Raw genomic sequence first — 115,343 nt, 5'->3', positions numbered from 1 at the left:
TTAAGCGCCGATATCGCCTCGTTTGCGGGTGTTAGAATGATTCGCAGACTATTCGTGAACGGACCGGAACAACGTTGATCGCAACGTCCCGGCAGCGCGCCGGCGTACCGTTTTGCCGGCCGATCAGTCAGGATGGAAACCGGGAGCCTTCGCCTGTGTCGCCCGTGTTGTCCGCTTGTTGTCCGATTAACCGCGACATTCAGTTAGACGAGAAGAGATCATCGATAAGCCCTTGAACAAATATCCGTATCCGATTCCGAGCCGTGAAGAAATTCTCGGCGTGTTGCGCACGAGCGAAGCGCCGCTTGCTGCGAATGACATCGCTGAAGCTCTGTCGATCAAGCGCCAGGAGCGCGAAGGATTTTTCAAGCGATTGGGAGCCATGGAGCGCGACGGCCAGGTCCGTCTCGACAAACGCGGCTACTACCAGCTCACGCATCCCTCGAATTTCGTTGCGGGCCGGGTCCAGGGTCATCGCGACGGGTTTGGCTTCCTGATTCGCGACGACGGCCAGGACGATCTGTTCCTGCCCAACGGTGAAATGCAGAAGGTCATGCACAACGACCGCGTGCTCGCGCGGATCGTCGGATATGACCGGCGCGGCCGTCCGGAAGGCCATATTGTCGAAGTCACGGATCGCGCGAATAAACGCATTATCGGCAGATTGATCAGCGAGAACGGCGCGCTGATTCTCGTGCCCGAAGACAAGCGCATCGGTCACGACATTCTCATCACGCAGAACCCGAAGAAAGCGAAAGTGGGGCAGGTGGTATCGGTGGATCTCACCGATTTCCCGAGCCGTCACTCGCAGCCGCTCGGGCGCGTGGTGGAAGTGATCGGCGACATAGACGATCCGGGCATGGAAATCGAGATCGCCGTGCGCAAATACGGCGTGCCGCATGAGTTCAGCGATCGCGCGCTCGAACAGGCGTCGAAGCTGCCTGACGAAGTGCGTCCAGCCGATATCCGGCATCGTGTGGATTTGCGTGATGTGCCGTTGGTGACCATCGACGGCGAAGATGCACGCGACTTCGACGACGCCGTGTTTTGCGAACCAATGACCGTTGGGCGCGGCACCGGTTTTCGTTTGCTCGTTGCAATCGCCGACGTCTCGCATTACGTGCGCCCGAACGAAGCGCTGGACGTGGATGCGCTGGACCGCAGCACGTCGGTGTATTTTCCGCGCCGCGTGATTCCAATGCTTCCGGAGAAGTTGTCGAACGGCTTGTGTTCGCTGAATCCGCAAGTGGACCGTTGCGTGCTCGTCTGCGACATGGTGATCACCGCGCGCGGCGAGATCAAGGCGTATCAGTTTTATCCGGCCGTGATGCACTCGGCGGCGCGCCTGACGTACACGGAAGTGGCTTCCGTCCTGACAAACACGAAGGGACCTGAAGCCGCAAAGCGCGCTGATCTCCTGCCGCAATTGCAGAACCTCTACGGCGTGTACAAGTCGCTGCATGCCGCGCGTCAAAAGCGCGGTGCAATCGATTTCGATACTACCGAGACGTACATCGTATGTAATGCGCAGGGCAAGATTGAACAGATCGTGCCGCGTCACCGGAACGACGCGCATCGGTTGATCGAGGAATGCATGCTGGCCGCGAACGTGTGCGCGGCCGATTTTCTCAAGCGCAACAAGCACCCGGGTTTGTATCGTGTGCATGCCGGGCCTACGCCTGAGAAGCTCGAGAATCTGCGCGCGTTCTTGCGAGGCGTTGGGTTGTCGCTCGGCGGCGGCGAGAAACCGCACGCAAGCGATTATGCCGCGTTGATGGCAATGGTCCGCGACCGGCCGGACGCACAGATGCTGCAAAGCATGGTGCTGCGTTCCATGCAGCAAGCCGTGTATAGCCCTGACAACATCGGTCACTTTGGACTTGCATACGAAGCGTATGCGCACTTCACGAGCCCGATTCGCCGATACCCCGACCTGCTCACGCATCGCGCGATCTACGCCATCCTGCAGGGCAAGAAGTATCAGCCTGAAGTCGGTCACGACATCACGCTCAGCACCGGTTTGACGAAGGCCGCGCGTGCCATGCAGAAATCCGACGATGAATCGCGCAGTCGCCAGCGCAACAACGTCGCGATCTGGGAAGAACTCGGGCTGCATTGTTCGTCGAATGAACGACGCGCTGACGAAGCCTCGCGTGATGTGGAAGCCTGGCTGAAGTGCTATTTCATGCGCGACAAGCTCGGCGAAGAGTATGGCGGCATGGTGAACGGCGTGACCACGTTCGGTATCTTCGTGCAGCTGGATTCGTTGTTCATCGAAGGGCTGGTGCATATCACCGAGCTTGGCGCAGATTACTTCCAGTACGACGAGATCAAGAACGAGTTGCGCGGCGAGCGCACGGGCATTCGCTACCGCATGTCGGATCGCGTGCGTGTGCAGGTCAGCCGCGTGGACCTGGATTCGCGCAAGATCGACTTCCGTCTGGTACGCGATACCCCCGTCAAGCCGCCCGGCCGTTCAACGGCGCCGGCCGCTGCCGTCGAGCATGCGGGCGTCAATGGTAGCGGCCCGCGTGTGCGCTCCTTGCCGTCCGACGAAGGCAGCAGCGTGAACAGCCGCCGGCGTGATCGCGGCGGCAAGAAGGCTGCGGCGCAAGCCGCGGGCAAGGCGGCCGCGGCTGCGTTGCCGCCGACCATCGCCAAAGATATGGCAGTGGCGAAGAAGCGCGGCGCCGTCACGAAGCCGGCGGCGAAAAGCCATCCGCCTCGCAAGAAGCGCTAAAAGAAGTGCTGAGGCGGCGCGAGTTTTTATCGAGTAGCGCCTCGGTTTGAAATGCGCGGCCCGATGCACGATGCATCCGGGCCGCGTTTCCATTTTGTTTTGTTTGAATACGGTCTGGTCCAGTCATGTCACGTCTAAAAGTTTTGTATGGTTTTCACGCGGTGACCGCACGGGTTCGCGCGGATGCATCGACGATCGAAGAGATTCTCTACGATCCGACCCGCAAGGACCGGCGCATGACGGATTTCCTGCGCACGGCGAAGGAAGCGGGCATTCGCCTGATCGCCGCCGACGAAGCGCGCCTCTGGGGCCTGTCCGGCAACGTCGGACATCAGGGCGTGGTCGCACGCGCGTCTGACATGCCGCTGGCGCAGAACCTGGCGGAACTGCTCGATGGCGTGAGCGGCACGCCGTTGTTGCTCGTGCTCGATGGCGTGACCGATCCGCATAATCTCGGCGCTTGTTTGCGTGTCGCCGATGCCGCCGGCGCCCATGCCGTGATCGCCCCGCGCGACCGTTCGGCTGGCTTGAACGCAACGGCCGCGAAGGTCGCAAGCGGCGCGGCTGAAACCGTGCCTTACATCACGGTGACGAATTTGGCGCGTGCGTTGCGCGAGTTGAAAGATGCGGGCGTGTGGGTGATCGGCACGTCGGGCGACGCAACCGCGAGCGTCTACGAGACGAAGCTCGACGGTCCCGTGGCGATCGTGGTCGGCGCGGAAGGCGAGGGCATGCGCCGCCTGACCGGCGAGACCTGCGACGAGATCATGAAGATTCCGATGGCTGGCAGCGTCGAAAGTTTGAATGTATCGGTGGCGAGCGGGATCTGCCTGTTCGAAGCCGTGCGTCAGCGGTCGGTGAAGAAGTAGGCGCACGTGAAGCGGTTTATCCCCGCAGTCGCGGGCGGCGCGTTGTGCGCGTTGCTCGCCGCCTGTTCCACGACCCAGATCGATCGCGGCGCATACATTGCCGATACGCAATATCACGCGCCGAGTGTCGATTCGCGCGTGCGCTTCCTGGTGATGCATTACACGCAGAGTGGCGAAGCGCGTTCGCTTGCAGTGCTGACCGGCGACGACGTCAGCGTTCATTACGTAGTGCCGGATGCACCGCGCATCGAAAATGGCGAGCCTGTGGTGTATCAGCTCGTGCCTGAAACGGAGCGTGCATGGCACGCGGGCAAAAGCGAGTGGCAGGGCACGACGGAGCTGAACGCCGCGTCCATTGGCATTGAAAACGTGAATGTCGGTCCTGTCGATACACCTCAGGGCCGCACGTGGGCGCCGTATCCGTCGGCGCAGGTCGACGCGATCGTGAAGCTCGCGAAGGACATTGTCACGCGCTACAAGATCCCGCCCACGCGCGTGGTGGGTCACAGCGATATCGCGCCACAACGCAAGATCGATCCGGGTCCGGCGTTTCCCTGGCACACGCTTTACGTCAACGGCATAGGCGCATGGCCCGACGAGTCAACCGTCGCGCAACATCTCGCCGGACGCGATCCGAAATCCATGGTCGACGTCGCGGCGTTGCAAGACAAACTCCATCGATACGGCTACGAAGTAGCGACCGACGGCGTGCTCGACGAAAACACGCGCAAGGTTATCGCCGCGTTCCAGATGCATTTCCGTCCCACCGATTACGCCGGCAATCCCGATGCGGAAACAGACGCTATCGCCGCCGCTTTGCTCGACAAGTACCTTCCCTAAAGGCTTATTTCGCCATGTCAGAACTTTTCATGCCGCTTCGCTCGGTGCACATGACGTGCGCGGCGCTCAGCATTCTCGGCTTCTTCATCCGCTGGATCTGGATGCTGCGCGACTCGCCGATGCTGCAAAAACGCGCGGTCAAAGTGGTGCCGCATATCGTGGATACGCTGTTGTTGATCAGCGCCATCGCGCTCGTCGGAATCATCGGGTTTGGGCCGAATGCCGCGTGGCTTTCGGCAAAGATCGCGGGATTGATCGTATATATCGTGCTCGGGACGTGCGCACTGAAACGCGGCCGTACGAAGGGCGCGCGCGCGATATTCGGCGTGCTGGCGATCATCGTGTTCGCGTTTATTGCGTCGGTGGCGCGCACGCACAATCCGCTCGGCTTCTTCATGCACGTCTAAGCGTCTAGAATTGATGTTTATCTCTTTCCAAATGCCGTCACCCCGCCATGACCCAAGATGAATTGAAGCAACTGGTCGCCGCCGAAGCGGCTGCCTACATCCATGCCAACGTGCCCGAGGGCGCGGTGATCGGAGTCGGCACGGGCACGACGGCGAATTGTTTTATCGATGCCATCGCGAGCACGAAGTCGCGCTATCGCGGCGCGGTATCGAGTTCGCTTGCAACGACCGCGCGGCTCGAAGCACATGGTTTCCAGGTGCTCGAATTGAACGAGATCGAATCGTTGCCCGTGTACGTGGACGGCGCCGATGAAATCGATGCACACGGCGCCATGATCAAGGGCGGCGGCGGGGCGCTGACACGCGAAAAAATCGTGGCGTCGGTGGCGGACGTATTTGTGTGTATCGCCGACGCCAGCAAGCGCGTGGACGTGCTCGGCAATTTCCCGCTGCCAATCGAAGTCGTGCCGATGGCTCGCACCGCGATCGGGCGGCGCGTGATTGCGCTGGGCGGCGTGCCGGTGCTGCGCGTGAACCAGGACGGTTCGCCGTTCATCACCGATAACGGCAACGAGATCATCGACGTGAAGGCGCTGAAGATCACCGACCCGATATCGCTCGAAGCCTTGGTCAACGGCTGGGCGGGCGTGGTCACCGTGGGCCTGTTTGCCGCGCGCGGCGCAAACGTCTGCTTGTTGGGAACGCCGGGCGGTGTGGAACGGATCGATTACATCGCGCATTGATGTGCACTTGAGCTGAAGAACACCGATCAAACGCGCGGCAAGCCTCGAGCTTCCCGCGCGTTTTTTTTTATCCGTCAACGTTCAATGATCTGTTTCGCTAAACTACAAACATAGTCAGATCAATCCGATGCGTGACGCAAGGGCAGTCATTCAAACTGATCACGTTGCTGGAGCCGTTGCTCCAAGCCCGTCAATTTGAGTGATCGCGAACGTCTCGTCCGCGTTGGCAACCTTCGCAGGTTGGATCTCACTTCTCGCATGGGCGCGCAATAAGGTCTTAACAATTACGGGAATAAAGCGATGCACAACAATCTTCGCAAGACACTCGACGCGTCCTATATCCGCCTGAGAAGCATGGAACCGTCGCCTACCGCGTTCGCGGGCAACTACGCGTTGTGCCTGGGCATGATCATGGGCGGACAAACCTGCAGGGGAATGACACTGAAGGAGGCGGAGAGCGAACGCGCCTATCTGGCGATGCTCGCCGCAATGTACGAGATCAAGCTGGGCGTGCCCGGTAACTTCAGCGCACGATAAAGCGCTTTCTCACTGATCATGAAAATGGCCCGGCATGAACTCATGCCGGGCCATTTTCATTGCATCTTCCGGGTTAACTATCTGGTTAATCCCGCCTCGCCAGCCGGTGTGTTTTCGATAACGCCAGTTGATTCAGGCACATCGTTCCTGTTCGCGAGCGCTGCGATGTCGAACAGCACGCGCGTCATTTGCTGCAAATATCGATCGATTGAAAAGTGCTGGCCCGCATCCGCCTGCCCTTGCGCGGCGACGCGCTTGGCCATTTCAGGTTCGCGCTTCAACGTGTTGATGGCAATGGCGAGCTTCGACGCATCGCCCGGTTCCACGATCATGCCGTTCTCGCCATGCCTCACGATCTCCGGCACTGCGCCGCCATTCGACGCGATCACGGGTTTGCCGGCGGCCATCGCTTCTATGATCACAAGTCCGAAGGGCTCGGGTTGTATCGACGCATGGACGACCACGTCCATGGCTTTCATCCACGATGCAACGTCATGCTGGAAGCCGGCGAAATGCACGCGATCCGCAATGCCGAGCGCCTCGACTTGCGTTCGCAGACTTTGTGCGTAAGCGGTCTCGCCAAAAAGCGCATCGCCGACAAGAACCAGATGTGCGTCCGGGACGCGAGCAATTGCATCGAGTGCGACGTGCTGGCCTTTCCACTGCGTGAAGCGGCCGAACAATCCGACAAGAAATGCATTGCGGGGAAGTCCCAGCGCGTCCCGCCGATGTTCCATGACCGCGCTCGCCCGATCCGCATCGTCACCGAAGCGCGTCATGTCCACGCCGTTATGCACGACGGGCACGGCGCTGCGCGGCAAGCCCGTGAGTTCGATCAACGCATCTGCGGACGCGCGCGAGTTCGCAATGACGTGATCGACGCCGACCTTCACGGCCCATTTGATGAGCGTTAAATGCAGGCGGCCGAAATGTTCACGGGAAACGATGTCATGTACATGCCAGACCGTCGGCTTGCCATGCAGCGCGCGGCCGAACGCGCCGAGGATCAGCGCCTTCTGCGTGTTGAGAAACACCATATCGAACGGCCTGGCGCGCTCGGCGATCATGCGTACCTGACGCCAGATGCCGGGCAGGGCGGCGAGCGCTCCGAATTTCATGCGGTCTTTCTTGATGCCCTGGATGCGTGCATCCGACTCGACCGATACCTTCACGCCTTCAGCCTGAAGCCGGTCATGAAAAGGACCATCGGAGAGAAGAAGTACTTCGCTTCGCGGGGAGCATCGAACGGCGAGCGGCAGAAGGCAGATTTCGGCGCCGCCGAGCTGACCACTTTGATCGATGAAAAGAATCTTGGGTTCGCCGTGGACTTGCGAAGGCGCGGGAGCGTCTGCGCGCATCGTGCCCGAGTCACGTGCGCCGGCCGCGGGCGCCACGCCCTGGTCACGCAGCAGCGTGTTGGCCGATATCGATAAGCTGGCTGCGGTTTTTGTGGGCATCGGTGACAGGTATGAGCATTGAGCAAACCCGCGGCCGATTAACCCGGCGGCCATGGGTAAATAAAAAGCGTGAAGACAACATGAACACAGCACTCATTATTCGCATTGCGATGCTTGTGGTGTGTGGGCGTGCGCACGAAACCATAAAAGGACTCTCTTTAAACTCGCTTCATCGGCAGCAATGGGCTGCGGCATACGGGTTTCATCATGAAAGTGGCTATTGTTCACGACTGGCTGGTGGTGTCGGGCGGCGCGGAGAAGGTGCTTGAGCAGATGATTGCGTGCTTTCCGCAGGCGGACATTTTCAGCCTCGTGGACTTTCTCGAGGACCGCTCGATCGTTCATAACAAGCCGGTCAGAACATCTTTTATTCAGCGGCTTCCGTTTGCGGAAAAAAAATATCGCGGATATTTGCCGTTGATGCCGCTTGCTATAGAGCAGTTTGATTTGTCGAGCTACGATCTGATTCTTTCGAGCTCGCACGCCGTGGCCAAGGGCGTATTGGTCGGACCTGATCAGACGCATGTGAGCTACGTGCATTCGCCGATTCGATACGCATGGGATCTGCAGCATCAATACTTGCGTGAAGCGCGCCTCGAGCGCGGGCCGCGTTCATGGCTCGCGCGCATGTTGCTGCATTACTTGCGCAACTGGGATGCGCGTTCGGCTAATGGCGTCGACCGGATCATTGCCAATTCGCAGTTTGTCGCGCGGCGGATCATGAAGAGTTATCGGCGTGAGTCGGCGGTCATTGCGCCGCCGGTCGATGTGCAGGCTTTTGAAGTTGGTGACGAGAAGGGCGACTTCTATTTGACGGCTTCGCGCATGGTGCCTTACAAGCGCATCGATATGATCGTTGAAGCGTTTGCGTCGATGCCGGAGCGCAAGCTCGTTGTGATCGGCGACGGTCCGCAGATGGATCTGGTGCGCGCGAAGGCGACGCCGAACGTGAGCATTCTCGGCTATCAGACGTTCGATGTTCTCAAGGATCACATGCAGCGCGCGAAGGCATTCGTCTACGCGGCCGAGGAAGATTTTGGCATCGCCATTGTTGAAGCGCAGGCGTGTGGGACGCCGGTGATTGCTTTTGGCAAGGGTGGCGCGCTGGAGTCGGTCGTGCCGCTTGGCATGTCGGGGGCGACGGGTATTCATTTTCCCGAGCAGACGGCCGGGTCGCTGTGCGATGCGGTGGACCGGTTCGAGGATTCGCCGCATGCGTTTTCGGCGCAGGCATGCAGGAAGAATGCTGAGCGCTTCAGTGCTGCGGATTTTCGTCGCAAGTTCATCGTGGAGGTTTTGAACACGATGGCGAAGGCTGATCCGAGTTCCGACAGGGATGTATCGGCAGTGGCCGCACCGGCGTTTGTCAAGGCGGCTTAGGCGACAGAAAAAGGTAAGTAGCACATTCGCCCGCGCCGTAAAAGCGCGGGCTTTTTTCGTTGCTGGTTTCGGGCGTCTGGGCCTTGGAATGAAGACGCGCGGGCCGCGGGGGGCCGGCGAACGTTCCGAGCGCTCTTTGATAACCCTAAAATGGGTGGCTTTGCGCTCCCGCAACTTACAACGCCGGAAATCTGTTGTACTCGTATTGATCAAGAAATTCACGGGATACAAGTGGAATTGATACGAGCAACAGATCTCAAGAATATTCTGCATTCCAAGCGCGCCAATCTTTACTACCTTGAACACTGCCGTGTGCTGGTGAACGGCGGTCGTGTCGAATATGTCACAGACGCTGGCAAGCAAAGCCTGTATTGGAATATCCCCATTGCAAACACAACAAGTATTCTGCTAGGTACCGGGACCTCGATTACCCAAGCTGCCATGCGTGAACTGGCCAAGGCCGGAGTGCTGGTCGGTTTTTGCGGAGGCGGTGGGACGCCTTTATTCAGTGCCACCGAGGTCGATGTCGAAGTGGCCTGGTTGTTACCCCAAAGCGAATATCGGCCAACTGAGTACCTGCAAGCGTGGACGCGTTTCTGGTTTGACGATTCACTGCGATTGCGCGCCGCGAAGCAGCTACAGGAGCACCGCTTGCAGCGGTTACAGCAATCCTGGAGCGCACGCGGTTTGCGCGACGCTGGCTTCAGAGTCGACGCAGAACGCATCCAGACGCTCACAGCCAGTTTTAGTAAGCGCATTTCTAACGCACCCGATCTGACTGCGTTGCTCACTGACGAAGCACGACTGACCAAAGCGTTGTTCAAGCTTGCAGTGGAAGCAGTGGATTATGGCGACTTCACCCGGGCCAAGCGCGGTACCGGTACTGACGCAGCCAACCGGTACCTGGACCATGGCAATTATCTTGGTTACGGCTTGGGTGCTACAGCTACGTGGGTTCTCGGACTGCCGCACGGATTGGCAGTTCTGCACGGCAAGACGCGGCGCGGCGGCTTGGTGTTCGATGCGGCAGATCTGATCAAGGACGCGGTCATCCTGCCGCAAGCGTTTATGTCGGCCATGCGTGGCGACGACGAGCAGCAGTTCCGGCGTCAGTGTATTGAGGCGCTGACCCGGGACGAGTCGCTGGATTTCATGATCGATACCCTTAAGATCATCGCGCTCGATAATGCAGGCTTGGCAATGTCAGCGCGGGCTCGAACATGAACGTACTGTTCGTTTCGCAATGCTCGAAACGCGCCCTGACTGAAACCAGGCGCGTTCTCGATCAGTTCGCCGAGCGGCGTGGTGAGCGGACTTGGCAGACGCCGATCACCCAGGCGGGACTCGACACAGTGCGCAGACTACTGCGGCAGAACGCACGCAAGAACACCGCGGTTGCCTGTCACTGGATACGCGGACGGGATCACAGCGAATTGCTATGGATCGTCGGTGATGCACGCCAGTTCAATGCAGATGGGGCCGTGCCCACCCATGCAACTGCAAAGAACGTGCTGCGAGCCAACGATGAAAACACGTGGCACAGCCTGCCCACTATTACGGCCATGGTTGCACTGGCCGCGCTGGTCCATGATCTAGGCAAGGCCACGCAGGCTTTTCAGGAACGACTTCTCGGGCGCGACGTGCAAGAGCGCAACCATTTTCGCCACGAATGGGTTTCAATCCGGCTTTTTCAGTCGTTCGTGGGAGAAAGCCGCGACGACAAGAGCTGGTTGAGTCGCCTCGCTGCTTGTGCGGACGAAGGAATAATCGGAAAGACGTTTGAGGCGCAGTGGCTCGATCATCGGGCAGGTCGTCTATTACGCGATGGAATGGATGATCAGGCCGCGAATTGCTTACCGTTCGCGACCCTGCCGCCGCTGGCGCAAGCCGTCGCGTGGCTGGTCCTTACGCATCATCGATTGCCGTGCCGCCCGGTTCTGCAAGAACATTCCGGCACGGATGCCAACGAGGAGCGAACGCAAACACACTGGAAACGCTTCGGCGCGCACTTTCGCGGTATCGAGACATATGAGTTGAAAGGGCTCTTCGAGAAAATCAGCGCGGACTGGAATGAGCCTGGCGAACCCGTTCCTGATCTCACCGTCGCGAAGTATTGGCGGTTTCCTTCGGGCCTGCCGGTCGCCATGGGGTCTTGGCGCAAACAAGCGGCCCGGTATGCCAGCAAGCTGCTTGAATTGCCCCACCTTGAGTTGTTCCCGAGCGCACTCGACGATCCTTTCGTGATGCATGTCTCCCGGTTATGCCTGATGCTGGCCGATCACCATTATTCACGCGTCGAGGACGAGGGTCTTCGCAAACGTTTCCGTAATCCACACTATCCGCTTTACGCCAACACGCTCGGCAAACGGAGCATAGAACGGTTGCAGCAAACAGGTACCAGGCCATTTTTCAACCAGACGCTCGATGAGCATTTGCTCGGCGTGCAGGCCCATGCATCATTGGTCGCTCGATCTCTACCTTCGCTTGCAGACAATTTGCCAGCCTTGCAAAACCATCGCGGGCTTCGAAAACGCAGCGCCAATGCGCGTTTCCATTGGCAAGACAAGGCCGCGGATCTTGCTGCCGGTGTGCGTTCGCGCGCGGCGGAACACGGTGCTTTCATCGTTAACATGGCGTCTACCGGCTGCGGCAAGACGCTGGGAAACGCACGGATCATGAACGCTTTAGCGGAACCGCGACGAGGCATGCGCTGTGTATTCGCGATCGGGCTGCGTACGCTCACAATGCAAACCGGACGCAGCTTTCAGCACGACCTGGGGCTAAACGACGAGCAACTGGCAATCAAAGTGGGCGGAGCGGCGAGCCGTGCGGTGTTCGAGTACTGGGAATCGCAGGCAGAAGCCATGGGTTCTGCGTCCGCGCAGGCCCTGCTCGACGAAGGCGGCCAAGTGCTGTTCGAAGGCAACGATCAGCATCCGCTATTGCAACGTCTTACCAACGACGCGCAAGTGCGCTCGTTGATAGCAGCGCCTGTGCTGGTCTGCACAGTCGACCATTTGACGCCGGCCACTGAGAGCATGCGCGGCGGACGTCAAATTGCACCAATGTTGCGACTGATGACCAGCGACCTGGTGCTCGACGAACCGGACGATTTCGGTATGGAAGACTTGCCCGCGCTGGCGCGGCTAGTGCATTGGGCGGGATTACTGGGCGCTCGCGTATTGCTTTCATCGGCTACATTACCGCCCGCGTTGGTGCGAGGCTTGTATCTCGCTTATCTGGACGGCAGGTCTCATTACCAGCGTAACCGCAGCGAGCGGCCTGCAGAGCCGCCGCGTGTGGCATGTTTATGGATTGACGAGTTCGCACAGTCGCATGTCGAGTGCAGCGGTGAAAAGAGCTTTGCCGATGCCCACGAGGCCTTCGTGAACAAGCGCTGTGCTCAATTGGCCCGCACCGAAATCCGCCGCAGAGCCGAGCTGGTGCAATTTCCAGCGGCCTGGCAATCAATGCAGAAAGATAGTCGCCGTGAAGCGTTGGCCGGGTTGATGCTCGAACTCGGTTGGGCACTCCATCAGGACCAGCAAAATCACTGCGTCGATCCTGGAAGCGGCAAGCGAGTGAGTTTCGGCCTTGTCCGCATGGCAAATATCGGTCCGCTTTTCGACGTTGCGATCGCCATGTATCGGCAGGGAGCGCCAGCGGCGAACGTGCGCGTGCATCTTTGCGTGTATCACTCGCAGTTTCCGCTGTTGGCACGTTCTAATATCGAGCAACAACTGGATTCTGTGTTCGATCGGCGTCCGGGGCGCAGCGGCGACGATCCGGCGTTATTGCATCCGTCAGTGCGGCCACTGCTCGACGCGCATCCGGAAGCGGATCACATGTTCGTGGTGCTCGCCTCGCCGGTTTGCGAGGTCGGACGAGACTGGGACGCTGACTGGGCAATCGCCGAACCTTCCTCGATCCGCTCACTGATCCAGCTCGCCGGACGGGTGCGCCGTCATCGAAACGAGCCGGTTGCGCGCCGAAACATGCTGGTGTTCGACACAAACCTTCGATTTTTTGAACGACACAACAACGCCATGCCGGTGTTTTGTATGCCGGGGTTCGAGATGAAGCAAACGAGTCCACCGACTCACCGGGAAGAATCAGAGCGGCAGGATTCTGTGATTCATTTTCACTTGCGCTCGCACCGTCTGACAGACCTCTTGCCCGACGGTGGAAACGGCTGGCCTATCGACGCCCGACCACGGGTCCAGCAGGCGGCCAAGCTGGATCCCAGGCACAGCCTGATTGATCTGGAGCATGCCCGGATGCGCGACGCCATGCTTCCGCGCGACGAAACCAGCAAGTTCTACACACCCGTTGCGCGCGATGCCACGCGGCATTGGTACGTCCGCGAAGCTGACGGCGCGCAAAGAATCTTGCTCACCGGTCTGTTGCCCCAGTTGCAGCGTTTTCGTCACGATCCGCTCCAGCGGGATGACGTTGTGTTGTTGCCTTCTGACGACGAGGATGAGTTGCGCCTGCATCGAGTCATAGGGCAGCGCGGACGCGAACCAACACCTTACGCAGACATTCGCAACTTATTAATTCCAGTTCGTGATTGCTTTCCGGACGGCCGAGGCATAGGTCCGTGGTGTCACGTCGATTTGATGGAACTGCTGCGGCAATGGGCAGATGCGCAAGGGCAGAGTTTGTACGACAGCGCGAAACAGGTTGCCACTGTCAGTTTGCCAAAGTCGGAGCAAGGGTGGTTATTTCATCCAATGCTGGGGTTCAAGAAGGTTTGAATCCAGGTGCTGCCTGTTCGGCAGGAAAGGGTCCGCGACGGTCTACGTTAGCTTTACTAAGCTACCTTTTCGGTAGTGATTTGGAACAAAATTTTACCTCTTGCAAGTCAACTCGTGGCCACAAGCCAATATACTCTGCGTTTGCTTAATACCGTGATTGACGGTGTACGGTAGCTGGTCAAGTTTCTGCCCGTGAAAACTATAAGTATCGACGTTGACCTGATTAACATTTCACGCAAAAAGTATGGATATCTAACAAAATTAAATTTTTAAAAGGAGGGTCTATTGTGGCTAGCTGTCGCATGCTTAGAAGAGCTTGAAACGGGAGGCCAGCTTCATTCCCTTGGTCGTGTTCACGAGCAGGGGATTCTCCCTGATTTTAGTTTGGAAGGAAACTGATGCCTGATTCACCAGTAACCCAAAACCATCGCGGTTTCCGCGCCGCCATCGATGCATTCCTGCATGACCGTCTCCAGGCAAAGCTCGACAAGCTCTCGGCCGCCGACTTGAAACGCTCACAACTGATTGCCGAGCATCAACGTGGTCCGTGGCTGGAAAGCGCCGCCCAGCGGGTCAAACAGATTCAGGCGGTCACACATTCGCTCAAACCCGTTCACCCCGATGCACGTGGCACCAATCTCTACGTCAAGCCCTCAGAGTTGCCGCGACTCGATGAACTAGGCAGTCACGCACTTGGCGAAAACTTTGCGACTGACGTGGTAGGTAACGCGGCGGCACTTGACGTCTGCGCACTCCTCAAACTCGAAGTCGGTGGCTGCAGTCTTTTGCGGGCGCTTGCTACGAACGATCCGGACGCCTTGCAGGCACTAAGCACTGATCCCATTGAAGCTGAAACCATTCGCGACGCTTTGGTCAGCCTGACGGCCAAACGCGAAGACGCCGCGAGTTCGCATGTGCGGGCGAAGCAGTTGTACTGGCTGGTAGGCGACGATGCAAACGATGACGCGCAGTATCACTTGCTGGCGCCGCTTTACGCCACATCGCTAGCCCAAGCGGTGTACGACGAGATTCAGGACGCCCGGTTCGGCGAAAAAAACAAGGAAGCACGTCAGGCCCGACGCGACGGTATCCCGCACGATGCGGTTTATCGAGAATATAGGGATCTTGCGATACAGAAAAAGGGCGGCACAAAGCCGCAAAATATTTCGCAACTTAATAGCGAACGCCGTGGCAACAATTATTTGCTGGCGTCGCTGCCGCCTTTCTGGAAAAGCAGGCGCAATCCGCTTCCAGTCAACACGAAGACGATTTTTGAACGCACCTTTGGCTCACGACTTTCGGTACGTGCGACCGTGCGCGAATTAAAGACGTTTTTGCAGAGTGATCCGCCGCAGAACGTACATACGCGTGAGCGTAGAAGCGGCCTTGTGAATCGGCTTGTCGATGAACTGGTTATCTATGGCGGCGAACTTTTGCATCTTCCTGCCGGCTGGACACGCGAGCAAGCGTTCGACGATCTGGCCGATGAAGAGAAGCTGTGGCTTGATCCGCTTCGCGCGGAACTGCCGGACGAAAGCGCATTTGCAAGCCGTTGGCAATTCATGGACTGGCCAGCCCAAATAGGCGAGCGTTTCAGCAAATGGCTCAATGGGCAATTGCAAGACAAGTTGCAGGACATCGGCTATGCCGAGTCTCGCGAATGGCGGCGAATACTCATGAACGACGATGGGTCGTGGATGCAGCAACTGCGTCAGACCCGGGAACGCATGGATGCGACGAGACATATCCCGGTCCGAAAAACGCACGATGAATTAACAGCATCGCAGGAAGGCCTATGAGCCACGCAATGAAGGATTTCCACGCGCGAGCTTTACTTGTCCTGCCGCGCTTGCGCGTGCAAAACGCCAATGCCGTTTCCAGTCCACTCACCCATGGCTTTCCGTCCATTACCGCGTTCACCGGGCTGATGTGGGCTTTGCAACGCCAGCTAACGAACGCCGGCATGCCGCTAAGGCTGGAGCAAGTAGGAATGGTCTGTCATCGCCACGAAGAGCAAGTGACGGATGGTTACGTCAAGACATTTCGGCTAACGCGCAATCCATTGAACAAGGACGGCGAGAGCGCAGCCATCGTGGAAGAGGGCCGGATTCATTTGGAGCTCACGGTGGTGTTCGAAGTGAAGCTGCCCGCATCGCAATTGATGGCACATGGTTCTGGGTCGGCACTGGATCAAGAAGCACGGCTGTCTGAATGGACTACGCACATTGCGGACATTGTGACGCGCATGCGGATCGCGGGCGGGACGTTGCTGTTCGTGCATCCCATGCCAGGAACACGCACGCGCCCGTGGATGGCAGTGATTCCGGAAAATCACGAAGAGCGGGCACGCATGTTTGCTCGCTGGCGACGTCAATGGTTGCCTGGCTACGCGCTGGTCGGACGCGACGATTTGCTGGCGGACCGCCATCGGGCTTTGCGCAACGAACTGCCTGACGCCACGTTGCTCGATGCCTGGCTCGACGCTGCGCGATTCAACTTTAGACCTGTCCCTGACGAGCCATCCGAGCACAAGGCGGAGAACCCCAATGCCAAAAAACAGCGTTGGGCAGATCCATCAAAACAAAAAGGCGAGGGCTGGACGGTGCCTATACCCGTTGGCTATGCCGCCCTGACGAAAACATTGCCGGCTGGCGAGGTTGCGAATGCGCGCGATGCGACCACGCCTTTCGTGTTTGTCGAGTCGGTCTATTCGTTTGGTCAGTGGATCAGTCCGCATCGGCTCAACGATCTGCAGGAACTTATGTGGCGTCCGGAAACCGACGCCTCGACTGGTTTGTACCGCTGCCGCAGCGGTTACGTTCACGCCGGGTCTGCCACTACGTGGGCGGACGATGATATGCCCGACTTCGATTGAATCTGTCTGCCATCTTTTATCTTTTGCAGGATGTATATCGTGTCTGAAAAATTGAATACCGCTTCTGTTCTCGCTTTCGAACGCAAACTTGATCCTTCCGATGCCGTGTTTCATGCGGGCAATTGGGATGACCGTGCCAACTCAGCGGTTTGGCCACCAATCCGGCTTCGTGAGAAGTCGGTGCGCGGCACGATCTCGAATCGACTCAAGATCAAGGAACAGGATTCGTCCAAACTGGATGCTTCCATAGCAAATGCCAACTTGCAGACCGTGGATGTTGCCACGCTGCCTGTCGAAGCCGACACGCTCAAAGTGCAGTTCACGTTGCGCGTGCTAGCCGGAGCGGGAACGCCCTCGGCGTGCAATGGCGCCGCGTATCGAACCAGATTGCTAGGCGTGGTGAATGATTACGTTGTGCAACATGGCTTTGTTGAATTAGCGAATCGCTATGCTGCCAACCTGGCCAATGGACGCTTTCTGTGGCGCAATCGGATGGGAGCGGAAAGTGTTCAGGTCGAGGTGACGCGCCTGCAAAACGGCCAGCCCGGACAGGTCTGGTCTTTCAATGCATTGACCCAAAATCTACGTGCGCTGAATGAACTCGATGAGAGCGTCATGACGCTCGGCGGCTTGATCGCCGAGGGCCTGACGGGTCGTGCGCATGTGTTGCTTCAAGTGACCGCTTACCTGCGCATTGGCTGTGGACAAGAAGTGTTTCCCTCGCAGGAACTGATACTGGACAAAAACGCTAGCAAGAAAAGCAGGACGCTTTATCACGTGCAGGACGTGGCTGCGATCCATTCGCAAAAAATCGGCAATGCGTTGCGAACCATCGATACCTGGTATGACGGCGCGCACGAAATGGGTCCGATCGCGGTCGAGCCCTATGGATCGGTTACCACGCAAGGCAAGGCTTATCGCCAGCCCAAGCAAAAGCAGGACTTCTACACGTTACTGGATGACTGGCTGCTCAAAGACCGGGTGCCGCCGGTGGAGCAGCAGCATTTTGTCATGGCCGTGCTGATTCGCGGCGGGGTGTTCGGCGACGCGAGCTGATGGCCATGACGACACATTTCATCAATATCACTTTGCTGCCCGATCCGGAATTTAGCCAGGTGCATTTGCTAGGTGCGCTCGTGGCGAAACTGCATAAGGCGCTCGTGCGGCTTCGGCGCGAGGACATTGGCGTCAGCTTTCCCGAATACAGCTTGCGTCCGCGTTCGCTGGGAAAGGTAGTGCGACTGCACGGCGGTGAGGCAACTCTGTTGGGTTTGATGGCGCACTCCTGGCTGCAAGGCATGCGCGATCACGTGGCGGTGTCGGCAGTTGCGTTGATACCGGACGGTGCGACGTATCAGATCGTACAACGCCGTCAGTTCAAGACGAACGTCGAACGCATGCGCCGCCGCCGTATGCGGCGAAAGGACGAGAGCATTGAACAAGCGGCCGCGGCGATACCCGATAGCGTTGAGCGAACGCCGAATCTGCCTTATGTACAAATGCGAAGCGCTAGTACTGGAGAGTCGTTTTGCTTGTTCATCGATCAGGCGGTGGCGTTGGCCGGAGTGTCAGGGAAATTTAATGGTTATGGTCTGAGTCAAGGGGCGACCGTGCCGTGTTTCTAGACCCTTTTTTTGGATTGGGTCGATGTGGCAGATAAATCAACGAGTTGGCGTTGGGATGACGATTTGGGTGAATTCGAGCGCCAAGTATTTATTCTGTTTGGACTCAATTGCTTACAGTTGATTTGGTCTAGTTCGCTGCCGCGCAGGCAGCTTAGAAAAGAGTAAAACGCGCGAACGTGATGCCCCGCTCGTTCGCTGCCGCGCAGGCAGCTTAGAAAAATATCCCGACGTGCCGAATCTCGGCGATATGGTTCGCTGCCGCGCAGGCAGCTTAGAAATCGATACCCACGGCAGCGCCCTCACCAATAAAGTTCGCTGCCGCGCAGGCAGCTTAGAAAACCTCTAGCAAGCTGACGCGCTCTTTCAACCGGTTCGCTGCCGCGCAGGCAGCTTAGAAAGTGCGAGCTTGCGGTAGTCCGCAGTCCAGCCGGTTCGCTGCCGCGCGGGCAGCTTAGAAAAGAGCATGTCGCGCTCGAAGAGCTTAAGCAATGTTCGCTGCCGCGCAGGCAGCTTAGAAACTGCACGAACGGCGTGCCGTCGATGCCGAGACGTTCGCTGCCGCGCAGGCAGCTTAGAAAAATCTGCCTGGCACTCGCTGACCGCTACCAAGGTTCGCTGCCGCGCAGGCAGCTTAGAAAACAACGCCGCGACCGCTTTTACGCAGATAGTCGTTCGCTGCCGCGCAGGCAGCTTAGAAAGTCCCCGGTGGACATTACGAGTATCGCTATGTGTTCGCTGCCGCGCAGGCAGCTTAGAAAAGTCGCGCAATGTCGCATTTTCATTTTTCAACTGTTCGCTGCCGCGCAGGCAGCTTAGAAATACGGTCATCAGGTCGAGCGTGCAAGTGCATAGTTCGCTGCCGCGCAGGCAGCTTAGAAAGAGCGGCGGCCGCGCGTCTAAGCTGAAACTCGGTTCGCTGCCGCGCAGGCAGCTTAGAAATCATCCACCGCCGCGCCCATCAGATCAACGAGGTTCGCTGCCGCGCAGGCAGCTTAGAAAAGGGACAGCTCGTTGGCCGTCGCATCGACGCGGTTCGCTGCCGCGCAGGCAGCTTAGAAAAACGCCAGTAGCTGCGCTCGGTACTGCACCTCGTTCGCTGCCGCGCAGGCAGCTTAGAAATGGACCCCGCCTCGCGCAAGCAGCGCGGAGTGTTCGCTGCCGCGCAGGCAGCTTAGAAAATGGTGGTGCTCCTATGCCTTTTGCAAATTCAGTTCGCTGCCGCGCAGGCAGCTTAGAAATAAGCGCTGCCAGTGATACCCCATGATCTGATGTTCGCTGCCGCGCAGGCAGCTTAGAAAGATCGCGGCTGCCGCGTCACTGCCACCGATGCGTTCGCTGCCGCGCAGGCAGCTTAGAAAGCGTGAAAAGCATCACGGCAGACGATCGCGCCGTTCGCTGCCGCGCAGGCAGCTTAGAAAAGTCGCTATTGCTGCCCCGTCGAATCTCTCGCGTTCGCTGCCGCGCAGGCAGCTTAGAAACTGACCGCTTGTTCACCAGCTCCATGACAGCGAGTTCGCTGCCGCGCAGACAGCTTGAAAAGTTTCGCGCAATCACCAACTCGACGCGCCCAAGTTCGCTGCGGCGTACGCAGCTGAGAAATCGCTTACTGCGGTCAAAGGCGCGGCTGGCTCTTCTACTACCGCGCAGGCAGTTAAAACCGCAATATTCCGGCGTTCAGCAAGACTTTCTTATACTGCCTCCGGCCTCAAAAACCAAAAACGCCCGCTTTCGCGGGCGCTTGGCTATGGGCGTGGCCGCCCACCTAATTGTGCAACCAACCCTACCCTCAATGCTTCACATCAACCGCCGAAGGATCGCTCGAATACGTATAAGCGTAAGCATAATCATAAGTCCCCTTACGCCCACCACTCTTCGCCGGCATCGCATTCAACACCCCACCCACAATCCGCGCCCGCGCACGCTTAAGCTTCTTCAGTGCATCGGCGATATTCTTCTCCGAGTGAGCGCCCGAGCGCATGACGAGCACCGTCGATCCAGCCAGGCTCGCAATCACCGCAGCATCCGGAACAGCCAGCAACGGCGGCGTATCCACAATGACGAGATCGAATTGCTTCTCAAACGCCTGCAGCAACGAAGCAAACCGGCTCGACGTCAAGATCTCCGACGGATTCGGCGGATGCGCGCCCGAACCAATGAAGTGCAGCCCATTCACACCGGTCTCGCGTGCCGCCATCTCGAAGTCGGTCTGGCCGGTCAACAACTCGGTAAGACCACCATTCGACGACTTCCCGAGATAGTGCGCAAGACGCCCGCGACGCAAATCGGCATCGATCAGCAATACGCGCTTGCCGGACTCGGCGAGCAACGCTGCCAGGTTGGCGGCAAGGAAACTCTTGCCATCGCCAGGCGCCGGGCTCGTGATCGCGATCACGCGATTGGGTGCATCGACCAATGCAAATTGCAGCGTGGCGCGAAGTCCGCGAAGACCTTCAATGGATGTATCGAACGGATGCGTCGTGGAAAGCAGCGGCTGCTTGCCGACGTTTGCGGCCGGCAGAACCGTGGCGTTTTGCAACGCCATCGCGACAGGCGTCTTGGTGGAAAGACCGAGCGTGGTGCCCATCGAGTCGCCAACGGTCTGCGTACCCAGGCGCTTCATGCCGCCCTTGGCTGAAGACGAAGGCAACGCCATCGGACGATCGAGGCGCACGCGATCCAGCCGTGCCTGTTCCGTGCTGAACGGAATCGCGCCGAAGATGGGCAGATTGAAACGGCGCTCAACGAGTTCCGGATCATCGACACCCGCAAAGAACGAACGGCGCACGAAGGCAAACACCACGCCGGCAATCACGCCGAGCAAACCACCCGCGGCAATGATCAGCGCAGCTTTCGGCTTGACAGGCTGCGAGGGGACAAGCGCCATATCAATGATATGCACGTTACCGACCGTTCCCGCGCGGCTGATCGAAAGCTCTTGCGTCTTGTTTAGCAGTGCAACGTAGATCTCGGAGTTGACCTTGGCTTCACGCTGCAACGACACAGCCTGACGCTCTGAACCTGGCAGCGTCTTGAACTGGTTATCGAAGCGCGACTTCTCGACGTTCAACGCGGCGAGTTGTGCATCGACTGCACGGACTTCGTCGGCGCCGTCGGTAAAGCGTTGCAGCAACTGAACGCGTTGCATGCGCAGTGCGGCGATCTGGCGTTCGTAGTCGAGTCCACCGGAAAGATACGTCTGCGCTTCCTGCGTCGGCTGGAACGAACCGGCGGTCGTCTGATACTGCGCCAATGCGGTTTCGCTTGCATGCAGCTCGTCACGCACTCGCGGCAGTTCGTTGTTCAGGAAGGTGAGCATGCGGTTCGCTTCTTCCTGCGCACGTTCCGTGCGCTGCTTCAGGTACGAAGCGGCGATGGCGTTGGCAACTTGCGTGATGTAAAGAGGCTGCGAACCGCTGTACGAGATCTGGATGATGCCGGTGTCCTTGCCTTTCTCACCAACCTGCATGCCGGAACCGAACGCTTGCACGGCTTCGAGCTGCGAAGCACGCGTGACGTAGAACTCGGTGCCGGGACGCGCCACGAGCTGGCTGACGAGCAACGTAATGCCATTGCCCTTCGCCATGCTGCCGGCGAGGCCCTGGAGCAACTCGTGGTTATCGGCATCGAGCAATGCGTAGCGGCCATTGCCCAACGCACGCAGCGTGAGGCGCTGGTCTTGCATGGCTGCCGGCACGGTGATGGAGTCCACCTTGAACGCTTCGCCACCCCACGCATATGTGTCGAGTCCGAACAGTGCAGGCAGCGGATGCCCATTGCGTGCGAACAACGGCGTGATGCGTCCAATGAACGGCATGACGTTGGACGCCGTGCTGAAGTTCAGGTTGAACTGATCCACCACCGGTTCGATCACCGCGCGGCTCTTGATGATCTCGATCTCCGAGTCCGCGTGCAGCGATCCGCCAGTGGGCGCCAGCGCTGCAGAGAGCGAACCCTGATTGTTGGCCGGCGCGGCCGTGTTCGGCGTGTCGACTTGCACGAGGGCATCGGCGGAATAAATCGGCGTCGATAACTTTGCGTACAGCACGGCGGCCAGCAAGATGCCGAGCGCAATGCCCAGCACCCACCAGATCTGGTCCGTGATCATCCGCACGAGGTCGCGCAAGACGAACTCGTCGTCCTTGGCTTGCGCGGGCGAATGCTCCAGCATTTCATAAGTACTCATGTCGCACTCCAGGCGTAACACGTGACACGTGTTTAGCGGGTCGTTTGGATGGTGTAGAACAGCGTCTGGATCGTCGGCGAGATTTGCTCGAGCACGCGGTTGAAGCGGGCTGCGCTGGCAACTTGCACGTAGATCACGTCACGCGGATGCAACTCGAACTGCGTCATCAGCATCAACGCATCGACTTGCGTCATGTCGAGCTTGTACACGCTTAGATCGAGCGGACGCGCACCTGGCATGCTGCCATTCGCCGTGGTCAATGCGGCCGTCTTCATCATGCCGCCCTTCGATTGTTCCGGCGCGCGGATCACGTAGATCTGACGCGGGTCAGCCGAACGCGGGTCGATACTGTTGGCGTTCGCCAGTGCATCGGCGAGCGTCAGGCGGCCGCGGTTCATCGGAATGGTTTGCGGTTTCGCCAGTTCGCCGAGCACGAACACGCGGCTCTTCGTACGATCCGGCACGTCGATGATGTCGTCGTCCTGCAGCAGCACGTTCTGCTGGATATCGCCGCGATCGAGGAGGGCGGCGACATCGACTGCGTAGCGCTTGCCGTCGCGCGTGATGCCTACGTTCTGCAGATCGGCGTCGGCGTTCGCACCGCCCGAGCGGTTGATCGCATCAATAACGGACAGCGGCACGTCGGTAATCGGCATGGATGAAGGCGTCTTCAGGTCGCCGGTGACCTGCACCTGCTTGCTGTAGAAGCCGGACACGCGCACGTCGAGCTGCGGATTGCGAATGGTCTTCGACAAACCCTGCGTAAGCGATGCCTGCAGTTGCTGCGGCGTCTTGCCGAGAGCCTGCACGCGGCCAACGCGCGGGAAGAAGATGGTGCCGTCGTTGGCAACGCGCACTGTCACGCCACCCGCTTCAGGACCCGTTGCACCAGCTGCTGTGTTCACCGGTGCGCCCGTGTTGCCCGCGGTTCCAGCCGGCAGCGGCGGCAGGCCTGCGCCTCCCGTGCTTGCCGCAATGCCGCTCGAGTTGAACTCGGGGTGATCCCAGACGGTGATGCTGATCTGGTCGTTCACGCCAATGTGATACGCATAGAGCTTGCGCGTGTCTTTGGTCAGGCAGGTGAGCGGGCAGACGCTTGCGAGGGATTCATCGCTGAGCTGCGGATGCGTTTCGAAGTAGCTGACATCGATAGGCGTCACGTGATACTTCACGTTCGCCTGGGCGACGCTGTCGGGCGCCGGCGTCTGGTCGAGACGATCGGTATCGAGATACGGTCCGGGTGCAATTGCGCAACCGGTCAACGATGCTGTGAAGGTTGCGCCAGCCAGCAGTGAAACGAGTAGTTTGATATTCATATTAGGTGGTCCTCGCGTTACGGATACGCTGAATGTCCCCAGCGCAAAGTCTCCTGACCGTCAACGCGCAGTGCGCGTAGGTAGTCCTTCCTGTGCATGACGTGAGCGCTTTGATAGCGTCATTCGGTTTCGCTGCGAATGGGTTTCTCCCCGGTCCACCCATTCGCAGCAGCCACTCGAAACAACAGCTAGCACTCCCAGCCCTGGAAATCTGGCGGGTGTTCACACAGGAAGAACTGCAGGTTGAAAGACGCATGGCAGGAGACCGCTGCGTCTTTTTGAAAATTGTTATTCGCTATGCTGCTTCGCTTCGTTTCCCGGCTGCTTGCACTGACTCGCGTTGACGCGATAGTCGAGGCGCGCCCATGGCCGTTCGATGTGACATCGTGGCGTTTCTGGCAGGGCCGGTAAGTGCGTTTCCGCACGCGGGCGTCTTAGTTCACACAAATAGCGCCTTGACCCTTGACTCGTGATGCTTTAAATCAAAATCATTTTCAAAAACTGCACGGCGATTAATGATCGATAAGCGGTCATTCAACATTCAAATAACGGTCAAACAAGCAACTTGATAATCACGCACGAGCGAAGTCCGTTCGATGCAAAAATATCGAAAGCATGATTATGTTTTTATGAATCGCACGGTTGCGTCTGCTATGCAGGCGAACGTCGTCACATTGAATCGGGGCTGCGAGAAGAGGAGGGTGCGAACGACTGCAACTCCCCACTGATCGCTTAATCCGTGGGTTCAATGCACTTCTTCGGCAGCCTGGCGCAGACGCGGAAGCAGCCGGTCGAATTCACGCTTGACGATGCCGTAGCATTCGCACGCGCGCGCTTCGAGGCCTTCGCGATCCAGCACCTTGATGCAACCACGGCTGTGGTGAATCAGTCCGGCGTCATGCAGCTTGCCTGCGGCTTCGGTGACGCCTTCACGACGTACGCCAAGCATGTCGGCAATCAGTTGCTGCGTGACCTGAAGCTGGTTCGAAGAAGTGCGGTCGATCTCGATCAGCAACCAGCGGCACAGTTGCTTGTTGAGCGAGTGATGACGATTGCATGCTGCCGTTTGCGCCACTTGCGTGAGCAGGGCTTGCATGTAGAGGAGCATCAGGCGGCGCAGGAAATCCGAGCGGCCGAACTGTTCGCGCAATGCTGAAGCGCTCATGCGATAAGCGAAGCCCGGGCATTGCACCTGGACGCGCGTCGGCATGGTTTCACCGCCAGTCAGAACGGGCACGCCGGTCATGCCTTCGCGGCCGACTGCTGCGATCTCGACTGAACCGCCGTCTTCCATCGTGTGGAGGAGCGAAATGATGGCGGTGGTGGGGAAATACACGTGATGAATGCGTTGACCCGAATCGCACAGCAATTGATCCGTGCGAAGCTGAACCAGTTCAAGGTGAGGCGTAAGAGCTTGCCATTCGTGCGCGGGAAGCGCACCCAACAGATGATTACCGTGCAGGTCGGACTGAAGGGTCAGCATGATGTTCTTCTCTCGTGACTGTGCGCATTGCGCCTTACTTTTTATTTACCGGCCAGCGAAACGTTCCGTGATTGCATCTGACGGCATTCATCGAAACGTTTCGCGACCAGCCCCGTAAGCAGCGCAGCATCGTCGTTTAGTTGATTTCATTTTTCGACGTTACCGCGTTGCGCAACTCATTTAGCGAGGACCGTGCCAGCGATGGTCAATCTCAATGCCATCATGGGGTTGTGCATGGCGAGTGGTATCGGGAAATCTGCAGATGGATGTTTTTGTTTCACTCTTGAACAGGGAGCATGTTTGAGCCGGACTATCGGTGTGATTGATGCAGCGCACCCTTTTGTCTGCGCAATGCCTTACTGGTGGCCTGTCCAGGTTTCTTTCATGCCCGCGAATGGGCCTTGCAACGGGTGAATTGCGAACGCTTGTACAGGCATTCATCGGTTGTTTAAAAAATGATTCAGAACTGTTCCACCATCTGCGTGTGCTAACGAACGCAAGTGCCCCGCACTCTGGCTTGACACGCCCGCAAGGGCGCGCGGGACTTATGCGGCCTTCGCTGGCAGGCTTCGTTGCACGCGTTGGTACTGAACTGAAAACGTTGCGTTCAGCGCACGAACCTCACCTTGTGGCGTGTGCGAAGCGTTTCGTTCACGAGCAACGAGCGCAATGCGACGTTCGACACCCGGCGCAAGATGAAACCATTCATCGCGTGCGCGATAGTGCGGATCGACCACATGGATCCATCGTGCCAAACGTTTGGCGTGCATCACGATTTCCCATCCACCGTATGCATCATGCTCCAGGCGCACTTCCAGTCCGAGGTCGTGACGTTGCGTCAGATCACGCTCGGGGAAATGGAATGCTTCTGACAGCACAGCCCCTGTTGCCTTGTCGCGCAGGGTGATGACGGTCGCTTCATGGGCGCGCGGACCGAATCGATACGCATAGGTGAAATCGAAGAACTGGCCGAGCACGTCTGAAGCCTGCAAACGCGTCGTGGTGCGCGCCGAAAGTGTTACATCACGCGATGCGCTCGCGACTTTCGTGGCGCCATCGCGAAGGCACACGAGTTCCAGATGCGCGTTGATTGGCGTCGCCGTTTCGTTGATGAGATGGATATCGAGGCCGTCAAGGCCTTCGTCGGTGATAAGTGCAGTTACCGGACGGAAAACGTGTGCGAGCCCGTGTAACGCGCTTTTAGGCGTGCCCAGAGCGTCGATCAAGCCCCAGCCCGAACCCGTCCTGATGTCCTGTAGCTGCCAGACGATTCCGCCCGCGCAAGATGAGCCATCACGGCGCCATTCCGAGAAGACTTCGCCCATTACTTCAGCTACCACGGCGCGCGACAAGGCGAGATAACGCTCGGGATCTTCATAGCGCAGACGCACCGGATCGACCGAATAAAGCGTGCGCAAGTAGTGTTCGCGAACATCGTCGAAATCCCAGCTTGCGCCCGGATCGCGGGGCACGGCGGTTTTCCAGCGTGGCTGATGCGGCATCGATGCATGCGGCACGGCGTGCAGTGCGACATCGTCCGGAACGTTGGCGAAGGCGAGGCATTCGCTGGCGAATCGGACGTTCGCGCGCCGGGCGTCGTCCAGTGGACGCTGGTACGCGCCGACGCCGTAATAATGCGTGATGCCCGCGCGCGTGGCGAAGGGCCACGCATGCTCGCCGTCGTTCACTGCAGGTATGCTCGGCGAGTTCACTACGTATGGGACATCGGGCCGTTTTGCGGCGCATATCGACGGCAATTGCTGCGTGAATAACGTTTGCGTGCGCATGGCCGGCGGCAGTCCGAGCATGGCCGCTTGCTGGTCGGCTTCGCTGCCGCCGCACAACACGGCGAGCGATGCAAAGCGTTGCGTTCTTGATAAGAACTGCTCTGCCTCGCGCCGAACACTGGCGATAAAGGCGGGATCGTTGGGGTAATCGAAATTGGCGAACGCGAAGTCCTGCCAGACTAGAAGTCCGTGTTCATCGGCCAAAGCATAGAACGCATCGGACTCGTACAGCATGGTGCCGCCCACGCGCAACATGTTCATGCCTGCGTCGCGAGCAAGCTGGAAAAACGTTTGCGCCTCGTCACGGGAGGTATCGAGCGAGACGAGGTCTGCAGTGGTCCAGCATGCGCCGCGCGCAAAGACGGGCACGCCGTTGATGACGAGTTGAAAGCCATCGCCTGCAGGGCCGCGATCCACCGTGATCTCCCTGAAGCCGATCCGCCCGAGCGACACCACATCGTGATTCGCGAACTCGAGCGTGAGCTCGTGCAACGCGGGATCGCCATGCGTATGCGGCCACCAGCGCGGCACGTTGGGCACGCGCAAGGTGCCGCCAATCGTTTGCGCGTCCTGCCATTGCAGCGTAATCGACGCGTCCCTGCACAGGGCACGCGCCGTCTGTTGCGTCTGCGGATGCACGAAGCGGACGGTCAGATGCACGATGCCGTCGTCGCCATCGAGGCTCGTCTTCAAGTCCACGCGATCAATCGATGTAACCGATTCACCCAGCATCTGCACTGCGCGCCAAGGGCCGGCGGCCTGCACCGAAGGGCACCAGCCAGGCATGTGGCCAAGCAGCGTGGTGCGCACATTGCGCAGCGTCGCGGGCTGCGCGAGCCGCGGGCGCCAGCGCGCGCGGCCGCGTTTTGCGCCGAGCGCCGCCGTGAGCGAGCGAAAGCACAGGTACAACGTTGCCTGACCGTCGAGGTTTATATCGATGTCATGCGCTTCGAACATCGAATCTGTATCGAGCAATTTCGTGTGGTCGAGCCAGACTTCGCAAATCGTGGCGAGTCCGTTCAAGCGCACCCGGCGCGCGCCTTTTCCCGATAACACCAGTTTGTACCAGTGGTCGTCGAAAGCGAACGCGGGAGGCGATTCCATATCGAGCTTCCCCGCCGCTCTCCACGCCGATGCAACCGTGCCGGGCACGGGCGCGTCGATCCAGCTTCCGGTGTTTTCCGTCACGCCAGACGAGGGCAGATCCGCCGGCGTCGCATACGCGCCGGCCGGTGTGCTCACGCACTGCCAGCCATCGGACAAGTCTTGTGGAAGATAGGCGCCCGGTGTGGACTCGGCGGGCGCGGATGAGCAAGGCGTGAGCACGCCAGGCGTAATGACGCGCATGGTGTTTTCCCCGTATGACGATCGAAGGCCATGTCGAGACAACCTTCTTCTTATAGTGTGTGCAGCCGGAACGCGGCGCGAGTGTATCGGCCGCGGCACCGGTTGTTACATACCTGTTAGCGAATCAGCGCGGCAAGCGGTCCGATGACTTGATCGTAGGATTCCTCGAGCACATCGAAACACTCGTGGCACGGATCGCGGCGCCCGCGCGTGATTGCGCGCACGAGCCGGAACTGCATGACCATCGATTCCGTCGCGATGCGTTGCGCCGCTGTCGGCATTGCGTCGGGAATCGCGAAACCGCGATCGCGCATCCACACGAGATAACGCGAGAGGAACTCGAAATTCGATCCGAGTTGCCGCATCACGTTGAACGTGTAGAGATGAAAGGCGCTCTCGCCGCGTTCGAACAGCATTTCCAGATGTTCGGGAAACGCTGCACGCCATTGTGTTATTGGATTGCGAGCCGGGCGGCGCTGCAGATGCGCGACCAGCAAATCCGCCGATGCTTCCGCGAGCGCCGTACCGGTCAGCGCCGGCCGTGCGCGTTTGCAGAATTCCACATACGGAAACAGGATCTCCGGGCGATCCGCGAATTCGGGAAGCTGCCGGAACACGCCCTCGTAGTCTTCGCCGTCCAGCACGTAATAACCCGTGTTGTGGAAATAACCGAGCCGGCGCGAACGTGTATCGATGAAATCCACGCCGATAGTCGTCTTCGTATGCTGCTGCCTGTACGACGTCGCGCGTGTATCGGGCAGATAAAACGCGTCGACTTCGGCCAGCACGGTATGCCCGCGCTGGGTTTGCGTACGAACGCGGTCTTCCAGCGAATCGTAGATCGCGAGTTCCTGCACCTGCATGCCGTAAAGCGTGTCGAGGTCTTCGAGGGGAAACTTGAAGAACGTGAACTGGTCTCCCTCGAAGTCCTGCGTGACGGTAAAGGCAAGCGCGGCGCGCGGATCGAGTCCGTAGCCATGCAGCAATTCAATCCACAAGTCGACGTAGCAGTTCGTTTCCGCCCAGACGCGCTCGCCCTGATGCAGCGAGTGCGACTGGTGCTTGCGTACGCGCATATGCGGCGGATGCAGATGCAATACCCGGGCACGTTCGCGATTCGAATCCATCGCGCCGCTTGTGTAGACGGCTGTCATGAAAGTGCCTCGAGCCCGGTGGTGATGCGCGATTGCGTATCGCCCCAGAGGAAATCACGCACTTCCGCCGGCCACGCCTTGACGTCCAGACCGTGATGACGGAAGAGGGCGAGCGTGGTGCGTTCCATGCCAAAACCCACGCATGCCGTATGCGCTACTTCACCGTTCGCCTGGGCGATCTTCCAGATTTCGCCGAAGTGTTCCATGTGATAGTTGAACGACAGGCAGGCGGTCGGCCGGTCCGGCGTTGCAACCGGGATCAGCAATTCGAACTTGAGTTCCTGTGCACGCTGGCTGTCGGCCACGATCTTGCCGCCGCGGCCAAAGAACGGGTCGTTGGCGAGATCGATTTCAAACGGCAAGCCCAGCAGGTTCACGAGCAGCGAACCGCGCTTGATCCACTTCTGGCGGAACGCCATGACTTGCTCGGGGCTGCCGAAACGTACGTATTCGCGCATCCGGAACATCTGCATGCGGCTCGGATCGATAGACGGTTCGTGGCGGAAGCAGTACGCAAACACGTCGACGGTCGCACCGTCTTCGGCCAGCGCGCCGCGCTTGGCGACCACCGGATAGATGGGGTAGCAGGCGGCCGGCGTGAGCACGAGGCGCGTCGGCTTTTGCTGGTCCATCCATTCGTCGGTGCGTTCTTCTTCGCCGACCGACACGGTTTTTTCGAGCGCCGCCAGCAGCCGGTGATGACCGCGGTCGTTGCCCTGGAACGAGTGGATCGAGCCGGCGAGATCGGGGAAGCTTTTCAGGTACTCGCTGTCCTCGAAGTCGTGGCGGCGCATGGCCGGCGGAAAGCGCAGCACTTCGGCTTCCTGATCCGCACCCAGCAGCGAGATGGCGTTGTTCAGGCGATCGATCACATCTTCGAACACGTGGCTGCGTCCATACAGGCCGTCTTCGCCGGTTTCGATCAGGATCCCCGCTTCGATCATGCGCGCGCGCAGCGTCACATCCGAAGCGTTGTAGGTGTTCGTTGCGCTTGCAGCTTCAATGGCCGCGACATCCGTGAGCGTGTTCATGTCCTAGATTCTCCCCGTAGCCGGCGTGCGCTGCGCGAGCAGCAGGTTTGCCGTGTTCAATTGGATGCGATCGTTGCTGATCATCAAGGGCGCGGAAAAAAGATCGCGCAGATGACGCCCGACGCTGTATTCAGTGTTGTTTTTGTATCCTGCCATGCCGCAGATCATCAGCGTTTCCTGCACGACCTCGAGCGCCGCCGATGAAATGCTGAGCTTGAGCGTGTTCATGTCCGATGCCAGGCTCAACGACGCGCCGAGGGGCGTATCGAAGTCGCATGCTTCACGGGCATCGCGCGCCACGCGTTCGGTCGACGCAACGCTGGCGGCATCGAGTGCGTCCTTCAGGCGTGCCTGCATCATCCGCAATTGCGCAACCGCGTTGGCGAGGCGTCCCGCCGAAGGCGGCAGCGCGCCGGGCTTGCCGCGTGCCTGCGCGCGGAAAAACTGATGCGCGCGATTCACGGCGTCGGACGTGATGCCGATCCAGACCGCGGCCCAGAGCGTGTGCGAGACCGGCAACATGGTCTGGTCCGCGATCTGGGCGAACGGCACGGGCAGGATCTGCGCGGCGCGTCCCGTGGCGGTCAGCCGGAAGGCTTCGCTACACGTTCCGCGCATGCCGAGCGAATCCCAGCCGCCGCGCTTTTCCAGCATGAAGCAGTTGCGCGGCGCCACGATCAGCACTTGGTCGGACGGACTTGCGTCGGCGCTGCGGCGCGCAGTGACCAGGATGCAGTCGGCATGCGCGCCGTATGAAATGGTCGGCGCGAGTTTTTCGATGCGAAACGCGCCGTCGGTCAGTTCGACCGCGCAGGCGCTGTTGCGCATGTTGCCGCCAATCGTTTCTTCCGACGTGGCGGAAGCCAGCAGCCATTGTTCATCGATCAGGCGGGCGATCGTCTGGCGAATCCAGGGAACGTCGTTGCCTTGATCGACAAGGCACGCCACCTGGCTTTGATGCATCGCGTAGACCATTGCCGTCGACGAACACGCGTGCCCGAGCGTTTCGCTAATGCGCGCGATTTCGGAAAGCGTGAGGCCGGCGCCGCCGAGTTTCGCCGGCACCATCGCCGACATAAGCCGCTCGCGGCGCATGGCTTCGAACGCTTCAACCGGGAAACGTGCTTCGCGATCGACCGCGGCAGCGTGCTGTGCGGCGACCTGCGCGACACGTCGCGTGGCGGCGAGCCAGAAAGGTTCAGCCGATGCCTGCCGTACCTCTTCCACGATCTGCGCCGCAGTGACTGCAGCGTGGTCGGCGTTCGCTGTCAACACAGCGGCCTGCACCGGGGCGTTCATGCGGCCGCCTGGGCCTGTTGCAGCTCGGTCACCGCTGCAGCGAGTGCATCGATAGACGAAAACAGCCGCCGCGTGAGCATGCGATCGGGAATCTCGATGTTGAACTCGTCTTCCACGGCGAGCATCAGATGAACGGTTGCCAGCGACGACAGCCCCGCTGCATACAGATCGGCGTCGTCAGCGAGTGATTCGGCCGGCACGTCGAGCCGGGCGGATTCGGTAAGGATGCGGCGCAATGCGGATTTCATTTAATAGCCCCCCAAAGAAGCGTCACTAAAGGTGTGTCACCTAAAACCGGCCGCTGCCGTTTCAACTTGGCTCGTTGCGTTACCGGATCGGGTTGGTCTTGCAATCCGTAACGGCACGCTTGTTGTGAAGCCGGGCGGTCATTCCATGTTGCTGGATGCCGGGCTTTTTCTCGCTGCCGTTCCTCATTGCCGGATTGCTCTCCGATGACCGTATTTAACGAATTGACAAGGGGTGGCGTCGGTGCGATGCCGCACGGAAGCTGCGCGGTTGGCGACGTATCGTATGAACATGGAACAAGCCGGTGCTGCCGGCCTCCTCACGACCGGACCGGGACATGAACTGGAAAGCCCTCGACTTCGAGCAGATCACCGCGCGGGAGCTGTATTTGATCCTCCGGGCAAGGAGCGCTGTGTTCGTTGTCGAACAGTCCTGCGTGCATCTGGACCCGGACGGGCGCGACGAAACGTCGGTTCATGTCTTCGCCGTCGAAGACATTTCCCGTTCGATGCCCGTCATTGCTTATGCGCGTTTGCAAGAAGGCGCGGCGGGAAGCGCGGAAGTCCTGGTGGACAAGATCCTGACAAGTCCGCTGCGGCGCTGCGATGGCACCGCGCACGCGCTGATCGAGCGGGTGATCGCGACGGCAGGCGAACGGTGGCCGGGACGCAGTATCCGTTTGCTCGCGCCGGTTGGATTGCGCGGATTTTACGAAGCATTTGGTTTTCGCAAGAACGAAGGACCGTTCGACGAGCGCGGGGTGCGCACGATCGGACTCGTACGCAAAAGCCGGCTGAACCTGGGCGCGGCGAGGACGGCGGGTTGTATCGATGTAGTCGAATTGATCTGACGCCGTAGCAGCACGTTTGATCATGCAGGTGCCCAACGTCGGCATTGGACGTTTCCAAATGACACAGAGGACGCGAGGCTGCGTGCAATGCACGCTCAACCGAGCCGACCTCTACTTTTCAGGATTGCACGATGTCGAGTGTTTCGATCACGAATGTTCGAGACGAGTCGCAGGATGGACACGTCGAGACGTGGAAAACGCCTTGGATGGCGCAGCGCGAGAAGATGGCCGCCGACTCATCGGCGTCCGGTCAGGGCGCGCGCGCCGCGAGCGCCGGCATTTCGCCCGAGGCGAAAAAGCGCGCTGAAGCGGCTCGACGGCGCCGCCTGATGATCGCCCCTGTGGGATTCACGGCGATCACCATTCTGCTCCTGGTGCTGCACCAGGGCCGCTTGCTCGAATTCATTTTTCCCGCCGGCGCACTGATGGTCGCCGCGCTGCTTTTCCGGCGTTCGCCCGCGCATTACCTGTCGTTCGTGCTGTGGCTGTTTTTCCTGACGCCCGAAGTGCGGCGCCTTGCCGACTATTTCAACGGCGCGTTCAGCGATCGCAGCCTCATCATGCTGGCCCCGGTGATGGCCGCTGCAATTTGCGGCGTGAACCTGCTGACCCACTTTCGCGTGCTGATGCAACGGCGGGCAATCCCGCTTACGTTGATCGTGCTCGCCACGCTGTATGGCTATTTCATCGGCATGGTGGGAGCAGGCATTGCGGCCGCGTCGTACGTGCTGATCTCGTGGCTGTTTCCGGTGCTCGTCGGTTTCCATGTGCTGGTCACGTGGCGGCATTACCCCGAATATCATCGTGTCCTGCTCAAGACCTTCGTCTTCGGCGGTTTCGTGATCGCGGCGTATGGCGTGTTCCAGTACGTCAATCCGCCGGCATGGGACGCGTTCTGGCTGCAGAATTCGGGGATGGTCTCCGAAGGCGTCGCCTTGCCGTATTCCATGCGTGTATCGAGCACGATGAACTCGTCGGGTCCGTTCGCGATTGCCATGATGGTCTGCCTGGTGATGACGCTCGCCGCGCGCAACAAGATGGCGATGCTCGCCGGCGGCCTGGCGGTTCCGGCGCTGATCGGCACCATGTCGCGCAGCGTGCTCGGCGGTCTCGGCATCGGTCTGCTGTATCTGTTCATCATGCTCGATGGCCGCAGCCGCCTGCGCCTGGCTGGCGCTATCGCCGCGATCGTGCTGTTGTGTTCGCCAGCGCTGATGGTGGACGAGATCACTGAAAAGGCCACGGCGCGTTTAGAAACGGTCACGCAGCTCGATCAGGACGACAGCTACCAGACGCGTACCGAGATCTACAAACATTTCCTCTCGGAGATGACGACCAACATCGCCGGACAGGGACTCGGCATGACCGGCCTTGGTTCGAAGCTCTCCGGCGACAGTTCGTCGTCGAGCAGCGTCGACTTCGACAGCGGCCTGATGGAAGTGCCTTTCGTTCTGGGCTGGCCGGGCACGCTGCTTTACGTCGCCGGCGTGGCGATGCTGGTGCTGCGTGCATTCGTTGCGAGCTTCGGTCGCAAGAACGATCGCTTTGCCGTGGCCGGCACAGCCGCCGCCTTCGGCATCCTTGCAATGATGGTGTTCCTCAACACGCTCGTGGGCGGAGGCGGGTTGTTCTTTTTTATCGGCGTGATGCTGCCGGTTGCCGGACGGCGCTATGCGCTCGAAATGCAGACGCGCGTCAGTCGACGGATGAAAGCGCAACAGCGCGCCGCCGATGCTGAAACGCTGGCGCCTTCCGGTACCGCCGCCCAGCAAAGCATTGCGTTGCCTTCGCCGCTGGTCCCATGAACGCCATTGTCGAGCGGGCCGATCGCACGGCCGGCCTTTCAGTATCCAACGAGGATCGCATGAACCTGCTTATCGTCACCCATACCGTCGGCAAGAACGACGGACAAGGGCGTGTCAACTACGAGGTCGTGCAAGCGGCGCTCGCTGCGGGCCACTCGGTCACGTTGCTCAGCACGACGGTCGATGAAACCCTGTCCCGTCATCCGCGCATCACCGTCGTGCGGATTGCGCCGAGCCGCGTGCCCACGCGCTTGCTGAAATACCAGGCTTTCGCGTTGCGCGCAGCGGCCTGGATCCGCGCCCATCGCGCCGAATTCGATGTCGTGCAGGTCAATGGTTTTATCGCGTGGACGCGTTCGGATGTCAGCGCCATTCACTTCGTTCACACCGGCTGGTTCAAGAGCGGTTATTACCCGTTTCGCCTGAGCGGCGGCCCGTACGCCGCGTACCAGGTGTTGTTCACGCGGCTGAATTCATGGTGCGAGCGCTGGGCATTCAAGCGCGCCGGCGTGCTCGTGCCGGTATCGGAAAAGGTCGCCACCGAACTGGTCGATCTCGGCATGCCGCGCGACAAGATCCGCGTGATTCACAACGGCGTGGATAACGTCGAGTTCTCTCCAGATCCTTCGCAGACATCGCAGCGCGCGCGTTTCAAGCTTCCCGAAACGCCGTTCATGCTGCTTTTTGCCGGCGATATACGCACGGGCCGCAAGAACATCGATACCGTGCTTCGCGCCATGGTCACGTGCTCGCCGAGCGTTCATCTGACGGTCGCGGCCGGTACGGAAAAGAGTCCTTATCCGGCGATGGCCGCGGAACTCGGGATTGCCGACCGCGTGCATTTCGTGGGCATGATCCGCGACATGCCGGCGCTGATGCGTTGCGCCGATGCCTTCGTTTTTCCATCGCGTTATGAAGCGATGAGCCTCGTCATGCTCGAAGCACTGGCATCGGGTTTGCCGGTGATCACCGTGCATACATCGGGCGGCGCGGAAGTCATCACGCCCGAGTGCGGCGTGGTGCTGGACGATCCGGACGATGAACGTCCCCTCGCCGACGCCATCACGCGGCTCGCATCCGACCCGGTGCGCACGCGCGACATGGGCCATGCGGCGCAGGCGCTCGCCGCGACGTTGTCCTGGCAGACCATGGCGGCACGGTATCTCGCGCTGTTCGAAGAGATCGCCGCGAACCGCAAGATTGGCAAAAAAGCAAACCACAATACGCGGTCGCACCGCGAGACTGTTTCGGTGAAAACATGAGCACGGTATTGAAATCCACGATGATCCCGGGGGCAACTCCAAGTGTCAAAGCACCTATGAACCAGGCCTCGAAAGACACGTCCGGCGAGCGCAAGATCGACTCGCTGCAAATTGGCATGAACTGGTTCGACGAGCGTCCCGGCGGTCTCGACCGCATGGTGACCGCGCTGATCCAGTCGCTGCCGGCGCAAGGTGTATCGGTTCGCGGGCTGGTCGCGGGCACGAAGAACGTGCATGCCTCCACGAATGGCGTGGTGACGCCGTTCGCCGAAGCCGACGCGCCGCTGTTGAAGCGCCTGCGTGCCGTGCGCCGTTCGGCTACGGAAATGCGCGATGCACGTAAGCCCGACGTGGTGGCGGCGCACTTTGCGCTGTACGCGGCGCCGGTGCTCGGCAAGTTCAAGCGCGTGCCGAAGGTGATCCACTTCCACGGGCCATGGGGCGATGAATCGGCCCACGGTGCGCGTGGCCAGGCAAGCGCGGGCGCACGCCGGGCGCTGGAGCGGCATGTGTATCAGCAAGGGGACCGGCACATCGTGTTGTCCCAGGCGTTCGGCAACGTCTTGCAAAAGCAATACGGCGTGAAGGCGGACACGATCCGCATCGTGCCCGGTTGCGTGGATGTGAATCACTTCAGCACCGGCGTCGATCAGCATGCGGCACGTAACGCGCTCGGACTGCCGCAGGATCGTCCCATCTTGTTTTGCGTGCGCCGGCTGGTCTCGCGCATGGGCCTGGAAGATCTTATCGATGCGATGTTCATCGTGCGACAGTCCGTTCCAGACGTACTCCTGACTATTGCCGGGAAAGGTCCGCTGATGGCCGCGTTGCAGGCGAGGATCGATCATCGCGGGCTTTCGCAACATGTGCGTCTCGCTGGTTTTGTCGCCGATGAAGCGCTGCCGCTCTGGTATCGCGCCGCGAACGTGTCGGTTGTGCCGACGGTCGCGCTGGAAGGATTTGGACTGACGACCATTGAATCGCTTGCGAGCGGCACGCCCGTAATCGTGACGCCGGTCGGCGGTTTGCCGGAAGCCGTGGCGCCGCTGAGTCCAGACCTCGTACTCGAAGCCGGCGGTTTCCAGGCCTTGGGCGCGGGGTTGAGCGGCGCGTTGCTCGGCCGCAGGACGTTGCCAACGGAGGAGGCGTGCCGTGCTTATGCGCGCGCCCACTTCGACCTGCCGGTGATTGCGGCGCAGACGGCAGCGGTTTACCGGGAAGCAATCGACTCGTATTGATGTTGCGCGCCGTTCGGCGCGTGACGATAGCCAGCAAGAAGAAAGAAGGGCCCCGGCGCCCCAGGCGCCGTCCAACCTCGAAGCAAAACTAGTCATGAAAATCGTTCACCTGGCCACACATGCGCAATGCAACGGCAATGGCACCGTCAATGCAATGATCGATCTCGCCTGTACGCAGGCGCGTAACGGACACGATGTTGCCGTTGCGTCATCGGGCGGAAGTTACGAGTCGTTGCTGCGTCGTCATGGCGTGACGCACGTGCTGCTTCAGCAGTCGCGCCAGCCGTGGCGCGTGCCTGCGATGATCGCGGGATTTGGCCGGTTGATCGAGCGCTTCAATCCCGATGTGGTTCATGCGCACATGATGACCGGCGCGTTGATATCGCGTTTTGGCAGCATGCGCCGGCGCTTCGCGCTGGTCACGACCATACATCAGGATATTCAGAAAAGTGCGTCGCTGATGCGTTTTGGCGATCGGGTGATCGTGGTAAGTCACGCGGTGGGCGACGTCATGCTGGAGCGCGGCGTTTCAGCTGGAATCCTGAGTGTGGTTCCAAGCGGAACGGTTGGATCGCCGCGTTATCACGGCCGGCCGTCGCCGCGACCGCTCGATCTGCAGCGTCCTGCCGTGGTGTGTGTTTCCTCGATGTTCGAGCGCAACGGCATTGCGGATATCCTGCATGCGTTTGCGCTCGTACGCCACACGCACGATGCACAGCTTTATCTCGTGGGTGACGGACCCGACCGCGGGTTGATGGAAGTTTTGGCTGAAGAACTTGGGATTGCGAACTATGTGACGTTCACGGGTTTTGTGGCTGATCCGCGGGCTTATCTTGCATCCGCCGATGTTTTTGTGTTTGCGCCGCACCAGGCGCCGGGGCCGTTGGTGTTGAGTGAAGCGCGCGAGGCGGGTTGTGCGATTGTCGCGACCCGGGTCGGGGGTGTTCCTGAGATGCTCGAGAAGGGTGCGGGGGTGTTGGTGGAGCCGGAGGAGCCGCGGCAATTGGCGGCGAAGATTGGCTGGTTGTTGATGGATTCGCCGGTGCGGGCGCAGTATAAGGAGCGGGCGAGCCGCGATATGGAGAGGTTTTCGGTGCAGCGCGTTTGCGCGGATCATTTGGGGGTCTATCAACGCGCGATAGATGAGCGCAAGGTACAGGGGATTCGGGAGGGGAGGGAAGGGAGGGTCGCTGGCGCTCGGGAGGGGGTGATGTAGATGGGGCGGGGGTGTGCTTTTTGGGTTTTTGCGCGTTACGGGTTGGCTGTTTTCTTTATCACTGTTGGCCACTGTGCGTGGCGGCACTTTCTTTCGCAAGGTTTAACGCTGGCGCTCGGGCAGTTGCTTTGTAGCGGTCGGGGTTGATGCTGGGTTGGTGCTGCTTAGGTCTTCGTGGGTTCTGTCTTAGCTGTTCTCTTTATCACCGTTAGCCACTGTGCGTGGCGGCACTTCATTTCTTTTTCCAACGGCGAAAAAGAAACGAAGCAAAGAAAACGCCTCTCAACCGCTAATTCTTAAGTGTCCACAGCGTGCAGCGACAACTGCTTGGCACGCAAGAAGCACCCTCAGCGCATAACCCCTTCCTGTTGAAATCCTCCCCCTCCGTTCACGGATACCCACACGCTTCGCCACGAGTGTGGGAATCCACTAACTAGGCCTCCGCGCTGCGCGCGCTAGCGCCCAAACGGGACAAGCCGCAGAACTGGCAGCGAAGCTTGTAGTTCAAGATGCTTTGGCCTGTTATAGGCTTAATCCAATGTTATGTGTATGCCAGGTTTCCGTATCAACGGATTCCGACACTGGTGGCGAAGCGTGTGGGTATGTGTTGACGGAGGGGGAGGGTTTCAGCGGGACGTGGTTATGCGCTAAAGGTGCTTCTTGCGTGCCATAAAGCTCTCGCTGCACGCTGTGGACACTTAAGAATTAGCGGTTGGAAGGCGTTTTCTTTGCTTCGTTTCTTTGTCGCCGTTGGACAAAGAAATGAAGTCCCGCCNTGTGGACACTTAAGAATTAGCGGTTGGAAGGCGTTTTCTTTGCTTCGTTTCTTTGTCGCCGTTGGACAAAGAAATGAAGTCCCGCCACGGACAGTGGCTAACAGTGCTAAAGAAATCAGCTAAGACAGAACCCGCGAAGTCCCAAGCAGTACCAACCCAGCACAAACCCCGACCAACTACAAAAAAACCGCCCGAGCGCCAGCGTCAAAACCCGAACAAGAAACCCGCGAAGACCTAAGCAACAACCCGCCATCAACCCTGTCCAACACCCGTCACCCCGCAAACTCCCCCTGCGCATTCCTCAACCTGCGCTGCGCAAAATCCCTCTTCGCAATGGCGGCCCCACTCCGAGCCGCGCGCCAGCGCTGCAATGCCGTTCCCTCGCCATGAACCACCCGGGCCCGCGCCAGATTGACCCACCCCAGACATGCGCCATGTCCCACCGCCATCAACCACATCAAAGCAACCCGCCGGCGCACGCCGCGATATTCATCGCGTATGACCAGATGCAAATTGTATGACTCGTTCTCGATAGCAACCCAGCTCCGGCTGCCACGCACCGCGCGAGCATCTTCATCGAAACGTTGCGCCGGATAGTGATCCACTTCCACCGCCGGATCGTAGACAAGCCGCCAGCCCGCACGCCGCACGGCCGAAGCAAACGCCATGTCGTTATTGACCTGGGCACCGGTCCCGCGCAAACGCGTATCGAAGCGAATGGCCTTCCCGCGAATCGCGCTCACCCTATAACTCATGTTCGCGCCCTTGAGGAAATCGACGTCGCGCGCCGCGCCCACACCCAGATGATGATTGCCGATCGCGCGGCCCGGAAACTGCCAGCGGCCAACTTCCGGCTCGGACGCATCGAGGGTCGCGCCATGCTCATGCACCCAATCCCGTCCGCCCACGCCACCCACATCGGGCGCGCTCGCGAAATGCGCTTCAATGCGCTTGAGCCAAGCCGGACGCGGTGCGGCGTCGTCGTCGGTAATGGCAACGATGTCGCCAGTGACGGCATCGAGTCCCGCGTTCAACGCAGCAACCTGACCGCCCTGCGAAACTTCGACCTTCACGAGCGGCAAACGGGCACGCGACTTTTCGATGGCAAGCCACGCCTGCGTTTCTTCATCGGCTCCACGGCACACGACCAAAACTTCGTCGGGCGCGCGCTGTTGACGCGCGAGCGCGTCAAGGCAGCGGGCGAGATCCGAGGTTCGACGATAAGTGGGTACGAGTACGGTTATTTTCATTTTGGAGAGCCAGTCCTTCCGGGGTGTATCGACGAATGTAGCCAAGTGCGAGCGAGGCAGTGCGCATGCTGCGCGAGAAGCCCTTCAGGCCATGCGACCGCACGTTGTGCAGTACGTTGTGGGCGATGGCGAGCGTAAGGAACACGGCCGCTTTTGCGCGCTTGCGTTCAAACCATTTATAGCGCTTGTGCGTTACATAAACCCGCGACGCTTCGGTAAACGAGCTGTAGTACTCGCGGTTCACCACGGACGGGTAATGGAAATTGAAGGCTTCCGGCAACGAGCGGACCGCGCATTTCCCCTGCAACGTGGCGCGCATCATGATGTCGACTTCGTCGTAACCGTAGACCAGGTGTTCGTCGAAACGGATCACCTTGAAAAGCCACGCGGGAAACACCGTGCTGTTGATCACCACCGTGTCCTGGAAATCGCCGGCGCGATACACACGCGACTGATAACCGAAAAACGTGGTGCCATTGGCGAATATCTTCACACCGTGATTCAGTTCGTAGCCCGTAATAATCAGTTTTTCCGGATGCTGACCGCCATTTTGAAGCGACTGTGCCATGCGCGCTAGGAAGTCGGGAGACAGGGCGGCATCGTCGTCGATAAACGCCACGTGTGTGCCCGTGACAGCCTCGAGCGCGCTGTTGCGGTTGGCGCCGAGCCCCTTGCGCGGTCCTTCCAGAAACACGACCTGTGGAAACTCGGAGGTCACCATGGCGCGAGTGTGCGGTTCCTTGCTGTCGTCCGAGACGATGATCTGGTGCGCTGGATACGTCGACGCTTCAACCGAGCGCAGCGCCCGAGCGAGGTCTTCAGGACGGTCGCGCGTGCAGATGCAGACCGAGAAACTCGGCGCGGCAGGCTGACTGGATTCGTGAGATAGGCTGGCCATGTGTTTCCCCGGCGTATTTTTGTCGTTGTGCCGCGCTTGCACGGCGTGGCGTGATGCGCTATTTGACTTGCCGCAGAAATATGCGTCTGTGGGACATCGAACATCGGACGGCGCAACGTTGTCCATTCACAGCAAGTTCGGACGAATGTGGCGGGAAAATAAGGGCCGGGTCGGGAGTGTGTGTGCAGGCGCACTGAATCAATGTCTTACAAATCGTGTAATACGCACACAACTTAATAACGACGCTCTTTCCGGGCGCAATGCCGAGATGAAGCCTGTAATTTTCGACGAATGCTTTGGCTGGCTACACGAGGGTGCGTCATCCGCTAAGCGAGGGGTCGTGCTGTGTCAGCCATTTGGCCGCGAAGCAATGTGGGTCCACAAGGGCTGGCGCGTGCTGGCCGAAAACCTGGCCGCCGCTGGATCACCGACGCTGCGTTTCGACTATGCCGGCACGGGCGATTCAGCCGGTGAATCCGAGGATTTCGGCGAAGGCAAGGAACAACTGGAGCGCTGGCTGCAAAGCATCCGGGCGGCCGTTGCGTTCCTGAAGCAAACCACTGGCGTAACGGAAGTCGCGTTGTGCGGATTGCGCCTGGGCGCCACGCTGGCGGCCATGGTCGCCGCCGACGAGGACATCAGCGAGCTGGTGCTGCTTGCGCCCGTCTCGTCGGGCCGCCAGTATTTGCGCGAGCTCCGGTTGCTGCAACAGAACTGGCTCGAGACGGGCGGGATCTATGTGGAAGCGACGCCCGCCGATGTCGGGTACGCGGAAGCCGTAGGGCATCGGCTGGTGGTATCGAGCGTGGCAGTGTTGAGCAAATTCGACCTGTTGCGCGACGCGCATCTTGCCGAACGTCCTCCGCGCCGTTTGCTCGTGCTCGATTCCTACGATCCGGTGCGTGCCAAAAAACTGGTCGATGCCTGCTCTGCCGCCGGTGCCGACGCGTCGTTCGACCGGTTCGACGAATGCAGCGCGTTCATGCAGGAATCCGGCGTGACGGAAACGCCGCACGCAGCCATTGCGCGCATCGTGGAATGGCTCGGCACGCCGTCTGTCGCCGCCGCGTCTGTCGCGAAAGATATTCCGGCGGCCTTGCTGATTGATGACGGCGTGCGCGAAACCCCTGTCATTTTCGATAACGGCCGCCTCTTCGGCATTCTGTGCGAGCCGATCGCAACCACGGCATCGCGCCGCTCGGTCATTTTCGTGAACCCGGGCGCAACACATCGAATTGGCGATGCACGCATTTCCGTGACGCTGGCGCGCAGGCTGGCGCGCGAAGGCACGACTTCACTTCGCTTCGACGTCGGTGCGCTCGGCGACAGCGCGACGCCCGTCGACGAACGTCCCGTCTCGATGCTGTTCATGCGCAGAAGCTGCGACGACGTGGCTGCCGCCGCCGCTTTTCTTGCCGCGCGAGGCCTGGACGACGTGTCGTGTTTCGGCGTCTGCTCGGGCGCCTATTTGTGCTTGCATGCGGCCACGGTCAGCCCTTATATCCGGTCGCTGACGCTTGTGAATACGCCGAAATTCAACTCGCCGGAAGATCCGTTCCCGCTGGTTGGAAACGAAAACCGGCCACGTACGGCGACCAGCACGTTCATCCGTTCGTTCGTGAACGCGCACAAATGGAAGCGTGTTTTGCGCGGCCAGCGAGACGTTGCGCCTATCGCCCGCGAACTCGTGCGGCGCATGGGCACGCGTTTCTCGGCAAGCGTGGCGTATCTCGCGGAGCGTACGGTCGGCGTGAATTCGGTCGGCTCGCGCGTGCGTGCAATGGTGCGTGGTCTGGGTGAGCGCGGCGTCAAGGTGCGGTTCATTTATGGAAACGCCGACGTCGGCCTCGAAGAGTTCGCCGTGTTTTTTGGCGCGGGCGGTCGCCGGATGCGCAATTGGCGCAATGTCGAAACGAAGCATTGCGAGACGCTCGATCACGCGTGTTTTTCTTATCCGGCGCGTGAGCAACTCATGGCGTCGTTCGCCGAATTCGTGCGCGACGAGCCGCCCCGGTCCGGCCGCGAACGCCGGCGTTCACGCATCCGCTCGTTCCTGCGATCGTTCAATGCACCCGTGGAACGCACCAAGGATCGGCACGCGGAAGTGCTCGAGCCGCGCCAGGCGCAGAGAATGTAACGAATTGCAATCCGGGGCGCGATGCGTTCGTATTCGCACAGACCCCGGGGCGTGAGGGTTTTACCCTAGCAGTCAATTGTCTGATGTTCCAGTTCTTCATGTGAGAGGGCCTGGAACGTTGATTCACGCACTACGCAGCGCGTTTCGCGCGCGCATCACCGCAAGCTTGCTCGCGGTCCCCGGGTTCATCCTGTGTGATTTCGTTGTAAATCGGTCCGTCGCTCAATGGAAAAAAATCTTCTCAAGAACATCGCGATCAACTTCGCCGGGCTCATCCTGCCCGTGTTCGTCTCGCTTGCGACGGTGCCGGCCTATATCCACGGCATGGGCATTGAACGGTATGGCGTGATCAACCTCGTGTGGGCGTTGATCGGCTACTTCAGTGTGCTCGACCTCGGCATTTCGATGGCGACCGAAAATCACATTGCCAAGGCGCGCGACGCAAACGATGGCAGCATCCAGCGGATTTTCTGGAGCGCGTTCTTCCTGAATCTGGCAACGGGTTTCGCGGGCGCGGTGTTGATCTGGTTCGGCGCTTACCTCTATGTGGTGCATATCGCGACCATCGCGCCGGCTTTCCAGCGCGAAGTGTTGCAGGCGCTGCCCTGGATCGCGATTGCCGTGCCCATTGCCAATGTGTCGTGGGTATTCAGCGGCGCTATTGGCGGCATGGAGAAGTTCGCGCTTTACAACACCAATCAGACCATCGGCACGTTCCTGTTCCAGCTTCTGCCGCTGGCCGCCTTGTTCATGATCTCGCCTTCGCTGGCGGTCGTCGTGCCGGCCGCGGTGGTCGCGCGGTTTCTTGCAGCGCTGCTGCTCGGCTACGGCACATTCCGGGCGCTGGGCATTACCGGCATATCGAAACCCGAATGGCCGCTGATTCGCGAACTCTTCAACTATGGCCGATGGCTGCTGCTGTTTTCAGGCGCCAACATGATCGCAACCACGCTCGACCGTGTGGTGATCGGGTCGATGCTGGGCGCTAAATCGGTTGCGTATTACGCCACGCCGCAGAATCTCGTCACGCGCCTGAACCTGCTGCCGAGCGCCATGTTGCGCACGTTGTTTCCGCGCTTTTCCGCCTCGGGGAGCGAACACGCCGATGCACTTTCGCATCAGGCGCTGGCGTTTCTCAATTGCGCGTTCACGCCTTGCGTGGTCGTGGCGCTGTTTGCGCTGGCACCATTTTTGAATGTATGGCTCGGTCACGAAATGGCCGTGCAGTCGGCGCCTGTCGGACGGGTGCTTGTGATTGGCGTGTGGCTTGCAGGACAGTCGAGCATCATAAGCGTACTGATCCAGGCAAAGGCAAATCCGGCGCATGTGGCGCGGGTCGGCTGGATCGGCTTGCCGGTTTTCGCGCTGGTCCTGTGGCTGGGTATTCGCTGGTATGGCCTTTTGGGCGCAGGTGTCGCCGTAGTCGCGAAAACTTTCTTCGACTATGCAGCGTTCCTCTACTTTTCGAAACTCAAGCCGCAGCCCATCGTGCGCAACATGGCGGGGCATCTGTTGTTCCTCGTCGCTGCAACCCTGTGCGCGGATTACATGGATTCGCTGAGCAGCATGGCGGCTATCGGCGTGGCGCTGGTCGTGGGCAACCTCGGATGGTCGTACTGCGAGTCGAGCGAATTGCGCGAAGTGGTAGCGCGGTTGCGGCAACGCTTGCTGCCGAGCGCGGGGTGATCCGACCTGCGGCAACGTCATGGGGTCTTGCATCGAAAACATCGCAAGGCTGGTTGGTTAAACGCCGATGACGTAACAGCATGCGGGCGTTCGCGCGCGCACAGAACTAAAAAGATTTGCCTGTTTAAATGACGCATCAATCGATGCGTGTGTTCCGCGCGTCCGCACCTGTTCGACGCGTTCAGCCCCCAATCCGCTTCAACGCATCAGGAGTCACCGTGGACGTGTCCAGTCATCCCCTTGCGAGCGCTGCCCTGGAAAGTGCAGCCCGCGTGCGCGTGCAACCTGTCATTCTGGCAGGCGGTTCAGGTACACGTCTCTGGCCCTTGTCCAGACAGCAGTTTCCGAAGCAACTGATCGAGCTCATGGGTTCGGAGTCGCTTCTCGAAGCCACGCTTCGTCGTCTGGACGGTCTCGGTACTTCCGCGCGAGACGAACACGCCATTCAGTTCGATACCTCCGGCGAACTCATCGTCGTGTGCGGATCGGAACACAAATTGCTCACGGCACAACAGATCGAGCGTAATGGCCGCCACGCGCGCATCGTGCTCGAACCGTGTGCGCGTAACACGGCGCCCGCGCTCACGCTCGCTGCGTGGGCGGCTCTTGCCGCCGTTCCCGATGTCGATCCCGTCATTGTCGCCATGCCCGCCGATCACGCGGTCGCCGATCTCGACGCGTTCCAGCGCACCATCGCGACCGCGATCGAACATGCGGCAGGCGGCGCGCTCGTGACGCTTGGCATCGTGCCGGACAAGATCGAAACAGGGTACGGATATATCAAGGCGGGCGCCGCGATCCAGGGTTCCGGCAATAACCCAGTCGAAGCTTACGCGCTCGAACGTTTTGTCGAAAAGCCGCGGCGCGAGATTGCGGAGCAATACCTTGCATCGGGCGAATATCTCTGGAACAGCGGCATTTTCGTGTGCCGCGCGTCCGTGTGGCTTGCAGCGATCGAGCACTTTCAACCCGCGATCCACGCTGCTTGCATCGCGGCGTTCGAACGCGGGCTGCATCAGGATGGCTTCACGCAACTCGATGTTGCCGCGTTCGAAGCATGTCCTTCGGACTCCATCGATTTTGCCGTGATGGAACGCATTGCGCACGAGCCGGGATTCACGGGCGTGGTCGTTCCGCTTGCAGCCGGCTGGTCCGATGTCGGCGCCTGGGACGCAGTCTGGGACATGTCGGAAAAAGATGAAGACGGCAACGTTGCGCGCGGCCGCGTGATCTTCGAAGGGTCGGAAGACAGCTTCGCGCATTCCGACGGACGGCTCGTCGCATGCGTGGGCGTGAGCGGCGTGGTCGTGGTCGAAACGGCCGATGCGATTCTGGTGGCATCGAAGGATCGCGTGCAGGAAGTGAAAGCGATGGTTGGCCGGCTGAAAGCCGCGAAAGGCGCCGAGGCGCATGACCATCGCAAGGTGCAGCGTCCGTGGGGCTTCTACGATTCAATCGATCAGGGCGAGCGTTTCCAGGTGAAGCGGATTGTGGTGCAACCGGGTGAGCGGCTCTCGCTGCAGATGCATCATCACCGCGCGGAGCACTGGATCGTCGTATGCGGCACGGCACTTGTTACACGAGGCGAAGAGACGTTCCTCGTGACGGAAAACCAGTCGACTTACATTCCGCTTGGCACGACGCATCGGCTGGAAAATCCCGGCAAGACACCGCTGGAAATGATCGAAGTGCAATCGGGTACTTATTTGGGCGAAGACGACATCGTTCGTTTCGACGATCAGTACGGACGCGTCGCGGACAAGAAGAAACGCAAGACGGATGCATGACCCGGGCAGCAAATTGCAAAGAAGCACGAGCAAAGGCAACAGCGGAACACGAAGTACTTAATACAGCGGTTGCGAACGCAGCGCCGCGAACGCATCAGCAAAGGGATAACCCTTGAGAGGGACATTCCGACTGGCGTTCGCGGTATTGAACACGCAATTTATCGAGCACGTGCGGCTGGCCGGTCTACCGGTCATGACCCAAGCGTGCGGTTCCGGGAGCTTGGGGAAGCTTTCCGGATACGCAGGGACACAATGTGGGGCGCAAGGGGAGAGGGGTGATGGACGAAAATAAAGAGCGGTCGCTGGTGGCTAAGGTGATGGACGGGCTTGTCTCGGGCATTGTCGAACAGAAGTACGGCGCGATCCTGCCGCCGCAGGATGTTTTATCGAAGGAGTTCGACGTAAGTCGGACCGTGATGCGAGAGGCGCTCTCCATGCTCCTCGCGCGGCACATGCTGGACGTGCGCCCGAAGACAGGCACGCGGATCCGGCCGATGAGCGACTGGCGGCTGATCGACGAAGACGTGGTGAGCTGGCGCTTCAGGGCCACGCCCGACCAGGCGTTCTTGCGCGACGTGATCGAGTTCCGGATGCTGATCGAGCCGCGTGCGGCTGCGTTGGCTGCGGCTCGCGCGACGCCCGACGAGCTTGCCGGGATTCGCGAAGCGTTCGATGCGTTGTCGTCGCTCGAAACAGGCGAGCCGGAGTTCCAGGCCGCCGATGTCGCGCTTCACACGCGCATTGTCGCGGCGAGCGGCAACCAGTTCTTCCAGCAGATGACGGCTATCGTGCGTGGAGCGCTGGTGACCGTGTACCCGATCGTGCAAGGCATTGCGACCATGCGTGAAGCGACGCTCGGCGCGCAACGCGAAGTCGTGGAAGCCATCGGTGCACGCGATGCCGCCGCGGCCGAACGTGCGATGAGCCGTTTGATCGATGTCACGGCTGAAGAAGTCGGTCGTGCGTTTTCGCTCGAACGTCGCGAGGACAGCTCGTTCCCGCCAGTCGATGAATCGCAGTCAGCCGGCGCCTGATATTCAGTAAGCGCCTGGTTTGATCCCGGGATGGTTCCGGGAGATTCTGGTCACGTTCTTCGTGGCCGGGCGCTTCAGGCGCCACACGCGCGGTTCCTCACTGCGCAAACGTTGCACCTCCGGTTCTCCTCAGTTTCCACTTCAAAATCCCACTTCAGTTTCCCGCTTCCCGGCGATCACTCCCTTAGTGGACAATGTGCGTCATAAGCCATTGCCATCAAATCAGGGAGCGCAGCAGATGAACGAAGAGAGCACGATTCGCTGGGGTATCGTCGGTGCGGGGCGGATTGCGCACCGGTTCGCCGAAGGGCTGGCTTTCGTACCGGGAACGCAGCTCGCGGGCGTCTGGTCGCGCCGCCCGGAACCCACGCGCGCTTTCGCCGAAAAGTATCGGACACAGGCATTCGAAAGCTTCGACGCAATGCTCGGCAACATCGACGCGCTGTACATCGCGACCATGCAGAACAGCCATCCCGAATACGCGTTGCGTGCTTTCAAGGCGGGACGCGCGGTGCTTTGCGAGAAACCCGCGGCCGTTAACGCACGCGCGTTGCAGCAGATGATCGATACCGCGCGCTCCTCGAAACGCCTCTTCATGGAAGCCATGAAACCGCCGTTCTACCCGCTTTATACGCAGTTGCGCGAGCATCTGGCGGCGGATCCCATCGGCGAAATTGGACTTGTACGCGCCGGTTGTTCGATCGCGAATGTGCCGCCCGACCATCCTTCCTATTCCATGGAAATGGGCGGCGGCGCATTGCTCGATATCGGCATTTACGAAGCCTTCCTCGCAGTCGACTGGCTCGGCGAACCGCTCGAAGTGCAGACTTTCGGGCGGCTTGCACAAAGCGGCGTCGACAGTTTTGCAAGCCTGAATGTGCGGCACGAGCGCGGCGTCGCGCAGATATTTTGCGGCATGGATCTTCAGGGCAAGGGCGACGCATTGCTCGCTGCAACCGGCGGCACGGTCACCCTCCACGAGAACTGGTGGAACCCGGCGCGTGCGACCATCCGTTATGTCGATGGCCGTGTCGTCGAACTCGACGCACCCTTCGAAGGCGGCGGCCTGAACTACGAGACCGCGCACTTTTGCGAGCTGTTGCGCGCCGGGGAAATTGAAAGTCCCATCATGCGGCACGCAATCTCGATGCAAATGATCTCCATCACCGACGCCGCCCGCCGCGACCTCGGCGTTCGGTTCCCGTTCGAAACCGAATGACGGAGCATCGCGCCGCGCGATACCTTATTTAAGCTTCATTTCAGATTTTCGCGATACTCTGCGACGTCTTCACATGCCGGGCATTTTTACCATGCGATTTTTATCCCGATTCTGGCGCGACAATCGCAAACTGGTGGCGTTTCTGGTCCTGATGGCGCTGTTTCGAAGTGCGATTGCGGACTGGAACGTGGTGCCGAGCGGTTCCATGTTGCCGACCATTCGCGAGGGCGATCGCATTGTCGTGGACAAGATGGCGTACGACCTGCGCGTACCATTTACGCACATCGCAATCCTGCATCTGCATGATCCGCAGCGCGGCGATATTGTGACGGTGGATTCATCGGCAGCGAAAGAGTTGATCGTTAAGCGGTTGATCGGACTTCCCGGCGATGTAGTCGCAATGCGTGACAACGTGCTTTATATCGATGGCAAGCGCGCCGCGTATCAGCCTGTCGATATTGCCGGCGTGGCGGGTGATTCATCGTCGCCCGGCGAGTATCTGGATGAAAAGCTCGGACACGTTTCGCATGTCGTGCGGTTGTCGGTGCTGGCGCCGAGTCCACGGCGCTCGTTCGGGCCGGTGACCGTGCCGAAGGGAGAATATCTGATGCTCGGAGACAACCGGGACGACAGCGCGGATTCGCGCTATTTCGGTTTTTTCCCGCGCGATGAACTGATGGGAAGGGCGCGCAGGGTCGCGTATTCGCTGGACCCTGAACGGCATTACTTTCCGCGTCTTGGAAGATTCGGCGCGCGGCTCGACGGCTAGGCGCCAACGCTTTCAGTGCCTCGCCGGCAGTGCCAATCTCCGCTCGAGCCGCCGCTGCACGAATTCCAGCACGCTGCAAAGCACCCAATAAACCACGGCGGCAGCGAGATATAACGGCAGCGGCTGATACGTGGCGGCAATCACTTCCTGCGCGCTGCGGAGCAACTCGGTCACGGTGATCACGGACACCAGCGACGTGTCCTTGATCAGGCTGATCAGGCTGTTGGAAAGGCTTGGCACGGCAATGCGGAGCGCCTGCGGACCGATTACATATCGAAGCGTCTGCGTTCTCGAAAGCCCGAGGCTGTACGCCGCAAGCCATTGTCCGCTCTGGATGCCGAGAATCGCGCCGCGCATGCTTTCCGACAGATACGCAGCCGCATTCGCCGACAACGCGATCACCCCCGCAGGCGTCGGATCGAGCGAAATCCCGATGCTCGGCAGCCCGTAATAAATCACGAAGATCTGGACAAGCAGCGGCGTTCCCCGCATCACGCTCACGTAAGCGCGCCCGATACCCACCAGCGTCTTGCTGCGGCTGATTCCCATGACCGCGAGCACGACGGCCGCGATCAGGCCGAAGAACATGGAGTAGGCCGCGAACTTGATCGTCAGCACGGCGCCTTGCGCCAGGGCCGGTATCGATTGAACGAGCAGGGATGTCGTGGACATGAGGTTTGCTTTGGATTCTTGACGGTCGATGCAGGCTTCAAAAGCCAAGGGCGGCATCGCGAAGATGCCGCCCCTGGCCGAACGCGGAGCGTCCGGGTTTTACTTCACTGCCGGCTTTGTCACGTCGATACCGAACCACTTGTCGGAGATCTTCGTGAAGGTGCCATCGGCTTCGAGCTGTGTCATTGCGTCGTCGATCGCTTTCTGGAACTTCGGATTGCCCTTCTTGAACGGAATGCCCGACGGGTTGCCCGGGCCGACGTTCGCGCCAGTGCGCAGCGGCAACTGCGAGTTTTTCATCAGATACGCGAGCATCAAGCGGTCGTTCAGCGCGGCGTCCAGACGGTTCGATGCCAGGTCGCGCAAATATTCAGGCGCGCCCGGATACGTCTTTACGTCGATACCCTGAACCGCTTTTGCCATGTCCATGTAGTTCGTGCCCAGACCCACGCCGAGCTTCTTGCCCTTGAGGTCGTCGAGCGTCTTGAACTCACGCGTATCGTCCTTGCGCTGGATCAGCTGGGCGTTCGAATACGTGTACGCCGGCGAGAAATCGAGCGTCTGCTTGCGAGCGTCGGTGATGCCGACCTGGTTCACGATCACGTCGAACTTGCCTGCCTGCAGACCGGCAATAATGCCGCTCCATTCCGTCGTGACGAACTCGGGCTTGACGCCGAGCTTTGCGGCGACAGCCTTGGCGATATCTACATCGAAACCAACCAGCTCACCTTGCGGCGACTTCGAGTTGAACGGAGGAAAAGTGCCTTCCAGGCCAATGCGCAGCGTGCCGCGCTGCTTGACCGAATCGAGCAAGTCTTCCGCGTGGGCAACCGCCGATAGCGACGCGCCAATCAGTCCTGCCACGAGTACTTTCTTGAAGAGGTTCAGTTTCATGTCTTGTTTGCCTTGGGTCCAGGTTTAATCGATAGTCTGAAGTGCCGCGATGATAGCGAAATCGCCCTCGCTGCTTCAGATCGATTCCTCATGTGGTTATGAGAACGGGTAGTGACACGTCGCTCGCTAAACGGCGGCCGGCTGGCGCGAGAGCGCTTCAACGCATTCGGTCACGAGCGCCGGCCCGCGATAAATCAGGCCGGTGTAGATCTGCACGAGCGATGCCCCCGCCGCGAGCTTTTCGCGTGCATCTTCGCCGGACAGGATGCCGCCCACGCCGATGATCGGCACCGCGTCGCCCAATTCCGCGCGCAACTTGCGTATCACCGCGTTCGACGCCTCGAACACCGGCTTGCCGGACAGGCCGCCGGTTTCATCGCCGTGTTTCATGCCGGCCACAGCCGTGCGCGACAACGTGGTGTTGGTGGCGATCACGCCATCAATCCGATGGCGCAGCAAGGTCGCGGCGATCTCCTTGATCTGCTCGTCGTCGAGATCGGGCGCGATCTTGAGCGCAAGCGGCACGAGTTTGCCGTGCATGTCGGAGAGACGTTGCTGCTTGTCTTTCAGCGCGCCGAGCAGCGCGTCGAGCTCGCCCGCGCCCTGCAACTGGCGCAGGTTCTTCGTATTCGGCGACGAGATATTGATGGTGACGTAGCTCGCGAACGGATACACGCGCTCGAGGCAATACAAATAGTCTTCGGCAGCGCGTTCTATGGGGGTATCCGCATTCTTGCCGATGTTCAGCCCCAGGATTCCGCGATACCGCGCGGCCTGCACGTTCTGGACGAACTGATCGACGCCGCGATTATTGAAGCCGAGCCGGTTGATGAGCGCCTGCGCGTCAGGCAGCCGGAACATGCGCGGGCGCGGATTGCCGGGCTGCGCGCGCGGCGTGACCGTCCCCACCTCGATAAATCCAAACCCCAGCGACGCCAGCCCGTCGATGCAAGCGCCGTCCTTGTCCAGTCCCGCCGCCAGCCCGACCGGATTGCGAAAATTCAGGCCCATGACGGTGCGCGGAGAATCGGGCGCACGTTCGGCAAGCATGCCGGCAACGCCTGTGCGGCCGGCGGCGCCGAGCATGCGCAGCGTCAGATGGTGCGCATCTTCCGCATCCATGCGAAAAAGTTGCGCGCGGGCAAGCGGGTAGAGGGAACTGAACACGAGGAGAGGCCGGAACGGCGAAAATTGAGACGCGCCATTTTAACGGCTTTGGTGGCGGCGGCTGCAAAGCTGTGTCGAAACGTTCAATTTGACGGAAAAATGCGCTGGATTCGTTCTTGCAAAACCTTGGCTTCAGCGGCGCGGTTTGTCCGCGGCCATCTTGCCGGGCATCGGCGGCGTTCCGGCGGAGTGCATCGTGACGGGATCAAGCAAGTCCCAGCGGCCGTCGATCAAACCTTCGAGCGGCCGGAAATTCGCCTTGTACGCCATTTTTTCGCTTTCGCGAATCCAGTAGCCGAGATACACATAGGGCAGGTCGAGGCTGCGCGCCTGCTCGATTTGCCACAGGATGTTGTACGTGCCGAAGCTCGTGTGCGGCATGTCCGGCTCGAAGAACGTATACACCGACGACAAGCCATCGCCCAGAATGTCGATCATGCTGATCATGCGCAGCACGCCTTTCGCGGGGGGATCGGTGTTCGATTTGCCGTCACCGCTCTCCGTGCCCGAGTCTGCAGACGCTATCACCGGCTCGCGAAACTCCACCAGGCGCGAGTTGATCCGGCTTTGCAGCAGGAATTGCTCGTATTGATCGCGGCTGTCGCGATCCATGCCGCCGCCCGCGTGCCGCGCCGACTGGTAGCGCATGTAGAGCGCGTAATGTTCTTCGTCGTAGTGAAGCGGCGCCACGCTCGCCACCAGATCGCCGTGCTGTTTCCAGACGCGCCGCTGGGTGCGGTTGGGTTTGAATCCATCGATAGGCAGGCGCACCGGAACACACGCACGGCAGCCATCGCAATAAGGCCGGTAGGTGAATACGCCCGAGCGCCGGAAACCGGCCTTGACGAGTTCGGTATAGACGTCGGAATTGATCAGGTGACTGGGCGTTGCAACCTGCGAGCGCGCGATGCGCCCATCGAGATAGCTGCAGGGATACGGCGCCGTTGCATAGAATTGCAACGCCGAAAGCGGTGAAAGCGGCAGCTCATTGGGGTGAGTCACGTTGGCAGCTCTCGTTCTAAGCGTCTGTCTGTCCCGCTTGCAGGCCCGTTGTATCAAGGGTCGGACAAGCTGCGGTTCTCTCGCGGTGTTGCCGGGTAAAAATGCTTCTGACGCATCTTGACCGATGATCGTCCATCTCAGCTCTCCGCTCGCACGCCGGACAGCGCCACGAGCACGGACTTGTCGAACTGCCAGGGTATCGGCGGCTCGAACACGGCGTCGCGCAGATGTCTCAAAAAAGTCTTCCGCGTGATCTCACGGCCGCCCAGCGACGCCAGATGCGACGTATTCTGCTGGCAGTCTATCATCTCTATTTTATGGTGGCGCAAGTGTCCGACGAGCGCCGCGAGCGCGATTTTGGAGGCATCGGTGCGATGCGCGAACATGGATTCGCCGAAAAACATTCGCCCGAACGAAACGCCATAAAGGCCGCCGACACGCGTGCCCTCGAACCAGGTTTCAATACTGTGCGCGCGGCCTTCGCGATGCAACGACGAATACGCCTCCACGATATCCGCCGTGATCCACGTGCCGCGCTGGCCTTCGCGCGGCGTCTGGGCGCATGCGCGCATCACGCCGGCAAAATCGTGGTCGACGCGGATTTCCCACGCGGCATCCCGCAATACGCGCCGAAGCGTTTTGCGCAGCGAATCGGAGACTTTGAATTCTTTTGGAATCAGGACCATGCGCGGGTCCGGACTCCACCAGAGAACCGGCTGGCCATCGGAATACCAAGGGAAAATGCCGTGCTGATACGCATCCACCAGGCGTGTGCTTTGCAATTCGGCGCTGGCCGCGAGCAAACCGGGCGCGCCGCTCGCCTCGCCGAGCGCGCGCTCGACGGGAGGGAACGGATCGTCGGATGCGAGCCATGGAACCATGATGCGGGGCGGCGCTCAGCCTTCGCGCAGTGAGCGGAAGATGTCGCCGGTGTGCAGCGAATAAGTGCCGGCGGCGCGATCGGCAAAGAAAAAGCGCAGCGTCTGGCCGACGGTCGGGAACGCGATCTCGTCCCAGGGAATCTCGCTTTCATCGAAAAGCTTGACTTCGAGACTTTCCTCGCCTGCATCTATGTCGAGGTCGAGCAAACGCGCCAGATAAAACAGATGCACCTGATGCACGTGCGGCACGTTCAGCAGCGTGAACAGACTCTGGATCTCGACGCGCGCGCCGGCTTCCTCGAGCGTCTCGCGCGAGGCGCCTTCGCTGGTGGTCTCGTTCATCTCCATGAAACCTGCGGGCAGCGTCCAGTAGCCGTAGCGCGGTTCGATCGCGCGACGGCACAGCAAGACCTTGTCGTCCCAGACCGGCACGGTCCCGACTACGTTGCGCGGATTCTGATAATGCACCGTGCCGCAGTTGCCGCAAACGAAACGTTCGCGGTTGTCGCCGGGAGGGACGAGCAGGCTGACTTCGTGGCCGCAGACGGAGCAAAATTTCATAGGGGAAAAGTCTGAAAGTGTCGTGCGAGTGTATCACCGAGGCCGGGACGCGCGGATGCGGACAAAGACTCGAATCCGGCGCAGATGGCCGATGGGCCCGGATCGGACGAAAGTGGACGCGCGCTTCTTGCTAGCCTGCATCTAGCTACAATATCTCTTCCGGACGCGGCGCTTTTTTCTCGCCGCTCATTTTCACGGTCACTAACCTTATTCGCCGATGTCCACCACGCCCGCCGCTTCACGCCCGCCGATGTTGTCCACCGCCGACGCACTCGCCACCTTGCTCGCGGCCGCCCAACGAGTGGACGGCACGGAAAGCGTCGACGGATTTAACGCGCTCGGCCGCGTGCTCGCCGCCGACGTCGTGTCTCCGCTGGACGTGCCGCCCATGCGCACGAGTTCCATGGACGGTTACGCCGTGCGGGCGGCCGACCTGGTTCGAGCTTCGGAGGCGAGCGGCGTGACGCTGCCCGTTTCGCAGCGAATTCCCGCCGGCGCCGCGGCCGAACCGCTGGCCGCCGGAACGGCTGCGCGAATTTTCACGGGTGCGACGGTGCCGCCGGGCGCGGACGCCATCGTGATGCAGGAAATGGTTCGGGCAGACGATTCCGGCGCGACCTTCACGCAGGCGCCATCGGAAGGCGAGTGGATCACCCAGCAAGGTGCCGATATTCGTAGCGGTTCCGTGATCCTGGCCGCCGGGACGCGGCTGACGCCGCAGGCGTTGGGGCTGGCGGCATCGGTGGGATGCGCTGCGCTGGACGTTGTACGCCGGGTGCGCGTTGCCGTCTTTTTCACCGGCGACGAACTCACCACGCCGGGCGAGCCGCTGCGCCCGGGCGCAATCTACAACTCGAACCGATACACCTTGCGTGCGTTGCTCGCCGCAATCGGCTGCGAGGTGACGGACTTCGGCATCGTGCCGGACCGGCTGGACGCGACGCGCGAAACGCTGCGCCGCGCGGCGCGCGATCACGACCTGATCCTCACGTGCGGCGGGGTATCGGTGGGAGAGGAAGATCACGTGAAACCCGCCGTGGAAGCCGAAGGTCGCATCGCCATGTGGCAAATAGCGATGAAACCCGGCAAACCGCTCGCGTTCGGCGCGGTCCGGCGTGACACGTCCCAGCAAACCGATGAGGCGTTTTTTATCGGCTTGCCGGGAAATCCGGTATCGAGTTTCTGCACATTCCTGCTGTTCGTCCGGCCGTTTGTTCTGCGCCTTGCCGGCGTTGCGTCGACCGAACCGCGCGTGTATTCCATGCGGGCGGATTTCACGCAGAAAAAGGGCGATCGCCGCAACGAATTCCTGCGAGCGCGCGTGAATAACGCCGGTGGACTCGACGTGTTCGCAAATCAAAGCTCGGCCGTGCTGACATCGACGGTATGGGGCGATGGATTGATCGATAACCCTCCGGATCACGCCATTCAGGCCGGCGAAATCGTACGTTTTATTCCGTTTTCAGAACTGATGCGTTGAAGGTAATCATGAAAGTCGAGTTGCGTTTTTTTGCGAGCGTGCGCGAGGCGCTCGGAGTGGCGAATGAAAGCGTGGACGTGCCGGACGGCGTGGCCAACGTTGGCGATGTTCGCGCCTGGCTGCGCGCGCGTGGCGGCGTGTGGGCTGAAACGCTTGCCGAAGGACGGTCGTTGCGCATGGCGTGTAATCACGAGATGACAGACCCGTCGCGGCGCATTACGGACGGCTGCGAAGTCGCGTTCTTTCCTCCGGTCACGGGCGGCTGAGATGACCCGAATCCGCGTGCAGGAAGCTGATTTCGACATCAGCGCCGAAGTCGCCGCGCTACGTGCCGATAACCCCAAGGTCGGCGCGGTGGCATGTTTTATTGGCACGGTCCGGGATCTGAACGAAGGCCAGACCGTCCAGACGATGGAGCTGGAACATTACCCCGGCATGACCGAAAAGGCGCTGGAAGCGATAGCCGCGCAGGCGCGTGAGCGCTGGCCGGGTTCGGACGTGCTGATTGTGCATCGGGTGGGAAAATTGTTACCGCTCGATCAGATCGTGTTGGTGGCGACGACCGCCGTGCATCGCGCGGAAGCGTTTGAATCGTGCGCGTTCGTGATGGATTACCTTAAAACGCAGGCGCCGTTCTGGAAGAAAGAGAAGACAGAACGCGGCGAGAAATGGGTCGATGCCCGCGAGTCGGACGATGCCGCGCGCGCTCGATGGGGCATCGAGTCACATTAAATGTGGCGAAAAAGTCCGCTCTCTCAGGACTTGCTGCTATCCACGCCTGCCACATCCACCGGAAACGGCGTTGCGCCGCTCCTGTCGGGGAGATCGGCTGATGGCTCGCGCTCGCCTCTGCGCAGGCGCTTGAGCGAATCCAGCAGCGCGGCCTGCGCTTCGGGAATCCGATAATCCCAGCCAAACTTGCTCAACTGCAGGCTTTGCGCAATGCGCAGCGCCGGTTCCATGAACTGGACGGCAGCGGCCGGTTCGTAGCGGGATTCGACGGTATCGAGGAACAGCGTGAGCCAGCGCGCAAAATGCTGCGGCTCAATATCACCGAGCGGCCGATGCGCCTCCTGAACATTGCCCCGATAGTCCTTCGTCCCGAGCACGAGGCTCGACCAGAAAGTCGTCATCTTCGCGAAATGCGCGTCCCAGCGTCCTGTCAGCTCGCGTGAAAAGATCGGACCGAGCAGCGGATCTTCATCGACGCGTGCGTAGAACACCTCGACGAATTCGCGGATATTCTCTTCGTTCGGCTGCGAAATGCGGCTCGTCGGGTCGGATTGTGTCGTGGAATCGATCATGGATTGAATGCTTTTGCTGCAATGAATACGGCGGATTTTAAAGGCGTTTCCGAACCGGCCCTTTATCCGCGCGCCTGGCCTGATAACAAGACGATTTCGAAGAAAAGTGAATTAACTGAAAATATGTCGCAGAATAGCGGCCATGCCGTGAAATGCAATTTCACCTTTTTCTCGCCTGTGCGCGTCCCATGATAGTCGACGTCCAGGCCTGAAACCGCCGTTGTCAAGAGCGACGGGTTGCCGCGGCAACAGATGAAGCACACGTCGAGTCCGGACACACGCATGCCGGCTCCGGCACTTCAATCCGCCTTGCACCGCTGCGCCACGGGGGCGTCGCGCGTGCGTGCCCGACCAGAACTGGCGCGCGATCGACAAAACACCAGCGCTGCCAACGCGTCGTTTATCGCGCTGATGCGCCATCCAATGCAATCAAAGTGCGACTGAACAACGCGACCGAACACGCGGCCCTACGCGACTACCCTAATGCGACTAACCGATTACACCGATTATTCCCTGCGCGTCATGCTGTATCTCGCCGTTCGGCCTGAAGGACTGGCGACGATTCAGGAAATCTCGGAGGCCTACGGGATCTCCAAGAACCACTTGATGAAAGTGGTGCAACGCCTCGGCGAACTGGGCTGGGTGGAGACGCTTCGGGGCCGTAACGGCGGCCTGAGGCTCGACCCTCGAACGCCGCTTCTGACCATTGGCGAAGTGGTGCGCAAGACGGAGAACGACTTCTCCATCGTCGGTTGCTTCGCCGGGGACAACGAAGCGCATCGGCATTGTGTGATTCAGTCGCATTGCCAGCTGAAAGGCGTGTTTGCGGCCGCGCGCGATGCTTTTCTTGCCGAGCTCGATCGGCATACCATAGGCGATCTGGCGTCGCCGGCGGATGAACTGGCCGGTTTGCTCGGCATCGTGCGGTTCATGCCGTCCATAAAAACGGACGCAAGCGGATCTGGCCAGAACGCAGGTCGAAGTCAGGTTTGATCCAATTCCGGCGCGCGCCGATGCGCCGTTAATCCGTCCTCCCGAGCTTCAATTCCGCCAAACGCCGTCACGTGCCCGATTTGACGATTTATCCAGAAAATTGTCGTTTTCGGGCACCGAAGCGCTTGAAAGTGCCGGATCGCGCCTCATTTTGAATGCATCCCGATTTGGAGGTCGCACTATGAGAATCGACAAGCTCACTACGAAGTTTCAGGAAGCACTAGCCGACGCGCAAAGTCTCGCCGTCGGCAATGACAATCAATACATCGAACCGGTTCATCTGCTTGCTGCGCTGATTGCACAACAGGACGGTTCCGCGCGCTCGCTGCTCTCGCAGGCCGGCGTGCAGGTTCAGGCGCTCGAAACCGCGTTGAAAGACGCGATGGCCCGTTTGCCGCAAGTGCAGGGCACGGACGGCAACGTCCAGGTCAGCCGCGAGCTCGCCGGACTGTTGAACAGCGCGGACAAGGAAGCGCAAAAGCTCAACGACACGTTCATCGCGAGCGAAATGTTCCTGCTCGCAGTCGCCGACGATAAAGGCGATGCCGGCCGTCTCGCCAAGCAGCACGGCCTGACGCGCAAGGCGCTCGAAGCCGCGATCAACACCGTGCGCGGCGGTGGCCAGGTTCATAGCCAGGACGCCGAAAGCCAGCGTGGCGCGCTGAAGAAATACACCGTCGACCTGACCGAGCGCGCTCGCGCCGGGAAGCTCGATCCGGTGATTGGACGCGACGACGAAATCCGCCGTTCCATCCAGATCCTGCAACGCCGGACGAAAAACAATCCGGTATTGATCGGCGAACCAGGCGTGGGCAAGACCGCCATCGTGGAAGGTCTTGCGCAGCGGATCGTGAACGGCGAAGTGCCGGAATCGCTCAAGAGCAAGCGCGTGCTTTCGCTCGATATGGCCGCGTTGCTGGCCGGCGCGAAGTATCGCGGGGAATTCGAGGAGCGGCTCAAGGCCGTGCTCAGCGACATCGCGAAGGACGAAGGGCAGACCATCGTTTTCATCGATGAAATCCATACGATGGTCGGCGCCGGCAAGGCCGAAGGCGCCATGGACGCGGGCAACATGCTGAAGCCGGCGCTCTCGCGCGGCGAGCTGCATTGCATCGGTGCGACCACGCTGGACGAATACCGCAAGTACATCGAGAAGGACGCCGCGCTCGAACGCCGTTTCCAAAAGGTGCTCGTGGATGAACCGTCGGTGGAAGCGACCATCGCGATTCTGCGCGGCTTGCAGGAAAAGTACGAGCTGCATCACGGCGTCGAGATCACCGATCCGGCGATCGTCGCGGCGGCGGAATTGTCGCATCGCTATATCACGGACCGCTTCCTGCCGGACAAGGCCATCGATCTGATCGATGAAGCCGCGTCGCGCATCAAGATGGAAATCGATTCGAAGCCCGAAGAAATGGACCGGCTCGATCGTCGTTTGATCCAGTTGAAGATCGAGCGTGAAGCGGTCAAGAAGGAGAAGGACGAAGCATCGCAAAAGCGCCTGCAATTGATCGAGGAAGAAATCGAGCGGCTCGATCGCGAATATTCCGATCTCGAGGAAATCTGGATGGCGGAAAAAGCTGCTGTTCAGGGCAGCGCGACGCTCAAGGAAGAGATCGAGAAGGTGCGCGCGGATATCGTGCGGTTGCAACGCGAAGGCAAGCTCGAAAAAGTGGCCGAGTTGCAGTACGGCAAGTTGCCCGGGCTCGAGGCGCAGTTGAAGCAGGTGACGCAAGCCGAAACCGCCGAGCAGACCAATCCGACGCGGCCGCGTTTGCTGCGCACGCAAGTGGGCGCCGAGGAGATTGCGGAAGTCGTGTCGCGCTCGACCGGCATTCCGGTATCGCGCATGATGCAGGGCGAGCGCGACAAGCTTTTGCAGATCGAGTCCAAGTTGCATGAACGCGTGATTGGGCAGGATGAAGCAATTGGCGCTGTCTCCGATGCAATCCGCCGTTCGCGCGCTGGCCTGTCCGATCCGAATCGTCCGTATGGTTCATTCCTGTTCCTCGGGCCAACGGGCGTGGGCAAGACCGAGTTGTGCAAGGCGCTCGCCGCGTTCCTGTTCGATTCGGAGGACCATCTGATCCGTATCGACATGAGCGAGTTCATGGAGAAGCACAGCGTCGCGCGTTTGATCGGCGCGCCGCCGGGATACGTGGGTTATGAAGAGGGCGGTTATCTGACCGAGCTCGTGCGTCGGAAGCCGTACAGCGTGATCCTGCTCGATGAAATCGAAAAAGCGCATCCGGACGTGTTCAACGTATTACTGCAAGTGCTCGACGACGGCCGCATGACCGACGGACAAGGGCGCACCGTGGACTTCAAGAATACGGTGATCGTGATGACATCGAATCTTGGCTCGCATGTGATTCAATCGATGGTCGGCGAGCCGCACGAAGCCGTGAAGGACGCTGTCTGGGAAGAGGTCAAGCTGCACTTCCGGCCGGAGTTCTTGAATCGTATCGATGACGTTGTGGTGTTCCATTCGCTCGACCGCAGCAACATTCAGTCGATCGCGAAGATCCAGTTGCAGCGCTTGCATGAACGGCTCGCGAAGCTGGAGATGCAGCTGGATGTATCGGACGCGGCGCTCGAGTTGATCGGCAAGGTGGGTTACGACCCGGTGTTCGGCGCGCGGCCGTTGAAGCGCGCGATCCAGCAGCAGATCGAGAACCCGGTCGCGAAGCTGATACTCGCCGGCAAGTTCGGCCCGAAGGATGTGATTCCTGTCGATGTCCGCGACGGCGAGCTGGTGTTCGATCGCGTCGTGCATTAAGACGCTTTTTGGTGGTTTGCTTGGAAACGCCCGATGAGGTTCGTCGGGCGTTTTTTTTCGCTTGTTGTGTTCCGGGAAGGTTTGGGTTTACACCGTTAAAAATCCTCAAGCATCGTGATAATCTGCGTTCAAGTTATCTGACGTCGTATGTAATATTTTAATTGGTAGCGGTGATGTTCGGTTAGGTAACGCTGAGTAGTCATACGATGTCCGTTCAAATCCGAGCCTTAAGAATATGCCCATGACAAAACTCAAAATTTTTCTGGCCGCAACCATTGCGTGCGCCGCGTCGCTGAACGCTTACGCGAAAGCCACCGATCAGGCATCCCTGGACTCGGCCGTTCAGCGCTTGCACGCCGCAATGATCGCGGCGAACGGCGCCGAACTCAAAGCGCTGACCACACCAACGCTGAGCTACGGTCATTCGAACGCGTCGGTGCAGAACCAGCAGGTTTATATCGATACGATCGTGAGCGGGAAGACGCACTACAAGCGCATCGACCTGAGCGCGCCGAGCGTGACCCTCGCAGGCGATAACGCCATCGTCCGCGATCATTTTTCGACGACAGTGGAAAGCGACGGCAAGCAGACCGACGTTGAACTCGATCAGCTGATGGTCTGGAAGAAGGTCGGCAACGGCTGGAAATTGCTGGCGCGACAAGGTTTCAAGCACTAAGAAAAAGGGGCATCGGATCAAACCGATGCCCCTTTTTATCTTCCAAGCAAAAACTCAGAAACGAAGCACGATCAAGCCTTCGGTTCTTCACCCTTGCCGAACAAGCCGCCCAGGCCGCCGAGCGAACCCAGCACGCTGCTCAGATCGAGCTTGCCGTCGGCCGGCACTTCGCCGTTCGGCGTTGCCTTATCGACCAGATGCGGCAGAACAGCTGCCAGCATGCCGCTCAACTGATCGCCCGATACACCGGCTTTCTGCGCGAGGTCGCTGACCGCGCCCGAGCCAAGTACGTTCGTGAGGGTGTCGGAACTGATCGGCTTGTTTTCGCCATGACCAATCCACGACGACACGACATCACCAGCGCCATTTTCATGGAAGCGCTGGATCAAGCCGGTGAGGCCGCCCGGCTGGTTGTTGATGAATTCCATTGCGACGGCGACCAGACCGGCCGGCGCTGCGCCGCCACCTTCCGGTGACGATTTGCCGAAGGACGAGGCGAGGGTATCGAGTAGGCTCATGGCTGTCTCTCTCAAAAGCGATGCGGTTGGTTATCGCCCGGTTGTATTGCAGTAACCGGGCTAACAAGGTGCCGTCCATCAGGACGGCGAGTGTTCTGCTACAAAGCGACTTGAGTACGCTTGAGCGCGAGCGTCGTGCGTGTGGCCATTGCACGAATGCGTCGCTGCGCTCAGGTCGCTGCCGCGTCGCTCGCGGCTTTCTTCTTCTTTGACTTCTTCGATGCCTTGGCGCCACTCGCGCCAGAAGCTGCATCGGCAGTGGCTGTGGCCGGGCTGCTTGCTGAATCAGCGGCTTTCGCTTTCTTCGATTTTTTGGCTTTCGGAGCCGATGCCGCATCCGGCGTGACCGCGGGCGTCGTGGCCGTGGTCGCTGCAGGAGAGGTCGCGGCCGTTGCTGCGGTCGAGGATTTCACCGTCGATTTGCCCGGCGCCGCGCTCGTGCTCGTTGCAGGCGTCTTGGAAGGCTTCGCGCCTGTCGGCGGCGCGGAAGAGCCGCCGATTGTCAGCCCCGCTTCCTCCAGATGCCCGACGGATTTTGTTCCAAGTCCTTTCACGCGATTGGCGAGATCGTCTGCGTCCTTGAACGGGCCGTTTGCAGTCCGTTCGTCGATGATCGCTTTCGACTTCACGGGACCCAGCCCCTTGATGGCTTCAAGCGAGGCCTGATCCGCTGTGTTCACATCGGTGGCGGCGAACGCAGCGCCGATCGACAACGAAAAGGCCAGAAACAACATCAACAGCTTTTTAAGCATGACAAGTGCTCCAGGTTAAAAGCAAAAGGAGAAATGAGTGTCGCGGTGCCGCCCCGACTTTACTGGAAGCCTGGCCAGAAAGTCCAACTAGCATAGGACAAAACGATCGTCAGGATAATGGCGGCGACTGTGAATCCGTTCGAGCGGCATTAATTTTGACAACATCGGCGGATATTATTTTGCTGCCTGATCGCTTGTCACAGGACGTTTCGCTTGCCCTTTAGCGATTATCACCAGACGCCTGGCGGATGCGGACGGTCCTGCCGAGATTTAAAACTTTTTGAATGTCTTCGCTATTAAGCTGTCTTTTGTCTTAAGCCGAGCGTGATCAAAATTCGATCCAGTCAGCCCTTGGTCTTGATTTTTGCATAGGCGCCGCGCACTTCGAATTTCACCGAATCGACGACTGCGCCGTGTGTATCGATGAGTTCCAGCGTGTGATGGCCCGGCCAAGGCAACCATGCCATACGTTCCGCATGTTCCGCGTGTCCTGCGCGTCCCGCCGGCTTGCCGTCCAGGCGCCACGTACTGCCCGAAGGTGCGCCTGGTCCGCTTTCGAACCAGACGCGCTGGCGCGCTGCGGGAATATCAGGATCGAGCGCGAAGATCGTGCCATCGGTCGGCGTCACAATCCGGGCCGCGCCCTTGAGAACCGACCCATCGGCATTCGCCGATAACGCGATCCGCGACATTTCCGTGCCGCTCAAAAACCAGTCGTCGCGCGCTGGCTCAATGTCGTTCTGATACGTGATCTTCGTGCGCACCACGCCTTCGGGCGCGACGGGCGCGCGGCTCGGCGTCTGCCGGTGCAGGTAGTTCACGAGCGCCGCCCACACGGGCGCGGCGCCTGTCACGCCGGACACGTCCCACATGGGCGCGCCATCGGCGTTGCCGACCCAGACGCCCACCGTGTATCGCGACGTATAACCGACCGCCCAGTTGTCACGCATGTCCTTGCTCGTGCCGGTCTTGACCGCGCTGAAAAAGCGCGTAGCGAGCACGCTGTCGAAGCCGAACGTGCGCGTGCGGGCGTTGTTGTCCGCGAGGACATTTGTGACTATGAAGCTTGCCTGCGGGCTGAAAATGCGTTTCGGATTTGCGGCTGGCGGATGCGTTGCAATGTCGAACATTTGCCCCGCGACGCCGCCATTCGCGAGCGTGCGATATGCGTTCGTAAGCGATGCAAGCGTCACGTCGGCGCTACCGAGCGCCAGGCTGAAGCCGTAATAGTCGCCGGCTTGCGTGAGCGGCAAGCCGAGCGACACGAGCGTTTTCGCGAACCGGTGCGGCGTGACCATCACGAGCGTGCGCACCGCCGGCACGTTCAGCGACGACCCCAACGCCGTGCGCATGCTCACCCAGCCCTTGAAATCGTGATCGTAGTTTTGCGGGATATACAAACCGCCGCCCGTGGCGAGATCAAGCGGGGCGTCATCGAGAAGACTTGCGGGCGTGAGACGTTTTTCATCGATGGCCTGAGCGTATAAAAACGGCTTCAGCGTCGAGCCGGCCTGACGCAGCGCGACGACCGCATCGACTTCCGGCGCATTCGACAACCCGCCCGCCGAGCCGACCCACGCGAGGATCTCGCCGCTGCGGTTATCGATCACGATAGCCGCGCCGTCATGCACATTGCGTTGATGCGCGCGCGCGTTGAGTTCGAGCAAGGTACGCGCGAGCGAGTCACGGGCGAAGCGTTGCAGGCGTGTATCGAGCGTGGACTTGATGCGTGCGCCCGCTTCCGGATGAACCTCGTTCGCAATACGGCGCGCGAAATGCGGCGCGAGGGAATCGGCATTCGCAGAACGCTGATCAACCGATGCCGTGCGTGTCAGCGTCAACTGCACATAGCTGTCGAGATTCACGCATGGGTCCGCGGCCGATGTCTTCGCCCGGTTCATGTCGCGCAAGATTCCGCACGCGCGCGATGACGCCTTCGCGTAGTTCGCATTCGGCGCGCGCACGAGCGCGGCGGTCACGGCGGCTTCGCGCTCGTTCAAGCCGGACGGCGCCTTGCCGAACAAGGTTTGCGATAACGCCGATAACCCCACGATCTCGCCGCGAAACGGCACGAGGTTCAGATACGCCTCGAGAATCTGATCCTTGCGCCACGCGTGATCGAGCCACAATGCGCCGACCGTTTGCGTCGCTTTTTCGGTCACCGATCTTCGGCCCGGGCGTCGATCTTCATCGATCAAACCGGTCAGTTGCATGGTCACCGTCGACGCGCCGCGCGTACGCGTGTTCCACAAGTTCGCCCACGCCGCGGCCGCGGCTCCGCGCCAGTCCACGCCGCTGTGTTCGTAGAAGCGCTTGTCCTCCGAGACGACGATCGCTTCGCGCAACGCGGGCGAGACATCCTGCAGCGCAATCCAGTCGCCACGACGTTCGGTTGTATCGATACGCGTGCGTTGCAGCGGCTCGCCATCGCGGCCGAGCAAAACCCAGTCGGAACTCCGCCAGCCTGCGCGCACTTCGTCGAAGCTCGGCAGCGCCATGGCCGAGCTTGCAAACATGCATCCGAGAAGGGCGAGGGCGGCGCGTTTCATCGCTTTATTTTGTAGCAGCTGGTAGAGCGGCGAGTGGCGCGACAACCACGGTCGCGTTGGGAATCACGCCGAACACGGACGGCGCATACAGCGCTTCGACCCGCGTCGGTGGCAGCCCGAACGTGCCTGCGTTGTTCAACCGGACCGTGTATTCGACCTGAAGCTTTCCCTTCGGCAGATAGTCGTAATACGCACGATATCCATCGAAACCTCGTTCCACGAAAGCCGGCCATGCGCCTTGCGGACTCTTTTCACCTTCGGTCGCTGCTTCCGAATCGCGGCCGAGGCCCGAGCCGAGGATCGTTGCTCCTGCCGGAACGGGATCGTTCACGACGACCCACGTCATGTCGCTTTGTGCATCGATATCAAGATGAACGCGCACTATGTCGCCACGCGAAAGCGTGCCCTTCACGGCCGGGTTGATGGGCGTAACGGTCTTCGTGATCCGATATCCCGCGGCGAACGGCGCTTTCAACGCAACGGCCGCGAGACTTTCGATAGTCGCCCATGGCTTGCCGGTGCCATCTTGCGTAAGGTTCAGCGCGCCTGTGGTCCACGGCAAAGTGACGCTACGCGGATTTGCTGGAGAAGCCGGCGTGCTCCACGCAATCGCCTTCTCGACTCCGCCCAGCGCAATCTGCGTTTGCCCCGTCACTGGCGTGCTTTCGAACACACGCGAGAACCGCTCGACGGCCAGCTTGCCCCACAGGTTCGATGTCGTGGTTTGCCACGCGCCGTTCTTCTGCAACGCGAGCAATCCGCCGATCAACCTCGGCATATCATCTTTCCATGTCGGGTCATCGGCGAAAAGCAGCGCCATGCGCGCCGCGTTCGTCTCCGGCCCGGTCATGAGCCAATAGAGGTCGTCATCGGCCGCGGTCGAGAACACGAGGCGCGTGCCCGAGTACGTCATCCGGGCGCGCAGGATCTGGTTGATCTGCGCACGTTGCTCGTCGCGTTGCGCGATGCCGTTCACACGCGAAAGGATCGCGTAGTAGTCGAGCAGCGCGGACGTCGGCCACTGATTCGGCGCGATGGTGATCGAGCCGAGCATGCGCGGCTCGGCGAGACCATAACGCGACAACGCTTCGATCGCCGAGAGCTTCACGAAGTCCAGATCCTGACGTGGCGACCAGAACGTGCGCTGGATTTTCCCTTCGACGAAATTCGTCAACGCGCCCGCGAGCTTGTCGCGAAGGTCGTCGGGCAGCGCGTACCGGCGATCGGCTTTCGATGCTTCGTCGCTGACCGCAAGCAAATACGCGCTCAACGCCGGGCTGCCGTAAGGGCGCGAATCGTCCGATGGCGGGAAGTAGTTCGCAAGACCATCGCTGTCAAGGTACGACGGCATGCGCGCGATCACCGTCTGCCATTGCGTGAGGTCGTTCAATCCCAGCGAACGCGATGTCTGCTGCTCAAGGCAAGTGTACGGATAACGTTCGAACCAGCGGCGCACGCCCGGCATTCCATCGGCGAGTTTCGGCTGCAACGTCACCGCTATGCCGCCGCGAATCTGTCCATTCGCTGAAGCCACCGCTGTCTCCGGCGGCGCGACGGGCAGGCTGAACGTGCCATCGACTTGCGTCATGGTGGCTTGCTGGACCGTGACGGGAATGGCCGGCACGACGCGTTGCACGAGTTTGATGGCATCGGCCGCTTTGGGACCGCCTTGCTCGGCTGCGTTCACTTGCCAGTTCAACGCGCCCGTCGCCGCGAGCCCGATGGCGTCCGGCGTGTTGATCTCCCACGAGATTTCCTTCGATGAATCCGGCGCGAGTTCAACGGTTTGCGCCTTCAGATCGAGCGATGGAACGTTCGGCGTGACCACGACCTGCATGGTGCGCGCCGTCGTATTGCGCAGAGTGAAGAGCGCGCGGAACTGGTCGCCCACACGCACGAGCTGCGGCAAGCCCGATATCAGTTGCAGGTCCTGCGTACTGCGTATCGACGTGCTTCCCGTTCCGAATTGCCCCGCGCCGACAGCCGCGATCGCAACAATGCGGAAGCTCGTCAATGCGTCGTTCAAGGGTACGTCTACGGACGCTTCGCCGTTTGCATCGAGCGTCACGCGCGGGTTCCAGAGCAGGAGGGTATCGAAGAGTTCGCGCGTCGCGCTGTGTCCGCCGCCACCGCCCGCGGGCACCGCTTTGCGCCCGAAGTGACGCCGCCCGATGATCTCCATCTGCGCCGTCGATGTCTCCACGCCATAGGCACGCCGTTGCAGCATGGCGTCGAGCACATTCCAGCTTTGATTCGGCATGAGTTCGAGCAGGGCTTCATCGACGGCGGCAAGCGCGATCTGCGTGCCCGCCGGTGCCGGTTTGCCGCCCGGCAACGTCACGCGAACCTTCACGTGCGCCTTGCAACGCACCGCGTACGACTTCGCGTCGGTCGTCACGGTCACGCCGAGCCTGTGCACCGCCGTACCGACCTTGATCTCGCCCAATCCATACCGGAACGCGGGTTTCGACAAATCGACGAGCGGCGTAGGCGCTTCATATTGCCGCCCTTCGTACCAGAACGCATGCGCCCAATCGAGCGGCGCTTTCCAGCCCCACGTGAAGAACGAATACCACGGCACTTCGTGAATCCGGCCGCGAATGGCGAGCACGGACACATACACGTTCGGCCCCCACGTTTCCTGGACTTTCAGTTCGATGGTCGGATTCTTGCCATCCAGTTCCACCACCTTCGTTTCCACGATCCCCTCGCGTTCCACGGCAACCAGCGCGGTCGCGAAACGGAACGGCATGCGCACCTGGAAGCGCGCGGTCTCGCCAGGTTCGTAGCTCGTTTTCTCGGGCAAGACATCGATACGGTCCGTGTTTTCGCCGCCGAACCAAAGCTGGTCTTCGCGCGTGACCCAGACCGATGTCGTCGCGTTCGCAACGCGTCCTTCGCCGTCTTTCGCGATCGCAATCAGGTCGACGTTGCCGGCTTCCTTGAGTTTTGCATCGCAGGAAAGCAGGCCGTGGTCGTCGCTCTTGCCGCTGCAGAGCGTGCCGAGGTCGCGGGTTTCGGTGTGGTTGTCGTAGGCGTAGAAACCGCCGACCATGCGCTTGCGTGAACTCGTCATGGTGCGCGCGACGCCGCGAATCTCCAGCGCGACGCCGGCGCGCGGCTTGCCCTGCAAATCGACGGCGAGCGCTTGAACCGGCACCGCGTTCCCAACCGATACCCAGTCGCCCGCCTTGATGCCAGCGGCGACCTCGGCGGGCCAAAGCATGGCGTCGCCGCGCAGCGTCTGGATCTCGCCGTTCGGGTCCGCGAAGGTCGCTTCCAGCGCGAGGCGTTTCGGCGCTTCGACTGCTGGCAGCGATTTCAGCGTCAACGTGCCCGTGCCGTTGCGATCGAGCGTGAGCGCGGTTTTATCGGCGACGAGTTTTGCCGTCGATGTATCTTCCTGCGCGGCGGAATTGTCGTCGTCGGCTTGCGTGGAGGGCGCGCTCGAACCGTCGTCGGCAGGCTTTTTGTACGGCGCGAAGCTGAACGATTCGAATTGCGATGCAAACGCCGGCGATGCGTCTTTCAGCAACGCCGACACTTGCACGGGAAGATTCGATGCCGGTCCGCCCGATACATATTCAATCTGGACCGCGAGCGGCGCTTCTTTTGCCGCGACGAGCGCGCCGGTTTTCTGGTCGCGTATGCCGATGGATCCCTTGAACACCGGAAGCCGGAACTCCTCGACGCGGAAGCTGCCTGTATCGATGCTCATCCGGCCGGAACCCGAATTGTCGTCATCGTCGCTGTCCGCATCGACCTTGCCGTCGTCCAGCGTCACGCTGTATTCCCCGAGCTTCGCCGCGGCGGGAATCGGGAACGTGGAATCCGCGCTGTGATCGGCGGCCCATTTGAGCGGCAGGCGATACGTCTGGCCGCTGCCCAGATGCCGGATCGTCACGCGCGAGGGCATATGCGCCGGGAACGCGAAACCGCTGAGCGTTTCCTCGCGCATCAAGTGTTTCATCGACACCGTTTCGCCCGCGCGCAAGAGCGTCCGGTCGAACACGGTCGTGGCGCGCGTGGTCTGGTCGCGGCTCATGTCGGTCGGGACGTTGAAACGCCAGCTTTCGATACCGCGATTCCAGTCCGAGCGCACGAACGCCATGTCGGGACCGGTCTTCGGATCGTCCACACGTGCCGATACAAAAAATCCCGACCAGTCGAAGCCGTCCGAACCGCATTCGTTCGCGGCTGCAAGCGGTTTATCGATCTTCGCAATGCCTTTCGCGTCCGTCTTCGCAACGGCCAGTTCATCGCCATTGCAATCGGTGACGCGCACTTGTGCGTTGGGCACGGGTTTGCCGCTGTCGAGCGCGGTCACCCAGACGATGCTGTTTTCGCGCCCCTGCTTGAAATGCACGCCGAGATTCGTGACCAACACGGAAGTGCGCACGTACATGGCTTGGGGCTTGCCGAGCAACGACGCACCGAGCGCCGGCGACGCCAGTTCGACCACGTAGAAGCCCGGTTTCGTGAGCGGAATGCCGACAACCTCAAAAGGCCGCAAGGATTTCGGATCGGCCTGCGGCACGCTCAATGTCTCGACGCCCGGCTGCTTTGCGAGCAACGACAACGATCGGATATCGATCTCGGGATTTTTTGGCGTGCTTCCGAATGCGTAGACAGGCTTGATGCCGTTGTGAAGGAGTTCCGGCATCGTCTTCTGGATCTGCGAGACGGACATGGAAAAGCCGTCGAACTGATCGACGGTCTTCATCCATCGGCGGATATCCGTATCCGCGTCCACGCGCAATTTCGTCACGCTCGACGCGCCCGCGTTCAACCCGCTGACCTTCAGGTCGGCCTCGACGTGGCGCAGCGTGACCGGCAACATCGCGGGCATGTTCGGCTCGGCGAAGCGCTCGATGATCCCGAACGTCGACGATGAAAACTTGGCGAGCGGCGGCATTGGCGCGGTCGCGGTTTTCAGCGGGAACAGATCGGCGTTGGACAACGCGCGGCCGCTGGCGTCCTTCAATCCGCCAGGCAATTCGATCGTTAAATCCGCGTGTTCCGGCAACGGCGCGGCGAACTCGACGGTGCTGATCTCGCTGTCCTTTTCGTCGGGATCGAATTTCGGCGATGTTTTGCCGCCCGGGCCGTGCAGCGCGATCTTCGCGGCGTCGGTGCGAAGGACGGGCGAGCTGAAGCGAATCCGTAACGGCCGCAGCGGCGTGCAAGGCGCTTTTGCGTTTTCACGTTCGCACGAAAAACTCGCGGTAAAGGGTTCGCGGACATCGAAGTCGAAACGCTTTTCAACGTCGTTCGCGATACCGCTCGGGCCGGTCACGCCACGGCCATAGACGAGCTGCATCTTCGTGGCCGATGGCAACGTCTGCTGGCACGCGAGCGTGAGAATGCGGGCGCTGTCTTTTTCGAGGTGGAAGCGTTTGAGAAGTGCCGTGCGCGAAGTGGCGTCGACGGTTTTGACCGGAATGCGGTTGCCCAATCCGTTCGATTCGCACCAGATGTTTTGCAGCGCGGACGCTTCGGTTGCGGGGCCGTTGAGCTTCAATACGAAAAACTGATTCTCTTCGATCTCGCCATAATCGGGCATCACGCTCAATACAAACGGGCCGCCTGTTTCGAAACGATATTCACGCGGACCGCTCAACGCGTTTCCGGCGCTGGATTTGAGGCCGTCATTGAGCGCCACCGAGCAACGCATGCCGGGCGTCAGATCCTGATTGAAATCGTAGGCCCAGGTTTTATCGTCGATCCAGTGTGCCGAGCCTGCCGCCGCGCCGCCGCTGCAATGCACTTGAGCCGGCGCTTTCGCGGCAGGATCGCCGAACGCGATCATCGCTTCATCGAACTTGACGACGACTTGCCGGACTTGCGTGACCTTGCCCTGCGGCGACACGCTGACGGTGCGGGCGGCATCGGCGCGATGCGTGGCGCCCAGAAATCCGATTGCCAGCAACAAGACGGCAGCGGCCGATGCCAGCGTCCAGGTTTGTTTTTTTATGACGCCGATCATCGAATGCGCTCCGTGATGTCCAAAACCGCTGGCGATTTTACCGGAGCGTTACGTCAACCTAACTGATTGTTTCCATCGCGCGACACGGTTTTGACGATTGTTTGCATCGGATGCGCGTTGTTGCGATGGTCGCGAGTCGATGCTATGCCGCGATATGGCGGCGGCTCACGCGGCGCCAATATAGAAACAGCCCGATGCCCGCAACGCCCAGGCTCAGCGAATTCGCGACCCAGAAACCGCGTGCGCCTTGCAGCCATTGCGGCGCGAATCCGCCGACATCGAAGCCGAGCGCATAACCGCCGCCGAGCCCGATTCCCCACAGCGCGACGGCGTAGATAACGGTTGGCACGACCGCGACCTTGTAGGCGCGCAGCACGAAGGCCGTGGTGATCTGAAGGGCATCGAAGAGGTGATAGAACACCACGATTGCCAGTAGCGGCATGGCCGCGGCAATGACCTGCGCGTCCGGCGTATAAGCCATCAGCACGTAGGGCCGCAGCGCGAACAACACCACGCCGTACACGCACGCGATCCCGCACGAAAGCGCGATGCCGTGGCGCGCGAGGGAACGGGCGGCATCGAAACGTTGCGCGCCGATTGCCTGCGAAACGAGCGTGGCCGACGCCACGCCAATGGACAGCGGCGTCATGTAAAGCACCGCGCCGATGTTCCCCGTGATCTGATGTCCGGCGAGCGTGGTCGTACCGAAATGCGAGATGAACAGCGCCATGAACGTGTACGACGTCACTTCGATGAGATAAGAAAGACCCATCGGAATGCCGAGCTTGAGCAGCGCTTTTTGACGTTGCCACACGGGCCAGCAAAAGCGCGCGAAGATGCCGAACTGCCGGAAGAACTCGACGCGCACGAGCACCGTCATTCCAACGATCGCAATCAGCCAGTTGATCAGCGTGCTGGCGATCGCGCAGCCCGGACCGCCAAGCGCCGGCAAGCCGAAGCCGCCGAAAATGAACCACAAGTTGAGCGGCACCTTCACCACGAGTGCGCCGACCTGCAGGAACATCACGAGACGCGGCTTGCCGACCGCATTGGTCAGCGAGCTATAGACGCGAAACGCGAGACTCGCGGGCAAACCCAGCGAAAGAATCCGCAAATAGGAGAGGGTCCGTTCGTGCAGGGCGGGCGGGGCATCGGCGATGCTCAAAAGCGGTTGCGGGAAGTACAGGCAAACGAAGCCAATCACCGACAACACCGCCGCCAGCCACAACGCCTGCCGCACTTCCTCGCCGATCTCGGCCTCCTGACGCGCGCCGAACAGTTGCCCGGCGATCGGCTGCAAGGCGGTGAGAATGCCGGTCAGGCCAATGTAGACCGAGATGTATATCGATGAACCCAGGCCGAGCGCGGCGAGATCGATGGCGGAGAAGCGGCCGACCATGGCGGTATCGATCACGCCGAACGCAATGATCGCCAGTTGCCCGATCAGCACCGGCCACGCCAAAGCCGCGATCTTCCGGACGTCTGGCCACATGGTCAGTTCGTGCCCCGGCGCAGCGATTTCGGACCTGGCCGTCTGACCGGCGGAACTGGCCGTTCGATACGAACGTAGAGCCGGAAGCGCTCGTCGCGGTCGGCGACGCGCCGGCCTTCCCACACGAGCTTCCAGACGAACGTCGAGATGGACGACGGCTCGCCGTAATCCTGCGTGTCCTGGCGCAAGATGACGTCGCAGTCTTCATCGAAGGCGAAATGCATGCCGCCGAAATAGGCGAACGTCGCAATCTGCGCATCGCCCAGACGCACTGGTGAAATGCAGGTGTAATCGGCCGGAAGGTGATCGGCGATCTGTTCCGCCACATCACGATATGTCCGGCTGTAATTCACGACCGGCAGCCACAGCGTCATCAACAGTACCCACATCAACGTCGTGCCCGCGCTCGAGAGCACCACGCTGCGCCACAAGACTTTCGGATGCCGCGCGAGCCGCCACCGTGCGAGCGAGAACCAGCAGACCGTCACGGCGACTGCGCACACGAACGACAGGATCTTGAACTCAGGCTGGAAACCCGGTGCGAGGCGCGCGAGATTGCGTGCGAGCGGCGCGGGGAATCCGTACAGACCCGCTGTCCAGACCAGCCACACGAAGGTGGCAAGCAGGGTAAAACTCAGCATGGCGAACCAGTCGATGGCGTTGATCGCGCCGCGCTTGAGCGTAGGCAGCGCGAACGTGGCAAGCACCGAAAGCGGCGGCAGCAGCAACATGAAAAGCCGGTTCGACTGGTGGCTCTGAAGGATCACCAGCACCAGCAACGGACCGATCACCGATACCGGCACCGCCACGTGCGGCGAACGCCGCAGTCCCGACCAGCTGACAAAGGTCCAGATAGCGAGCGGCCACGCGGGCCAGGTAAAAAGCGGGAGGTTCTTGATTGCGTAAGACAACGCCTGAATCGGCGAACCTGAGAAAGAGTCGAAACTATGACGCCACCATTGACGCAGCCACCACTCGCCGTCATCGGGGTAGATGTGGAGCACGGGCCAGACCCACGCGCCAATCACGATCACCGCGACCGGCACGCCGAGCACGAGCAGATAAAACGGTCTCACTTCCCGCACGATCACGGTCATGGCCAGCGTGCAGATCAGCAGGGCCAGCACCAGCACCGGACTACTCGACAAGCCGACAAGGCCAATCGCCGCACCCCAGATCAGCGCGCCCTGGATGGGTTTGTCGCAGCTGCGAACAAGCCCGTACACCAGCATGGCCGTGCCGGCGAACTGTGCAAGCTGGGGCGTGGTTTCGTGGCCGCGCTCGGCGAGACCAAAGCAGGCGAGCAGGATCAGCAGCGCGCCATCGGCGAGGGTGCGGCCGTAGTCGCGCGGTTCCGGTTCGCCGCCGAACGCGTACTTGAACGGCTGCGCCTCGTCGCGGCGGCCGAGCAGATACGCCGTGTACCAGACAAACGCACACGCTATACAAAAAAGCAGGCCGGTGACGACGCGCGACGCGTTGCTGGCATCGACCCAAGGGCTCAAAAGGCGAATCGAGCCCGCCCCGAGCCAGTACATGAACGGGCCGTCCGAGGTCAGCGCCTTGCCAACCAGATTCGGCAGCAGCCAATCCTTCATGCCGCCGTTGGCCATCGTCCACATCACGCCGAAACCCGCCGCGTCTTCGTTTTTCCACGGATCGCGGCCAAACAGACCAAACGACGCATACACGATACAAATGGCCAGCAGCAGCCAGCGCGGCAGGGCGCTGGTTGCGGAGGCGGTCAGGCGGATGACATTTCGCATGCGGTGGCGACAGGAAACAGAACTGATTGGGTAAGGCGGTGGCGCCGGTTCGTGGCTGGCAAGCCAGGGCGCACACGGTTTTTGTGACGGTTTTTCGTCACTTTCTAATTAGTGCAATTTTTAACGAATCCGGCATTGTAGACGGGAGCCGTCCCGCACGTCATTGCGGTGCGTGCAAGCGGAACATGAGGAAGAAAAACGGCGAAAAAAAAGGCAGCTTCCGCTGCCTTTCTTCGGTGCTGCCATTCAAGTGAATTACTTCTTCGACGAGAACGCTGCGAACTTCTTGTTGAACTTCTCGACACGGCCGGCCGTGTCCATGATCTTTTGCTGACCGGTGTAGAACGGATGCGATTCCGACGACACTTCGATCTTTGCCAGCGGGTACTGCTTGCCTTCGAACTCGCCGGTTTCGCGCGTGTTGATGGTCGAACGCGTAATGAATTTGAAATCATTCGACATGTCGACGAACAGCACTTCGCGGTAATTCGGGTGAATGCCTTCTTTCATGGTCTTTCCTTTGGTATCTGTTGGTAGCCAGCCCGCTCAACGTGCGTTCAGGAGTTTTCCCGAGCGCGAGCCACTTGCCTGAGGTCGAAAACCGTGGATTATGCCAGAAAATCAGTTGTTTGGCATGTTTTTGGGGTTGTCGTCGGTAGCTTCTGAAACCGCACCGACGCCCGCCGGGTCTTGCCGGTAATAGCGTGCGAGCAGTCTGTACAAATCGGGGTAGGCCCGCTCGAACGCCGCCGGTTTGACGAACAGCGCTTCGCTGCATACCGCGAAAAACTCTGACGGATGGTCGGCCGCGTAAGGATCGACCAGGGATTCGCGCTCGAAACGGTTCCATCGGCGATCGGAAACGGCGTCGACCTGGGCGCAAAAATGATCGTACGCGTGATCGAAAACATCGTTCCAGGCAGCGGAATCCAGAGGCGCGTGCCATTTCCTGTATAGCGGCGGATGTCCGTCCGCCTCGCCGTTGAGCATGTCGATCTTGTGCGCAAACTCGTGGATGACGACGTTGTACGCGTCCTGGCCGTCGGTCATCTGCGCGTCTTCCCACGACAACACCACCGGCCCGCCTTCCCACGCTTCGCCGCTGGCATCGTGTTCGACCTCGTGGACCACGCCGTCCTCGTCCTCGACTGTCTTCTTGATCACGAACTCGCCCGGATACACGATCACGCCGACCCATCCGCGATACAACTCCAGGCTCAGATTCAACACTGGCAAGCACGCCTGCACGGCGATCGAGACGATCATCGCGTCGGTCAGGGGCAGATCGTGCGCCGTCGAAAACGCCTTCTCCGCGATGAACAGCGTCGTATTTTCACGCAAACGTGCGAGGTCGCCGGCATCGAGATGACCAAAAAACGGCAGCCCGTCGAGCGTGGCTTGCCAGAGCGTGTCATCGATCGCGTACTTGCGCAGCGCGCGCTCGCGACGATTCCCGCCGATCAGCCGTGTCAGAAAATTGGCCATGGAGTCCGTTTCGTTCTCTAGTCAGTCGATCTGCTTTTGCCACGCCGCGAACAAACCGCCGCAAATCGCGACGCCCATCAGGAAATAAAAGCCATCGAGCGATGCCAGGAAACTCGCCTGTTGCGTGACCATTCGCGAGATCGTCACGATGGCAAGCGCGTGCGCCTCGCCGGCCGTATGGCCAGCCGCGGCGAATCCGTGCGCCAACGTAGCCGCAGCGCTCTGGAACTCCGGATTGTACGGATTTACCGCTTCGGCAAGCCGCGATTGATGCAATGCCTGCCTGTGCTGTTCCACGATGATCACCGCCGCCGTCGCGAACGAAAGCGTCAATTGCCGCACGATATTTTTCAACCGATAGCCATGCGTGAATTCTTCGATCGCGAAGATCTTGAATGTCAGGTTCGCGACCGGCAACACAATAAAAAGTAGCAACAGGCCGCGCAGCAGCATCGGCAAGATAAGGTCGATTTGCGCGACGCCAGGCGACATGCGCGTCATCATCCAGCCGACGAGCGCCGCAATCAAAAACCCCGGCACGATAATCCACTTTTTGCGCGTGACGTACTTCGTATATTTGAAGTAAAGAAAAAGCGCGGAACCCGATATCAGCGACGTGATTCCGACAAGCCGCCCGGCATTCTCGACCGGATAACCGAGTCCTTGTTCGAGAAAACGCGAGATCAAATAGCTGAATCCGGTCGATTCGAAGTAATAGAGCAGGTACAGCGCAAGTCCGACCTGGAACGAGCGCTCCCGCAACGCGTGCAGGCGAACGAGCGGAGCGGGATGATGCCACTGATGCCACGCAAACCAGACCAGCGCGCCGATACCCGCCGCCGTCAGCATCACTAACGTGGGAGACGTGGTGAAGTGTTCGAACCGCACTTGCTGCATCACGATCTGCAGCGCGCCTTGCGCGAACGCGAATAACAGGTACGGCCAGAACGTCGTGGCGCCGCGTTCATCGCGATGAACATTGCCCGAATCGGGCAGCGCCAGCATTGCGAGTCCCGCGAACGCGAATCCCACTGGCGCCGTGCACGCGAACAGCGCGCGCCAGTCGAAATGCGAGACCAGCCAGCCGCCGAGCAATGGCGCGACCGCGCTGCTCCCTACGATCAGTATCAGGAACGCGCGCGTTGCGCCCGCGCGCTTTTGCGGCGTAAAGCTGATCTGGATCAGAATGCGGCAGGCGCCCATCATCGGGCCGATGAAATAACCCTGAAGACCGCGCGTGAACATGAGTTCCAGCGAGGTTTCGGTGAGCGCCGAGAGAATTGCGCCGCACGCGTAGAAGAACATGCAGCCGGCTACATATCGCCGATGGCCCAGCCGGTCGACCCACCATTGCTGCTGCAAGATTCCGAGCACGGCGGCGACTGCGTAAGCGCTCGATGACCACACGAGTTCATCCGGCGATGCATTGATGCCGCCCGAAATGTAGCTCGCGAAAAACGAGAAGATGGCGTTATCGAAATAATCGAGGCCCGTCACCAGCGCGAGCACCCACGGGAAAAAGTCGCCTCGCAGCCGCTCGACCGCGAACCCCGGCGCCCGCGCGCTCACTACTTTTTACTCCCCGGTTTCGCTCGTGTTCTAGATTGTCGTTCGAGGAGAGCGTCGGCGGGTTGGCCGGCAAGGCGCGCTTCGACATAATCCAGATCGAGCCTGAGTTCAGCACGCACGGTTTGCGCTTCTTTCAGCTCGCGACGCACGTTTTCGATGCGGGAATCGATGGCATCGAGCTGTTGTTGCAAACCGTTCCTGATCTCGGCCAATGAATCCGGCGAATAACGGTTCTGACCGGCTTCGGTCTTTTCGAGCGGGCGCTTGAGCATTTCCACGATCCGGTGCAACGAAAACCCGAGCGACCTCAGCCGGAGAATGCGTCCGAAGCGTTCCAGATCGGCCGCGTCGTACAGCCGATATCGGCCCTCGCTTCGACTCGGCACGACCAGCCCGCGCTCTTCGTAGTATTTGAGCGTGCGCGGCGTGACGCCGAGGCGTTCGGCGGCATCGCGGACGGTTAGGAGTTCATCGGACATTGGATATCGATTTCAGCGCGTGGTTTTATCCGGGAATTATAGATCAACCTGAACGTGAACGTGCACGTTACCAATCGTGCTCTTGATATCGATACACGAAAAAAAGCCGCCCGCAAATTGCGGGCGGCTTTAATGTTTCGTATTCGACGCGCTAGGACTTAACTACCGCCGCGGCGCATCAGATCGAAGAACTCAGCGTTGTTCTTGGTCTGGCGAATCTTGTCGAGCAGGAATTCCATCGATTCGACTTCGTCCATGTCGTGAATGAACTTGCGCAGCACCCAGACCTTTTGCAGCAGATCCGGCTTGATGAGCAGTTCTTCGCGACGCGTGCCCGACTTGTTCAAATTGATCGACGGATACACGCGCTTTTCGGCAAGGCGGCGTTCCAGATGCACTTCCATGTTGCCGGTGCCCTTGAACTCTTCGTAAATCACGTCGTCCATGCGGCTACCGGTTTCAATCAGCGCCGTACCGATGATAGTGAGCGATCCACCTTCCTCGATGTTCCGCGCCGCGCCGAAGAAGCGCTTCGGACGTTGCAGCGCATTCGCGTCCACACCGCCGGTCAGCACTTTGCCCGAAGCGGGCACGACCGTATTGTAGGCACGCGCGAGACGCGTAATGGAGTCGAGCAGAATCACTACGTCGTGCTTCATTTCGACCAAGCGCTTTGCTTTTTCGATCACCATTTCCGCGACTTGCACGTGGCGCGCGGCGGGTTCGTCGAAGGTGGAGGCGATCACTTCGCCGACCACTGAACGCTGCATTTCCGTCACTTCTTCCGGGCGTTCGTCGATCAGCAGCACGAACAGCACGATATCCGGATGATTCGATTTGATGGCGTGCGCGATGTGCTGCAGCATCACGGTCTTACCGGATTTCGGCGATGCCACCAGCAAGCCGCGCTGACCTTTACCAATAGGCGAGATCATGTCGATGATCCGGCCCGTCACGTTCTCTTCCCCGCGCATTTCGCGCTCGAGCGGCAGCGGTTTGTTCGGATGGAGTGGCGTCAGGTTCTCGAACATGATCTTGTGCTTCGAGGCTTCCGGCGCCTGGCCGTTGACCTTGTCCACTTTGACCAGTGCAAAGTAACGTTCGCCGTCTTTCGGCGTACGCACTTCACCTTCGATGGTGTCGCCGGTATGCAGATTAAAGCGGCGAATCTGCGACGGGCTGATGTAGATATCGTCCGTGCTGGCGAGATATGAAGTCTCGGGGGAGCGGAGGAAGCCGAAGCCGTCCGGTAAAACTTCGAGCGTGCCGTCCCCGAAAATCGTGTCGCCGGTTTTGGCGCGCTTTTTAAGAATCGCAAACATCAATTCCTGCTTGCGCAGGCGATTGGCGTTTTCGATCTCCAGGCCGTTGGCCATTTCGATCAATGCGGAGACGTGCTGAGACTTGAGCTCGGATAAATGCATACGGATTTCCCGCCAGGGAGAAGAGGTGCAACAGAGAATTTGGGAGGAGAAGTGAGCTGAACGCTCAAGGACCGAAACCGTCTTGGTCTTGCAGTCTTAGGATTCTAGCATAGCACATGCCGACGGAGCCTCGAAAAGGCTTGGTGGCAGGGGACTTCGCTCATGTTGTGGTCGCACAACATTATGCGGGAATCTCACAGGTGCAGAGAACTGCTTTTATTTGTAAGGCCTGGCGCGAGCGCCAAGCGATGCATCTGTACAAACTTGCCGCTTGGTCCAGCCGACGCAAAAGCTATCTCGCGTCGGCCCACCGTATTCAATATCAGAGATTGCTGTCGAGAAACGCGGTCAGCTGCGACTTCGACAAAGCGCCGACCTTCTGCGCGGCAACTGCACCATTCTTGAACAGGATCAATGTAGGAATGCCGCGCACGCCGAACTTCACGGGCGTGGATTGGTGTTCGTCCACATTGATCTTCGCGATCTGCAGGCGGTCGCCGTAATCCTTGGCAACTTCGTCGAGGATGGGCGCAATCATCTTGCAGGGACCGCACCATTCAGCCCAGAAATCGAGCAGAACGGGTTTATCCGACTTCGTGACGTCCTGGTCAAAGGATGCGTCGCTAATATGTTTGATCGATTCGCTCATTATGTAGATACCTCTATGGATTCGAGGCCCGCGTTTGAATGCTCGCCACGATACACCAAAACAAGGAAATTGTTTGCCCGCGCTGCGGGGTGTAGAACCGCTCGCTTGGATGGGCGCGGAGCCGTTGCCGGATCTGCCGCTTTCGCCCGCCACACGGTGTTTAACCGGTGCTTCAGTTTGTCATCTTAGCCTACTTTGCTATCTGCTGCCGGGTACCGATAGGATGTACCCGGACACGTATTTTTCAAGGTCTTTGGAGCAGATTTTCCACGAGGATACTGGGGCGATTACCCAGATAGCAGTAGCGTGAGTGCGAGGCTGCGCGAAAGCGGAGTACGCAATGCGGACCATGTCTGATATGATTCTTCGTGACGGGCCTCCTCGCATGGTGGCGCGGTCAACCTGGTCAGGTCGGGAACGAAGCAGCCACAGCCGTTTTCTACCAGTGCCGAGGGTCGGGCTCGTCACCTTCGCTTTAACCCTTCTGTTTATCTCCTTCGCTTTACTTCTGCCCGTTTTCCGCCGTTTTTAACTCCCGCTTTGGTTCGAATGCGCTGCGGCCAGATCGCGTTTCAGTGTCGCTTCCGCTGCGCGCCAAACGCCTCGCCGGGACGCGTCATCGCGCCTTGGGAAACGCTTTGGGCTCTTGACGTTGCTGATACAATTTCGTCATGACCTATCAAGTTCTCGCACGCAAGTGGCGCCCCAAATCCTTTGCCTCGCTCGTCGGCCAGGAGCACGTCGTTCGCGCGCTCACGCACGCCCTCGACGGCGGGCGGTTGCATCACGCCTATTTGTTCACGGGAACGCGCGGTGTCGGCAAGACGACGCTATCGCGTATCTTCGCGAAGGCGCTGAATTGCGAGACCGGCGTGACATCGACGCCTTGCGGCGTTTGCCGGGCGTGCAAGGAAATCGACGAAGGGCGTTTTGTCGATTATGTGGAAATGGATGCTGCAAGTAATCGCGGCGTGGACGAGATGGCAGCGCTGCTCGAGCGCGCCGTGTACGCCCCGGTCGATGCGCGTTTCAAGGTGTACATGATCGACGAAGTGCACATGCTCACGAACCACGCGTTCAACGCCATGTTGAAGACGCTGGAAGAGCCGCCCGCGCACGTCAAGTTCATTCTCGCTACTACGGATCCGCAAAAGATTCCGGTCACCGTGCTTTCGCGCTGTCTTCAGTTCAACCTGAAGCAGATGCCGGCGGGACATATTGTCGGGCATCTGGAACACGTGCTCGGCGAGGAGAAGATTCCTTACGAGCCGCAGGCGTTGCGGCTGTTGTCGCGTGCGGCGGACGGCAGCATGCGCGATGCGCTTTCGCTTACCGATCAGGCTATCGCCTATTCGGCGAATCAGGTCACCGAAGAAGCCGTGCGCGGCATGCTCGGTGCGCTCGACCAGAGTTACCTGATCCGTCTGCTCGATACACTCGCGGCCGGCGACGGGCCGGGCGTGCTGGCAATTGCAGACGAAATGGCATTGCGAAGCTTGTCTTTCTCCACGGCATTGCAGGATCTCGCCGGGCTGCTGCACAAGGTGGCGTGGGCGCAGTTCGCGCCGGCATCGGTACTCGATGAATGGCCGGAGGCCGGCGATATCCGTCGTTTCGCCGACGCCCTCAGCGCCGAACATGTGCAATTGTTCTATCAGATCGCGACCATTGGACGCGGCGAACTGGGTCTCGCACCCGATGAATACGCCGGCTTCACGATGACACTGCTGCGAATGCTCGCGTTTGAACCCGCGGGTGGTCCGAGCGGAGGCGGCGGTGGCGCGCGTGTGAAGTCTGCCGGAGCCGGCGTGAGCGCTGCAGGCGCTCGGGCGCCGGGCGGTGTCACGGCTGCCAGCGTTCGCGCCGTTGCGGACGCGACGCCGAAAGTTGCCGCTGCGCCGCAGCCGGATCGAGTGGATCGGCCGGTGGTATCAGGCAAGGGCAAACATGGTGATGCGGGTCATCCCGCTGTGGCCGAAGAATCGTTGGCTGCGAAAGGTATCGAGGGAAGCTTAGCCAATGTCTCCGGCGCTTTGCCGGTCGATCAGGTTGCTCAAGACACGCAGAGCGAGCAGGGCATAGACATGCAAGCTCCCGTCAATACCTCTGTGCCGGCGGCTGCGGAAGCGGAGGTCTTGGCAAATCGCGAAGCTGCGGTTGAAATTTCCGAGCCCGAGTCGGCGCCCGCGCCCATCGCCGCTGCCGCTCAAGAACTTGCAGAGCGCGCTGTTACAGAGTCGAACCCGGTCGAAAATTTGGCAAAGGCTTCGCCAATTGGCCCCACGCGCGCACCGGGTGGCGCCAGTGCCGCGCTCGACGTGCTGCGCAGCGCCGGCAATCGGGTGTCGTCGGATCGGGGAGTGCGTCCGGCCGAACCCGTGCGCAAGCCGGTTGCGCAAAAGGCTGCGCCAGTCGTACAGATTCCAGCGCCGCGTCGACCTGCAGCGCCACCGGTGCAAAACGCGGCCGCGAGTGATGCCCGTTCGGACGCGACCGCTCGCGTTGGCGCCAATAACGGCAGCGCCGTTCCTCCTTGGGAAGAAATTCCGCTGGATGACTATCAGCCGGCTTCATCGGACGATGGTTATTTCATGGCATCCGATGACGGTTTCGTGCCCTCGTTCGAAAGCGGTCCAGACGACGTGCGCTTTACCGACACACCCGCCTCGCGTCCCGAAACGAAACCCGCTGCCAAGGCCGATACCCGTCCGCTTCCACCAGCCGTGCCTCTCGACGCCATCGGCGTATCCGGCGACTGGCCCGCGCTCGCCGTGGACTTGCCGTTAAAGGGCATTGCCTATCAGCTTGCATTCAACAGCGAGCTGACCGCGTGCGACGCCGCATCGATCACGCTGGTCGTACCCGTTCCGCAATATGCCGAAAGTGCGCAGGTCGCCAAGCTGAAGTCGGCGTTGACCGACAAGCTTGGCCGGCCGCTCGAAGTGAATGTGAGCGTCGGTGCCGCGCGCCGTACGGCCGCGGCTGTCGATGCCGCGCATCGTGCCGAGCGCCAGCAGCAGGCGGAAAAGGAGATTACGCAGAATCCGTTCGTGCAGTCGCTGATCCGCGATTTCGGCGCGAGTATCGTGCAGGGATCCATCAAGCCGATCGCGCCGGAGAACCGCAGCAGCGCGCAAGGCGGCGGCCAGAATGCGGCATCGGCGAACTGAAATTTTGAAGGCATTGGAACACCGTTTTAAAGCGCCTCAACGCGGACATCCATTCCTGTCGCGGGCCTAAGTAACGCGAGCCACGCAGCACATATCCAATTTTTATACCGTTTCCCCAAGGAGCCCGATCATGATGAAGAACCAACTCGCCGGCTTGATGAAACAAGCGCAGCAAATGCAGGACAACATGAAGAAGGCGCAGGATGAACTGGCGCTCATCGAAGTGGAAGGGCAGTCGGGCGCGGGCCTCGTGAAGGTGACAATGACGTGCAAGAACGACGTGCGCCGCGTTGTGATCGACCCGAGCCTGCTCGCCGACGACAAAGACATGCTCGAAGATCTCGTCGCCGCCGCATTCAACGACGCCGTGCGCAAAGCCGAAGCCACCACGCAGCAAAAGATGAGCGGCATGACCGCCGGCATGCCGATGCCGCCGGGTTTCAAGCTGCCTTTCTAAACCGCAAGCACATCAACTTTCAGAGTCACGGCCACTGCGCATGAAACAACCTTCCGCCTTGTCGGCGCTCGTCGAAGCGCTGCGCGCTCTGCCGGGCGTGGGTCCCAAGTCGGCGCAGCGCATGGCTTATCACCTTATGCAGCACGACCGGCCCGGCGCCGAAAAGCTCGGCCGGTCGCTGATGTTCGCAACCGAGCATCTGCAGCACTGCGAGAAGTGCAACACGTTCACCGAAGCGGCGATCTGCGATGTGTGCAGCAATCCCGAGCGCGACGCTGAACTGCTTTGCGTGGTCGAAACACCCGCCGACCAGATCATGCTGGAACAGACGCTGACATACAGCGGCCTGTATTTTGTGCTGATGGGACGACTGAGTCCGCTCGATGGTATTGGGCCGAAGGAAATCCACTTCGACCGTCTGATCCAACGCGCGACCGACGGCATCGTGAAGGAAATCGTGCTCGCCACGAACTTCACGAACGAAGGCGAAGCGACCGCGCATTATCTCGCGCAGACGCTGAAATCCAAGGGCCTGAAGGTGACGCGTCTCGCGCGCGGCGTGCCGGTGGGCGGGGAACTCGAATACGTCGATGCCGGCACGATCGCGCGCGCGATGCTGGATCGGCGTTCGGTATAAATCCGAAGGATAGGCAACATGACGGAAGCAGAAGCATTGGCGCTCGCCACGCATCGCCATTACAAGGGCGGTTTGTATCGCGTGATCGGAGTGGCGCGGCATTCGGAAACCGAAGAATCCATGATCGTCTATGAGCACTTGTGGCCGCATGACCACGGCTTGTGGGTACGGCCGGCCGCAATTTTCAACGATACGCTCGCGGACGGTTCGCCGCGCTTTCAGGCGCTCGATATTCCGCTTTAAGCGCTTCATAAGCCGGCCGGTTTCGCCATTCACAACAACAATGCAGGAGACAGCATGAGCGCATCCCCGGGACCGCTCGCCGGCGTCAAGGTGCTCGAACTCGGCACGCTGATCGCCGGCCCGTTCGCCTCGCGCTTCATGGGCGAGTTCGGCGCCGACGTCATCAAGATCGAAGATCCGAACGGCGGCGATCCGCTGCGCAAATGGCGCAAGCTCTACCCGGAAGTGGGCGGGACGTCGCTGTGGTGGGCCGTTCAGGCACGCAATAAAAAATCGGTGACGATCAACCTGAAAGCTCCGGAAGGCAAGGAAATCGTCCGTCGGCTGGCCAAGGAAGCCGATATCGTCATCGAGAATTTCCGGCCGGGACTGCTCGAGAAACTTGGCCTTGGTTATGAAGTGCTGTCGGCCGAAAACCCGGGACTCGTAATGGTGCGTCTGTCCGGTTACGGGCAGACCGGGCCGTATCGCGACCGGCCAGGGTTCGGCGCAATCGCCGAATCCATGGGCGGTTTGCGGCATATCACGGGCTATCCTGATTTGCCGCCACCGCGCATCGGGATTTCCATCGGCGATTCCATTGCTGCGCTTCACGGCGTGATCGGCGCGCTGATGGCACTGCATCATCGCCAGGCGAACGGCGGCAAGGGGCAGGTAGTGGATGTCGCCCTGTACGAAGCCGTCTTCAACATGATGGAAAGCGTGGTGCCCGAATACGGCGTGTACGGCATGATCCGCGAGCGCACGGGCGCGTCGCTGCCCGGGATCGTGCCCTCGAATACGTATCCGTGCCGCGATGGCAGCATCGTGATCGGCGGTAACAGCGATCCTATTTTCAAGCGCCTGATGATGGCGATTGGCCGCGAGGATCTCGGCAACGATCCGGCGCTGGCATCGAATGACGGACGTGTGCCGCGCACGCGGGAAATCGATGACGCCATTCGTGTGTGGCTGTGCACGCGTTCCATCGACGAAGCGCTCGCTGTGCTCAATGCCGCCGATGTTCCCGCGGGACGAATCTACAGTGTCGCCGATATGTTCACCGATCCGCAGTACATCGCGCGTCAGATGATCCAGCGTTTCCCGTGGCAGGACGGACGCGAGATTTCCCTGCCGAACGTGACGCCAAAGCTTTCGGAAACGCCCGGCGAGACGCGCTGGCTCGGGCCGCAACTCGGTGAACACACCGATGAAGTCCTGCAATCGCTCGGGTATGATCCTGACGAGATTGCAAGATTGCGGGCGAACAAGGCAATTTAAGCCTGGTATTAAAGCAAAGCCGTAAAAAATAAAAACCAAGGAGACAGGATGCATCGCAGGACTTTCATTGCAAGCGGGGCGGCGCTCGCTGCTGGCACGCTGATCGACACTCCATTCGCGTTCGGGCAAACGAAGCTGGAGCACCCCAAGGTTTCTATCGCGGTCGGCGGCAAGAATCTGTTTTATTACTTGCCGCTCACCATTGCCGAGCGTCGCAACTACTTCAAGGACGAAGGTCTCGAGATCGAGATATCGGATTTCGCCGGCGGCGCGAAAGCATTGCAGGCGGCGGTGGGCGGCAGCGCGGATGTGGTGTCGGGCGCGTTCGAACATACGCTGCTGCTGCAGGCGAAGGGGCAAATGTTCCGCGAGTTCGTGCTGCAAGGGCGCGCGCCGCAGATCGTGCTGGCTGTATCGAAGAAGGCGATGCCGAATTACAAGGGCATTGCCGACCTCAAAGGCAAGAAGATCGGCGTGACCGCACCGGGCTCGTCGACGTCGATCATGGCAAGTTTCGTTCTCGCCAAGGCCGGGCTTTCTGCAAGCGACGTGTCGTTTATTGGCGTGGGCGCGGGCGCGGGGGCGGTCGCCGCATTGCAATCCGGCCAGATTGACGCCATGGCGAATCTCGACCCGGTCATGACCAAGCTTGAGCGCTCCGGCGATATCCGCGTGATTTCGGACACCCGTACGCTCGCCGATACCCGCGCGGTTTTCGGTGGCGATATGCCGGCAGGTTGCCTGTACGCGTCGCAGAGTTTCATCACCAAGAACCCGAACACCACGCAAGCGCTGACGAACGCAATGGTCCGGGCGTTGAAGTGGCTTCAGACGGCCACGGGCAAGGATTTGATTTCGACGGTTCCAGAAGCCTATTTGCTCGGCGACAGCTCGCTTTATCTGGATGCGTGGCAGCACGTGAAGGAAGCCATGTCGCCCGATGGCCTGATGCCCGCGAACGGTCCGGCGACGTCGCTCAAGACGCTTCAGACCTTCGATGAAACCGTGAAAGGCAAGCCGATCGATTTGTCGAAGACGTGGACCAACGACTTCGTCAAGAAGGCGCTGGCGACGGTCAAGGCTTAACCGATGCAGCGAGCAACCACAGCCGTTCCCGCGCTCGCGCTGGAAAACGTCACCTGCACGTTCATCTCCCGCGATGACCGCAGCTCGCGCTACACGGCGGTCAAGGAAACCACGTTGCGCGTTGCGCCCGGGGAGTTCGTCTCGGTCGTCGGCCCGACGGGGTGCGGCAAGTCCACACTGCTGAACGTGGGCGCGGGTTTGCTTACGCCATCGTCGGGCACGGTCAACGTCTTTGGAACCGAGCTCAACGGGATCAATCGCCGCGCCGGATATATGTTCCAGGCCGAAGCGCTGATGCCGTGGCGCTCCGCGCTCGACAATGTCACAGCCGGTTTGTCTTTTCGCGGCGTGCCGAAAGACGAAGCGCGCGCGAAAGGCGAGGAGTGGCTGAAACGCGTTGGTCTCGGCGGTTTTGGCGACCGGTATCCCCATCAACTGTCGGGCGGCATGCGCAAGCGCGTCGGCATGGCGCAAACGTTGATTCTTGATCCCGACATCATCCTGATGGACGAGCCGTTTTCCGCACTCGATATCCAGACGCGCCAACTCATGGAAAACGAGTTGCTCGATCTTTGGGCTGCCAAGCGTAAAGCTGTGCTCTTCATCACGCACGACCTGGACGAAGCCATTTCGTTGTCCGATCGCGTAGTGGTGCTGTCGGCCGGGCCAGGCACGCATCCGATCGGTGAATTCGTGATCGACTTGCCTCGGCCGCGCGACGTGGCGGAAATTCGCGCGCATCCGCGCTTTGTCGAACTGCACGCGCAGATCTGGTCTGTGCTGCGGGAAGAGGTCCTGAAAGGCTACAAGCAACAGCTCACCGCTGTTTAAATCGACAAGCAATCCGCCAAGAAGAGCAGACCCATCATGTGGAAAACGTTGCGCCCGAATCGCGCAAATCTGGTTGTGTGGCAATGGCTGCTGCTCGTGCTGTGCTTCGTGCTCTGGTATGTGCTGACCAGCCCGACACTGTTGCCGGCTTTTTATTTCGACGATTCCAGCAAGGCCGCATTCTTCTTCGGTGAACCGCAGAAGGTGTTGCTGCGCATCTGGCAGTGGTTCACGACCGGCGAGATCTACGTGCATCTCTGGGTCACGCTGATAGAAACCGTGCTCGCGTTCGTGATTGGAACGGTCTTCGGATTGGGCGTTGGTTTATGGCTCGCCTTGGCGCCGATGATGAGCGCGCTTTTCGACCCATACATCAAGGCCGCGAACTCGATGCCGCGCGTGATCCTCGCACCGATCTTCGCCGTCTGGTTCGGGCTTGGAATCTGGTCGAAGGTGGCACTCGGCGTGACACTGGTGTTTTTCATCGTGTTCTTTAACGTCTATCAGGGCGTGAAGGAAGTGAGTCCGGTCGTGCTCGCCAACGCGCGGATGCTTGGTGCCAATCGCAAGCAGTTACTGCGGCACGTGTACCTGCCGAGCGCGACGAGCTGGGTATTTTCTAGCTTGCATACATCGGTGGGACTTGCGTTTGTCGGCTCCGTGGTGGGCGAATATCTGGGTTCCGCGCGGGGTGTCGGATACCTGATCCTTCAAGCCGAAGGCACCTTCGATATCAACACCGTATTCGCTGGCATTCTGGTGCTGACGGCGTTTGCGCTGATCCTCGACGGAATCGTTGCGCTCGTTGAACGCCGCCTGATGAAATGGCAGCCGAGCGCCGGCGACACCGAGAAAATGTGAAGCTGTTTTCCTCAAGGCTCGATCACGATCTTTCCCGATACACGCCGGCTCGCCATATCGCTTAGCGCCTCGGCCGTCCGCTCAAGCGGATAACGTCTCGTGACATGCGGCTTGAGCAGGCCTTCCTCGATCCATCCAAAGATCTGCTGCATTGCTGCGCTCACAAGCTCAGGTTCGCGCTGCACGTGCTGGCCCCAAAACACGCCTACTATGCTGGCGCCTTTCAGCAACGTCATATTGAGTGCCAACTTCGGTATCTCGCCATTGGCGAAACCCACTACCAGGTAACGGCCTCTCCATGCAATGCTGCGAAAAGCTGGCTCAGCAAACTCGCCGCCGACCGGATCGTAGATGACGTCCGGCCCGCGCCCGTCAGTTAGCGCCTTGATGCGATCGCGCAGGTTTTCGTTCGAATAGTCGATGGTCGCATCGGCTCCATGTTCAACGCACATCGCGAGCTTTTCTGCGCTCGAAGCTGCCGCAATCACGCGCGCTCCGAGCGCCTTGCCAATCTCCACTGCTGCCAGACCCACGCCACCGGCCGCTCCGAGGACGAGCAAGGTCTCGCCGGCTTTCAGTGCGGCGCGGTCGACCAACGCGTGATGCGACGTTCCGTAAGCCAGCGTTACGGTCGACGCACTTGCAAAATCGATGTCATCAGGCAGGGCGATGCAGGCCGCCTCGCGCGCCACTGCGTGTTCGGCAAATGCGCCCTGCGCCGTGTAGGCCGCGACCCGCATGCCGACCTCCAGCCGCCGGACGTTCGCGCCAATCTCGCGCACGACGCCCGCGAATTCGGCACCGGGCGTAAACGGCAACTCGGGCTTCGTCTGGTATTTGTTCTGGACGATCAGGACATCTGGGAAATTCACGCTGGCCGCGCGAACGTCAATCACCACTTCGTCCGCGCCCGGACTCGGATCGGGCAAGGATTCGAGCACGAGTGATTCGGGCGGTCCGTACTGGTTGCATCGAATGGCGCGCATGGTGTCTCGCTTTGAGATTTGTGATGTGCCAGTGTAGAACGAGCTCGTTCGGGCGTGCGCCTGAAGGCGTCGCGTTAGCCATTCGGTCTAGAAAACGCATCAAAGATGCTTGAAAACATTATGTATTTGACGGAAAACCTGGCCGTTCGCCCGAGGGCTCCGCCGCGGGGCCGCATGCCCAGTTTCCTCGGTTACAATCGTCGAATGCAAATCCTACTCAGCAACGACGACGGTTATCTGGCCCGCGGGCTCAACGTGCTGCACGCGGCCATGGAGCCGCTTGGACAGGTCACGGTCATGGCGCCGGAGCAGAATTGCAGCGGTGCTTCGAACTCGCTGACGCTGTCGCGCCCGCTCACCATCCACACTGCGCCGAACGGGTTTAACTACGTGAACGGAACGCCCACCGACTCCGTGCATATCGCGCTGACAGGCATGCTCGAGAAGCAGCCGGATCTGGTCGTTTCGGGAATCAATAACGGCCAGAACATGGGCGAGGACACGCTTTATTCGGGAACGGTGGCAGCGGCTACCGAAGGTTTCATGTTCGGCGTACCGGCCATCGCGTTTTCGCTGGTTGGCCGCGACTGGTTGCATCTGGACGACGCAGCGCGCGTTGCCGCCGACATCGTTGCGCATTTTCTGGCGCACCCCATGCCGGGTCATCCGTTGCTGAATGTGAATATTCCGAGTCTGCCTTATGACGAGATGGGAGAGTGGCGCATTACGCGACTTGGCAAGCGTCATCCATCGCAGCCTGTCATCCGGCAAATCGACCCGCGCGGGAATCCGATCTGGTGGATCGGGCCGTCGGGCGATGCACTCGATGCAAGCGAAGGCACAGATTTTCACGCTGTTGCGAACGGACATGTTTCAATCACGCCGCTGCAACTCGATCTCACGCATACCAAGCTGTTGCCTGCCACGCGCGAGTGGGCGGAAGCGCGGAGCCGCCGTTCATGACGGACGAACGCGCAAAACGCTTTCCGCTGGCGCTCGCCGATCTGGTGCGCGAGCCGCGCAAAGCGGTTGCGCGTCCCGATGCAAGCGGCAAGTCGGACGGAAGGCCAACCGTCAAGCCGGTTTTGAAGTCGATCGCGGGCGGCAATGGCGCTGCGCGGCCGGCTTCATCGGCGCATAAAGCCGGCGCCGCCGCCACGCTAAAACCGGCAGGCGGAAAGGTCGCGAAATTGCCCGGTGCGCTTCATCCAGGTTCGAAGGCTAATGTAGTAGCCAAGTCCGGCAGTGTTCCGGGAACGGCAGCAGGAAAGCCGCATGTTGCACCGAAGCCATCCACCGTCGTGACTCACCATCAGCCAGGGGCGTTGCGTTCGGGCACGCGAATGAATGAAACGCGCGACGTGCCGGCGAGTGCGAAGATTCACGCAGCGCCAGAGTCCAAGCCGAAGCAGCCGCCAGACGACAAGCTCCGTACCGCTCGCAAGACAACGCTTCACGGCGCGCAGGGGAGCACGCATGCGCTGACGTCGGCACGGGTGCGCGAGCGCATGGTCGAGCGGTTGCGCGCAAACGGCATCACGGACCCGCGAGTGCTGGCGGCAATGTCGGCGGTGCCGCGTCATATGTTCGTCGATCCGGGGCTCGCGGCGCAGGCCTATGAAGACGCGGCGTTGCCGATCGGCCATCACCAGACAATCTCGAAACCGTCGGTTGTCGCGAGAATGATCGAATTGGTTGCTGCGGGGCGCGCCCTGAAGAACGTGCTGGAGATTGGCACTGGCTGTGGTTATCAGGCGGCCGTGTTGTCGCAAGTCGCCACCGATGTGTATTCCATCGAGCGGATTCGGCCGTTGTCGGAGCGCGCGAAGTTGAATTTGCGCCCGCTGCGCGTACCGAACATCCGTTTGCATTACGGTGATGGCAGGCTCGGACTGCCGGCGGCAGCGCCGTTCGACGCCATCGTCATAGCGTGCGCGGGACTCGATGTCCCGCAGGCGCTGCTCGATCAACTCGCTGTGGGCGGCAGGCTGGTTGCGCCGGTCGGATCGCAAACGGCGCAAGCGCAAATACTGACGCTCGTCGAGCGCGTTTCGCCCACGCAATGGCGCGAGTCGCAGCTTGATCGGGTTTTCTTTGTACCTTTAAAATCCGGAGTGATTTGACACCGATGAGTATGTTGCGTGCTAAACGAGAAGTGAGCGCGAACCCTGGTTTGACCGCGGTTCAGCGCATGGTGTGTGTCGCGGCGCTGTCCGTGCTGGCGGCCTGCGCGACACGGATGGACAATGCGCCCGTCGTCGACCGAACCGGCGGCGCGATTGGCACGCAAGCGGCGCAAGATGGCGCCGTCCTGCCGCCGGGTCCGCCGCCGCCTGGTTATTACCGTGTGAAACCGGGTGACACCCTATACCGGATTGCGCTGGAAAACGGTCAGAATTATCGGGATATTGCGTCGTGGAACAACATGACGAACCCGAATCAGATCGAAGTTGATCAACTGCTGCGTGTAGCGCCTCCGGGCGCGAATCTGGCCGCCGCAACGCCGGGCGTTTCTACCGCGCCGATCGTGGGCGGCGGGGTACAGGCTCAGCCGTTGACGAACACGTATGGTGCAAACAGCGCAACGTTGCCGCAGGCGCCGGCTTATGGTTCGTCGTCCGGCATGGGAACACCGCAACCGCCGCTATCTGGCACCGCGCCCGGACTGGCATTGAATCAGCCCGCAACCGGAATCGATAACGGCGCAACAGCGGCACCGCCGGCGCAGCCATCGTTCATCTGGCCGGCGCGCGGACCGATTCTCGGCACGTTCGACGACGCCAAGAACAAGGGCGTCAACATTGGCGGCGCGCCGGGAGATCCGGTTAACGCATCGGCGGATGGACGGGTTGTTTATTCCGGCAACGGTCTGCGTGGATACGGTAATCTCATCATCATCAAGCACGACGCAACTTTTCTGACCGCGTACGCACATAACCGCGCTTTGATGGTAAAAGAAGGTGACGCGGTGACAAAAGGGCAGAAGATCGCCGAAATGGGCAATAGCGATTCGGACCGTGTGATGTTGCATTTCGAAGTTCGCCGGCAGGGCAAACCTGTCGACCCTCTGACGTATTTGCCGCCGCAATAAGCGAAATCACCATGCCTAAATCGAAGCGCCTCCCGCCGCAAGCCGAGACTGATTTAATCAGACCCACGCAGACAACGGTGGAAGACGGCGCTTCGAATCACGCTGACGAATCGGAATCCGAAACGGCTGAAGCCGAATTGGATAACGACGAAGACGGCGCAACAAACGGCAAGGAAACAGCGGAGGGCGCAAACGATTCCGCGCCCGACGTCGACGATTTCAAGTCGATTTTGCAAGCTGAACTTACCGCCGACACCATTCAGCATTACCTGAATCGGATCAGTGTAAAGCCGCTTCTGACCGTTGAAGAAGAGCAGCGCTATTCGCGCCTCGCGAAAGCCGGCGAATTCGAGGCGCGGCAGGTGATGATCGAACGCAATTTACGGCTGGTGGTCAGCATCGCGAAGGGTTATCTGAATCGCGGCGTGCCGTTGCTCGATTTGATCGAAGAAGGCAATCTCGGGCTGATGCACGCTATCGAAAAGTTCGATCCCACGCGCGGATTCCGGTTTTCGACCTATGCCACGTGGTGGATTCGGCAGAGCATCGAGCGCGCGATCATGAACCAGGCGCGCACCGTGCGTTTGCCGGTACACGTGATCCGAGAGTTGAACCAGGTTCTGCGCGCGAAACGTCATCTCGAAAAAAGCTCTGCGAACTCGACGGCCGCAATTGCACCTGACAGGCGCGATGCAAGCATTGACGACATCGCGCATCTCACCGGCAAGACGCCTGAAGAAGTTACCGACATCCTCGCGCTGAACGAGCACACGGCTTCGCTGGACGCGCCGCTGGATCTCGATCCGGCAAGTAGCCTGCTCGACTTGCTATCCGACGACGCCAGCCAGTCGCCCGATTCCGAAGTTCAGCATCGCGAACTGGAAACGCTTACAAAACTCTGGCTTTCGCGTCTTTCCGACAAACATCGTCATGTCATAGAGCGTCGGTTTGGCTTGAATCACATCGAGCCGGCCACGCTCGAAGAACTCGCCGACGAAATGGGCCTGACGCGCGAACGTGTACGCCAGATTCAGCAAGAAGCGCTTGTAAGGCTGAAGCGCTTTTTTGCATCGAACGGTGTACGCAAAGACGCCGTGCTTTAGCCGTTGGTATCAGACGACGGCCCGGTCAGCGCTTTCTTTAAAAACGCAGCATCCAATCAAGCAATGACACCCATTCTCGTTTTCGACATCGAGACGATTCCCGATGTCGACGGTATTCGCCGTCTCGAAGATCTTCCGGCCACACTGACCGACGCTGAAGTCGCCGAGTACGCGTTCGCCGCGCGTCGCGAACGTGTAGGCAATGACTTCCTGCCGCACCACTTGCAGCGCATTGCCGCCATCTCGTGCGTGTTCCGCGACAACACGGGGTTTCGGGTGCGCTCGCTCGGTACTACAACCGACTCGGAAGCCGCATTGATCCAGTCGTTTTTTCGAGTGATCGAGAAATACACGCCGCAGCTTGTATCGTGGAATGGCGGCGGGTTCGACCTGCCCGTGTTGCACTATCGCGCGATGATTCACGGCGTCGCGGCATCCCGATACTGGGACCTCGGCAACGATGATCGCGAATTTCGCTATAACAACTACATCAGTCGCTATCACGCGCGCCATACCGATCTCATGGACGTGCTCGCGATGTACCAGGCTCGCGCGAACGCCCCTTTGGACGCACTAGCGAAGCTATGCGGTTTCCCCGGGAAACTCGGCATGGACGGCGGTAAGGTCTGGCAGGCGTTCTCAGAAGGGCGGCTCGACGAAATCCGCAATTATTGCGAGACCGACGTGGTCAATACCTATCTGATGTACTGCCGGTTCCAGTTGATGCGCGGCGGATTTTCGCAGGAAGAATATGCGGACGAAATCAACGTCGTGAAAAACGCTTTGGCGCTTGAACCGGCCCCGCACTGGGCGGAATACCTTTCGGCGTTCGGAAGCTGATCTCTCACGGGAAGCCCGGGCCGCATCGTTTACAATTCTTCGCTTCGACGTCGTTCCCCATCGCAGTTTAAATATCAGTCAGGAAGTCCGCAGGTGCCTCGCGCTCGTAAAAAATCCAATCGCCGCTGGAGCATGCCGGCGCGAATCGTTCCGCTTGACCCCACGGCCGCACCGGTTGAGATCGAAATCAAATCGCTCGATATGGAGGCCCAGGGCGTCGGCCGTACGGCCATGGAAGATGGCTCGGCGGGCAAAGTTGTTTTCGTGGAAGGTGCGCTGCCGGGCGAACGTGTTTCGTATGCGACTTTTCGCCGGAAAGCGGCTTTCGAAAATGGTCTGTTGGTCAAGGTGCTGCGTGAAAGCGTGATGCGCACGCGTCCCAAATGCCCTTATTTCAGCAAGTGCGGTGGCTGTTCAATGCAGCATCTCGACGTTCGCGCGCAAATCGCGGTCAAGCAGCGAGTGCTCGAGGACAACCTTGAACACATTGGGAAGCTGAATGCCGAGACCATCTACCGGCCGATTCACGGGCCTTCGTGGGGATATCGCTATCGGGCGCGGTTGTCTGTCCGGCTGATTGCTGGGAAGGGCGGTGCGCTTGTCGGGTTTCACGAGAAGAAAAGCGAATTCGTCGCCGACATGCCAACGTGTGACGTGCTGACTCCGCAAGTGTCGGCGTTGCTGATGCCACTTCGCAAGCTCGTCCAGGATCTTTCCATTCGCGATCGTCTGCCGCAAATCGAAGTGGCTGTTGGCGCGGAGATCACGGCACTGGTACTGCGGATTCTCGATCCTTTGACCGAAGCCGACGAAACGCTAGTACGTGATTTCGCCGACAAACACGGTATCCAATTCTGGCTGCAGCCGAAAGGGCCCGAGACGGCTTATCCGTTTCATCCAGTCGAACGCGAACTGGCGTACACGCTGCCGGAATTTAATATCCGGATGCAGTTCAAACCCACTGATTTCACTCAGGTCAATCATCAGATCAACCGTGTACTTGTCAGCCGCGCGCTGCGGTTGCTGGCGGCCTCGCGCACGGACCGTGTGCTGGATCTGTTTTGCGGTATCGGAAATTTCACGCTGCCGCTTGCACGAGTGGCGCATGAGGTAGTTGGCATTGAGGGTAGTGAGGATCTCACTCAACGCGCGCTTGAAAACGCAAAGGCGAACGGTGTGGACGGCCATACATCGTTCGCATGCCGAAACCTGTTCGAAGTCACGGCGGAAGATCTTCGCGCGCTCGGCCGCTTCGACAAATACCTTATCGATCCACCTCGCGATGGTGCGCTCGCTGTATCGAAGGCGCTTGCGGAACTGGCGCAGAACGGCGATCGCGAATTGATGCCTGAGCGCATTGTGTATGTGTCATGCAACCCGGCAACGCTCGCCCGCGACGCCAGCGTCCTCGTGAGCGAGGCGGGCTACCGGCTGAAGGGCGCCGGCGTGATGAACATGTTCCCGCATACTTCGCACGTTGAATCCATCGCGCTGTTCGAGCGCGACTAAATCCTCCGCGAACATAAAAAAGCCGGCCTCAAAAGAAGCCGGCTTTTTGATCGATACAACCCGTTCGCTGTCCGGATCAGTTCCGGTTGCCGCCGAAAATACCGAGCAGCGCAAGCAAGTTCGTGAACACGTTGTACAAATCCAGATAAATCGCGAGCGCTGCGCTGATGTAGTTCGTTTCGCCACCGTTCACGACGCGCTGGACGTCGAATAGCATGTACGCCGAGAAAATCACGATCGCGAGCACGGACACGGTCAGCATCAACGCGGGAAGGTGCAAAAAGACGTTCGCAAACGCGGCCAGCAGCAACACCAGCACGCCCATGAACAGCCACTTGCCAAGCCCGGAAAAGTCGCGCTTGCTCACGGTCGCAATGGTCGCCATGGCCGCGAAGATTACGCCCGTGCCACCAAAAGCCATCATGATGAGCTGCGGTCCGTTCGAAAAACCGAGAATGAAACTCAGCAGGCGCGACAGCATCAGTCCCATGAAGAACGTGAAACCGAGCAGGACAACCACGCCCATGCTGCTGTTCTTCGTGCGCTCGATGGCAAACATGAAGCCGAACGCAATCGCCATGAAGGCGATGAAACTCATGGCCGGGCTGGTTGCCGCGAAGAGCGAGAAGCCAGTCGCGACGCCGACCCACGCGCCGAGCACGGTTGGCACCATGGAAAGTGCGAGCAACCAGTATGTGTTACGTAGTACGCGGTTCCGGGTTTCGGACGATGTGACGCTGCCAGTACGACCAAAACCGTAGGGGGATTCGTTCATGATTTCTCCTTGCCTAAACTTATGTGAAGCCGACTGTTCCAAAAAATACCGGCTCGACTGATTTTACGCTGCGGCGTGGCGAGCCTTCATAGACACGATATGCGCGTATATTGCGCCGAATTCAATGATGCTGCACTGCGATGCTGCGGTCAGTAGAATTACCGCGCATTTCGTAACGACCGTATGCCAGGATGCTTACGATACCGTAAGGTTTCCATCGCAATCATACAATGCTTCGTGCTACAATTGTCGATTCTTTATATTCGTAACCCGTTAATTTTTTGGAGTTTTTCATGGCGATCGAGCGCACCCTGTCGATTATCAAACCGGATGCAGTGGCAAAGAATGTGATCGGTCAGATCTACAGCCGTTTCGAACAAGCTGGCCTGAAGGTGATCGCGGCTCGCATGGTTCATCTGTCGCGTGCTGACGCAGAAAAGTTCTACGCGGTTCACGCGGCACGCCCGTTCTTCAAGGATCTCGTCGAATTCATGATCTCCGGCCCGGTGATGATCCAGGCGCTGGAAGGCGATAACGCTATCCTGAAAAACCGTGACCTGATGGGTGCAACGGATCCGAAAAAAGCTGACAAAGGTACGATCCGCGCAGACTTTGCGGACAGCATCGACGCCAACGCAGTGCATGGTTCGGATGCGGCTGAAACGGCGCGTCAGGAAATCGCATTTTTCTTCCCCGAAGTAAACGTCTACTCGCGTTAATTCGGTAGTAGATTTAACGAGAGGACTGGCGCGAATAACCGAATGGCGAACAGCGGCGCGTCCTTAAACGCTTTCGGGTTCGTTCATCAGGAAACGGCACAAATCGAATGACAGCTTCCACCGTCAACCTTCTGGATCTCGATGCCGCCGGGCTCGTCGCTTATTGCGGCAGCCTGGGGGAGAAGCCGTTCCGCGCCAAGCAATTGCAGCGCTGGATACATCAGTTCGGTGTCGACGACTTCGACGGCATGACCGATCTGGCGAAGTCGCTGCGTGAAAAGTTGAAGGGGCGGGCAAGTCTGGATATGCCCGCCATCGTTCGCGATCACGTTTCCACCGACGGCACGCGCAAGTGGCTGATCGACGTAGGGAACAGCAACGCGGTCGAAACTGTTTACATTCCTGAAGAAAATCGCGGCACGCTTTGCGTTTCATCGCAGGCGGGCTGCGCCGTCAATTGCCGGTTTTGCTCGACCGGCAAACAAGGTTTCTCGCGCAATCTGAGCACGGGCGAAATCATCGGCCAGTTGAGAATGGCGGAATTTGCGCTGCGTGCGTCGAAAAGCAGTACCTACGGCTTGCCGAACAATGGCAAGGCCGATCGGGTAGTGACCAACGTCGTGATGATGGGCATGGGTGAGCCATTGCTCAATTACGACGCCGTGGTGCCCGCCATGCGCCTGATGCTTGACGACAACGCGTATGGTTTATCGCGTCGTCGCGTGACTTTGTCGACCTCGGGTGTCGTCCCCATGATGGATCGGCTCGGCGCCGACCTGCCAGTAGCACTCGCGGTTTCGCTGCACGCTCCAAGTGATGCACTTCGCGACATGCTGGTGCCGCTGAACAAGAAATATCCGTTGCGCGAACTGATGGCCGCGTGCCAGCGCTATTTGAAAGTGGCGCCGCGCGATTTCATTACGTTCGAGTACTGCATGCTCGACGGCGTGAACGACAGCGAAGTGCAAGCGCGTGAGCTCGTTGCGCTGACGCGTGACGTGCCGTGCAAATTCAATTTGATCCCGTTCAATCCGTTTCCCGAATCCGGATTGAAGCGTTCGGGTCATGAACAGATCAAGCGTTTCGCGGAGGTACTGTTGGACGCCGGTGTTGTGACCACGGTACGCAAGACCCGCGGAGACGATATCGATGCAGCTTGCGGACAACTCGCAGGAGAAGTCCAAGACCGCACTCGACTTGCGCAGCGTATGGGCAAATCATCCAAGATAATTGAGGTCCGGGCTGTTTGAGCGGCTTGCTGTGAAAAAATCGGTGAAGCTGCATACACGCGGTCGGGTTCATGCGTGTCATTAGGTTGCGAAATCGGAATAATAGGCAATAAACGATCAAAGTCGGCGCACAACACCGTGCATTTTGTTATAAAGCGGTCTGCAACGCCGGCGCGGCAATTCCGTGCGGTAATGCCGTGCTTGGCAACGAAGCTGAGCAGCGACAAAAAAGAATCGATGCGAGGAAATTGGGATGAGTGAGCCGCAGCACCCGACGCCTTTTGGCGCTCATAAAGGTGGCCAGTCGGGCGGTCAGGCCGGAGCTTTATCAGGAAGCCAGCCGGAGCGCGTCGCGAGCGCAGCACCGGGCGCAATCCAGGGTGCGAATCTTGAATCGGTCGCCGCGGTAGGCGCGCGTCTGACGCAGCTTCGCGAAGCGAAAAACTGGTCTCTCGATGACGTCTCCGCACGGTTGAAAGTATCCCCGCAAAAGCTGCGCGCACTCGAAAACGGTGATCTCAGCCTCTTTCCAGACCGGAACTTCGCGGCTGGCATTGTGCGCAGCTACGCAAAAATCATGGGCGCCGACCCGGCGCCATTCACGGCCGCCCTTCGTCAGGCTAGCGGTCCGGTAGAGCAGAATTTGTCGTTGCCGGCGTCGTCCGGTGCGGGCTTGCCGCGCGGCCGCGTCTCGGTACCGCTCGGAAGTTCGCCGAAGCGCCGGTCTTGGCTCTGGGGCGTAGCAGCCGTGGTCGTTGCGGTGATCGCGCTTGCAATGTGGCACACCGGCGGCGACTCAGCTGCGTGGCTCGCCCGGCTGAAAGCAAGTGCCAATGGGGCAGGTCAATCGGCGGGCGGCGAAACGAGCACGAGTTCATCCGTGACTTCATCGGACGAATCTAGCTCGAACGCAGGTTCGGTCGTACCCGGCGACAATGCCGCAGCCAGCAGCGCAGCAACCAATAGTCCGACCACGCAGCAAGCCGGCGCTCAGCCAATGCCAAGTCCGTTGGGCACGAATGCGCTTCCGGCGTCTTCATCGACTATTTCAGCGGTGCAGGGCGCCGCCGCCAAGGGCGCGAGCGTTCCTGCCGCAGTTCCGCTGACCAATGCGGCCAAGCCTGAAGCGCCGGTGCCCGCATCTATCGCGGCCGCTGTTGGCACCGGTTCGAATACGCTCGAGTTGAAGGTCGCGGCCGACAGCTGGTTCAGCGTGCGTCAAAAGGATGGCAAGGAAGTGTTTTCCGGCTTGGTGAAGGCCGATTCGGTACAGCGGGTTGCGGGTGAGGCGCCATTCAAGATCACGATCGGCAACCGCGCGGGTCTCGACTCGCTGACGTTCGACGGGCAACCAGTCGAAGCCGCGAAGTTCGGACCGGCCAAGGGAAATGTCGCGCGTTTTTCACTGCCTTGATGCTGACTTCGAGAGCTCCCGCACGTATGTCGGAGCTCTCGCAATAACCCGCACCGGATCGTGGCGTTTCACCTCGGTCCGAAGGCTTGACACGAAATCGTGCGAAGATTTCGCTTCGGCGTTGCAAATTGTCAAACGCCGGTCCTTGTCCTTGAGTCTCATTCATTCCAGAAACGCGTCTCCGTGCGGCATCCGGCAACGCAGAGGGTCACTTAGATGCAATCCGAAGCTCAACAACCTCTAATCCAAAGCAAGATTTGTTCGTCGGAACCCGTTTTCGGCGGATCGTTGAAACGACGGTCGTCGCATGCCGTCGATGTTCGCTGGGGCGGCCAGCTCGTCACCATCGGCGGAGATTCGCCGGTGCGTGTTCAGTCGATGACCAATACCGACACCGCGGACGCGATCGGCACGGCAATCCAGATCAAGGAACTGGCGCAAGCCGGATCGGAGCTGGTTCGGATCACCGTAAACACGCCCGAGGCGGCAGCGGCGGTTCCGGCGGTGCGCGAACAGCTCGACAGGATGGGCGTCACGGTTCCGCTCGTCGGCGATTTTCACTACAACGGCCATACGCTGCTGCGCGACTATCCCGCATGTGCGGAAGCGTTGTCGAAATATCGGATTAATCCGGGCAACGTGGGAGCCGGGGCAAAACGCGACACCCAGTTTGCGCAGATGATCGAAGCAGCCGCACGTTATGACAAACCGGTTCGGATCGGCGTGAACTGGGGCAGTCTCGATCAGGATCTGCTCGCGCGCATGATGGACGAGAACGCGGCGCGATCAACCCCGTGGGAAGCGCAAAGCGTGATGTACGAAGCGCTGATTCAATCGGCGATCGGCTCGGCGGAACGCGCGGTCGAACTTGGCTTGCGGCGCGATCAGATCATCTTGTCGTGCAAGGTCAGCGGCGTGCAGGACCTGATCGCGGTTTATCGCGAACTGGCAAAGCGTTGCAGCTTCGCGCTGCATCTCGGGCTGACCGAAGCGGGAATGGGTTCGAAGGGCATTGTGGCATCGACGGCGGCGTTGTCGGTGCTGTTGCAGGAAGGCATCGGCGACACCATCCGGATTTCACTGACGCCTGAGCCGGGCGGCGCGCGGACCGGCGAAGTGATCGTCGGGCAGGAAATCCTGCAGACCATGGGCCTTCGCTCGTTCACGCCGATGGTCATCGCTTGCCCCGGTTGCGGACGCACTACCAGCACGTTGTTCCAGGAACTGGCATCGCAGATTCAGACATATCTGCGCAACGAAATGCCCGTTTGGCGCGATCAGTTCCCGGGCGTCGAGAAGATGCACGTCGCGGTGATGGGTTGCATCGTGAACGGGCCGGGTGAATCGAAGCAGGCGAATATCGGCATCAGCTTGCCTGGTTCGGGTGAGAATCCAGCGGCGCCGGTGTTTATCGACGGCGTGAAGGTCAAGACGCTGCGCGGCGAACATATCGCCCAGGAATTCCAGCAAATCGTCAGCGAGTACGTCACGCGGACTTACGGCAAGCGCGAAACCGCGCAGGCAGAAACAATCTAAAGACAGATGACTGAAGTCAAGAAAAAGCTTGAAAAGCTAAGCGGCGTGAAGGGCATGAATGACATCCTGCCGGAACATGCCGCGTTGTACGAATTCTTCGAAAGTACCGTCAAGTCGATGCTGCGTGCCTACGGCTACCAGCAGATCCGCACGCCAATTCTCGAGCACACGCAACTGTTCACGCGCGGAATTGGCGAAGTGACGGACATTGTCGAGAAGGAAATGTATAGCTTCACCGACGCGCTCAACGGCGAGCAGTTGACGCTGCGCCCCGAGAACACGGCTGCGGTGGTGCGCGCGACGATTGAACACAATCTTCTGTACGACGGCCCGAAGCGCCTGTGGTACGTCGGTCCCATGTTCCGTCACGAGCGTCCGCAGCGCGGGCGTTACCGGCAGTTTCATCAGGTCGGTGTGGAAGCCCTGGGATTTGCGGGTCCGGATACCGATGCTGAAATCATCATGATGTGCCAGCGCCTGTGGGACGATCTTGGGCTGACCGGCATCCGTCTCGAACTCAATTCGCTCGGCCAGCCGGAAGAGCGAGCCGAGCACCGAAAGGAATTGATCGCGTATCTCGAGCAACATGTCGACGCACTCGATGAAGAAGCGAAACGCCGCCTCTACACGAACCCGTTGCGCGTGCTCGATACGAAAAATCCGGCCATGCAGGAAATCGCACAGAACGCGCCGAAGCTTGTCGACTTTCTCGGGCCGGAATCGCTTGCGCACTTTGAAGGCGTTCAGCGTTTGCTGAAGGCGAACAATGTGCCGTTCACGATCAATCCGCGTCTCGTTCGCGGTCTCGATTATTACAACCTCACCGTGTTCGAGTGGGTGACCGACAAGCTCGGTTCGCAAGGAACGGTTGCAGGCGGCGGTCGCTATGATCCGCTGATCGAACAGCTTGGCGGAAAAGCGGCGGCGGCGTGCGGCTGGGCAATGGGCGTTGAACGGATTCTGGAATTGCTGAAAGAAGAGAATCTCGTGCCGGCGCCGGAAGGCACGGACATCTACGTCGTGCATCAGGGCGAAGCGGCGGCGGAGCAGGCGTTCATTATCGCCGAGCGTTTGCGCGACACCGGTCTCGACGTCATCCTCCATTGCAGCCCGGACGGCGCAGCGGCAAGCTTCAAGTCGCAAATGAAAAAAGCCGATGCGAGCGGTGCGGCATTCGCGGTCATTCTCGGCGAAAACGAACTCGCGCAAGGCATGGTCGGCGTGAAACCATTGCGGACTTCATCGCTTGAGTCTACGGGTCAAAAGAACGAGCAGGCCACCGTGCCTGTGGAAGACTTGACCGAATTTCTAATCAATGCGATGGTGGCAACCGCCGACGACAGCGCCGACTGATTGTCCGGCTGTGTCGCGCGGAAACCCCCGTGTGACGGCCCGCAACAATGGCGCGCGGCATTGCACGCGAACACAAAAGTAGTCAAGGAATACGCTGGGCATGAGCTATCACGAAGAACAAGAGTCACTTGAAAATCTGAAGGCCTGGTGGGCCAAATGGGGCAACTCCACGACCTGGATCGTGCTCGCGGTGCTCGTGGTCGCGGCAGGCTGGAACGGCTGGAATTTCTGGCAACGCAGGCAAGCTGCCGAAGCCGCCGTACTCTACGATCAGGTCCAGCAGGCAGTGACGGCGGGTGACAAGCCTTTGATCACGCGCGTCTCGTCGGACATGGAAGACAAGTTCGGCGGCACCGCGTATGCGCAGATGACCGCGCTCGCCGCAGCCAAGTCCCTGTACATGAGCGGCGACAGCGAAGGTGCTAAAGCCCAGTTGCAGTGGGCAGTCGAACACGCCAAGGACGCTGAATACAAGCAGATCGCGAAATTGCGGCTGTCGCTGATTCTCCTCGACGAAAAAGCCTACGACGCCGGCCTGAAAGTTCTCGCCGACGAACCCATCGACGCGTTCAAGGGCGTCGTATCGGATCGTCGTGGTGATTTGCTGGCGGCACAAGGCAAGCGCGACGACGCCCGCGCGGCCTATAAACTGGCGCTTGGCTCGTTGCCGCAGTCTGACTCGTCGGCACGCCAGCTGATTCAATTCAAGCTCGATGCGCTTGGCGGCTAACGCTGCTCGTGCCGAAATGCACGGCGCGGCAGCACTGTGTTTATGCTCGCGCGGCGCTCGCTGAGTTAAAGTCGCGGGTTCTTGGCGGTTGGACCTGACAGTCCTGAGTTTCACCGCACACCGATCAACCGATTTCATTTTCTCCATGTTGCGTCCACCGATGAATTTTCTGAAACGCTACGCTCTGCCGCTCGCCTGCGCGATGTCGGTCATGCTCACGGCCTGTGCCACCAAGGACGAACGCCGGGCGCCGACTCCGCTTGTCGAGATCAAGCCCGTTCTGAACGTGGAGCAGGCATGGAAGGCGAGCGTCGGCAAGGCCGGGCGCTATCTGTTCTCGCCGGTTGCAATCGGCGACGCCGTGTACGCGGCAGGCGCGAACGGCACGGTCGCGAAGATCGATTCGAAAACCGGTCAGGACGTGTGGCGCATCAAGCTCAAGGACGATCTGTCGGCGGGCGTGGGCAGCGACGGCAACCTGACAGCGGTTGGCGGCTTGAAGGGCAATGTGTACGTGCTCGGACCCGACGGCAAGCAATTGTGGACGGCCACGGCGCCTGGCGAAATCATCTCGCCGCCGCTCGTGGGTAACGACCTCGTGGTTGTCCGGACTATCGACGGCAAGATCGTCGCGTTCAATTCGCAAACCGGCGAACAAAAGTGGATGTTCCAGGCGCGCGCCGTGCCGCTCAATTTGCGCGTGGCGGCCGGCATGACGTTCGCTGCGTCGCAGGCGATCCTGGCGGGTTTCCCGGGCGGCACATTCGCTGCCATCAACCTGCAAACGGGCGATGCTTACTGGCAGACGCCGGTATCGTTTCCTAAAGGTGTGACCGAAGTCGAGCGTATCAACGACGTAACCGGCGCACCGACGCTGGTTGGATCCGAAACCTGCGCGGTGACGTTCCAGGGTCGTATCGGCTGTTTCGATGCCAACTCCGGCCGGCCGCAATGGGAAAAGAACTTCTCGAGCGACAGCGGTCTTGCGCAGGACAACGAAGTCGTGGCCGCGGGCGATGACTGGTCGGTGGTCAATGCGTTCAGCGTGATCGACGGAACCCCGCTGTGGAAGAACGACAAGCTGAAAAACCGCATGGTCAGCGTGCCGTTTATCCTGGGCCGCGCCGTTGTGATCGGCGATTATCAAGGGTTTGTGCACTTCCTTTCCACGACCAACGGTGAATTTGTCGGTCGCGCGAAAACCGACGGCAGCGCGGTCACGGCTGCGCCGGTCCTGGCTGGCGACACGCTGGTGATTCAGACGCACGACGGCGGCCTTTACGGTTTCCGCCCGCGCTGAAGCTTTGGATTTGAGTTGACGAGCGCGCCGGTACTGCCGGCCGTTCGTGTTTCTCCGGACTTTATTGTTTTTTGAGTCCGCGCCGTGCGAATAGAATCGATTCATCAATGCTGCACGTGACGGATTTATCGTGCGGCAAATAAGCGCACAAGCAGTATCAACAACAGCAAGCGCAACATTCCGGCATCTGCATTTCAGCCATCGGAAGCGCAAATTCATGTTCTCGAGGGAGCGCGCCGCGCGTTCCAGGTGCGCCTTGAACGTGATGACTGCAAAGCGTAAGCGGGTCAGCAGAAGCCGATAGCAGGACCTTAAACAGCAAAATTGCTGCGTCTCGCGATTCGATCCGCTGGAACCATGCTAATTTTCGACACACCGCCGGACCGCGCATTTCGCGGTTCGCCGTTTCCGGAGTGACATCCGGCGCACGCCGGACCGGAATCATCCGTCTTGCGTTCAACCAAGAACACCATCTCATGAAACCCGTAATTGCCCTCGTGGGGCGCCCCAATGTGGGGAAATCGACGCTCTTCAACCGCCTGACGCGCTCGCGTGACGCGCTCGTCGCCGACTTGCCCGGTCTCACTCGCGACCGTCACTACGGCGAAGGCCGCGTGGGCGACCGCCCGTATTTGGTCGTCGATACCGGCGGTTTCGAGCCCGTCGCGAAAGACGGCATCCTGCATGAGATGGCTCGCCAGACGCGCCAGGCGGTGGAGGAGGCCGACGTCGTCGTCTTCATCACCGACGGACGCAACGGACTCGCGCCGCAAGACAAGGCGATTGCCGACTATCTGCGCAAGACGGGCCGGCCGCTGTTTCTGGTGGTGAACAAGGCCGAAGGCATGAAGTACAGCGCGGTGGCCGCCGATTTCTACGAACTCGGTCTTGGCGACCCGCGCGCGATTTCCGCGGCGCACGGCGACGGCGTGACAGAGATGATCGGCGATGCGCTCGAGATTGCCTATGCCGGGCAGCCGGAAGAAGATCCCGAGGAGAAGGCGGCCCGTGGCGTGAAGATCGCCATCGTGGGACGCCCGAATGTGGGCAAGTCGACGCTGATCAATGCCTTGGTGGGCGAAGAGCGCGTGATCGCGTTCGACATGCCCGGCACCACGCGCGATTCCATCTATGTTGATTTCGAGCGAAGTGGCCGCAAATACACGTTGATCGATACAGCGGGTTTGCGTCGTCGCGGCAAAGTGTTCGAAGCGATCGAAAAGTTTTCGGTGGTGAAGACGCTTCAGTCGATTTCAGACGCAAACGTGGTGATCCTGCTGCTCGATGCACAGCAGGACATTTCCGAGCAGGACGCGCATATCGCTGGATTCGTGGTGGAACAGGGGCGCGCGCTGGTGGTTGGCGTCAACAAGTGGGACGGACTCGACTCGCATGTGCGCGAGCGCACCAAGGCGGACCTGACGCGCAAGCTCAAGTTTTTGGACTTTGCTAAATTCCATTACGTGTCGGCGCTCGAAAAAACCGGTATTAGCCAGTTGATGAAATCCGTCGATGACGCTTACGCCGCAGCCATGGCAAAACTGCCGACGCCCAAGCTGACGCGTGCGTTGATCGATGCAGTGGAATTCCAGCAGCCGCGCCGTCGCGGCCCGATTCGTCCGAAGCTCCGTTACGCGCATCAGGGCGGGCAGAATCCCCCGATCATTGTCGTGCATGGAAACGCGCTCGACGCGATCACGGACACGTACAAACGTTACCTCGAAGGACGTTTCAGAGAAACTTTCGGGCTGGTTGGGACTCCATTGCGCATAGAGTTTCGTTCGAGTGCGAATCCTTACGCGGATAAGGGCTGATGCCGGCCTGAATCCCGCGTGCATCAAGCGTTTCGGCGGATTTGGACGGGCGCCGCTCGCTGGTGCGAAAATGAAAATCGGCTATAGTGTAGCGATTGACGGCGGATCTCTTTTTCTTCGTCGCAATCACGTTAACCTGCAAAAATAATACGGAGTTTGCTATGAGCAACAAAGGGCAATTGTTACAAGACCCGTTTTTGAACGCACTGCGAAAAGAGCATGTGCCAGTGTCGATCTACTTGGTCAACGGCATCAAGCTGCAAGGCAATATTGAATCGTTCGACCAGTACGTCGTGTTGCTCCGTAACACCGTGACCCAGATGGTCTACAAGCACGCCATTTCCACGGTCGTGCCAGCGCGTCCGGTGAATTTCCACCCGGATGCTGAAACGCCCTAAACCTCGCAGCGTCCGGTGTGACGGCATGAATGAACTTGCTAATTCACCGGTCGCTTCAAAATGAAAATATCAATTTGATCAACGCAGCGCTTGTCGGTGTCGACTTCGGAAAAATCGATTTCGATGCCAGTCTCGAAGAACTCAGTCTGCTCGCACAAAGTGCGGGCGCCCATCCCGCCGTCACCCTGACCGGTCGCCGTTCCAGCCCTGATGCCAAGATGTTCGTTGGCAGCGGCAAAGTCGAAGAGCTGCGCCTCGCGTGCGTTGCGAACGACGTGGAACTCGTCATCTTCAATCACGCTTTGGCACCCGCGCAGCAGCGGAACCTGGAAACGGCGCTCGAGCTCCGCGTGATCGACAGAACCAGTCTTATCCTCGATATTTTCGCGCAGCGTGCCCGTAGTCATGAAGGCAAGCTGCAGGTCGAACTTGCACAGCTTCAGTATCTGTCGACGCGATTGATTCGCGCGTGGACTCACCTCGAGCGGCAAAAGGGCGGTATCGGTTTGCGCGGACCGGGTGAAACGCAGCTCGAAACCGACCGTCGCCTGATTGGCGAGCGGATCAAGGCGCTGAAGGCGCGGCTCGCGAAGCTGCAGCGCCAGCATGGCACGCAGCGCCGGCAACGTGAGCGGAACCGGACCACGTCGGTGTCGCTCGTGGGTTATACAAATGCGGGCAAGTCCACGCTATTCAATGCGTTGACAAAGGCTCAGGCGTACGCGGCGGATCAACTGTTCGCCACGCTCGATACAACTTCCCGCCGGGTTTATCTCGGCGAGGAAGCGGGTCAGGCGGTGGTATCGGATACGGTCGGGTTCATTCGCGATCTGCCTCACCAACTCGTGGCGGCATTTCGCGCAACGCTCGAAGAGACGGTTCAGGCGGACTTGCTGTTGCATGTAGTCGATGCCTCGAGCATGGTCCGGCTCGACCAGATCGAAGAAGTGAACAAGGTGCTGAGCAGTATCGGCGCCGAGGGTGTTCCGCAGATTCTCGTATTCAACAAGATCGATGCAGTGCCTGAGCTCGCGGCCCGCAACGATCCGGTTGAAAGGGACGAGTATGGTAATATTTTGCGCGTCTTTTTAAGCGCGCGAACGGGTCAGGGACTCGACGCCCTGCGCGCGGCAATCGCCGAATTTGCGGCTTCCGAACCGAAAGATAACAACGAGTACACGGAACTTCCGGACGGCACAATCGTGCCGGAGTCCATGGATAGCACATCCGACGACGGAACCACGCTACCGGAAGACCACCGGTCAGCCGACGAAAGTGAAGACCGCAAGGTCCCCGAGCACGGGCACTGATCTGTTCCGATTTGCATTGACCCGGCTGTCTAATGGTGAATCACCGAGTGAACGACTACAACGAGCGGAGTACCCGGCAGCTTTCGCATGCCGTCTTTTCGATCAACGACCCGCGCTGGGGGCGGGGCGACGGCAATGGCGACACCAAAAGCCAGGACCCGAAGCGTCCGCAGGAACAAAAGCGTCCATCGAAGGACAAGGACGGCGAAGGACCGCCGGATCTCGACGAAATGTGGCGCGACTTCAACAAGAAGCTCGCGGGCCTGTTCGGCAAGAAGCCCGCAGGCGGCGGCCCGCGTCCGGACAATGGCCGCAGCGCCAAGATCGGGCTGGGCATTGTTGTCGGCGCGTTGATCGCGATCTATCTCGGTAGCGGCGTGTTTGTCGTGCAGGACGGAAATGTGGGCGTGGTATCGCGCTTTGGCAAGTACGAAGGCCAGGCCGATCAAGGCGTGCACTGGCGCCTGCCGTATCCGTTCGAGTCGCACGAGATCGTCAATACGTCGCAGATCCGCTCGGTCGATATCGGCCGTAACAACACGCTTACGCAAGCCAATGTTCGCGACGCATCGCTGCTGACGCACGACGCGGATATCGTCGACGTGCGCTTTGCCGTGCAGTATCAGATCAAGTCGGCGACCGACTATCTGTTCCGCAATCTCGATCCGGAGCAGAACGTGACGGAATCGGCTCAGGCCGCCATCCGCGAGATTGCCGGCACGCACAGCACGGACGAGCTGCTGTTCAAGGATCACGAAGCGTTGCGCGCCAAGCTGGTCGATCGGATTCAGGCATCGCTGGATTCGTACAAGACCGGGCTGCAGGTGACCGGCGTGACCATTCAAAGCGTGCAGGTTCCGGCGCAGGTTCAACCCGCGTTCGAAGAAGCGGCGAAGGTTCGCCAGGACAACGAGCGTGCGGTGGACACGGCCAAGGCTTACTCCGATCAGCTGCTTCCGCGCGCGAAAACCGACGCGGCGCGCATGATCGATGAAGCGAAGGGCTATAGCAACCGGGCCGTTTCTCAAGCGCAAGGCAATGCCGAGCGCTTCAAGCAGGTTTATGCAGAATATTCGAAGGCGCCGGCAGTGATTCGTCAACGCATGTATTTGGACACAATGCAGCAGATTTACTCGCGGGCGACGAAGGTTTTTGTCGACAGCAAGAGTTCTAACAACGTGGTGTATCTGCCGCTCGACAAGCTCGTCGATGCAAACCGCCAGCGCGCAAATGCAGCCGCGCCGGCAAGCGGTGCGCCGGAGGCTTCGTCTGCCGCAGCTGGAACCACGAACCAGCCGGTGGGCGCAGCGCCCGCGGCTGTCGGAACGTCGATCACGCAGGACGCGCGCAGCGAAAGCGCGCAGGCAGCGTCGGCGGTCGCGGCGCAAGCTGCTTCCGCAAGCACGGCAGCAAGCGCTGCGGCTGCTTTACCGGCGTCGGCATCGGCGTCGGCGAAATCGTCCGGTGGCGATCCATTGCGCTCGCGCGACGCGTTCCGTTCGCGTTCGCGTGAAGACGACACGCAATGAGGAGCGCGATCATGAATCGAATCGTTGCCCTCGTGGTTGCCGTGGTGGTCGTGCTGTTTATCGGCTCGTCCATGATGTTCGTGGTCGACGAACGCCACGCCGGCGTGATCACCGCGCATGGCGGCGGCGAACCCAGGCTCGTCACGCCCGGACTGCACTTCAAGCTGCCGCCGCCGTTCCAGACGCTTACGCTGATCGACACACGTACGCTCACCATCGACGAAGCCGGCACCGACCGCTTCAACACGTCGGACAAGAACGAGGTGATCGTGAATACGGTCATCAAGTATCGTGTCGCGGACCCGCTGAAGCTTTTTGTCAGCAACGAGAAGAACACGCAGACCGCGCAGGACCGTCTGGCGGCGCTTACGCGCACGGCGCTGACGTCATCGTTCACGAAGCGTCCGCTTGCCGACGTGCTCGGCGAGCAGCAGGCTATCGGGACGGAAGCGCAGAAATCGATCGAGGCGCCGGCAGCGGCGTTCGGCGTCGAACTTGTGGATGTGCAGCTGACGCGCATCGACTTTCCGGCTGCGGTGGCGGATTCGGTCTACAAGCGCATGATCGCGGCGCGCCAGCAAGCGGCGGCCGAAGAACGCGCGAAGGGCACGGCCGACGCCGACGCCATCAAGGCGAATGCGGATCGTCAGCAAGAAGCGATTCTCGCCGATGCCTACAAGGAAGCGCAGACCATCAAGGGCGAGGGCGATGGCCGCGCTGCATCGATTGCCGCTGATGCGTACGGCGTCGATCCGCAGTTCTACCAGTTCTATCAAAGCCTCGAAGCGTATAAAAAGACGTTCAATGCCGGCGATGTGATGGTCGTCGATCCGAGCAGCGATTTCTTCCGCTTCATGCGCAGCCCGAACGGTGCTGCGCCGAGCGCCCCCGATGCCACCACCCCGGCGCTCGCGCGCAAGCGCTGAGTTCCAAGCGCCGCGGTCCGAGCCGCGGCGTCATCTATTGACTGGATATGGCTGCATCGTTACTGCTCGCGATTGCGTTGATGCTGATTATCGAAGGGATGTTTCCGTTCGTCTTCCCTAATTCCTGGCGCGACACGTTCCGCCGGATCGCTCAACGGCCGCCGCATCAGATTCGGATCGGCGGCTTGATCGCGATGGCGCTCGGCGTGATTCTGCTGCTGATTGCAACCTGAATTACGTCGAAGCCAGCCACGGCGTAGCCACTCATAGATCAAAAGATTATCCTGACCGACCGGCGATGCCACGTTCACTTCGCATTGCCGCGCTCAAAAACGTTCCGTAGGAAACGCCCCGATGTCCACCTGGTTACTCCCCGAGAATATCGCCGATGTCTTGCCGTCGGAGGCGCGCAAGATTGAAGAATTGCGCCGCCGGCTGCTCGACCGTTTTCGTTCGTACGGCTACGAGCTCGTGATGCCGCCGATGCTCGAGTATCTCGAGTCCTTGCTGACAAGCGGCGGCAGCGACCTGAACCTGCGCACATTCAAGCTCGTCGATCAATTGTCCGGCCGCACGCTTGGCCTGCGCGCGGATATTACGCCGCAGGTTTCGCGTATCGATGCGCATTTGTTGAATCGTCAGGGCGTGACACGCCTTTGTTATGCAGGGAACGTGTTGCATACGCGTCCGCGCGGCTTGCATGCAACACGCGAACAGATCCAGATTGGCGCGGAAATCTACGGTCATGCGGGACTCGAAGCCGACCTGGAAATTCAGCAATTGATGCTCGATTCCCTGCGTCTGAGCGGCCTGAACAAGGTGCGCCTCGATTTGTGCCACGCCGGCGTTCTGGCCGCGTTGCTCGATCTCGAGCCGGCCGCTGCCGCGCTCGGCGAGTCGCTTTACGACGCGCTCGGCGCGAAAGACGTGCCGCGCCTGAACGAGCTCACGTCCAAACTTGGCGACGTTGCCCGGGACGCGTTGCGCGCGTTGCCATCGCTGTACGGCGATGCATCGGTGCTCGATGAAGCCCGCGCACGTCTGCCGAATCTGCCGGTCATTTCCCGGGCGCTCGATGACCTCGCGTTCCTCGCGGCCCAGGCCCACGGCGCTGAACTGATGATCGATCTCGCCGATCTTCGCGGTTACGCGTACCACAGCGGCGTGATGTTCTCGGCGTACGTTGACGGCGTGCCGAACGCGGTTGCACGAGGCGGCCGTTACGACGACGTTGGCCAGGCCTACGGCCGCGCGCGTCCGGCAACGGGTTTCTCGCTGGATTTACGCGAAGTCGCGCGCATTTCTCCCGTCGATGCCCGCGGCAGCGCGATCCTCGCACCTTGGAACCACGACGAACCGTTGAGTGCGGCTGTTGCGCAATTGCGTGATGCCGGCAAAGTGGTGATCCAGGCGTTGCCTGGACACGACCACGACCTCGACGAGTTCGCGTTCGATCGCGTGCTGGTCGAGCGCGACGGGACATGGGTCGTGGAGGCCCGTTCCTAGTGGTTTTGGGGCTTGCCGGAAGCGCTGTTGAAGGCAAACTCCAGACAAGACTTAGGTTTTATAAATCCGACTTTGAGTCGATATCCGTTCGCAAATACCGGGAAAAACTCGGAACCATCGGCGAACATAGGTAAAATGCTTTTTTAACCAGCTATCAAATTGACATGTCTGCCAGCGCAGTGAATGTGAACCCGGGGCGCAACGTCGTCGTGGTCGGCACCCAGTGGGGTGATGAAGGCAAGGGCAAGATCGTCGACTGGTTGACGGACCACGCCCAAGGCGTCGTGCGCTTCCAGGGCGGTCATAACGCCGGCCATACGCTGATCATCGGCGGCAAGAAAACAATCCTTCGCCTGATTCCGTCGGGCATCATGCGCGCCGGCACGGCTTGCTATATCGGCAATGGCGTGGTTTTGTCGCCCGAAGCGCTCTTCAAGGAAATCGGCGAACTGGAAACGGCAGGCATCGACGTCCAGAAGCGCCTGTTCATCTCCGAAGCCGCCAACCTGATTCTTCCGTATCACATTGCCATCGACCAGGCGCGCGAAGCACGTCGCGGCGCGGCGAAGATCGGCACGACGGGACGAGGTATCGGCCCGGCGTATGAAGACAAGGTCGGCCGTCGGGGCTTGCGCGTGCAGGATCTGTACGACCGCGAAGTGTTTGCAGAACGCCTGCGCGAAACGCTGGACTTCCATAACTTCGTGCTGACGGGTTATCTCGGCGCGGCAGCGGTGGACTATCAGGAAACGCTCGACACCATGTTTGGTTACGCCGAGCGCCTGGCGCCCATGGTGACGGACGTGTCACGGCGTCTGTACGACGAGAATCACGCCGGCCGCAACCTGCTGTTCGAAGGTGCGCAAGGCACATTGCTCGATATCGATCACGGCACGTATCCGTACGTGACCTCGAGCAATTGCGTGGCGGGTGCGGCGACATCGGGCGCAGGCGTGGGTCCGCAAAAGCTGAATTACATCCTCGGCATCACGAAGGCATATTGCACGCGTGTGGGCGCGGGTCCGTTCCCGAGCGAGTTGTATGACGCCGACAACGTGAATCGTCAGGAACAGATTGGCCTGACGCTTGCGACCGTCGGCAAGGAGTTCGGTTCGGTGACCGGCCGTCCGCGCCGCACTGGCTGGCTGGACGCCGCCGCGCTGCGCCGCTCCATCCAGATCAATGGTATCTCGGGTCTGTGCATGACCAAGCTCGACGTGCTCGATGGCCTGGACGAAGTAAAGCTGTGCGTGGGTTACAAGCTCGACGGCAAGAACGTCGACATCTTGCCGCGTGGCGCCTCGGAAGTGGCTCGTTGCGAGCCGGTGTACGAGACGTTTGGCGGTTGGAAGGAAAGCACTATCGGCATCACGCAATGGGACCAGTTGCCTGAAACCGCGCGCAAGTATTTGTCACGCGTGCAGGAAGTGGCGGGCGTTCCTATCGACATGGTGTCGACGGGTCCGGATCGCGACGAAACCATCCTGTTGCGTCATCCGTTCAAGGTTTGAGACCTTGAGCCTCTAGCAAAGACAAAGTGGCCGCGAATGTGAACTGCACCCCAAAAGTTGGACACCCGTCCAACAATTTGGGGTGTTTTTTATGGCGAAGCATAGCGAGCAATTAAAGCTCAAACTTGTCAGGCAGTA

Annotated in this window: 92 protein-coding genes, 1 other RNA gene and 1 CRISPR repeat array; of the genes, 61 read left to right on the top strand and 32 right to left on the bottom strand. The window is 60.0% G+C overall.

Annotated elements, in window-relative coordinates:
• The first annotated feature begins 232 nt into the window (after nucleotides 1-232).
• The 6 genes from rnr to ASG35_RS24890 all read left to right on the top strand — a co-directional run bounded on the left by rnr (nucleotide 233) and on the right by ASG35_RS24890 (nucleotide 6,136).
• Complete coding sequence (gene rnr / locus ASG35_RS24915; protein ID WP_056364045.1) at nucleotides 233-2,740, top strand: ribonuclease R; 2,508 nt, start codon at nucleotides 233-235, stop codon at nucleotides 2,738-2,740.
• Between the two features lie 125 nt (nucleotides 2,741-2,865).
• Complete coding sequence (rlmB, locus tag ASG35_RS24910; RefSeq protein WP_056364043.1) at nucleotides 2,866-3,609, top strand: 23S rRNA (guanosine(2251)-2'-O)-methyltransferase RlmB; 744 nt, start codon at nucleotides 2,866-2,868, stop codon at nucleotides 3,607-3,609.
• A gap of 6 nt (nucleotides 3,610-3,615) precedes the next feature.
• Complete coding sequence (locus tag ASG35_RS24905; RefSeq protein WP_056364041.1) at nucleotides 3,616-4,449, top strand: N-acetylmuramoyl-L-alanine amidase; 834 nt, start codon at nucleotides 3,616-3,618, stop codon at nucleotides 4,447-4,449.
• A gap of 14 nt (nucleotides 4,450-4,463) precedes the next feature.
• The gene (locus tag ASG35_RS24900; RefSeq protein WP_056364039.1) at nucleotides 4,464-4,856 is read left to right on the top strand and encodes a SirB2 family protein; all 393 of its coding nucleotides are present in this window, start codon (nucleotides 4,464-4,466) and stop codon (nucleotides 4,854-4,856) included.
• A gap of 47 nt (nucleotides 4,857-4,903) precedes the next feature.
• Complete coding sequence (rpiA, locus tag ASG35_RS24895) at nucleotides 4,904-5,599, top strand: ribose-5-phosphate isomerase RpiA (RefSeq protein ID WP_056364037.1); 696 nt, start codon at nucleotides 4,904-4,906, stop codon at nucleotides 5,597-5,599.
• Between the two features lie 300 nt (nucleotides 5,600-5,899).
• A complete protein-coding gene (locus tag ASG35_RS24890) occupies nucleotides 5,900-6,136 on the top strand; it encodes a hypothetical protein (protein WP_056364035.1) in 237 nt (78 codons plus the stop codon).
• Between the two features lie 77 nt (nucleotides 6,137-6,213).
• Here ASG35_RS24890 and ASG35_RS24885 read toward each other — a convergent pair whose 3' ends face one another.
• Nucleotides 6,214-7,593, bottom strand: a complete 1,380-nt coding sequence (locus ASG35_RS24885) for a glycosyltransferase family 4 protein (RefSeq protein WP_082508598.1) — start codon at nucleotides 7,591-7,593, stop codon at nucleotides 6,214-6,216.
• Between the two features lie 207 nt (nucleotides 7,594-7,800).
• Here ASG35_RS24885 and ASG35_RS24880 point away from each other — a divergent pair, with 207 nt between their 5' ends.
• The 7 genes from ASG35_RS24880 (at nucleotide 7,801) to cas6f (ending at nucleotide 18,230) form a co-directional block, all read left to right on the top strand.
• Complete coding sequence (locus ASG35_RS24880) at nucleotides 7,801-8,973, top strand: glycosyltransferase family 4 protein (RefSeq protein WP_056364033.1); 1,173 nt, start codon at nucleotides 7,801-7,803, stop codon at nucleotides 8,971-8,973.
• A 231-nt stretch (nucleotides 8,974-9,204) separates the two neighbouring features.
• Nucleotides 9,205-10,197: a type I-F CRISPR-associated endonuclease Cas1f gene (gene cas1f / locus ASG35_RS24875; RefSeq protein ID WP_056364625.1), complete on the top strand. Its 993-nt coding sequence runs from the start codon at nucleotides 9,205-9,207 to the stop codon at nucleotides 10,195-10,197.
• Nucleotides 10,194-13,730: a type I-F CRISPR-associated helicase Cas3f gene (gene cas3f / locus ASG35_RS24870; protein WP_056364031.1), complete on the top strand. Its 3,537-nt coding sequence runs from the start codon at nucleotides 10,194-10,196 to the stop codon at nucleotides 13,728-13,730. The genes cas1f and cas3f overlap by 4 nt, the downstream gene beginning before the upstream one ends.
• Before the next feature lie 398 nt (nucleotides 13,731-14,128).
• Complete coding sequence (gene csy1 / locus ASG35_RS24865; RefSeq protein ID WP_056364028.1) at nucleotides 14,129-15,529, top strand: type I-F CRISPR-associated protein Csy1; 1,401 nt, start codon at nucleotides 14,129-14,131, stop codon at nucleotides 15,527-15,529.
• Nucleotides 15,526-16,605 carry a type I-F CRISPR-associated protein Csy2 gene (gene csy2 / locus ASG35_RS24860; protein ID WP_235527706.1) on the top strand — a complete coding sequence of 360 codons (1,080 nt, stop codon included), beginning with the start codon at nucleotides 15,526-15,528 and terminating at the stop codon, nucleotides 16,603-16,605. Before csy1 ends, csy2 begins: the two co-directional genes overlap by 4 nt.
• 39 nt (nucleotides 16,606-16,644) lie before the next feature.
• Nucleotides 16,645-17,661 (top strand): type I-F CRISPR-associated protein Csy3, encoded by a 1,017-nt coding sequence (gene csy3 / locus ASG35_RS24855; protein ID WP_056364621.1) that lies wholly within the window; start codon nucleotides 16,645-16,647, stop codon nucleotides 17,659-17,661.
• A gap of 5 nt (nucleotides 17,662-17,666) precedes the next feature.
• On the top strand, nucleotides 17,667-18,230 hold the full coding sequence (gene cas6f / locus ASG35_RS24850) for a type I-F CRISPR-associated endoribonuclease Cas6/Csy4 (protein WP_056364620.1): 564 nt from the start codon (nucleotides 17,667-17,669) through the stop codon (nucleotides 18,228-18,230).
• A 130-nt stretch (nucleotides 18,231-18,360) separates the two neighbouring features.
• Nucleotides 18,361-19,829: direct repeats of the CRISPR family, unit length 28 nt; unit sequence GTTCGCTGCCGCGCAGGCAGCTTAGAAA.
• A gap of 187 nt (nucleotides 19,830-20,016) precedes the next feature.
• Here cas6f and ASG35_RS24845 read toward each other — a convergent pair.
• The 8 genes from ASG35_RS24845 to ASG35_RS24810 form a co-directional block, all read right to left on the bottom strand.
• Nucleotides 20,017-22,413: a polysaccharide biosynthesis tyrosine autokinase gene (locus tag ASG35_RS24845; protein ID WP_056364025.1), complete on the bottom strand. Its 2,397-nt coding sequence runs from the start codon at nucleotides 22,411-22,413 to the stop codon at nucleotides 20,017-20,019.
• A gap of 32 nt (nucleotides 22,414-22,445) precedes the next feature.
• Nucleotides 22,446-23,729: a polysaccharide biosynthesis/export family protein gene (locus ASG35_RS24840; protein WP_056364023.1), complete on the bottom strand. Its 1,284-nt coding sequence runs from the start codon at nucleotides 23,727-23,729 to the stop codon at nucleotides 22,446-22,448.
• A gap of 745 nt (nucleotides 23,730-24,474) precedes the next feature.
• The gene (locus ASG35_RS24835) at nucleotides 24,475-25,212 is read right to left on the bottom strand and encodes a Crp/Fnr family transcriptional regulator (protein WP_056364021.1); all 738 of its coding nucleotides are present in this window, start codon (nucleotides 25,210-25,212) and stop codon (nucleotides 24,475-24,477) included.
• A 545-nt stretch (nucleotides 25,213-25,757) separates the two neighbouring features.
• Nucleotides 25,758-28,346, bottom strand: a complete 2,589-nt coding sequence (locus ASG35_RS24830; RefSeq protein ID WP_162244441.1) for a glycoside hydrolase family 2 protein — start codon at nucleotides 28,344-28,346, stop codon at nucleotides 25,758-25,760.
• Nucleotides 28,347-28,462: 116 nt separating this feature from the next.
• Entirely contained in the window at nucleotides 28,463-29,422 is a 960-nt protein-coding gene (locus ASG35_RS24825; protein ID WP_056364615.1) for a DUF1839 family protein, read from the bottom strand.
• 74 nt (nucleotides 29,423-29,496) lie between these two features.
• The gene (locus ASG35_RS24820) at nucleotides 29,497-30,531 is read right to left on the bottom strand and encodes an amino acid--[acyl-carrier-protein] ligase (RefSeq protein WP_056364019.1); all 1,035 of its coding nucleotides are present in this window, start codon (nucleotides 30,529-30,531) and stop codon (nucleotides 29,497-29,499) included.
• A gap of 3 nt (nucleotides 30,532-30,534) precedes the next feature.
• Nucleotides 30,535-31,830, bottom strand: coding sequence for an acyl-CoA dehydrogenase family protein (locus ASG35_RS24815; protein ID WP_056364017.1), 1,296 nt, complete (start codon nucleotides 31,828-31,830; stop codon nucleotides 30,535-30,537).
• Entirely contained in the window at nucleotides 31,827-32,078 is a 252-nt protein-coding gene (locus ASG35_RS24810; protein WP_056364015.1) for an acyl carrier protein, read from the bottom strand. The genes ASG35_RS24815 and ASG35_RS24810 overlap by 4 nt, the downstream gene beginning before the upstream one ends.
• Before the next feature lie 335 nt (nucleotides 32,079-32,413).
• Between ASG35_RS24810 and ASG35_RS24805 the strand changes: the two genes are divergently transcribed.
• The 5 genes from ASG35_RS24805 to ASG35_RS24785 all read left to right on the top strand — a co-directional run bounded on the left by ASG35_RS24805 (nucleotide 32,414) and on the right by ASG35_RS24785 (nucleotide 38,447).
• Nucleotides 32,414-32,926 (top strand): GNAT family N-acetyltransferase, encoded by a 513-nt coding sequence (locus tag ASG35_RS24805; protein ID WP_056364011.1) that lies wholly within the window; start codon nucleotides 32,414-32,416, stop codon nucleotides 32,924-32,926.
• 131 nt (nucleotides 32,927-33,057) lie between these two features.
• Entirely contained in the window at nucleotides 33,058-34,731 is a 1,674-nt protein-coding gene (locus tag ASG35_RS24800) for an O-antigen ligase family protein (protein WP_082508596.1), read from the top strand.
• Between the two features lie 59 nt (nucleotides 34,732-34,790).
• Nucleotides 34,791-35,993 carry a glycosyltransferase family 4 protein gene (locus ASG35_RS24795; protein WP_056364613.1) on the top strand — a complete coding sequence of 401 codons (1,203 nt, stop codon included), beginning with the start codon at nucleotides 34,791-34,793 and terminating at the stop codon, nucleotides 35,991-35,993.
• Between the two features lie 56 nt (nucleotides 35,994-36,049).
• Nucleotides 36,050-37,231 carry a glycosyltransferase family 4 protein gene (locus tag ASG35_RS24790; RefSeq protein WP_056364009.1) on the top strand — a complete coding sequence of 394 codons (1,182 nt, stop codon included), beginning with the start codon at nucleotides 36,050-36,052 and terminating at the stop codon, nucleotides 37,229-37,231.
• A gap of 94 nt (nucleotides 37,232-37,325) precedes the next feature.
• The gene (locus ASG35_RS24785) at nucleotides 37,326-38,447 is read left to right on the top strand and encodes a glycosyltransferase family 4 protein (RefSeq protein WP_056364007.1); all 1,122 of its coding nucleotides are present in this window, start codon (nucleotides 37,326-37,328) and stop codon (nucleotides 38,445-38,447) included.
• Nucleotides 38,448-39,495: 1,048 nt separating this feature from the next.
• Here the strand turns inward: ASG35_RS24785 and ASG35_RS24780 are convergent.
• Both ASG35_RS24780 and ASG35_RS24775 read right to left on the bottom strand, forming a co-directional pair.
• Nucleotides 39,496-40,473: a glycosyltransferase family 2 protein gene (locus tag ASG35_RS24780; RefSeq protein WP_056364006.1), complete on the bottom strand. Its 978-nt coding sequence runs from the start codon at nucleotides 40,471-40,473 to the stop codon at nucleotides 39,496-39,498.
• A complete protein-coding gene (locus tag ASG35_RS24775; protein WP_162244440.1) occupies nucleotides 40,412-41,371 on the bottom strand; it encodes a glycosyltransferase family 2 protein in 960 nt (319 codons plus the stop codon). The genes ASG35_RS24780 and ASG35_RS24775 overlap by 62 nt, the downstream gene beginning before the upstream one ends.
• A gap of 340 nt (nucleotides 41,372-41,711) precedes the next feature.
• Here ASG35_RS24775 and ASG35_RS24770 point away from each other — a divergent pair, with 340 nt between their 5' ends.
• The 6 genes from ASG35_RS24770 (at nucleotide 41,712) to lepB (ending at nucleotide 50,003) form a co-directional block, all read left to right on the top strand.
• On the top strand, nucleotides 41,712-43,508 hold the full coding sequence (locus ASG35_RS24770) for an alpha/beta hydrolase (RefSeq protein ID WP_156393348.1): 1,797 nt from the start codon (nucleotides 41,712-41,714) through the stop codon (nucleotides 43,506-43,508).
• Nucleotides 43,509-43,733: 225 nt separating this feature from the next.
• On the top strand, nucleotides 43,734-45,194 hold the full coding sequence (locus ASG35_RS24765) for a flippase (protein WP_056364000.1): 1,461 nt from the start codon (nucleotides 43,734-43,736) through the stop codon (nucleotides 45,192-45,194).
• A 224-nt stretch (nucleotides 45,195-45,418) separates the two neighbouring features.
• Nucleotides 45,419-46,981: a mannose-1-phosphate guanylyltransferase/mannose-6-phosphate isomerase gene (locus tag ASG35_RS24760; protein WP_442854864.1), complete on the top strand. Its 1,563-nt coding sequence runs from the start codon at nucleotides 45,419-45,421 to the stop codon at nucleotides 46,979-46,981.
• Nucleotides 46,982-47,259: 278 nt separating this feature from the next.
• Nucleotides 47,260-48,015: a FadR/GntR family transcriptional regulator gene (locus ASG35_RS24755; RefSeq protein WP_056363998.1), complete on the top strand. Its 756-nt coding sequence runs from the start codon at nucleotides 47,260-47,262 to the stop codon at nucleotides 48,013-48,015.
• 238 nt (nucleotides 48,016-48,253) lie between these two features.
• Nucleotides 48,254-49,234 (top strand): Gfo/Idh/MocA family protein, encoded by a 981-nt coding sequence (locus ASG35_RS24750; protein ID WP_056363996.1) that lies wholly within the window; start codon nucleotides 48,254-48,256, stop codon nucleotides 49,232-49,234.
• 91 nt (nucleotides 49,235-49,325) lie between these two features.
• Complete coding sequence (gene lepB, locus ASG35_RS24745; protein WP_056364610.1) at nucleotides 49,326-50,003, top strand: signal peptidase I; 678 nt, start codon at nucleotides 49,326-49,328, stop codon at nucleotides 50,001-50,003.
• A gap of 12 nt (nucleotides 50,004-50,015) precedes the next feature.
• Here the strand turns inward: lepB and ASG35_RS24740 are convergent, their stop codons facing one another.
• The 6 genes from ASG35_RS24740 to ASG35_RS24715 all read right to left on the bottom strand — a co-directional run bounded on the left by ASG35_RS24740 (nucleotide 50,016) and on the right by ASG35_RS24715 (nucleotide 55,180).
• Nucleotides 50,016-50,675 carry an amino acid ABC transporter permease gene (locus tag ASG35_RS24740; protein WP_056364608.1) on the bottom strand — a complete coding sequence of 220 codons (660 nt, stop codon included), beginning with the start codon at nucleotides 50,673-50,675 and terminating at the stop codon, nucleotides 50,016-50,018.
• Between the two features lie 99 nt (nucleotides 50,676-50,774).
• Nucleotides 50,775-51,569 (bottom strand): cystine ABC transporter substrate-binding protein, encoded by a 795-nt coding sequence (locus tag ASG35_RS24735; RefSeq protein WP_056363994.1) that lies wholly within the window; start codon nucleotides 51,567-51,569, stop codon nucleotides 50,775-50,777.
• A gap of 126 nt (nucleotides 51,570-51,695) precedes the next feature.
• The gene (locus ASG35_RS24730) at nucleotides 51,696-52,736 is read right to left on the bottom strand and encodes a quinone-dependent dihydroorotate dehydrogenase (RefSeq protein WP_056363992.1); all 1,041 of its coding nucleotides are present in this window, start codon (nucleotides 52,734-52,736) and stop codon (nucleotides 51,696-51,698) included.
• A 132-nt stretch (nucleotides 52,737-52,868) separates the two neighbouring features.
• On the bottom strand, nucleotides 52,869-53,738 hold the full coding sequence (locus ASG35_RS24725; protein ID WP_056363991.1) for an arginyltransferase: 870 nt from the start codon (nucleotides 53,736-53,738) through the stop codon (nucleotides 52,869-52,871).
• Between the two features lie 137 nt (nucleotides 53,739-53,875).
• Nucleotides 53,876-54,619 (bottom strand): leucyl/phenylalanyl-tRNA--protein transferase, encoded by a 744-nt coding sequence (aat, locus tag ASG35_RS24720; protein ID WP_056363990.1) that lies wholly within the window; start codon nucleotides 54,617-54,619, stop codon nucleotides 53,876-53,878.
• A 15-nt stretch (nucleotides 54,620-54,634) separates the two neighbouring features.
• Nucleotides 54,635-55,180: an NUDIX hydrolase gene (locus tag ASG35_RS24715; RefSeq protein ID WP_056363988.1), complete on the bottom strand. Its 546-nt coding sequence runs from the start codon at nucleotides 55,178-55,180 to the stop codon at nucleotides 54,635-54,637.
• 250 nt (nucleotides 55,181-55,430) lie between these two features.
• Here ASG35_RS24715 and ASG35_RS24710 point away from each other — a divergent pair, with 250 nt between their 5' ends.
• The 3 genes from ASG35_RS24710 to moaE are packed head-to-tail and all read left to right on the top strand — an operon-like array spanning nucleotide 55,431 to nucleotide 57,392.
• Nucleotides 55,431-56,660, top strand: coding sequence for a molybdopterin molybdotransferase MoeA (locus ASG35_RS24710; RefSeq protein WP_442854867.1), 1,230 nt, complete (start codon nucleotides 55,431-55,433; stop codon nucleotides 56,658-56,660).
• 8 nt (nucleotides 56,661-56,668) lie between these two features.
• A complete protein-coding gene (moaD, locus tag ASG35_RS24705; protein WP_056363984.1) occupies nucleotides 56,669-56,926 on the top strand; it encodes a molybdopterin converting factor subunit 1 in 258 nt (85 codons plus the stop codon).
• Between the two features lies 1 nt (nucleotide 56,927).
• The gene (gene moaE, locus ASG35_RS24700; protein ID WP_056363982.1) at nucleotides 56,928-57,392 is read left to right on the top strand and encodes a molybdopterin synthase catalytic subunit MoaE; all 465 of its coding nucleotides are present in this window, start codon (nucleotides 56,928-56,930) and stop codon (nucleotides 57,390-57,392) included.
• A gap of 23 nt (nucleotides 57,393-57,415) precedes the next feature.
• Here the strand turns inward: moaE and ASG35_RS24695 are convergent, their stop codons facing one another.
• On the bottom strand, nucleotides 57,416-57,964 hold the full coding sequence (locus ASG35_RS24695; protein WP_056363981.1) for a group III truncated hemoglobin: 549 nt from the start codon (nucleotides 57,962-57,964) through the stop codon (nucleotides 57,416-57,418).
• Between the two features lie 3 nt (nucleotides 57,965-57,967).
• Between ASG35_RS24695 and ASG35_RS31650 the strand changes: the two genes are divergently transcribed.
• The 4 genes from ASG35_RS31650 to ASG35_RS24675 all read left to right on the top strand — a co-directional run bounded on the left by ASG35_RS31650 (nucleotide 57,968) and on the right by ASG35_RS24675 (nucleotide 62,412).
• On the top strand, nucleotides 57,968-58,156 hold the full coding sequence (locus ASG35_RS31650; RefSeq protein ID WP_156393347.1) for a hypothetical protein: 189 nt from the start codon (nucleotides 57,968-57,970) through the stop codon (nucleotides 58,154-58,156).
• A gap of 291 nt (nucleotides 58,157-58,447) precedes the next feature.
• Nucleotides 58,448-58,957: an Rrf2 family transcriptional regulator gene (locus ASG35_RS24685; RefSeq protein ID WP_056363977.1), complete on the top strand. Its 510-nt coding sequence runs from the start codon at nucleotides 58,448-58,450 to the stop codon at nucleotides 58,955-58,957.
• A 181-nt stretch (nucleotides 58,958-59,138) separates the two neighbouring features.
• Complete coding sequence (clpB, locus tag ASG35_RS24680; RefSeq protein ID WP_056364606.1) at nucleotides 59,139-61,736, top strand: ATP-dependent chaperone ClpB; 2,598 nt, start codon at nucleotides 59,139-59,141, stop codon at nucleotides 61,734-61,736.
• Nucleotides 61,737-61,977: 241 nt separating this feature from the next.
• On the top strand, nucleotides 61,978-62,412 hold the full coding sequence (locus ASG35_RS24675) for a nuclear transport factor 2 family protein (protein ID WP_056363975.1): 435 nt from the start codon (nucleotides 61,978-61,980) through the stop codon (nucleotides 62,410-62,412).
• Between the two features lie 71 nt (nucleotides 62,413-62,483).
• Here the strand turns inward: ASG35_RS24675 and ASG35_RS24670 are convergent, their stop codons facing one another.
• The 12 genes from ASG35_RS24670 to trxA form a co-directional block, all read right to left on the bottom strand.
• Nucleotides 62,484-62,930 (bottom strand): YidB family protein, encoded by a 447-nt coding sequence (locus tag ASG35_RS24670; protein WP_056363973.1) that lies wholly within the window; start codon nucleotides 62,928-62,930, stop codon nucleotides 62,484-62,486.
• Nucleotides 62,931-63,100: 170 nt separating this feature from the next.
• Complete coding sequence (locus ASG35_RS24665; protein WP_056363971.1) at nucleotides 63,101-63,682, bottom strand: ComEA family DNA-binding protein; 582 nt, start codon at nucleotides 63,680-63,682, stop codon at nucleotides 63,101-63,103.
• Between the two features lie 344 nt (nucleotides 63,683-64,026).
• Nucleotides 64,027-66,231 carry a penicillin-binding protein 1C gene (gene pbpC, locus ASG35_RS24660; RefSeq protein ID WP_056363969.1) on the bottom strand — a complete coding sequence of 735 codons (2,205 nt, stop codon included), beginning with the start codon at nucleotides 66,229-66,231 and terminating at the stop codon, nucleotides 64,027-64,029.
• A gap of 4 nt (nucleotides 66,232-66,235) precedes the next feature.
• Complete coding sequence (locus ASG35_RS24655; protein ID WP_056363967.1) at nucleotides 66,236-72,217, bottom strand: Ig-like domain-containing alpha-2-macroglobulin family protein; 5,982 nt, start codon at nucleotides 72,215-72,217, stop codon at nucleotides 66,236-66,238.
• A 142-nt stretch (nucleotides 72,218-72,359) separates the two neighbouring features.
• Entirely contained in the window at nucleotides 72,360-73,709 is a 1,350-nt protein-coding gene (locus ASG35_RS24650; protein ID WP_056363965.1) for an MATE family efflux transporter, read from the bottom strand.
• Between the two features lie 2 nt (nucleotides 73,710-73,711).
• A complete protein-coding gene (locus tag ASG35_RS24645; RefSeq protein ID WP_056363963.1) occupies nucleotides 73,712-75,475 on the bottom strand; it encodes an ArnT family glycosyltransferase in 1,764 nt (587 codons plus the stop codon).
• 255 nt (nucleotides 75,476-75,730) lie between these two features.
• Entirely contained in the window at nucleotides 75,731-75,985 is a 255-nt protein-coding gene (locus tag ASG35_RS24640; RefSeq protein WP_056363961.1) for a type B 50S ribosomal protein L31, read from the bottom strand.
• Between the two features lie 111 nt (nucleotides 75,986-76,096).
• Nucleotides 76,097-76,960, bottom strand: coding sequence for a zinc-dependent peptidase (locus tag ASG35_RS24635; protein WP_056363959.1), 864 nt, complete (start codon nucleotides 76,958-76,960; stop codon nucleotides 76,097-76,099).
• A gap of 21 nt (nucleotides 76,961-76,981) precedes the next feature.
• Nucleotides 76,982-78,529 carry an MFS transporter gene (locus ASG35_RS24630; RefSeq protein ID WP_056363957.1) on the bottom strand — a complete coding sequence of 516 codons (1,548 nt, stop codon included), beginning with the start codon at nucleotides 78,527-78,529 and terminating at the stop codon, nucleotides 76,982-76,984.
• On the bottom strand, nucleotides 78,529-79,008 hold the full coding sequence (locus ASG35_RS24625; RefSeq protein WP_056363954.1) for a MerR family transcriptional regulator: 480 nt from the start codon (nucleotides 79,006-79,008) through the stop codon (nucleotides 78,529-78,531). The genes ASG35_RS24630 and ASG35_RS24625 overlap by 1 nt, the downstream gene beginning before the upstream one ends.
• A gap of 158 nt (nucleotides 79,009-79,166) precedes the next feature.
• The gene (gene rho / locus ASG35_RS24620) at nucleotides 79,167-80,432 is read right to left on the bottom strand and encodes a transcription termination factor Rho (RefSeq protein ID WP_056363952.1); all 1,266 of its coding nucleotides are present in this window, start codon (nucleotides 80,430-80,432) and stop codon (nucleotides 79,167-79,169) included.
• Nucleotides 80,433-80,754: 322 nt separating this feature from the next.
• Nucleotides 80,755-81,081 (bottom strand): thioredoxin TrxA, encoded by a 327-nt coding sequence (gene trxA / locus ASG35_RS24615; RefSeq protein WP_031356443.1) that lies wholly within the window; start codon nucleotides 81,079-81,081, stop codon nucleotides 80,755-80,757.
• Between the two features lie 370 nt (nucleotides 81,082-81,451).
• On the opposite strand from trxA, the gene ffs reads away from it, so the two are divergent.
• From ffs to ASG35_RS24575, 9 genes are all read left to right on the top strand, one after another.
• An RNA gene (gene ffs / locus ASG35_RS31085) (signal recognition particle sRNA small type) lies at nucleotides 81,452-81,550 on the top strand.
• A gap of 202 nt (nucleotides 81,551-81,752) precedes the next feature.
• Entirely contained in the window at nucleotides 81,753-84,251 is a 2,499-nt protein-coding gene (locus tag ASG35_RS24610) for a DNA polymerase III subunit gamma/tau (RefSeq protein WP_056363950.1), read from the top strand.
• A 130-nt stretch (nucleotides 84,252-84,381) separates the two neighbouring features.
• A complete protein-coding gene (locus ASG35_RS24605; RefSeq protein WP_056363948.1) occupies nucleotides 84,382-84,708 on the top strand; it encodes a YbaB/EbfC family nucleoid-associated protein in 327 nt (108 codons plus the stop codon).
• Nucleotides 84,709-84,748: 40 nt separating this feature from the next.
• The gene (gene recR, locus ASG35_RS24600; RefSeq protein WP_056363946.1) at nucleotides 84,749-85,345 is read left to right on the top strand and encodes a recombination mediator RecR; all 597 of its coding nucleotides are present in this window, start codon (nucleotides 84,749-84,751) and stop codon (nucleotides 85,343-85,345) included.
• Nucleotides 85,346-85,363: 18 nt separating this feature from the next.
• A complete protein-coding gene (locus ASG35_RS24595; RefSeq protein ID WP_056363943.1) occupies nucleotides 85,364-85,588 on the top strand; it encodes a DUF1653 domain-containing protein in 225 nt (74 codons plus the stop codon).
• Between the two features lie 54 nt (nucleotides 85,589-85,642).
• Complete coding sequence (locus ASG35_RS24590) at nucleotides 85,643-86,848, top strand: CaiB/BaiF CoA transferase family protein (protein ID WP_056363941.1); 1,206 nt, start codon at nucleotides 85,643-85,645, stop codon at nucleotides 86,846-86,848.
• A gap of 48 nt (nucleotides 86,849-86,896) precedes the next feature.
• Nucleotides 86,897-87,934: an ABC transporter substrate-binding protein gene (locus ASG35_RS24585; protein ID WP_056363939.1), complete on the top strand. Its 1,038-nt coding sequence runs from the start codon at nucleotides 86,897-86,899 to the stop codon at nucleotides 87,932-87,934.
• Between the two features lie 3 nt (nucleotides 87,935-87,937).
• Entirely contained in the window at nucleotides 87,938-88,765 is an 828-nt protein-coding gene (locus ASG35_RS24580; RefSeq protein ID WP_056363937.1) for an ABC transporter ATP-binding protein, read from the top strand.
• A 36-nt stretch (nucleotides 88,766-88,801) separates the two neighbouring features.
• The gene (locus tag ASG35_RS24575) at nucleotides 88,802-89,626 is read left to right on the top strand and encodes an ABC transporter permease (RefSeq protein WP_056363935.1); all 825 of its coding nucleotides are present in this window, start codon (nucleotides 88,802-88,804) and stop codon (nucleotides 89,624-89,626) included.
• Nucleotides 89,627-89,637: 11 nt separating this feature from the next.
• Here ASG35_RS24575 and ASG35_RS24570 read toward each other — a convergent pair whose 3' ends face one another.
• Nucleotides 89,638-90,612: an NADPH:quinone oxidoreductase family protein gene (locus tag ASG35_RS24570; RefSeq protein WP_056363933.1), complete on the bottom strand. Its 975-nt coding sequence runs from the start codon at nucleotides 90,610-90,612 to the stop codon at nucleotides 89,638-89,640.
• Nucleotides 90,613-90,816: 204 nt separating this feature from the next.
• On the opposite strand from ASG35_RS24570, the gene surE reads away from it, so the two are divergent.
• The 6 genes from surE to rlmD all read left to right on the top strand — a co-directional run bounded on the left by surE (nucleotide 90,817) and on the right by rlmD (nucleotide 97,155).
• Nucleotides 90,817-91,575, top strand: coding sequence for a 5'/3'-nucleotidase SurE (gene surE / locus ASG35_RS24565; protein WP_056364605.1), 759 nt, complete (start codon nucleotides 90,817-90,819; stop codon nucleotides 91,573-91,575).
• Entirely contained in the window at nucleotides 91,572-92,735 is a 1,164-nt protein-coding gene (locus tag ASG35_RS24560) for a protein-L-isoaspartate(D-aspartate) O-methyltransferase (protein ID WP_056364604.1), read from the top strand. The genes surE and ASG35_RS24560 overlap by 4 nt, the downstream gene beginning before the upstream one ends.
• 5 nt (nucleotides 92,736-92,740) lie before the next feature.
• Nucleotides 92,741-93,703: a peptidoglycan DD-metalloendopeptidase family protein gene (locus ASG35_RS24555; protein WP_056363931.1), complete on the top strand. Its 963-nt coding sequence runs from the start codon at nucleotides 92,741-92,743 to the stop codon at nucleotides 93,701-93,703.
• A gap of 11 nt (nucleotides 93,704-93,714) precedes the next feature.
• Nucleotides 93,715-94,806, top strand: coding sequence for an RNA polymerase sigma factor RpoS (gene rpoS / locus ASG35_RS24550; RefSeq protein ID WP_056363928.1), 1,092 nt, complete (start codon nucleotides 93,715-93,717; stop codon nucleotides 94,804-94,806).
• A 63-nt stretch (nucleotides 94,807-94,869) separates the two neighbouring features.
• Nucleotides 94,870-95,646, top strand: coding sequence for a 3'-5' exonuclease (locus ASG35_RS24545; RefSeq protein WP_056363926.1), 777 nt, complete (start codon nucleotides 94,870-94,872; stop codon nucleotides 95,644-95,646).
• A gap of 132 nt (nucleotides 95,647-95,778) precedes the next feature.
• Nucleotides 95,779-97,155, top strand: coding sequence for a 23S rRNA (uracil(1939)-C(5))-methyltransferase RlmD (gene rlmD, locus ASG35_RS24540; RefSeq protein WP_056363924.1), 1,377 nt, complete (start codon nucleotides 95,779-95,781; stop codon nucleotides 97,153-97,155).
• Nucleotides 97,156-97,231: 76 nt separating this feature from the next.
• On the opposite strand, the gene ASG35_RS24535 is transcribed toward rlmD, so the two are convergent.
• Complete coding sequence (locus ASG35_RS24535; RefSeq protein WP_056363922.1) at nucleotides 97,232-97,930, bottom strand: Bax inhibitor-1/YccA family protein; 699 nt, start codon at nucleotides 97,928-97,930, stop codon at nucleotides 97,232-97,234.
• 293 nt (nucleotides 97,931-98,223) lie between these two features.
• Between ASG35_RS24535 and ndk the strand changes: the two genes are divergently transcribed.
• The 15 genes from ndk (at nucleotide 98,224) to ASG35_RS24460 (ending at nucleotide 115,205) form a co-directional block, all read left to right on the top strand.
• On the top strand, nucleotides 98,224-98,649 hold the full coding sequence (ndk, locus tag ASG35_RS24530) for a nucleoside-diphosphate kinase (protein WP_056363920.1): 426 nt from the start codon (nucleotides 98,224-98,226) through the stop codon (nucleotides 98,647-98,649).
• A gap of 107 nt (nucleotides 98,650-98,756) precedes the next feature.
• Nucleotides 98,757-99,899 (top strand): 23S rRNA (adenine(2503)-C(2))-methyltransferase RlmN, encoded by a 1,143-nt coding sequence (gene rlmN, locus ASG35_RS24525; protein WP_056363918.1) that lies wholly within the window; start codon nucleotides 98,757-98,759, stop codon nucleotides 99,897-99,899.
• Nucleotides 99,900-100,131: 232 nt separating this feature from the next.
• On the top strand, nucleotides 100,132-101,292 hold the full coding sequence (locus tag ASG35_RS24520; RefSeq protein ID WP_056363916.1) for a RodZ domain-containing protein: 1,161 nt from the start codon (nucleotides 100,132-100,134) through the stop codon (nucleotides 101,290-101,292).
• Between the two features lie 216 nt (nucleotides 101,293-101,508).
• Nucleotides 101,509-102,828 (top strand): flavodoxin-dependent (E)-4-hydroxy-3-methylbut-2-enyl-diphosphate synthase, encoded by a 1,320-nt coding sequence (ispG, locus tag ASG35_RS24515; RefSeq protein WP_056363914.1) that lies wholly within the window; start codon nucleotides 101,509-101,511, stop codon nucleotides 102,826-102,828.
• Nucleotides 102,829-102,834: 6 nt separating this feature from the next.
• Nucleotides 102,835-104,181, top strand: coding sequence for a histidine--tRNA ligase (hisS, locus tag ASG35_RS24510; protein ID WP_056363912.1), 1,347 nt, complete (start codon nucleotides 102,835-102,837; stop codon nucleotides 104,179-104,181).
• 100 nt (nucleotides 104,182-104,281) lie between these two features.
• Entirely contained in the window at nucleotides 104,282-104,911 is a 630-nt protein-coding gene (locus ASG35_RS24505) for a YfgM family protein (protein WP_056363910.1), read from the top strand.
• Between the two features lie 160 nt (nucleotides 104,912-105,071).
• Nucleotides 105,072-106,211 (top strand): outer membrane protein assembly factor BamB, encoded by a 1,140-nt coding sequence (gene bamB, locus ASG35_RS24500; protein ID WP_056364602.1) that lies wholly within the window; start codon nucleotides 105,072-105,074, stop codon nucleotides 106,209-106,211.
• Between the two features lie 476 nt (nucleotides 106,212-106,687).
• Nucleotides 106,688-108,025, top strand: a complete 1,338-nt coding sequence (gene der / locus ASG35_RS24495; protein WP_056364601.1) for a ribosome biogenesis GTPase Der — start codon at nucleotides 106,688-106,690, stop codon at nucleotides 108,023-108,025.
• 161 nt (nucleotides 108,026-108,186) lie between these two features.
• On the top strand, nucleotides 108,187-108,423 hold the full coding sequence (hfq, locus tag ASG35_RS24490) for an RNA chaperone Hfq (RefSeq protein ID WP_031356421.1): 237 nt from the start codon (nucleotides 108,187-108,189) through the stop codon (nucleotides 108,421-108,423).
• A 29-nt stretch (nucleotides 108,424-108,452) separates the two neighbouring features.
• Nucleotides 108,453-109,733, top strand: a complete 1,281-nt coding sequence (hflX, locus tag ASG35_RS24485; RefSeq protein ID WP_056363908.1) for a GTPase HflX — start codon at nucleotides 108,453-108,455, stop codon at nucleotides 109,731-109,733.
• 47 nt (nucleotides 109,734-109,780) lie between these two features.
• A complete protein-coding gene (hflK, locus tag ASG35_RS24480; protein ID WP_056364600.1) occupies nucleotides 109,781-111,262 on the top strand; it encodes an FtsH protease activity modulator HflK in 1,482 nt (493 codons plus the stop codon).
• 11 nt (nucleotides 111,263-111,273) lie between these two features.
• On the top strand, nucleotides 111,274-112,188 hold the full coding sequence (gene hflC / locus ASG35_RS24475) for a protease modulator HflC (protein ID WP_056364599.1): 915 nt from the start codon (nucleotides 111,274-111,276) through the stop codon (nucleotides 112,186-112,188).
• A gap of 41 nt (nucleotides 112,189-112,229) precedes the next feature.
• Nucleotides 112,230-112,421 (top strand): DUF2065 domain-containing protein, encoded by a 192-nt coding sequence (locus ASG35_RS24470; protein WP_056363906.1) that lies wholly within the window; start codon nucleotides 112,230-112,232, stop codon nucleotides 112,419-112,421.
• Nucleotides 112,422-112,542: 121 nt separating this feature from the next.
• Nucleotides 112,543-113,694, top strand: coding sequence for an ATP phosphoribosyltransferase regulatory subunit (locus ASG35_RS24465; RefSeq protein WP_056363905.1), 1,152 nt, complete (start codon nucleotides 112,543-112,545; stop codon nucleotides 113,692-113,694).
• A 164-nt stretch (nucleotides 113,695-113,858) separates the two neighbouring features.
• Entirely contained in the window at nucleotides 113,859-115,205 is a 1,347-nt protein-coding gene (locus ASG35_RS24460) for an adenylosuccinate synthase (RefSeq protein ID WP_056363903.1), read from the top strand.
• Nucleotides 115,206-115,343 lie beyond the last annotated feature (138 nt).

The sequence above is a fragment of the Burkholderia sp. Leaf177 genome (assembly GCF_001424345.1).
GTDB lineage: Bacteria > Pseudomonadota > Gammaproteobacteria > Burkholderiales > Burkholderiaceae > Caballeronia.
This window is presented reverse-complemented; position numbering and strand designations above follow the sequence as displayed.

What these genes read in the sequence shown, in the direction of transcription:
- rlmB (WP_056364043.1), top strand. Translation starts at nt 2,866, where the DNA reads ATGTCACGTCTAAAAGTTTTGTATGGTTTTCACGCGGTGACCGCACGG.
- ASG35_RS24900 (WP_056364039.1), top strand. Translation starts at nt 4,464, where the DNA reads ATGTCAGAACTTTTCATGCCGCTTCGCTCGGTGCACATGACGTGCGCG.
- rpiA (WP_056364037.1), top strand. Translation starts at nt 4,904, where the DNA reads ATGACCCAAGATGAATTGAAGCAACTGGTCGCCGCCGAAGCGGCTGCC.
- ASG35_RS24890 (WP_056364035.1), top strand. Translation starts at nt 5,900, where the DNA reads ATGCACAACAATCTTCGCAAGACACTCGACGCGTCCTATATCCGCCTG.
- ASG35_RS24885 (WP_082508598.1), bottom strand. Translation starts at nt 7,593, where the DNA reads ATGCCCACAAAAACCGCAGCCAGCTTATCGATATCGGCCAACACGCTG.
- ASG35_RS24880 (WP_056364033.1), top strand. Translation starts at nt 7,801, where the DNA reads ATGAAAGTGGCTATTGTTCACGACTGGCTGGTGGTGTCGGGCGGCGCG.
- cas3f (WP_056364031.1), top strand. Translation starts at nt 10,194, where the DNA reads ATGAACGTACTGTTCGTTTCGCAATGCTCGAAACGCGCCCTGACTGAA.
- csy1 (WP_056364028.1), top strand. Translation starts at nt 14,129, where the DNA reads ATGCCTGATTCACCAGTAACCCAAAACCATCGCGGTTTCCGCGCCGCC.
- csy2 (WP_235527706.1), top strand. Translation starts at nt 15,526, where the DNA reads ATGAGCCACGCAATGAAGGATTTCCACGCGCGAGCTTTACTTGTCCTG.
- cas6f (WP_056364620.1), top strand. Translation starts at nt 17,667, where the DNA reads ATGACGACACATTTCATCAATATCACTTTGCTGCCCGATCCGGAATTT.
- ASG35_RS24845 (WP_056364025.1), bottom strand. Translation starts at nt 22,413, where the DNA reads ATGAGTACTTATGAAATGCTGGAGCATTCGCCCGCGCAAGCCAAGGAC.
- ASG35_RS24840 (WP_056364023.1), bottom strand. Translation starts at nt 23,729, where the DNA reads ATGAATATCAAACTACTCGTTTCACTGCTGGCTGGCGCAACCTTCACA.
- ASG35_RS24835 (WP_056364021.1), bottom strand. Translation starts at nt 25,212, where the DNA reads ATGCTGACCCTTCAGTCCGACCTGCACGGTAATCATCTGTTGGGTGCG.
- ASG35_RS24830 (WP_162244441.1), bottom strand. Translation starts at nt 28,346, where the DNA reads ATGCGCGTCATTACGCCTGGCGTGCTCACGCCTTGCTCATCCGCGCCC.
- ASG35_RS24825 (WP_056364615.1), bottom strand. Translation starts at nt 29,422, where the DNA reads ATGCGCGTACGCAAGCACCAGTCGCACTCGCTGCATCAGGGCGAGCGC.
- ASG35_RS24820 (WP_056364019.1), bottom strand. Translation starts at nt 30,531, where the DNA reads ATGAACACGCTCACGGATGTCGCGGCCATTGAAGCTGCAAGCGCAACG.
- ASG35_RS24815 (WP_056364017.1), bottom strand. Translation starts at nt 31,830, where the DNA reads ATGAACGCCCCGGTGCAGGCCGCTGTGTTGACAGCGAACGCCGACCAC.
- ASG35_RS24810 (WP_056364015.1), bottom strand. Translation starts at nt 32,078, where the DNA reads ATGAAATCCGCATTGCGCCGCATCCTTACCGAATCCGCCCGGCTCGAC.
- ASG35_RS24805 (WP_056364011.1), top strand. Translation starts at nt 32,414, where the DNA reads ATGAACTGGAAAGCCCTCGACTTCGAGCAGATCACCGCGCGGGAGCTG.
- ASG35_RS24800 (WP_082508596.1), top strand. Translation starts at nt 33,058, where the DNA reads ATGTCGAGTGTTTCGATCACGAATGTTCGAGACGAGTCGCAGGATGGA.
- ASG35_RS24795 (WP_056364613.1), top strand. Translation starts at nt 34,791, where the DNA reads ATGAACCTGCTTATCGTCACCCATACCGTCGGCAAGAACGACGGACAA.
- ASG35_RS24790 (WP_056364009.1), top strand. Translation starts at nt 36,050, where the DNA reads ATGAACCAGGCCTCGAAAGACACGTCCGGCGAGCGCAAGATCGACTCG.
- ASG35_RS24785 (WP_056364007.1), top strand. Translation starts at nt 37,326, where the DNA reads ATGAAAATCGTTCACCTGGCCACACATGCGCAATGCAACGGCAATGGC.
- ASG35_RS24780 (WP_056364006.1), bottom strand. Translation starts at nt 40,473, where the DNA reads ATGAAAATAACCGTACTCGTACCCACTTATCGTCGAACCTCGGATCTC.
- ASG35_RS24775 (WP_162244440.1), bottom strand. Translation starts at nt 41,371, where the DNA reads ATGGCCAGCCTATCTCACGAATCCAGTCAGCCTGCCGCGCCGAGTTTC.
- ASG35_RS24765 (WP_056364000.1), top strand. Translation starts at nt 43,734, where the DNA reads ATGGAAAAAAATCTTCTCAAGAACATCGCGATCAACTTCGCCGGGCTC.
- ASG35_RS24755 (WP_056363998.1), top strand. Translation starts at nt 47,260, where the DNA reads ATGGACGAAAATAAAGAGCGGTCGCTGGTGGCTAAGGTGATGGACGGG.
- ASG35_RS24750 (WP_056363996.1), top strand. Translation starts at nt 48,254, where the DNA reads ATGAACGAAGAGAGCACGATTCGCTGGGGTATCGTCGGTGCGGGGCGG.
- lepB (WP_056364610.1), top strand. Translation starts at nt 49,326, where the DNA reads ATGCGATTTTTATCCCGATTCTGGCGCGACAATCGCAAACTGGTGGCG.
- ASG35_RS24740 (WP_056364608.1), bottom strand. Translation starts at nt 50,675, where the DNA reads ATGTCCACGACATCCCTGCTCGTTCAATCGATACCGGCCCTGGCGCAA.
- ASG35_RS24735 (WP_056363994.1), bottom strand. Translation starts at nt 51,569, where the DNA reads ATGAAACTGAACCTCTTCAAGAAAGTACTCGTGGCAGGACTGATTGGC.
- aat (WP_056363990.1), bottom strand. Translation starts at nt 54,619, where the DNA reads ATGGTTCCATGGCTCGCATCCGACGATCCGTTCCCTCCCGTCGAGCGC.
- ASG35_RS24715 (WP_056363988.1), bottom strand. Translation starts at nt 55,180, where the DNA reads ATGAAATTTTGCTCCGTCTGCGGCCACGAAGTCAGCCTGCTCGTCCCT.
- ASG35_RS24710 (WP_442854867.1), top strand. Translation starts at nt 55,431, where the DNA reads ATGTTGTCCACCGCCGACGCACTCGCCACCTTGCTCGCGGCCGCCCAA.
- moaD (WP_056363984.1), top strand. Translation starts at nt 56,669, where the DNA reads ATGAAAGTCGAGTTGCGTTTTTTTGCGAGCGTGCGCGAGGCGCTCGGA.
- moaE (WP_056363982.1), top strand. Translation starts at nt 56,928, where the DNA reads ATGACCCGAATCCGCGTGCAGGAAGCTGATTTCGACATCAGCGCCGAA.
- ASG35_RS24695 (WP_056363981.1), bottom strand. Translation starts at nt 57,964, where the DNA reads ATGATCGATTCCACGACACAATCCGACCCGACGAGCCGCATTTCGCAG.
- ASG35_RS24685 (WP_056363977.1), top strand. Translation starts at nt 58,448, where the DNA reads ATGCGACTAACCGATTACACCGATTATTCCCTGCGCGTCATGCTGTAT.
- clpB (WP_056364606.1), top strand. Translation starts at nt 59,139, where the DNA reads ATGAGAATCGACAAGCTCACTACGAAGTTTCAGGAAGCACTAGCCGAC.
- ASG35_RS24675 (WP_056363975.1), top strand. Translation starts at nt 61,978, where the DNA reads ATGACAAAACTCAAAATTTTTCTGGCCGCAACCATTGCGTGCGCCGCG.
- ASG35_RS24670 (WP_056363973.1), bottom strand. Translation starts at nt 62,930, where the DNA reads ATGAGCCTACTCGATACCCTCGCCTCGTCCTTCGGCAAATCGTCACCG.
- ASG35_RS24665 (WP_056363971.1), bottom strand. Translation starts at nt 63,682, where the DNA reads ATGCTTAAAAAGCTGTTGATGTTGTTTCTGGCCTTTTCGTTGTCGATC.
- pbpC (WP_056363969.1), bottom strand. Translation starts at nt 66,231, where the DNA reads ATGAAACGCGCCGCCCTCGCCCTTCTCGGATGCATGTTTGCAAGCTCG.
- ASG35_RS24655 (WP_056363967.1), bottom strand. Translation starts at nt 72,217, where the DNA reads ATGATCGGCGTCATAAAAAAACAAACCTGGACGCTGGCATCGGCCGCT.
- ASG35_RS24650 (WP_056363965.1), bottom strand. Translation starts at nt 73,709, where the DNA reads ATGTGGCCAGACGTCCGGAAGATCGCGGCTTTGGCGTGGCCGGTGCTG.
- ASG35_RS24645 (WP_056363963.1), bottom strand. Translation starts at nt 75,475, where the DNA reads ATGCGAAATGTCATCCGCCTGACCGCCTCCGCAACCAGCGCCCTGCCG.
- ASG35_RS24640 (WP_056363961.1), bottom strand. Translation starts at nt 75,985, where the DNA reads ATGAAAGAAGGCATTCACCCGAATTACCGCGAAGTGCTGTTCGTCGAC.
- ASG35_RS24635 (WP_056363959.1), bottom strand. Translation starts at nt 76,960, where the DNA reads ATGGCCAATTTTCTGACACGGCTGATCGGCGGGAATCGTCGCGAGCGC.
- ASG35_RS24625 (WP_056363954.1), bottom strand. Translation starts at nt 79,008, where the DNA reads ATGTCCGATGAACTCCTAACCGTCCGCGATGCCGCCGAACGCCTCGGC.
- rho (WP_056363952.1), bottom strand. Translation starts at nt 80,432, where the DNA reads ATGCATTTATCCGAGCTCAAGTCTCAGCACGTCTCCGCATTGATCGAA.
- trxA (WP_031356443.1), bottom strand. Translation starts at nt 81,081, where the DNA reads ATGAGCGAATCGATCAAACATATTAGCGACGCATCCTTTGACCAGGAC.
- ASG35_RS24610 (WP_056363950.1), top strand. Translation starts at nt 81,753, where the DNA reads ATGACCTATCAAGTTCTCGCACGCAAGTGGCGCCCCAAATCCTTTGCC.
- ASG35_RS24605 (WP_056363948.1), top strand. Translation starts at nt 84,382, where the DNA reads ATGATGAAGAACCAACTCGCCGGCTTGATGAAACAAGCGCAGCAAATG.
- recR (WP_056363946.1), top strand. Translation starts at nt 84,749, where the DNA reads ATGAAACAACCTTCCGCCTTGTCGGCGCTCGTCGAAGCGCTGCGCGCT.
- ASG35_RS24595 (WP_056363943.1), top strand. Translation starts at nt 85,364, where the DNA reads ATGACGGAAGCAGAAGCATTGGCGCTCGCCACGCATCGCCATTACAAG.
- ASG35_RS24590 (WP_056363941.1), top strand. Translation starts at nt 85,643, where the DNA reads ATGAGCGCATCCCCGGGACCGCTCGCCGGCGTCAAGGTGCTCGAACTC.
- ASG35_RS24585 (WP_056363939.1), top strand. Translation starts at nt 86,897, where the DNA reads ATGCATCGCAGGACTTTCATTGCAAGCGGGGCGGCGCTCGCTGCTGGC.
- ASG35_RS24580 (WP_056363937.1), top strand. Translation starts at nt 87,938, where the DNA reads ATGCAGCGAGCAACCACAGCCGTTCCCGCGCTCGCGCTGGAAAACGTC.
- ASG35_RS24575 (WP_056363935.1), top strand. Translation starts at nt 88,802, where the DNA reads ATGTGGAAAACGTTGCGCCCGAATCGCGCAAATCTGGTTGTGTGGCAA.
- ASG35_RS24570 (WP_056363933.1), bottom strand. Translation starts at nt 90,612, where the DNA reads ATGCGCGCCATTCGATGCAACCAGTACGGACCGCCCGAATCACTCGTG.
- surE (WP_056364605.1), top strand. Translation starts at nt 90,817, where the DNA reads ATGCAAATCCTACTCAGCAACGACGACGGTTATCTGGCCCGCGGGCTC.
- ASG35_RS24560 (WP_056364604.1), top strand. Translation starts at nt 91,572, where the DNA reads ATGACGGACGAACGCGCAAAACGCTTTCCGCTGGCGCTCGCCGATCTG.
- ASG35_RS24555 (WP_056363931.1), top strand. Translation starts at nt 92,741, where the DNA reads ATGAGTATGTTGCGTGCTAAACGAGAAGTGAGCGCGAACCCTGGTTTG.
- rpoS (WP_056363928.1), top strand. Translation starts at nt 93,715, where the DNA reads ATGCCTAAATCGAAGCGCCTCCCGCCGCAAGCCGAGACTGATTTAATC.
- ASG35_RS24545 (WP_056363926.1), top strand. Translation starts at nt 94,870, where the DNA reads ATGACACCCATTCTCGTTTTCGACATCGAGACGATTCCCGATGTCGAC.
- rlmD (WP_056363924.1), top strand. Translation starts at nt 95,779, where the DNA reads ATGCCGGCGCGAATCGTTCCGCTTGACCCCACGGCCGCACCGGTTGAG.
- ASG35_RS24535 (WP_056363922.1), bottom strand. Translation starts at nt 97,930, where the DNA reads ATGAACGAATCCCCCTACGGTTTTGGTCGTACTGGCAGCGTCACATCG.
- ndk (WP_056363920.1), top strand. Translation starts at nt 98,224, where the DNA reads ATGGCGATCGAGCGCACCCTGTCGATTATCAAACCGGATGCAGTGGCA.
- rlmN (WP_056363918.1), top strand. Translation starts at nt 98,757, where the DNA reads ATGACAGCTTCCACCGTCAACCTTCTGGATCTCGATGCCGCCGGGCTC.
- ASG35_RS24520 (WP_056363916.1), top strand. Translation starts at nt 100,132, where the DNA reads ATGAGTGAGCCGCAGCACCCGACGCCTTTTGGCGCTCATAAAGGTGGC.
- ispG (WP_056363914.1), top strand. Translation starts at nt 101,509, where the DNA reads ATGCAATCCGAAGCTCAACAACCTCTAATCCAAAGCAAGATTTGTTCG.
- hisS (WP_056363912.1), top strand. Translation starts at nt 102,835, where the DNA reads ATGACTGAAGTCAAGAAAAAGCTTGAAAAGCTAAGCGGCGTGAAGGGC.
- ASG35_RS24505 (WP_056363910.1), top strand. Translation starts at nt 104,282, where the DNA reads ATGAGCTATCACGAAGAACAAGAGTCACTTGAAAATCTGAAGGCCTGG.
- bamB (WP_056364602.1), top strand. Translation starts at nt 105,072, where the DNA reads ATGAATTTTCTGAAACGCTACGCTCTGCCGCTCGCCTGCGCGATGTCG.
- der (WP_056364601.1), top strand. Translation starts at nt 106,688, where the DNA reads ATGAAACCCGTAATTGCCCTCGTGGGGCGCCCCAATGTGGGGAAATCG.
- hfq (WP_031356421.1), top strand. Translation starts at nt 108,187, where the DNA reads ATGAGCAACAAAGGGCAATTGTTACAAGACCCGTTTTTGAACGCACTG.
- hflX (WP_056363908.1), top strand. Translation starts at nt 108,453, where the DNA reads ATGAACTTGCTAATTCACCGGTCGCTTCAAAATGAAAATATCAATTTG.
- hflC (WP_056364599.1), top strand. Translation starts at nt 111,274, where the DNA reads ATGAATCGAATCGTTGCCCTCGTGGTTGCCGTGGTGGTCGTGCTGTTT.
- ASG35_RS24465 (WP_056363905.1), top strand. Translation starts at nt 112,543, where the DNA reads ATGTCCACCTGGTTACTCCCCGAGAATATCGCCGATGTCTTGCCGTCG.
- ASG35_RS24460 (WP_056363903.1), top strand. Translation starts at nt 113,859, where the DNA reads ATGTCTGCCAGCGCAGTGAATGTGAACCCGGGGCGCAACGTCGTCGTG.